Origin of the sequence: Actinocrispum wychmicini (assembly GCF_004345645.1) — a bacterium.
Taxonomy (GTDB): domain Bacteria; phylum Actinomycetota; class Actinomycetes; order Mycobacteriales; family Pseudonocardiaceae; genus Kibdelosporangium; species Kibdelosporangium wychmicini.
The window spans coordinates 172,857-288,199 of the sequence record NZ_SLWS01000004.1 but is presented as its reverse complement, the minus strand read 5'-3'; the positions used below and the strand labels follow the sequence as shown (position 1 = coordinate 288,199).

At 66.2% G+C, this 115,343-nt stretch carries 92 protein-coding genes and 4 pseudogenes; 37 read left to right on the top strand and 59 right to left on the bottom strand.

The features are described from left to right. Positions 1–67: 67 nt before the first annotated feature. From EV192_RS55885 to EV192_RS19365, 5 genes are all read right to left on the bottom strand, one after another. Positions 68–787 carry a hypothetical protein gene (locus EV192_RS55885; protein ID WP_243726941.1) on the bottom strand — a complete coding sequence of 240 codons (720 nt, stop codon included), beginning with the start codon at positions 785–787 and terminating at the stop codon, positions 68–70. A gap of 1,703 nt (positions 788–2,490) precedes the next feature. Next, on the bottom strand, positions 2,491–3,498 hold the full coding sequence (locus EV192_RS19375; RefSeq protein WP_132117274.1) for an SMP-30/gluconolactonase/LRE family protein: 1,008 nt from the start codon (positions 3,496–3,498) through the stop codon (positions 2,491–2,493). Positions 3,499–4,286: 788 nt separating this feature from the next. After that, the gene (locus EV192_RS19370; RefSeq protein WP_132117272.1) at positions 4,287–4,556 is read right to left on the bottom strand and encodes a hypothetical protein; all 270 of its coding nucleotides are present in this window, start codon (positions 4,554–4,556) and stop codon (positions 4,287–4,289) included. Next, positions 4,553–4,696 carry a hypothetical protein gene (locus EV192_RS53930; RefSeq protein ID WP_165960482.1) on the bottom strand — a complete coding sequence of 48 codons (144 nt, stop codon included), beginning with the start codon at positions 4,694–4,696 and terminating at the stop codon, positions 4,553–4,555. Before EV192_RS53930 ends, EV192_RS19370 begins: the two co-directional genes overlap by 4 nt. 99 nt (positions 4,697–4,795) lie before the next feature. Then, complete coding sequence (locus EV192_RS19365) at positions 4,796–5,293, bottom strand: hypothetical protein (RefSeq protein WP_132117270.1); 498 nt, start codon at positions 5,291–5,293, stop codon at positions 4,796–4,798. Between the two features lie 841 nt (positions 5,294–6,134). Between EV192_RS19365 and EV192_RS19360 the strand changes: the two genes are divergently transcribed. From EV192_RS19360 to EV192_RS19350, 3 genes are read left to right on the top strand one after another with little or no spacing between them, the layout of a single operon-like run. Beyond that, positions 6,135–12,818, top strand: coding sequence for a LamG domain-containing protein (locus EV192_RS19360; RefSeq protein WP_132117268.1), 6,684 nt, complete (start codon positions 6,135–6,137; stop codon positions 12,816–12,818). 22 nt (positions 12,819–12,840) lie between these two features. Beyond that, positions 12,841–19,110: a polymorphic toxin-type HINT domain-containing protein gene (locus tag EV192_RS19355; RefSeq protein ID WP_132117266.1), complete on the top strand. Its 6,270-nt coding sequence runs from the start codon at positions 12,841–12,843 to the stop codon at positions 19,108–19,110. Next, positions 19,107–19,478 carry a hypothetical protein gene (locus EV192_RS19350; RefSeq protein WP_132117264.1) on the top strand — a complete coding sequence of 124 codons (372 nt, stop codon included), beginning with the start codon at positions 19,107–19,109 and terminating at the stop codon, positions 19,476–19,478. The genes EV192_RS19355 and EV192_RS19350 overlap by 4 nt, the downstream gene beginning before the upstream one ends. A gap of 23 nt (positions 19,479–19,501) precedes the next feature. Here the strand turns inward: EV192_RS19350 and EV192_RS19345 are convergent. Then, positions 19,502–20,179 (bottom strand): annotated as a pseudogene (locus EV192_RS19345) (ADP-ribosylglycohydrolase family protein); the annotation flags it as partial. Further along, positions 20,116–20,262 (bottom strand): ADP-ribosylglycohydrolase family protein, encoded by a 147-nt coding sequence (locus tag EV192_RS57420; RefSeq protein ID WP_424923370.1) that lies wholly within the window; start codon positions 20,260–20,262, stop codon positions 20,116–20,118. The pseudogene EV192_RS19345 and the gene EV192_RS57420, both read right to left, overlap by 64 nt. Positions 20,263–20,457: 195 nt before the next feature. On the opposite strand from EV192_RS57420, the gene EV192_RS19340 reads away from it, so the two are divergent. From EV192_RS19340 to EV192_RS19330, 3 genes are all read left to right on the top strand, one after another. After that, entirely contained in the window at positions 20,458–21,054 is a 597-nt protein-coding gene (locus EV192_RS19340) for a hypothetical protein (protein ID WP_132117262.1), read from the top strand. A 71-nt stretch (positions 21,055–21,125) separates the two neighbouring features. After that, positions 21,126–21,797, top strand: coding sequence for a response regulator transcription factor (locus EV192_RS19335; protein WP_132117260.1), 672 nt, complete (start codon positions 21,126–21,128; stop codon positions 21,795–21,797). Continuing rightward, complete coding sequence (locus EV192_RS19330; RefSeq protein WP_132117258.1) at positions 21,794–23,137, top strand: HAMP domain-containing sensor histidine kinase; 1,344 nt, start codon at positions 21,794–21,796, stop codon at positions 23,135–23,137. Before EV192_RS19335 ends, EV192_RS19330 begins: the two co-directional genes overlap by 4 nt. Positions 23,138–23,189: 52 nt before the next feature. Here the strand turns inward: EV192_RS19330 and EV192_RS19325 are convergent, their stop codons facing one another. After that, positions 23,190–24,737, bottom strand: a complete 1,548-nt coding sequence (locus EV192_RS19325; RefSeq protein ID WP_132117256.1) for a DUF5336 domain-containing protein — start codon at positions 24,735–24,737, stop codon at positions 23,190–23,192. 1,097 nt (positions 24,738–25,834) lie between these two features. Between EV192_RS19325 and EV192_RS19320 the strand changes: the two genes are divergently transcribed. Further along, complete coding sequence (locus EV192_RS19320) at positions 25,835–26,848, top strand: pentapeptide repeat-containing protein (protein ID WP_132117254.1); 1,014 nt, start codon at positions 25,835–25,837, stop codon at positions 26,846–26,848. Positions 26,849–27,636: 788 nt separating this feature from the next. Here the strand turns inward: EV192_RS19320 and EV192_RS19315 are convergent. The 3 genes from EV192_RS19315 to EV192_RS19305 form a co-directional block, all read right to left on the bottom strand. Beyond that, positions 27,637–28,380 carry a YwqG family protein gene (locus tag EV192_RS19315; RefSeq protein WP_243726940.1) on the bottom strand — a complete coding sequence of 248 codons (744 nt, stop codon included), beginning with the start codon at positions 28,378–28,380 and terminating at the stop codon, positions 27,637–27,639. A gap of 444 nt (positions 28,381–28,824) precedes the next feature. Then, positions 28,825–29,682: an NAD(P)H-binding protein gene (locus EV192_RS19310; protein WP_132117252.1), complete on the bottom strand. Its 858-nt coding sequence runs from the start codon at positions 29,680–29,682 to the stop codon at positions 28,825–28,827. A 202-nt stretch (positions 29,683–29,884) separates the two neighbouring features. Next, positions 29,885–30,118 (bottom strand): hypothetical protein, encoded by a 234-nt coding sequence (locus tag EV192_RS19305; RefSeq protein ID WP_132117250.1) that lies wholly within the window; start codon positions 30,116–30,118, stop codon positions 29,885–29,887. A gap of 177 nt (positions 30,119–30,295) precedes the next feature. On the opposite strand from EV192_RS19305, the gene EV192_RS19300 reads away from it, so the two are divergent. Together EV192_RS19300 and EV192_RS56855 are read left to right on the top strand one after the other, a co-directional pair. Beyond that, positions 30,296–30,721: a hypothetical protein gene (locus EV192_RS19300; protein ID WP_207926139.1), complete on the top strand. Its 426-nt coding sequence runs from the start codon at positions 30,296–30,298 to the stop codon at positions 30,719–30,721. 86 nt (positions 30,722–30,807) lie between these two features. Continuing rightward, positions 30,808–30,930, top strand: a complete 123-nt coding sequence (locus EV192_RS56855; protein WP_279493667.1) for a hypothetical protein — start codon at positions 30,808–30,810, stop codon at positions 30,928–30,930. 43 nt (positions 30,931–30,973) lie between these two features. Here EV192_RS56855 and EV192_RS19295 read toward each other — a convergent pair whose 3' ends face one another. Both EV192_RS19295 and EV192_RS19290 read right to left on the bottom strand, forming a co-directional pair. Then, complete coding sequence (locus EV192_RS19295) at positions 30,974–32,356, bottom strand: serine hydrolase (RefSeq protein ID WP_132117248.1); 1,383 nt, start codon at positions 32,354–32,356, stop codon at positions 30,974–30,976. Continuing rightward, entirely contained in the window at positions 32,353–32,601 is a 249-nt protein-coding gene (locus EV192_RS19290; RefSeq protein WP_243726939.1) for a hypothetical protein, read from the bottom strand. Before EV192_RS19290 ends, EV192_RS19295 begins: the two co-directional genes overlap by 4 nt. Before the next feature lie 194 nt (positions 32,602–32,795). On the opposite strand from EV192_RS19290, the gene EV192_RS19285 reads away from it, so the two are divergent. Further along, positions 32,796–33,719, top strand: coding sequence for a GbsR/MarR family transcriptional regulator (locus tag EV192_RS19285; protein WP_132117244.1), 924 nt, complete (start codon positions 32,796–32,798; stop codon positions 33,717–33,719). Between the two features lie 502 nt (positions 33,720–34,221). Continuing rightward, positions 34,222–35,538 carry a CHAT domain-containing protein gene (locus EV192_RS19280; RefSeq protein ID WP_132117242.1) on the top strand — a complete coding sequence of 439 codons (1,317 nt, stop codon included), beginning with the start codon at positions 34,222–34,224 and terminating at the stop codon, positions 35,536–35,538. On the opposite strand, the gene EV192_RS19275 is transcribed toward EV192_RS19280, so the two are convergent. From EV192_RS19275 to wecB, 5 genes are all read right to left on the bottom strand, one after another. Further along, positions 35,526–36,446, bottom strand: coding sequence for an aspartate aminotransferase family protein (locus EV192_RS19275; protein ID WP_243726938.1), 921 nt, complete (start codon positions 36,444–36,446; stop codon positions 35,526–35,528). The genes EV192_RS19280 and EV192_RS19275 overlap by 13 nt on opposite strands. 166 nt (positions 36,447–36,612) lie before the next feature. Next, the gene (locus tag EV192_RS19270; RefSeq protein WP_132117238.1) at positions 36,613–37,749 is read right to left on the bottom strand and encodes an acyltransferase family protein; all 1,137 of its coding nucleotides are present in this window, start codon (positions 37,747–37,749) and stop codon (positions 36,613–36,615) included. A 2-nt stretch (positions 37,750–37,751) separates the two neighbouring features. Further along, positions 37,752–38,966, bottom strand: a complete 1,215-nt coding sequence (locus EV192_RS19265; protein WP_207926138.1) for an FG-GAP repeat domain-containing protein — start codon at positions 38,964–38,966, stop codon at positions 37,752–37,754. A gap of 23 nt (positions 38,967–38,989) precedes the next feature. Then, positions 38,990–39,688, bottom strand: a complete 699-nt coding sequence (locus EV192_RS19260) for a hypothetical protein (RefSeq protein ID WP_132117234.1) — start codon at positions 39,686–39,688, stop codon at positions 38,990–38,992. Continuing rightward, on the bottom strand, positions 39,688–40,863 hold the full coding sequence (gene wecB / locus EV192_RS19255; RefSeq protein ID WP_132117232.1) for a non-hydrolyzing UDP-N-acetylglucosamine 2-epimerase: 1,176 nt from the start codon (positions 40,861–40,863) through the stop codon (positions 39,688–39,690). Before wecB ends, EV192_RS19260 begins: the two co-directional genes overlap by 1 nt. A gap of 288 nt (positions 40,864–41,151) precedes the next feature. Here wecB and EV192_RS19250 point away from each other — a divergent pair, with 288 nt between their 5' ends. Both EV192_RS19250 and EV192_RS57140 read left to right on the top strand, forming a co-directional pair. Then, positions 41,152–41,754, top strand: a complete 603-nt coding sequence (locus EV192_RS19250) for a helix-turn-helix domain-containing protein (protein ID WP_341770871.1) — start codon at positions 41,152–41,154, stop codon at positions 41,752–41,754. Next, positions 41,718–42,032 (top strand): MmyB family transcriptional regulator, encoded by a 315-nt coding sequence (locus EV192_RS57140; protein WP_341770870.1) that lies wholly within the window; start codon positions 41,718–41,720, stop codon positions 42,030–42,032. Before EV192_RS19250 ends, EV192_RS57140 begins: the two co-directional genes overlap by 37 nt. Here EV192_RS57140 and EV192_RS19245 read toward each other — a convergent pair. The 4 genes from EV192_RS19245 to EV192_RS19230 all read right to left on the bottom strand — a co-directional run bounded on the left by EV192_RS19245 (position 42,020) and on the right by EV192_RS19230 (position 46,895). Then, positions 42,020–42,994 carry a ParB/RepB/Spo0J family partition protein gene (locus EV192_RS19245; RefSeq protein ID WP_132117230.1) on the bottom strand — a complete coding sequence of 325 codons (975 nt, stop codon included), beginning with the start codon at positions 42,992–42,994 and terminating at the stop codon, positions 42,020–42,022. The genes EV192_RS57140 and EV192_RS19245 overlap by 13 nt on opposite strands. Positions 42,995–43,025: 31 nt before the next feature. Beyond that, entirely contained in the window at positions 43,026–44,684 is a 1,659-nt protein-coding gene (locus tag EV192_RS19240; protein WP_132117228.1) for an FAD-binding oxidoreductase, read from the bottom strand. A 224-nt stretch (positions 44,685–44,908) separates the two neighbouring features. Next, positions 44,909–46,108 carry an MFS transporter gene (locus tag EV192_RS19235; protein ID WP_132117226.1) on the bottom strand — a complete coding sequence of 400 codons (1,200 nt, stop codon included), beginning with the start codon at positions 46,106–46,108 and terminating at the stop codon, positions 44,909–44,911. 25 nt (positions 46,109–46,133) lie between these two features. Further along, positions 46,134–46,895: an SDR family NAD(P)-dependent oxidoreductase gene (locus tag EV192_RS19230; protein ID WP_132117224.1), complete on the bottom strand. Its 762-nt coding sequence runs from the start codon at positions 46,893–46,895 to the stop codon at positions 46,134–46,136. Positions 46,896–47,081: 186 nt separating this feature from the next. Between EV192_RS19230 and EV192_RS19225 the strand changes: the two genes are divergently transcribed. The 4 genes from EV192_RS19225 to EV192_RS57415 all read left to right on the top strand — a co-directional run bounded on the left by EV192_RS19225 (position 47,082) and on the right by EV192_RS57415 (position 50,155). Beyond that, positions 47,082–48,524, top strand: coding sequence for an MFS transporter (locus tag EV192_RS19225; RefSeq protein WP_132117222.1), 1,443 nt, complete (start codon positions 47,082–47,084; stop codon positions 48,522–48,524). Between the two features lie 3 nt (positions 48,525–48,527). Beyond that, complete coding sequence (locus EV192_RS19220; protein ID WP_132117220.1) at positions 48,528–49,271, top strand: alpha/beta hydrolase; 744 nt, start codon at positions 48,528–48,530, stop codon at positions 49,269–49,271. Continuing rightward, entirely contained in the window at positions 49,268–49,765 is a 498-nt protein-coding gene (locus EV192_RS19215) for a hypothetical protein (protein ID WP_132117218.1), read from the top strand. The genes EV192_RS19220 and EV192_RS19215 overlap by 4 nt, the downstream gene beginning before the upstream one ends. Before the next feature lie 75 nt (positions 49,766–49,840). Continuing rightward, positions 49,841–50,155, top strand: coding sequence for an LLM class flavin-dependent oxidoreductase (locus EV192_RS57415; RefSeq protein WP_207926137.1), 315 nt, complete (start codon positions 49,841–49,843; stop codon positions 50,153–50,155). On the opposite strand, the gene EV192_RS19205 is transcribed toward EV192_RS57415, so the two are convergent. After that, entirely contained in the window at positions 50,054–50,641 is a 588-nt protein-coding gene (locus EV192_RS19205) for a hypothetical protein (RefSeq protein ID WP_243726936.1), read from the bottom strand. The two genes, EV192_RS57415 and EV192_RS19205, sit on opposite strands and share 102 nt — an antisense overlap. A gap of 434 nt (positions 50,642–51,075) precedes the next feature. On the opposite strand from EV192_RS19205, the gene EV192_RS19200 reads away from it, so the two are divergent. Both EV192_RS19200 and EV192_RS54835 read left to right on the top strand, forming a co-directional pair. Continuing rightward, entirely contained in the window at positions 51,076–52,107 is a 1,032-nt protein-coding gene (locus EV192_RS19200; RefSeq protein ID WP_132117216.1) for an esterase/lipase family protein, read from the top strand. 1,407 nt (positions 52,108–53,514) lie between these two features. Next, entirely contained in the window at positions 53,515–53,841 is a 327-nt protein-coding gene (locus tag EV192_RS54835) for a GNAT family N-acetyltransferase (RefSeq protein ID WP_207926136.1), read from the top strand. Positions 53,842–54,048: 207 nt separating this feature from the next. Here EV192_RS54835 and EV192_RS19190 read toward each other — a convergent pair whose 3' ends face one another. After that, positions 54,049–54,468, bottom strand: a complete 420-nt coding sequence (locus tag EV192_RS19190; RefSeq protein WP_132117213.1) for a hypothetical protein — start codon at positions 54,466–54,468, stop codon at positions 54,049–54,051. Between the two features lie 458 nt (positions 54,469–54,926). Between EV192_RS19190 and EV192_RS19185 the strand changes: the two genes are divergently transcribed. From EV192_RS19185 to EV192_RS57410, 3 genes and pseudogenes are all read left to right on the top strand, one after another. Further along, on the top strand, positions 54,927–55,439 hold the full coding sequence (locus tag EV192_RS19185; RefSeq protein ID WP_132117211.1) for a hypothetical protein: 513 nt from the start codon (positions 54,927–54,929) through the stop codon (positions 55,437–55,439). 223 nt (positions 55,440–55,662) lie between these two features. Next, positions 55,663–55,974 carry a hypothetical protein gene (locus tag EV192_RS19180; RefSeq protein ID WP_132117209.1) on the top strand — a complete coding sequence of 104 codons (312 nt, stop codon included), beginning with the start codon at positions 55,663–55,665 and terminating at the stop codon, positions 55,972–55,974. 1,842 nt (positions 55,975–57,816) lie between these two features. Beyond that, positions 57,817–58,433: pseudogene (locus tag EV192_RS57410) on the top strand (DUF3885 domain-containing protein). A 52-nt stretch (positions 58,434–58,485) separates the two neighbouring features. Here EV192_RS57410 and EV192_RS19165 read toward each other — a convergent pair. The 15 genes and pseudogenes from EV192_RS19165 to EV192_RS56850 form a co-directional block, all read right to left on the bottom strand. Then, on the bottom strand, positions 58,486–59,427 hold the full coding sequence (locus tag EV192_RS19165) for a hypothetical protein (protein WP_207926135.1): 942 nt from the start codon (positions 59,425–59,427) through the stop codon (positions 58,486–58,488). Positions 59,428–59,601: 174 nt separating this feature from the next. Further along, complete coding sequence (locus EV192_RS19160; protein WP_132117205.1) at positions 59,602–60,531, bottom strand: phosphotransferase; 930 nt, start codon at positions 60,529–60,531, stop codon at positions 59,602–59,604. A gap of 367 nt (positions 60,532–60,898) precedes the next feature. Further along, positions 60,899–61,111 (bottom strand): annotated as a pseudogene (locus EV192_RS19155) (flavin reductase); the annotation flags it as partial. After that, complete coding sequence (locus tag EV192_RS19150) at positions 61,096–62,127, bottom strand: MupA/Atu3671 family FMN-dependent luciferase-like monooxygenase (protein WP_132117203.1); 1,032 nt, start codon at positions 62,125–62,127, stop codon at positions 61,096–61,098. The pseudogene EV192_RS19155 and the gene EV192_RS19150, both read right to left, overlap by 16 nt. A 260-nt stretch (positions 62,128–62,387) precedes the next feature. Further along, the gene (locus tag EV192_RS19145; RefSeq protein ID WP_132117201.1) at positions 62,388–62,597 is read right to left on the bottom strand and encodes an MbtH family protein; all 210 of its coding nucleotides are present in this window, start codon (positions 62,595–62,597) and stop codon (positions 62,388–62,390) included. 58 nt (positions 62,598–62,655) lie between these two features. After that, entirely contained in the window at positions 62,656–65,976 is a 3,321-nt protein-coding gene (locus EV192_RS19140) for a non-ribosomal peptide synthetase (RefSeq protein ID WP_132117199.1), read from the bottom strand. 583 nt (positions 65,977–66,559) lie between these two features. After that, positions 66,560–67,141: pseudogene (locus EV192_RS55875) on the bottom strand (IS30 family transposase); the annotation flags it as partial. 194 nt (positions 67,142–67,335) lie between these two features. Beyond that, a complete protein-coding gene (locus tag EV192_RS19130; RefSeq protein ID WP_132117197.1) occupies positions 67,336–69,303 on the bottom strand; it encodes a condensation domain-containing protein in 1,968 nt (655 codons plus the stop codon). Between the two features lie 569 nt (positions 69,304–69,872). Further along, positions 69,873–70,202, bottom strand: coding sequence for a response regulator transcription factor (locus tag EV192_RS19125; RefSeq protein WP_165960479.1), 330 nt, complete (start codon positions 70,200–70,202; stop codon positions 69,873–69,875). Then, positions 70,180–72,324: an aminodeoxychorismate synthase component I gene (gene pabB, locus EV192_RS19120; protein ID WP_132117193.1), complete on the bottom strand. Its 2,145-nt coding sequence runs from the start codon at positions 72,322–72,324 to the stop codon at positions 70,180–70,182. The genes EV192_RS19125 and pabB overlap by 23 nt, the downstream gene beginning before the upstream one ends. Beyond that, entirely contained in the window at positions 72,305–73,705 is a 1,401-nt protein-coding gene (locus tag EV192_RS19115) for a class I adenylate-forming enzyme family protein (RefSeq protein ID WP_132117191.1), read from the bottom strand. The genes pabB and EV192_RS19115 overlap by 20 nt, the downstream gene beginning before the upstream one ends. Further along, positions 73,705–73,959 carry an acyl carrier protein gene (locus EV192_RS19110; protein ID WP_132117189.1) on the bottom strand — a complete coding sequence of 85 codons (255 nt, stop codon included), beginning with the start codon at positions 73,957–73,959 and terminating at the stop codon, positions 73,705–73,707. Before EV192_RS19110 ends, EV192_RS19115 begins: the two co-directional genes overlap by 1 nt. Positions 73,960–73,989: 30 nt before the next feature. Then, positions 73,990–74,766, bottom strand: a complete 777-nt coding sequence (locus tag EV192_RS19105; protein WP_132117187.1) for a ketosynthase — start codon at positions 74,764–74,766, stop codon at positions 73,990–73,992. Between the two features lie 44 nt (positions 74,767–74,810). Further along, positions 74,811–76,040, bottom strand: a complete 1,230-nt coding sequence (locus EV192_RS19100) for a beta-ketoacyl-[acyl-carrier-protein] synthase family protein (RefSeq protein WP_243726935.1) — start codon at positions 76,038–76,040, stop codon at positions 74,811–74,813. Between the two features lie 447 nt (positions 76,041–76,487). Continuing rightward, positions 76,488–76,616 (bottom strand): hypothetical protein, encoded by a 129-nt coding sequence (locus tag EV192_RS56850; RefSeq protein ID WP_279493641.1) that lies wholly within the window; start codon positions 76,614–76,616, stop codon positions 76,488–76,490. A 113-nt stretch (positions 76,617–76,729) separates the two neighbouring features. On the opposite strand from EV192_RS56850, the gene EV192_RS19095 reads away from it, so the two are divergent. The 3 genes from EV192_RS19095 (at position 76,730) to EV192_RS57405 (ending at position 79,402) form a co-directional block, all read left to right on the top strand. Continuing rightward, positions 76,730–77,434, top strand: a complete 705-nt coding sequence (locus EV192_RS19095) for a 3-oxoacyl-ACP reductase family protein (RefSeq protein ID WP_132117183.1) — start codon at positions 76,730–76,732, stop codon at positions 77,432–77,434. A 136-nt stretch (positions 77,435–77,570) separates the two neighbouring features. Next, positions 77,571–78,635, top strand: a complete 1,065-nt coding sequence (locus tag EV192_RS19090; RefSeq protein WP_132117181.1) for a MupA/Atu3671 family FMN-dependent luciferase-like monooxygenase — start codon at positions 77,571–77,573, stop codon at positions 78,633–78,635. Between the two features lie 311 nt (positions 78,636–78,946). Then, positions 78,947–79,402 (top strand): phosphotransferase, encoded by a 456-nt coding sequence (locus EV192_RS57405; protein WP_207926134.1) that lies wholly within the window; start codon positions 78,947–78,949, stop codon positions 79,400–79,402. Positions 79,403–79,611: 209 nt separating this feature from the next. On the opposite strand, the gene EV192_RS19080 is transcribed toward EV192_RS57405, so the two are convergent. The 7 genes from EV192_RS19080 to EV192_RS19050 all read right to left on the bottom strand — a co-directional run bounded on the left by EV192_RS19080 (position 79,612) and on the right by EV192_RS19050 (position 86,493). Continuing rightward, positions 79,612–80,505 carry an FAD binding domain-containing protein gene (locus EV192_RS19080; RefSeq protein WP_132117179.1) on the bottom strand — a complete coding sequence of 298 codons (894 nt, stop codon included), beginning with the start codon at positions 80,503–80,505 and terminating at the stop codon, positions 79,612–79,614. Positions 80,506–80,611: 106 nt separating this feature from the next. Then, positions 80,612–81,079 carry a (2Fe-2S)-binding protein gene (locus EV192_RS19075; RefSeq protein WP_132117177.1) on the bottom strand — a complete coding sequence of 156 codons (468 nt, stop codon included), beginning with the start codon at positions 81,077–81,079 and terminating at the stop codon, positions 80,612–80,614. After that, positions 81,076–81,882, bottom strand: coding sequence for an FkbM family methyltransferase (locus EV192_RS19070; RefSeq protein ID WP_132117175.1), 807 nt, complete (start codon positions 81,880–81,882; stop codon positions 81,076–81,078). The genes EV192_RS19075 and EV192_RS19070 overlap by 4 nt, the downstream gene beginning before the upstream one ends. Beyond that, positions 81,860–84,145 (bottom strand): xanthine dehydrogenase family protein molybdopterin-binding subunit, encoded by a 2,286-nt coding sequence (locus EV192_RS19065; RefSeq protein WP_132117173.1) that lies wholly within the window; start codon positions 84,143–84,145, stop codon positions 81,860–81,862. The genes EV192_RS19070 and EV192_RS19065 overlap by 23 nt, the downstream gene beginning before the upstream one ends. Beyond that, positions 84,142–84,924: a class I SAM-dependent methyltransferase gene (locus tag EV192_RS19060; RefSeq protein ID WP_165960478.1), complete on the bottom strand. Its 783-nt coding sequence runs from the start codon at positions 84,922–84,924 to the stop codon at positions 84,142–84,144. Before EV192_RS19060 ends, EV192_RS19065 begins: the two co-directional genes overlap by 4 nt. Positions 84,925–84,955: 31 nt before the next feature. After that, positions 84,956–85,219, bottom strand: a complete 264-nt coding sequence (locus EV192_RS19055) for a nucleoside triphosphate pyrophosphohydrolase family protein (RefSeq protein WP_132117169.1) — start codon at positions 85,217–85,219, stop codon at positions 84,956–84,958. Between the two features lie 65 nt (positions 85,220–85,284). Further along, positions 85,285–86,493, bottom strand: coding sequence for a serine hydrolase domain-containing protein (locus EV192_RS19050; RefSeq protein WP_132117167.1), 1,209 nt, complete (start codon positions 86,491–86,493; stop codon positions 85,285–85,287). A gap of 420 nt (positions 86,494–86,913) precedes the next feature. Here EV192_RS19050 and EV192_RS19045 point away from each other — a divergent pair, with 420 nt between their 5' ends. The 10 genes from EV192_RS19045 (at position 86,914) to EV192_RS19000 (ending at position 99,525) form a co-directional block, all read left to right on the top strand. After that, the gene (locus EV192_RS19045; RefSeq protein WP_165960477.1) at positions 86,914–88,152 is read left to right on the top strand and encodes a PLP-dependent aminotransferase family protein; all 1,239 of its coding nucleotides are present in this window, start codon (positions 86,914–86,916) and stop codon (positions 88,150–88,152) included. A 21-nt stretch (positions 88,153–88,173) separates the two neighbouring features. Further along, positions 88,174–89,328 carry a glycosyltransferase family protein gene (locus tag EV192_RS19040; protein WP_132117163.1) on the top strand — a complete coding sequence of 385 codons (1,155 nt, stop codon included), beginning with the start codon at positions 88,174–88,176 and terminating at the stop codon, positions 89,326–89,328. A 46-nt stretch (positions 89,329–89,374) separates the two neighbouring features. Further along, positions 89,375–90,520 carry a PLP-dependent aminotransferase family protein gene (locus EV192_RS19035; protein WP_132117161.1) on the top strand — a complete coding sequence of 382 codons (1,146 nt, stop codon included), beginning with the start codon at positions 89,375–89,377 and terminating at the stop codon, positions 90,518–90,520. Continuing rightward, positions 90,517–91,458, top strand: coding sequence for an NAD-dependent epimerase/dehydratase family protein (locus EV192_RS19030; protein ID WP_132117159.1), 942 nt, complete (start codon positions 90,517–90,519; stop codon positions 91,456–91,458). The genes EV192_RS19035 and EV192_RS19030 overlap by 4 nt, the downstream gene beginning before the upstream one ends. A 78-nt stretch (positions 91,459–91,536) precedes the next feature. Then, positions 91,537–92,889 carry an NDP-hexose 2,3-dehydratase family protein gene (locus tag EV192_RS19025; protein WP_165960476.1) on the top strand — a complete coding sequence of 451 codons (1,353 nt, stop codon included), beginning with the start codon at positions 91,537–91,539 and terminating at the stop codon, positions 92,887–92,889. A 31-nt stretch (positions 92,890–92,920) separates the two neighbouring features. Further along, entirely contained in the window at positions 92,921–93,892 is a 972-nt protein-coding gene (gene cs1 / locus EV192_RS19020) for a clavaminate synthase Cs1 (protein ID WP_132117155.1), read from the top strand. Between the two features lie 11 nt (positions 93,893–93,903). Then, the gene (locus tag EV192_RS19015; RefSeq protein ID WP_132117153.1) at positions 93,904–94,872 is read left to right on the top strand and encodes a Gfo/Idh/MocA family protein; all 969 of its coding nucleotides are present in this window, start codon (positions 93,904–93,906) and stop codon (positions 94,870–94,872) included. Between the two features lie 68 nt (positions 94,873–94,940). Further along, positions 94,941–95,768 carry a TauD/TfdA family dioxygenase gene (locus tag EV192_RS19010; RefSeq protein WP_132117151.1) on the top strand — a complete coding sequence of 276 codons (828 nt, stop codon included), beginning with the start codon at positions 94,941–94,943 and terminating at the stop codon, positions 95,766–95,768. A 137-nt stretch (positions 95,769–95,905) separates the two neighbouring features. Further along, a complete protein-coding gene (locus EV192_RS19005) occupies positions 95,906–97,738 on the top strand; it encodes an ABC transporter ATP-binding protein (protein ID WP_132117149.1) in 1,833 nt (610 codons plus the stop codon). Next, positions 97,735–99,525 (top strand): ABC transporter ATP-binding protein, encoded by a 1,791-nt coding sequence (locus EV192_RS19000; protein WP_207926133.1) that lies wholly within the window; start codon positions 97,735–97,737, stop codon positions 99,523–99,525. Before EV192_RS19005 ends, EV192_RS19000 begins: the two co-directional genes overlap by 4 nt. Before the next feature lie 165 nt (positions 99,526–99,690). On the opposite strand, the gene EV192_RS55870 is transcribed toward EV192_RS19000, so the two are convergent. From EV192_RS55870 to EV192_RS53920, 8 genes are all read right to left on the bottom strand, one after another. Beyond that, positions 99,691–99,966, bottom strand: coding sequence for a helix-turn-helix domain-containing protein (locus EV192_RS55870; RefSeq protein ID WP_279493839.1), 276 nt, complete (start codon positions 99,964–99,966; stop codon positions 99,691–99,693). Positions 99,967–100,053: 87 nt separating this feature from the next. Further along, positions 100,054–100,836 (bottom strand): aminotransferase class IV family protein, encoded by a 783-nt coding sequence (locus tag EV192_RS18990; protein WP_132117147.1) that lies wholly within the window; start codon positions 100,834–100,836, stop codon positions 100,054–100,056. Positions 100,837–101,010: 174 nt separating this feature from the next. After that, entirely contained in the window at positions 101,011–101,955 is a 945-nt protein-coding gene (locus tag EV192_RS18985) for a hypothetical protein (RefSeq protein WP_132117145.1), read from the bottom strand. Positions 101,956–102,124: 169 nt separating this feature from the next. Then, positions 102,125–102,508, bottom strand: coding sequence for a hypothetical protein (locus tag EV192_RS18980; protein WP_132117143.1), 384 nt, complete (start codon positions 102,506–102,508; stop codon positions 102,125–102,127). Next, positions 102,505–102,744 carry a phosphopantetheine-binding protein gene (locus EV192_RS18975; RefSeq protein ID WP_207926132.1) on the bottom strand — a complete coding sequence of 80 codons (240 nt, stop codon included), beginning with the start codon at positions 102,742–102,744 and terminating at the stop codon, positions 102,505–102,507. Before EV192_RS18975 ends, EV192_RS18980 begins: the two co-directional genes overlap by 4 nt. Then, positions 102,737–103,939 carry a type III PLP-dependent enzyme domain-containing protein gene (locus EV192_RS18970; RefSeq protein ID WP_132117139.1) on the bottom strand — a complete coding sequence of 401 codons (1,203 nt, stop codon included), beginning with the start codon at positions 103,937–103,939 and terminating at the stop codon, positions 102,737–102,739. Before EV192_RS18970 ends, EV192_RS18975 begins: the two co-directional genes overlap by 8 nt. Before the next feature lies 1 nt (position 103,940). Continuing rightward, positions 103,941–105,365 (bottom strand): class I adenylate-forming enzyme family protein, encoded by a 1,425-nt coding sequence (locus EV192_RS18965; RefSeq protein WP_165960475.1) that lies wholly within the window; start codon positions 105,363–105,365, stop codon positions 103,941–103,943. Beyond that, positions 105,362–105,784: a hypothetical protein gene (locus EV192_RS53920; RefSeq protein ID WP_207926131.1), complete on the bottom strand. Its 423-nt coding sequence runs from the start codon at positions 105,782–105,784 to the stop codon at positions 105,362–105,364. The genes EV192_RS18965 and EV192_RS53920 overlap by 4 nt, the downstream gene beginning before the upstream one ends. Positions 105,785–106,098: 314 nt before the next feature. Between EV192_RS53920 and EV192_RS18960 the strand changes: the two genes are divergently transcribed. Next, the gene (locus EV192_RS18960) at positions 106,099–107,100 is read left to right on the top strand and encodes a ParB/RepB/Spo0J family partition protein (protein ID WP_243726934.1); all 1,002 of its coding nucleotides are present in this window, start codon (positions 106,099–106,101) and stop codon (positions 107,098–107,100) included. 510 nt (positions 107,101–107,610) lie between these two features. Here EV192_RS18960 and EV192_RS18955 read toward each other — a convergent pair. Continuing rightward, complete coding sequence (locus EV192_RS18955; protein ID WP_132117134.1) at positions 107,611–108,657, bottom strand: ParB/RepB/Spo0J family partition protein; 1,047 nt, start codon at positions 108,655–108,657, stop codon at positions 107,611–107,613. 1,213 nt (positions 108,658–109,870) lie between these two features. Here EV192_RS18955 and EV192_RS18950 point away from each other — a divergent pair. Further along, on the top strand, positions 109,871–111,205 hold the full coding sequence (locus EV192_RS18950; protein WP_132117132.1) for a condensation domain-containing protein: 1,335 nt from the start codon (positions 109,871–109,873) through the stop codon (positions 111,203–111,205). A 1,089-nt stretch (positions 111,206–112,294) separates the two neighbouring features. Here the strand turns inward: EV192_RS18950 and EV192_RS18945 are convergent. The 4 genes from EV192_RS18945 to EV192_RS18930 form a co-directional block, all read right to left on the bottom strand. Beyond that, on the bottom strand, positions 112,295–112,957 hold the full coding sequence (locus tag EV192_RS18945; protein WP_132117130.1) for a group II intron maturase-specific domain-containing protein: 663 nt from the start codon (positions 112,955–112,957) through the stop codon (positions 112,295–112,297). Positions 112,958–113,974: 1,017 nt separating this feature from the next. Continuing rightward, a complete protein-coding gene (locus EV192_RS18940) occupies positions 113,975–114,262 on the bottom strand; it encodes an integrase core domain-containing protein (protein ID WP_132117128.1) in 288 nt (95 codons plus the stop codon). Next, positions 114,263–114,496, bottom strand: coding sequence for a hypothetical protein (locus tag EV192_RS18935; protein WP_132117126.1), 234 nt, complete (start codon positions 114,494–114,496; stop codon positions 114,263–114,265). A 110-nt stretch (positions 114,497–114,606) separates the two neighbouring features. Continuing rightward, on the bottom strand, positions 114,607–114,933 hold the full coding sequence (locus tag EV192_RS18930) for a hypothetical protein (protein WP_132117124.1): 327 nt from the start codon (positions 114,931–114,933) through the stop codon (positions 114,607–114,609). Positions 114,934–115,343 lie beyond the last annotated feature (410 nt).

The following is a 115,343-nucleotide window of genomic DNA, read 5'->3' as shown; positions in this document are numbered from 1 at the left end:
ACCAGACCCGCCAGGACCAGGCCGACAAGCACGCGGCCACCGGCGAACCATCAGTAGGACCTTCAGGTCACGCCACCAAACTCACAGCGGCGTTTTCCGCTTTAGGTGCGCCTTTCTCGCTTGCTGGATCGACAGTGTTGTTCGTCTGGAACTCCGCGCGAATGATCTTGACAAGTTGCCGGGCCGATGTGGCCCCGATTCCCAGACGAACGCGCATAGTATCGGCCGATATTGGCCGGTTGCGCACCGGATCGGATCGCACCGAACCACGCCCCACCACTTCCTCGGTTCGCCAGGCTTGCTGCTGGGCGCCCTCGCAGACGACGGGCAGCTTGACAGTGCCCATCGAACTGGTCGCACCAATCGCCCGCAAGAAGCCGGGGCCGACCTCTGCCCAGCCAATCAAGAGAAGTGGCCCAACGGCGTCGAACGCCGCCTTTCCGTACTCGCCCACAAAGAGTGGGTCTGCAACGTTCAGTGCCAATGTCACCGCACTGGCGAAGACCAGCATCCGGCGGGCCGGACGCAGCAGGTCGGCAGAGGCGCCAGTAAGCGCGAGGTGCCGGATACCCAACAGCAGTCCAAGGATCGAGAGATCAACCGCGGGCGCGACGAGCGGAGCGACCCAGCCAGGTACGCCAAGACGGAGAGCAAGGCTGAGGACGTTCCCGAAGCCGAACATGAACGTCAGGCCAACGACCGTCCCTACGATCACGGTGACGGACGTGACGACGACGGTCGACTCGATCGGCGACTGTCCGGCCCTGTTGAACTCGATCGTGGTCATGAGGAGACACCACCGCGAACAATGTAATGGTCTCCTCGTTCAAGATCGAATGGGGATTTTATGGGGATCGAAACCCGCCATAACCCGTTCGAATTCGTTTCAACGAGAAGGAACAAGGCTCTCTGACCAGGAGAGTTCGATAAATCCTCAGGCCACGGCCATTCGAATTAACTTTGACACGGTAGAGGTCACCGGTTCAATTCCAACCTCACCCCGCGAGCTCATTTCCGCCGGCCAGGAGACCTGCCGACGATCATCGTCGACGAACCACGGCGTCTGCGGAAGAGGAATGGGAGCACCCCTGACCACACATGGATCACAGTCGAGAAAGTACTCACCCCAGATCACACCCCCAACTGCCCTACCGCGCCGGCATCAGGTCGACCAACAGACAGCTGACACGCGAGTAGACGCTTGAGACGTCGCCTACGTGCGAGTGCGTGCAAGAGCCTATGGAGTTGATCGACGCAGCCCAGAAGGCGACGGTGAGCCGCGGCCAGCCGGCCCGATCCATGCCACACCTTGACATCCGTCATCCGACCGTTGGCTGTCGACCGACACCGCCACACACCGACCCCACGCCGCCCACGCGACGAGCACCCCAGCCCACCGGACCCGACCAACCGCACCGGACCACCACACGGACAGCGACCGACGCGAAGTGCCCACGTCACCGCTGACAACCGATAACCCTATTCCGCCGTGTTGATCATCCTGTTCCTACACCAGGCCTCGGCGGCAAAGACCGTAGACATCGCCACCTCGATCGATCCCGCGCAGCCCTCAGACACCGCACCACCACCGCGCGCCGCCGCATAGGCCAAGACAACGGCGCCGAACCGGGCACAACCACATTCAACAGACCACAACCGCGCCGTCGCTACGACCAACAGGCCCAGACCGCACCAACCAGCCATCACCGACGCAAACCCTGACAACCTCCACGACCGTTCTAGCACGTTACGGACATCACACGGTACAGCCACCGCTCCGCGACCCCACTTGGCCAGTCCAGTCAAAACCAACCATGATCCACTCCAGTTTTCGCTCCAGTCCTGCCCTGTCGATCTTCATTAAGACCACTATGGACAGTCCGGTCAAGATCCGCACCAGAACACAAAGGAGCCTTCTGGCCTGGTGTTTAAGCCGGGCCAGAAGGCTTCGGCGCAACCGTCGGGACGACAGGATTTGAACCTGCGATCCCTTGACCCCCAGGGATGTCCACAAAGGACCGTGGCCGGCGGAAACAGAGAATCCCTGCACAACATGTGTCCGTTCAGGACGGTTGACGCCAGCTGACCGCAGGTCAAGTGCGTACGTCGCTCCAGTTTCGCTCCAGCTCCAGCCTGGTCCTGCGGGCCGCACAGCCGGCCGACACATCGCTCTTGACCGGCCGCGCCACTCGACCGACGAGCCCACCAACCAAGCACACCCCTTGCCAAACCGAGCGCGTTGCCAACGTACTGACATGCCGATGTGCGGACATTGCCGTCTCGCACGCACGCGCGACCTCAGCCACGTCGTGCAGGTCGTACCGCATATCCCGGCGACCGGTTACCGGGCGACTACTCAGGCTGCGGGGCTGGCGGTGCGCCGAGTGGGCTGAGGTGCTCGGGGAAACTCCGGTTTGCTCGGCGGGCGTTGTGACCGGCGCGCCGCCGAGGCTCACCAGCTAGCGTTGTCCTTACTCACGTTCTCCTTACTCAGAAGCCGCGCACGGACGCGATGCTGAACGGAAGCTGCGGAGTGCCCGGACCCGTGGGTCCGCCCTTGTCGAACTGGGAACGGACCACGTACAGCTTACCGTTCTTGCGCAGCAGGGTCGTCGGGGTCTGCAACGCCGAGTCGGTGAGCCGCCCGGTCGACTGGGCCGTCCGGCCGTCCGAGCCGATACGCCACCGGCTGATCGCGTAGCGGTCGGTGATGGGGTGGGCAACCCACAACGTGTCGTTTTGCAGTTCCATGCCGTCGCCCGTCATGATGTCCCCTCCGCTCAGGGCTACCTTGTCGACCTTGCCGGACGGCAGTGCGATGCGGTACAGATCGGCGCCGGTCATGTCGACCGTCAGCAGGTAGCGGCCCGTACGCTCGGCGACGATCCCGTTGAGGGTGATCGCGTCGGGCGCGTGCGGCTCGACGATCCCGGACAGGTCGAACGCGGGCCGGAGCGGCGCCTCGCCGCCCTGCTCATGGGCCTTCGCGAGTTGCTCGGGCGTGATGCGGTAGACCACGGACCGATAGCTGTCGGTGATGTAGGCGGTGCCGTCCGACGTGATGGCCATGTCGTTGACCAGACGCGGCTTCTGGTCGGGAATGGTGAACCGGGCCAGCAACCGGCGGCTGGCGATGTCGTACACCGCGACCCCGGTGGGACGGTCTATCACCCACAGGCGCCTGGCCCGGTCGACCTCGATCCCGAGGGCCTGCGTACGCCCGTCCACGAACGGGGGCAGGAACTGTTCGGCGACCCGTTGCCCAGGCGTCAGCTTGTAGACCGTGCCGCCCTCGTACGACCCGACGTACATGTCGCCGGTGTACGGGTCGGCGCCGATTCCCTCGGGATAGACGCGGTCACCTGGAAGCACATACGCCGTGGAGATGTGGGCCCGCCCCTCGGCGGGCGAAGCCGCCGCCTGCGTTGCGGAGCCGAGGAGCAGCGGCGCGGCGAGGGTCGCGACAAGGACGCGGTGTCGCCGGGTTGCACGGAACATGATCACCTTTCCGTCGGGGGTTTCTTGGCGCTGGCGTCGTCCAGCAGGGCGATTCGGACGGCGGCGAGGCGGGGAAATCAAGCACGGCAACGTTCCGCGAACTGGCCCGGGTCGTCCACCGCTGTCACATGACGGTGCGCGGCGCCGACCCGGCGGAGCATCCAGACGGTGTCCAGAGTGGCCTCCCCACCGAAGGGCGTTTCATCTGGTGACAAGAACGTATTGATTGATGAAACGATGTGTCAAGAGTGGGTTCGCGCCACCGGATGATGTTGCCCATGTTCTGGGTGCCCCCCGGCAGGGCTACATACCGGCGGTCCCGCGTCTGACCAGTGGGTTTCCAGCGGGATGCTCGTGATTGAAGGCAGCTTCCAGGTCGACAACCCCCGCGGTGACGCCTGATGGCCACCGACGGACACAGCTCCGCGTCCCGGGCGCCGACCGACCCCGCCTGCCCGCGCCGGCTGCCCATCTGGTCCCGAGCCGTCAGCATGACCGGCTGCCGGCTCGCACGTCCCGTAGTACTCAGCAGAATCCTGGTCGCACTCGCTTCCAGCGGCCAACGAAAGCCTGACGCGCCCGTGTGAACAGTTCCAAGTTGGGACCTGTACGGCTGACATAGCCGCTGCCGTCGACGATGAGGCGCACGGCATGCACGATCTCGTCAGCTTCCGAACCTTGGACGGATATCCGCTGACGCCCGCGCCCAACACCGAGTTCTGCTCCGAATGCGCGGACAGCACGAGAACGCGGTGGTCCATCGCGACGAAGTCTCGTGCATCGCACGACTACTGGAGGAACTCGACTCGCAAGCCGTCTTGACGCAAGACGATCAGCTTGCCGTGCGTGTTGCTCCACACTCTCGGGATGAGGAAGTACGATCCCCAGTCTACAAAGGCCAGTCGCAGACCCTCGTAACGGTGATGGTAGCCATCTACGCCTGGCAGGGTCGTCTTGCTTGCGTCGGCTGTCGTCGGCGCCGAGTGCAGGTCCAGCACGATGTAATCCGGACCGAGCTCGGCGGACAGCGCTGTCCTGGCCGAGGTCGGCAGCTTCATCGTGTCGCCCACACCTGGGCTGGGGACTTGTCGACGAACCGGTCCGAATGCAACACCGACAGCACCCGGCCACGCTCGGCCGCGGTGAGCGCGTTCGACGGCGGACGCCGGACCGGGTTTCCTGTCTGGCAGCGGACCATCCTGGCGGTGTCGGTGGTAGGTGGCGCGGGGCGCACCGATCAGGGCACAAGCACGGCGGACACTGGTCAGCCCGGCCAACGCCAGCACTGTCTCATCGACTACCTGGATGACGTCGGGTCGGTGTCCGCGCTCTCGGAGAGCAGTTCCAAGAGCGCCTGTGCTTTTCCCACGATCTCCAACGCGGTCTTCGTGCGCGCCAACTCTGCGGCCAGCCGCTGATTCTCGGCCGCCAGCCGCTCGTTGTCCCGCGCGGTCGCCGACTTCCCCGCAGACACGGACGTGTCCGGCGATGGCTTGCCAGACTTGACCTTGCCAGACTTGGACTTCACGGGCTTGCTCGTGCCGGTCCTGTCCGGCGCGGGCCGGCCTTGGCGCGGGGTTTCACTCACACCGCCCAGCCTGCCCGCATCACGTGCCCGACGCCAGTCCACGATATGCGAGGAGTACAAGCCTTCCCGGCGTAGCAACGCATTCTTCGCGCCCGACTCGGTCAACCGGTAGTACTCCTCCAACAGCGTCAGCTTGTACTCATCGGTGAACACCCGCCGCCGCGGCCGATCCAACCCGGCATCAACATCGGCATTACTGAACGTCATGATCACGCATCATCCACACTCGCCCCACTCCCCGACTCCACAAGACCCGGATGGTCTCACGTCATCCTGACAAAGGGGGCTGGTGAGTGCCCGGCCGGTCGCGGGACGGTGGAGTCGGCCTCGGAGCCGCGGGCAACGGGAACGGCCATGGCGCGCAAGCGCCGCGATAGAGGGCAGTCGATCACCGCGCCGGGTGTCGTGCGAGTTCGCGCCGGTTGCGCCGTGTCCCGGTCCGCCGGGCAGGTTCGGCGGCCCGCGTTGACGCCGTACCGCGTAGCTACCCGGTGGCCTGCGCATCCACTTGGCCGGTGCGCTCCTCCAGATGGATGTGCCGAGGACCCGGTGGCAGGGCTGTCCAGACCAAAGCTCGCCGGCTTCCCGCCGACGTCCTGCCGACGTCCTGCCGACGTGGGCGATTGGCGGATGACGCGGGGCGCGCCACATGGTTGTCTGCGTTCCGTCCTGAGGTGGAAGGAGCTGCCGGTGGCCTGGTTCGCACCTGGTGTTGTGGCTTTGGCGCGCACGCCGGCCCTGCCTGTGGCGATGACGGAGGTCCCTCGGGTGGGGCCGGCCGGCGCGTCCCGGGTGGTCGGTGACCCGGCGGTGCGGGCGGCCGTCACATCGGCGGGGATCGCGCTTGCCGTTGCTCCGCAAGCGATTCAGCCGTCAGGTCGACCTACGCGTCAGCGCCGACGGACGACTGCCATTCGCTGTTGCCGAACATCGATGTTCTGCTTTGGACAGTCAAGTTTGGACTACCGGTAGTTCGGCAAGGGCGTTTCTTGGATTGGGTGTTCGGGAAGACTTGGCGGGTGTGTCCGCCTGAGCTGGGGGTGGCAACGTGCGTGTTCGTCGTGTGGTTCTTGCCGGGGTTGTCGCGGCGTTAGCGGGGGCGGCGGTGACTGTCGTGCCTGACGGCCACACGCCGCCGTCCCAGCAGGTGTCGGTGTCCGAGGCACCTGATGCCGCGACGGCGGCGTTGGCCGCGTGGCGGCAGGGCACTCGGGTGGAGGTGGCTGATCAGCGGACGTCGACCTCGGTCACGTTCGCCAACCCGGGTGGCTCGTTCACCTCGGAGTTGAGCCCGGTCCCGGTGCGGGTGAAGGTGGCCGGCTCGTGGGCGCGCATCGATACCGGGCTGGTGCGCCGCCCGGACGGCTCGGTCGGCCCGGTCGCGGCCGAAGGCGAGCTGTCCCTGTCCGGTGGTGGGTCGGGTCCTCCCCTCGCGAGCCTTCGGTCGATCGGCCGGACGTTGGCTCTGCAGTGGCCCGACCCACTGCCGGTGCCTGTCCTGTCGGGCAGCACCGCGACCTACCCCGAGGTGTTGCCGGGTGTCGATCTGGTGATGCACGCCGTGCGTAACGGTTTCCAGCAGGACATCGTGCTGAAGAACGCCGAGGCGGCACGGAATCCGAAGCTGGCGGCGATCCGGCTGGGGATGCGCGCGGAGGGCCTGCGGGTCACGACGGACGCCCGGGGCGCGATCCAGGCGACCGATGAGTCGGGTGCTGTGGTGTTCACAGCGCCGCCGTCGAAGATGTGGGACGCCAGTGGTCGGGAGGCCGCGGTTGGCGTGTCGGTTGTGGACGGGTCATTGGTGCTGACGCCGGATCGGGCGTTCCTGGCCGACCCCGGGTTGACGTTCCCGGTGACGGTGGATCCGGCGTTGTCGACGTTCTACAAACAGTCGTGGGCCACGGTCCTGTCCGGTAGCGCTGTCGCGAACACCAGCTACTGGAACACCAGTGGGGACGGTCCTGGCGCGGCCCAGGTGGGTCAGTGCTGGAACGGTCGGAACCAGTGCCACGGTATCGGTGAGGCGTGGGCGTATTTCCAGTTCGACACGGGGTTCCTGGCCGGGCGGACGATCAGCGCGGCGAGTTTTGACACGACCGTGATACACAGCCCCGCCGACTGTGGTGATGCGTCGGAGCATGTGTTGTACCGTTCGAACGGGACCATCGATGACACGTTGACGTGGAACAGCAGGATCGGTGGTTCGTGGATCTCGGCCTATGGGGCGCCCACCACGTGTCACGGTGGGCAGCCGGTGACGGTGGGTGTCCCGGCTGATCGGATCGCCTCCGACGGCCTGTCGACCTATGTCCTGACGGCGAGTGACGGTGCGGATCAGGCGGCGTGGCGCAAGTACGATCCGGGGTTGACGGTGTTGCGGGTCAACTGGAACCGGCCGCCGAACGCGCCGTACGACCTGACCACGGTCCCCCAGTTGCCGGAGACGCCCTGTAAGTGGTGTGGTGGCGTGCCGTATGTCGGCGACGACAACATCCGGCTGGTTGCCCGGGTGTCGGATCCGGACGGTGACATGGTGTTGCCGCAGTGGCGGATCCGCTTCCGTAACAGCGACGGCTTGGACGATCTGCAGGCGTTCAACGGTCCCGCGCAGACATCCGGCGCGGCTCATGACACTTTCGTCGACCTGACCGGGCGGGACAAGCAGCGGGTGAACTGGTGGGTGCACGCGTCGGACGGCGCGGTGTCCAGCGGCCTGACCGGTGGCCAGTCGTTTGTGGTGGACCGGGTCGCGCCGGACAGGCCGCCCACGGTGACGGGTGTGTTGTACCAGGAGGATGGCCGCTGGCATGGTGGGGTGGGTGTGCCCGGCACGTTCACGTTCGGTGCCAACGGAGTCACGGACATCGACCACTACTTGTACTGGTGGAAAGACCAAGCGGTCGCATCGGTGGACGCGCAGTCGCTCGGCGGTCAGGCGACGGTGACGCTGGCGCCGGATCGTGATGGCCCCCGGGACCTGTTCGTGCAAAGTGTCGATCGGGCCGGGCATCGCAGTGCGGCCCAGGTGCTCCACACCTACGTGCGTGCCGGGAACGGGCCGTTGGCGCAGTGGTCGTTCGAGGGCAACACCACGGACACCGCGTTTCTGGGTGACCGGCACGGCACGTTGAACGGCGGTGCGAGCTACACCCCGCAGGGTGCGCTCGGTTCCGCGATCCAGCTCGACGGTGTCGACGATCATGTCAGTGCTCCGAACGCGATCCGTAACGACGCCGGGTTCACGGTGTCGGCGTGGGTGAAACCGAGTAGCGGTCGCGGGCCGAGGGCGGCGGTCAGTCAGGACGGGGCGATGTTCCCCGGATTCGTGTTGTGGCACCGTGCCCTGGCGGACGGTACCGACTCCAAATGGGTGTTCGGTGTGCCGACCTCGACCACGACGGACAAGGGCGTGGTGATGGCGTCGTCGCCGGTGGGTATGCCGCAGTTGAACACGTGGACTCATCTGGCCGGTGTGCGTGATCCGGGGTCCGGGCAGATCCGGTTGTACGTCAACGGTGTTCTGGTGGGTACGGCGCCGTTCACGGCTATGCCGGAGTTCGCGTCGGGGTTGGTGCGGATCGGCCGGACGGTGTGGGGTTCGACGCAGGGGGCGGATCCGTGGGCGGGCGGCATCGACGAGGTCCGGTTGTACGACCGGGTGTTGTCGTCGGCGGAGATCGCCGCGGCGGTCAGCTCCACTGGTGTTCAGGCGGCGCACTGGAAGTTCGACGACGCCTCCGGGACCACGGCGCGTAACGCGGTCGACGGCGGGCTGGACGGCGTGCTGGAGAACGGGGCGGCGTTCGTCCCGGAGGGCGCCTCGGGTGGCGCGGTGCACCTGGACGGCGACAACGACGCGGTCACGGCCGGTGGGCCGGTGGTGCGGACGGATCAGAGTTTCTCGGCCGCGGCGTGGGTGCGGGCCGACCGGTTGACCACTGGTGGGGCGTCGATGACCGCGGTGAGCCAGGACGGCAACGTCCACGGTGGTTTCTATCTGCAGTACAACGGCGCGGCGGGCAAGTGGATGTTCGTGCGGTTGACCACGGATGATGACAAGCAGCAGTGGATGGGGGTGTCCGCGACCCAGCAGCCGAAGGCGGGTGAGTGGGTGCATCTGGCGGCGACGTTCGACGCGGCGACCCGGCAGATGCGGATCTATGTCAACGGTGAGCTGGGCGGTAGTGGTGTGCTGCCGGTCGCGCCGTGGCGGGCGGATGGTCCGTTGGTGGTCGGCCGGGCCAAGTTCGCCGGGAAGCCGGCCGACTACTGGCCGGGGTCGATCGACGAGGTGCGGCTGTTCAACCGGGTGATCTCCGAAGAGGAGGTGCGCGGGTTGGTCAGCCGGGCTGATGTCACCGCTGGTGCGTGGAAGCTGGACGGCAACGCCAACGACGTCAACGGGAAACTCACCGGGACGCTGAACGGTGGCGTGGAGTGGACGGCGGGGCAGACCGGCGCGGTGCCGGACCCGAGCGACCTGGCGGCGAAACTCAACGGCGGCAACGGGTATGTGAGCATGCCGAAAGCGGTGGACACCGACCGGAGCTTCTCGGTGGCCGCGTGGGTGCGGCCGGACAGCGTCGGCTCGCAGGCCGCGGCCGTGGTGTCGCAGGACGGTCAGCAGATCAGCGGGTTCACCCTGCGTGCGTTGGCGGATGGCCGGTGGGACTTCATGATGCCCAGGTCGGACGAGTCCAAGCCGGGTGATCAGGCGACCGGTCAAGCCGCCCAGCGCGGTGTGTGGACGCATCTGGTCGGCGTGTACCGCAAGGACACTCAGCGGATCGAGTTGTACGTCAACGGTGTGCTGGCCGCCTCGGCGGCGCATACCGGTGGGTTCAACGCGGGTGGTGGGTTGCAGATCGGGCGGGCGAAGTGGACCGGCGGTCCGGTGGACTTCCTCGCCGGCGCGGTCGACGATGTGACAGTCTACAGTAGACCGTTGTTTCTCGGGGAGATCCAGAAGATGGCCGACCGGGACCTGAGCCTCGGCCATGAGTGGCCGATGGACGAGGGGCGTGGCACGACGGTCGCGGACGCGGTCGGCAGCCGGGGCGGGACGCTGGAGAACGGCGCCACGTTCACCAAGGGCCGGGTCGGTAACGCCGTGCGGTTCGACGGTGTGGATGACGGTGTGTCCACAACGGGTGCGGACGTGCGTACTGACACCAGTTTCACGGTGTCGGCCTGGGTGTGGCTGGACGGTCACGAGTGCGTCGGTGACCGGTGTGTGGCCAGTGCGGTGTCGATGGACGGCGGCGGCACCCCGGTGCCGAAGTTCCGGCTCGGGCATCTGATCGACGACGATCAGAGCTCCCGGGGTAAGTGGGTGTTCGAGATGCCCGAGCTCGCCGACGGGTCGATCACGAGGGCCGCGGTGGACACCCGGCCGGGACAGCTGAACTCGTGGGTGCATCTGGTCGGGGTGTACGACGCGCCGGCCAAGACGATCTGGCTGCACGTCGACGGTTCCGAGAAGGCCAGTGGCACGTTGTTGGCGCCGTGGCAGGCCACCGGGCCGCTGCGGGCGGGCCGGGACCAGGCGGGTGGGTTCTGGCGGGGCAAGGTGGACGACGTGCGGATGTACAGCGGGGCGTTGACCGCCGACCGGATCTCCGCGCTGTACAAGTCCTACCCGGTGCTGGACGGTGCGGCCACGCTGCCGGTGGCCGACGCCGGGTGGTGGAAGATGGACGAGCCCACCGGGACCACAGTGGCGGACGCGAGTGGACGCGGACGCAACGCGACGATGAGTGGTGGCGCTGGGCGGCTCGGTGGCCGGTCCGGGTTGTCGGCCTGGTTGGACGGCAGCACAGGCTACGTGGAGACGGCGGGTCCGGTGGTGGACAGCAGCGGTAGTTTCTCGGTCGCGGCGTGGGCTTATCTGACCGACGGGTCCCGGTACGCGACGGTGGTGGGGCAGGACGGTGACCAGGTCAGCACGTTCTACATCCAGTACGACGCGGCGGCGAAGAAGTGGGCGGCGGTCGTGCCCCAGCAGGACAAGGCCAGCCCGGATCTCACGTTCGCCCTGTCCAGCGAGACCGCGTTGCCGTACGCCTGGACACACGTGGTGTTGGTCTACGACGCGCCACTGAGCCAGCTTCGGCTCTACGTGAACGGTGGGTTGTCCGCGGTTCAGGTGGGTGTGACGGTGCGGCCGTCCAGTGGGCCGTTGTCGATCGGCCGGTGCAAGTGGAACGGCGCCAAGGGGTGTTTCTTCCCGCGTGGTGTCGATGACGTGCGTGCCTACAGTCGGGCGCTGACCGACGGCGAGGTCCGCCGGGTGCATGACGACGCCCCAACGTTGATGCACGGCTACTGGCGGTTCGACGACGGCACGGCGCGGGACTATTCGTGGCGGCAGAACGTGACCACGCTGTCCGGTGGCGTCTCGTTCGAGCCGGGCCCGGTCGGCCAGGCGCTGAAACTGGACGGCGTAACCGGCACCGCCACGACGGCGGACGCGGGGGTCCCGATGTGGGACAGTTTCACGGTGTCCGGGTGGGCCAGGCTGGATCGGTCGGACAAGGCGGCCACGGTGCTCAGCCAGGACGGCAGCCGGCGTAGTGGATACCTGTTGCAGTACCGGCCGGAGGTCAACCGGTGGGTGTTCGGCGCGGCCGCGCGCGACGCGGACAACGAGCCGCTGGTGTACGCCAACTCGTTGCAGCCGCCCGTGTTGGGCCAATGGACTCATCTGACCGGTGTGTACGACTATCCGGCGCGTCAGCTTCGGTTGTATGTGAACGGTGAGCTGGTCGGCACCCGCGACAACGTGCTGATGTGGTTGGGGCACGGCAAGTTCGCCATCGGCCGCGCCAAGACCAACGGGACGGCGGCGGAGTACTTCACCGGCGCGGTGGACGAGGTCACCACCGACATGGGAGTGGTCGCGGACGCCGAGATCCTGGCGCGGGCGACCCGTCCGGCCCCGTCCGGCGGTCAGGTCGCCCGGATGGTCAACCAGGCCGGTGACCACTACACGGCCACCACCACGGCGGGGATGTACGACAAGTTCACGCCGGTCCCGCCCGGCTACCGGTTCGACGCTCCCCTTGGCACGATGCTGTCCGCGGCAGGGTCGAACACCCGCCGGTTGTACGCGTGCATGAGGACCAACGCCGACGAGTTCACCTCGGTCGATCCGAGCTGCGAGGGATCCGGCAAGGTGGCCGATCTGGGCTGGGTGTTCACGACCCGGCCGACGGACTGGCCGACGGTCCCGTTGAACCGGTGTCGCACGGCCGGCGGCGAGCTGTTCGACTCCACCTCGCCGGACTGTGAGGGCCAGACGGTGGACCGGCTGCTCGGCTACATGGTCGGGTATGCGCCGTTGACCAGGTACGTCCATCCGAGGGTGGTGGAGAACACGGTCACCACGGGCGCGGTCCCGCCGGGGTACCGGTTCGAGGGCACGCTCGGCCTGGTGGCCATGACCGACGAGCCCGGCACCGCACCGCTGATGTCCTGTATGGATGGTGTGGACCAGTTCCTGTCGGTGGGCACGGGCTGTGGCGGCAAGACGGTGGTGGGCCCGGTCGGTCGGATCTGGACGTCGGCGCCGCCCGGTCGGGCCAGCGGGGTGTTGTATCAGTGTGCGGTCACGTCCGGGGCGGCAGCCGGCCAGATCTTCGCGTCCCGGAGCGCCGACTGTGAAGGACAGACAGTGCGCGGTCCGCTCGGTTACGTGCTTGTCGCTCATCCCGGCCCCGTCGCGGCCTGAACCAGTCGAGTAAGGGGACTTCGTGCGTAGCAGAGAGATCTACCGTCGTTCGTCCGTCTGGCTGGCCACGATGCTGGTGGCGACGCTGGTCCCAGCGCTGGCCCCGCAGCCCGCCGCCGCGGCCGGGGGGTCGCCGTCCGTGCCGTTGCCGGGCACCGCGGCCGTGCCGCTCACCCCGCAGGACGCGCAGCCGCGTCCGAAGGACCAAGCCGCGTTGAACGAGCGGACGGGCAATCAGGAACCCTCGGGCGCCAAGGATGGTGGCGGTGTGGCCACGGCCACGCCGTTGTCGCCGTCAGCCAGTTGGGCGGTGTCCGCCCAGACCGGGGACTTCACGTGGTCGTATCCGCTGCCGGTGCCGCCCGTGGCGGGCGGGCTGCGGCCGAACCTGGCGCTGGCGTATCAGTCGTCCGCTGTGGACGGTCGGACCAGCGTGACCAACAACCAGTCGTCCTGGGTGGGGGACGGGTGGGACCTCGCGCCCGGGTTCGTCGAACGCACGTACGGCAGTTGTGTGGACGACGGCGTGGAGACCGGGGACCTGTGCTGGAAGAGCGACAACGCCACCGCGGCGTACGGCGGCAGCGGCGGGGAGCTGATCTGTTGCGACGGCGACAAGCGCTGGCGGGCCAAGAACGACGACGGGTCCAGGATCGAGCGGTTCACCGGCCGGGCCAACGGTGACAACGATGGCGAGTACTGGGTGATCACCACTGTGGACGGTACCCAGTACTGGTTCGGCTCCGAAGTGGACTCGCGGTCCACTTGGACCGTGCCGGTGTTCGGCAACAACGCCAACGAACCGTGCCATGTGCCGGGAAACTTCGCCGACTCGCACTGCATGCAGGCGTGGCGGTGGAACCTGGACAAGGTCGTCGACCGCAACGGCAACATGATCCGCTACTACTACACCCCGGAGACCAACTCCTACGGGATGAACCTGAAGGACACCGCGGCGTCCTACACCCGGGGCGGCACCCTGGACCACATCGACTACGGCCTGCACGAGACCAAGGCGTCGACCCCGTCCGCCCGAGTGGTGTTCGGCACGGCGGAGCGGTGCGTGCCAGGCAGCAACTGCACGCACGACATGCCGGACAACTACCCGGACACGCCACTGGACGACAAATGTGTCGCGGCGACCTGCCCGGACAAGCACTGGCCCACGTTCTGGTCGACCCAACGGCTGAGCACCGTCACCACCCAGGTTCGCGACGGCGCCGATTTCCGGCCGGTCGACCGGTGGGACCTGACCCAGACGTTCCCCGACGCCGGCTCCGGCGAGAAGCCGGCCCTGTGGCTCAAGGAGATCACGCACACCGGCCTGGTCGGTGGGTCGGCGTCGACGCCGGCGATCCGGTTCGAGGGCACGGCCATGCCCAACCGGGTGGAGATGCGCGACGGGGTGTCGCCGTTGTACCGCTACCGGGTGACCGGGGTGGTCTCGGAGACCGGCGGGTGGCTGTCGGTGAACTACGGCTCGGAATGCCGGGCCGGCGGGCCGATGCCGGCGAACCCGGAGACCAACACGCTGCGGTGCTTCCCGGTCCGGTGGGTTCCGCCGAAGCAGGCGGAACGCACCGACTACTTCCACAAGTACGTCGTCGACCAGACCGTCACCTCCGACTGGATGTCCTCCAGCGCCCAGCAGGTCACCGGCTACGAGTACCTGGACGGCGCCGCGTGGCACTGGAACACCTCGGAGTTCACCACCGAGGACCGCAGGACGTGGAACGACTTCCGCGGCTTCGGCCGGGTCCGGATCCGGTCCGGGGCCGACCGCGACCCGTCGGGGCCGGTCACCATGTCCGAGCAGCGGTACTACCGGGGCATGGACGGCGACAAGTTGCCGTCCGGCACCCGTTCGGTGACAGTGTCCGACTCCCAGGGCGGCGTCCGGGCCGACGCGGACTGGTTGCAGGGCTTCTCGTTCGAGTCCGCCACCTTCAACGGCGTCGGTGGCCCGGTGGTGACCAAGACGATCACCGATCCGTCCTGGCAGGGACCGACCGCCTCCCGGGACACGTACCAGGCGTACATCGTCCGGCCGGGCACCAAACGGTCCTACACCACACTGGAGTCCGGCGGCCCGCGGGTCACGAGGTCGGAGACCGGCTACAACGATCGCGGCCTGCCGGTCCGGATGAACGACCTGGGCGACGAGTCGACCGCCGACGACGACCGTTGTGCCACCGTCACCTACCGCCCGCTCACCGACAAGTGGCTACTTGGTCTGACGGCCAGGGTGGCGGCCGTGTCCGTCAATTGTGGACAGACACCGGTGTTCCCCGGCAACGCGCTGTCCGACGTCAAGAACACCTTCGACGGCAACGGGAACCTGGTCAAGGTCGAGGTCGCCAAGGACCACCCGGCCAGCGGCCCGGTCTACTTCACGACCAGCACCACGACGTACGACGACCACGGCCGCGCCAAGACGGCCACCGACGCGCTGAACCGCACCACGAAGATGGCCTACGTCCCGGAGGTCGGCGGGCCGCTCACCCAGACCATCCTCACCACACCGGCCACCGACGCGGACCCGACGGGCATGGTCACGACCACCACGGTGGAACCGGCCCGAGGCAAGCCCACGTTGATCACCGACCCGAACCAACGCAGGACCCAGATCGAGTACGACCCGCTTGGCCGCACCGTACGGGCCTGGCTGCCCAACCGGCCGAAGGCCAGCAATCCGAAACCCAGCACGGAGTACTCGTACCTGATCCGCAACGACGCGCTGACCGCGGTCACCAGCACCGAGATCGCGCCGAACGGCAACCAGGTCAGCAGCAACGTCCTGTACGACGGATGGCTGCGGCCCCGGCAGGCCCAGGGGCCCGCGATGGGCGGCGGGCGGCTGCTCACCGACACCGTCTACGACTCCCAGGGCCGGGCATGGAAGTCGACCCAGCCGTACTTCAACGACGCGCCGGTCGACACCAAGCTGTGGAACGCCGGCGACGCCGACATCCCCGGCCACAGCCGGACCAGGTTCGACGGCGCCGGGCGGACCGTCGCCTCGACCTACTACGCGGGTGCCATCGAGAAATGGTCCACCAAGACCACCTACGGCGGTGACCGCGTCCACGTGACCCCGCCTGCCGGAGGGGTCGCGACCACCACGATCAACGACGCCCGTGGACAGACCCTCGAACTGCGCCGGTACACCGCCGCGCAACCGTCCGGGTCCTTCGACACGACGCGCTACTCCTACACCCCGGCCGGGGAGCTGGCCTCGGTCACCGACCCGGCCGGCACCACCTGGCGGTACAAGTACGACCTGCTCGGCCGGCAGGTCAAGGCCGAGGACCCGGACTCCGGGACCTCGACGATGACCTACGACGACGCCGACCAGCTCGTCGACACCACCGACACGAGCCACAAGACGGTCGCCTACGACTTCGACTCGCTGGGCCGCAAGAGGCACCTGTACGCCGACCGGGTCGGCGGCCCCACGCTCGCGGAATGGACCTACGACACCGCGAACAAGGGCAAGGGCCAGCCGGCCACCGCCACCCGGTGGGTCGGCGGCCAGGCGTACACCACCGCGGTAGCCGACTACAGTGCGCTGTACCAGCCAGTCGAAGCCTCGGTCACCATCCCGGCCGCGCAGGGGCGACTGGCCGGCACGTACACCGTGTACAACTCCTATGCCGCCGACGGCAGCCTGGCCGGTGTGGACTATCCCGCGGGCGGAAAACTGCCCCGCGAGACCGTCACCTACAGTTACCATGACCTCGGGCCGCTCAAGTCCAGCTCGGGCGGTTACGAAGGCAGGACCTTCCGGTACGTCACCGACACCGAGTACACCCGTTACGGCGAACCGCAACGGGTCCACCTGGGCACCGAGCCGCAACGCGCCTGGCTGTCGTTCTACTACGACACCAACACCAGGCGGCTCAACCGGTCCATAGTGGACGCCGAGGTCCCGAACCCGGTGGTGGCCGACACCCACTACACCCAGGACCCGGCCGGCAACGTCACCGCCGTCGCGGACACCCCGCTGGGCCAGCCGTCCAATGTCGACGTTCAGTGCTTCCGGTACGACCACCTGCGACGGATGACCGAGGCGTGGACCCCCGGGGCCGACACGTGGGCGGAGAAGGAGGGCTGCAAGGCCGACCCGACAGTGGCCGGGCTGCGCGGCCCAGCCAAGTTCTGGAACTCGTACACCTTCGACGGTGCCGGCAACCGGCGTACCGAAACGCGGCACGCATCCGCCGGTGACACCACCAGCACGTACAACTACAACGTTCCCGGGCACGCGCACGCGCTGGGTGCGGTCAACACCGCCGGACCCACCGGAAACACCAGCGACACCTACGCGTACAACGCGGTTGGCCAAACCACGCAACGCACACCGGCCGGTCAGGCCGCCCAGAAACTCGACTGGGACAGCGAACATCATCTGGTCAAGGTCACCGAGGGCGGCAAGGAAACGTCGTTCATCTACGACGCCGACGGAAACCGGCTGATCCGCCGTGACCCCGACGGGATCACCCTCTACCTGGGCGGCCAGGAACTGCGGTGGAACCCCAACGGTGGCGAGCCCACCGCCACCCGTTACTACGCCCACGGCAGCCAGGTCGTCGCCATGCGCGAGGAACGCGGGCCGCTGACCTGGCTGGCCGGTGATCACCAGGCCACCGCGCAGATCGCGGTCAACTCGCAGAACCTCGCGGTCACCCGCCGCCGCCAGATGCCGTTCGGTGCTCCCCGTGGTGACTCGGTCGCCTGGCCCGGCCAACGCGGCTTCGTCGGTGGCACGCAGGATCCCAGCACCGGACTGACCCACCTCGGGGCCCGCGAGTACGACCCCGGCACCGGCCGCTTCGTCAGCCTCGACCCCGTCCTCAACCCGAGTGATCCGCAGCAGCTGTCCGGATACGGCTACGCCAACGAAAGCCCGGTCACCACCAGCGACCCCACCGGTCTGATACCACCCATGTGTGTGGACCGTTGCGGCGGCGGCGGGGGCGGGCGCTCGTCCGCACCGGACCCCATCCAGGTCACGAACATCTCGGCCGGCATCGTCATCTTCGAGGACCGCGGTACCGGCAAGAGGTACGTCAACAGCGTCGCGATCGGTGACGACGCGCCCCCGACGTACGAGCTCAAGCACCTGCTGATCCAACAACAGAAGGGCAAGACCCGGCTGGAGTGGGAAGGACTGTACGACGAGAGCGAAACCATGTTCGCCATCGAGCAGGCCTGCTACCAGTACGGCGGACAAGGCGGCAAGGCGTGTAGCTCCTCGTTCCTCTGGCGGCTGAACTTCGACCAGCTGAACTACATCCAGATGGGCCAGGACGGCGGCATGGCGGGCAAGATGTCGGGTGGCGGCCGGCGCGGTGCCAACGGCCCCTACGGCAAGGGCCCGTCGGTGAACAAGCTGCTGGGCATCCTTCGCGGCGAGAAGGGCGGCGGCCGGGGCAAGCCGATGACGGCCTGCAGCTTCACCGGTGACACACAGGTCCTCATGGCCGACGGCAGCACCAAACCCATCGCCGAGATCAAGGAGGGCGACCAGGTTCTCGCCACCGACCCGGAAACAGGTCGCGCGGGTGCCCGGACCGTGACCGCGACCATCGTGCACGACGACACGGTCCTGGACCTGGTCACCGAGGACGGCGCCAAGGTCACCACCACCGAGGACCACCCGTTCTGGAACGCCACCGACGGCACATGGGAACGCGCCGACCAGTTCGACTCCGGCGACGCCCTGCTGACCCGGACCGGCGAGACTGTCGGCGTCAGCGGGCTGCGGCCCGGCACGGCCCGGCAGGCCCGTGCCTACAACCTCACCGTTGACGATCTCCACACGTACTACGTCCAGGTCGGCCGTGCCGCTGTGCTGGTCCACAACGAGTGCGGGGTGGGCCCGGTCCGCCCGCCTGCCCGGCCATTGCTGGAGAACGAGGGCGTACTGATCACGCCGGCACAGGGTTTGCAGAGCAGCACCAGTGGCGTGTTCTCGAACCTCACGCACGGCAGTCACGGTGACGCCGCGACGAAGTACCTGTGGACCATCGACGAACGTGGCATCAACGTCGCGCTGGAACAGACTCCGTTCCCGACCCCGCGGGGAAACATCGTGCACACGAACCTGAGTTCGCAGGCGTCCATCGGCGGCGAGGCATGGTTCGGCCCAGGCAACACCGTGACCATCAACGCGGGGTCCGGCCGATTCGGCGACGGCGCGGGAATCACGCCAGGGCAATGGGACGCGGCGGCCACGATGTGGCGGCGGCTCGGCTACACTGTCAACCAGATTCCGTACGGTTCGAGGTGACTGTGAAGTTCTGGCAGCTCGTGTCGGTCTGCCGCGACGAACCCGAACTGATGGAGCGTCTGGCTGGCGGCTCCGAGTGGAACGAGTACCTGGAGTGGTTCCGGGATTTCGCGCGGCTCGTGCGAGATGGCGACCGGTCCAGGCTCGACGCGGAACTCCCGACAGCGGCGTGCGTGCACGTTCTCAGCGCCTCGCGCCTGGAACTCTTCGAATCGGGTCGGTATCTGCGTTCGCGCCGGGCCGGGCCGGCTGACCGGAAGGTGACCGCCGTCGAAGTACTGAGCCGGTACGGCGGCGCGTTCCTGGAGGACCTGCTGGAAGCCGGCCTGGCCCGGTTGCCGGACGACGCCAACGGCAGGCCCGGGTAGCCATCGGCACACCACCCGTCTGTCTACTTAGGACAGCGGGTGGTGTGCCGGGCCGCCGTCGGCGACGGGGGGTGTTGCGCGGTCTGTGTAGTGATCACCGGGTGGGTCAGGCGGTCGGTGAGATCCACCAGATCGATGAGGCGCAGTGTGCGGTTTCTGTGGCCGGGCAGTGGCAGGTGAACCCGGTCGGTCCACCGGGTCGGGATCGCGTTGAACCCGTACACGACGCCAGCCAGCCCGCCGGTGACGGCGGCGACCGTGTCGGTGTCCCCGCCAAGGTCGATCGCGGCGCGTAACGCGTCGGCGAAACCGCGTGTGGTGCGTAGCGCCCAGACCGCCGACCCCAGGCAAGGCCATACTGCCCCGTTGAACTCGGTGGCGTCGGCGGGATGCCAGTCCACGGCCAGGACCGTCTCGTAGCGCTCGCGCTGGATCGGATCCACAGCGGTGAGCGTGTCCGCGAGTGCGTCCAGCGGGTCGCTGTCCTGCAGGGCGACACGGATCAGCTCGTGGAAGATGGCCGTGCCCTCGCCGGCGGCGGGATCGCCATGGGTGAGTGCGGAGATACGGCGGGCCGCCGTCATCGTGGCTGATCGGCCCTGAAGGGCGAAGTACACCGCGGCGGGGGTGGCCCGCATCAGGGAGCCGTTCCCGGCGGCGTGCGGGTTGATGCGGGAACCTGGCCTGACGGTGCGACCGAGGTGGGGAACCGCGCCGAGAACGCTCCGGCGGGCCCGAACTCGAACGGAGCGCCGAGCGCATCGCCAACAGCCGAACCGACCACCGCGCCGCGGGCCCGATCACGACGATCCACCCGACCAGACTATCCGTGAACGCACTCTCATGCCGCGAATTGAGCGTGTGCACGTCGGTTGCTCTTAGGTAATTCCTAGATTGGGTGAAAGTTCCGCTGAGCCGCGGTTGGTCTGCTGGGGTCAGGCACCGGACCGGCCGGTGCCCGCACCGAGTGAGGATACGTATGGGGATTCGGACCAGGCTCGTCGCCGCGGCCATCGCGGCGGCGCTGACCGTGGTGACTGGCACGGCCACTGCTTCAGCGGCCCCTGCCACCCAGTCGTCGGCCCAAACCGACGGTAAGAAGGACGTCCTGCTGGCCAAGATCGCCGCGAGCCTGCACGTGACGGTCCAGCAGCTGGTCACCGCATTGGGCAACCTGAAAGGCGCACTGGGCAAGGGAACCGACAAACTCGCGGCCATCACCGCGTTCGCCAAGGAACTCCGGATCACGGTAGCCCAGGCGGAGAAGGTGCTGGAGGTCCTGTTCAACGGCGGCAAGAAACCCGCGCCCGGCACAGAGGCAGGCGTGCCGGCCGAGGTGGTCAAGCTGTTGGCGGCCGAGCTGAAGATCAGCCAGGACCGGGCCCGTCAGGTGGTCAAGGACCTGGCGAAGGTGGGCGGCAAGGGCGACGACATCCTCAAGGATCCGGCGTTCATCGCCATCGCCAAGGGGCTCGGCGTCAGCCCACAGCGGCTGCTCGACGCGCTGCGCAAGGTGAAGCAGGAGTACGGCAAGCCGAAGGACGACAAGACGCTGAGCGGCGCACCCGGGAAGTGATCCTGTCCGCTGGTCTGTCCGGGCCGGCCGACGGCCGGCCCGGACACGACGGGGTGCTCCATACTGGGCGCGTGCGGGTACTGGTGGTCGATGACGACGAGGCCGTCCGCCGCTCACTGGAGCACGCGTTGCGCCGGGACGGCTATCAGGTGTCCCTCGCGGCCGACGGCCTGCAGGCGCTGGACGAGCTGGGCCGGTCCCGGCCCGAGGTGATCGTGCTGGACGTGCTGGTGCCCGAACCGAACGGCCTGGAGATCTGCCGCCGGCTGCGTCGTCGGGGCGTGCAGACCCCGATCCTCATGCTCACCGCGCGCGACCTGGTCGAGGACCGCGTCGCCGGGCTGGACGCCGGTGCCGACGACTACCTGGTCAAGCCGTTCGCGCTGGACGAGCTGCGGGCGCGGCTGCGTGCCCTGCTGCGGCGCAGTGGGGCGGTCCAGGAGGTGCTGCGGTTCGCCGACGTCGAGATGGACACCACGACCTGCCGTGTGCACCGGGCCGGGCGGGTGATCGAGCTGACCCGCACCGAGTACTCGCTGCTGGAACTGTTCCTGCGCCACCCGCAGCGCGTGATGAGCCGGGAGATGATCTTCGAGTCGGTGTGGGGCTACGACTTCGGGCCCGCGTCCAACGCGTTGTGGGTCTACATCAGTTACCTGCGCGGGAAACTGGAGTCCGCGGATGAGCCCCGGCTGATCCAGACCGTGCGCGGCCTGGGCTACGTGTTACGGGAACAGCCATGACCTTGCGCACCAGGGTCGGCCTGGCGGGTGGCGCGGTCGTGCTGCTGGCGCTGGCCGTGGCGTCACTGGTGGTCTACCCGGCCGTGCGGTCGATCATGCGCCACCAGGTCGACGACTCGCTGACGCAGACCGTCGGCCAGGGCGACGCCATCGCCCGGCAGCTCAAGCAGAAGATCGCCGAGTCCGGCGCGAAGATCCCCATCGACACCCCGGTCACCCTGGGCAGCGACCTGGTCCAGTTCGTCAGCGACCCGGTGTATCCGGGGTCGAACCGGGACTTCATCGAGATCACCCAGCGCGACACCGATGTGGCCAACGGCTGGGCGCCCGCGTACTTCCAGGACACGACGTACAACGGTGTCGACTACCGCGTCTACACCGCCAGCATGGGCAAACCACCGGGCGCGCTGATGCGAGTCGCCCGGCGGTTGGATGACCAGTCCGCCATCCTGGCCTCACTGGCCGCCTTGCTGGTCGCGCTGACGCTCGGCGGCGGTCTGGTCGCCGCGGTGAGCGCGCGGCTCGCGGCCCGCCGGGTGCTGCGCCCGGTCCGCATGCTCACCGAGACCGTCGAGCACATCGCTACGACCCACGACCTGACCGCGCCCGTCGACCACCCCACCGGACGCGACGAGATCGGCCGTCTCGGCCAGTCCTTCGTCGCTATGACAACGGCTTTGGACGCGTCGATGCGGGCACAGCGGCAACTGGTCGCCGATGCCTCACACGAGTTGCGTACCCCGCTGACCAGCCTGACCACCAACCTTGAGCTGCTCGCCGACGGCGACGGCCTGCGTGCTCCCGAGGCACCGACGCTCGTGCGGGACGCGATCGGCCAGGCCCGAGAACTGCGGTCGCTGATCAACAACCTGGTCGACCTGGCCCGCTACGGCAAGGACACCGCACGCACCGAGGACACCCGGCTCGACCTGGTGGCCAAGACCGTGATCGCGAAGGCCGCGACGCGAGCGGCGGCGCCGCGGTTCGAGTCCGTCCTGACGCCATGTCTCGTGCACGTCGACCCGGACGCGATCGAACGAGCCGTCGGCAACCTCGTGGACAACGCCGTGAAGTGGAGCCCGCCGGGCGGCGAAGTCAGGATCACCGTGGCGGACGGGGAGTTCTCGATCACCGACGAGGGGCCGGGCATTCCAGCGACCGACCTGCCGTTCGTGTTCGACCGGTTCTACCGGTCCACGCAGGCCCGGTCGATGCCCGGCTCGGGGCTGGGCCTGGCGATCGTGCGCCAGGTGGTGGAGACCCACGGCGGGCAGGTCGCCGCCGAACCCCTCGACCACGGCCTGCGGATGCGGTTCCGCCTGCCCGTCGTACCGGACTGAGCGCAGCGGCGGGTGCCGCTCCCTGACGACGAATGCGCGCTCATCGAGCTTCTCACCCGACTCGCACGATGACCGACGGTTCGATGAGGTCCGCGGTCAACGGCTCCTTCGGCTTGAAGTCATCAGTCCACTTGCGACACACCTTGGCCAGCTTGACCGGGTAGATCGTCAGGTCGCCGTCGCCGTTGATGTGCATCCGCAGGAAACTCTTGTAGTCCTCGACGCTCTGGCCGGCGAACAACTCGTTGATGTTGATCATCCACCGGCTGGCCACCATCAGGTACAGCGCCACCACCTCGGCGTCCAGGAACCCGATGACCAGCGGTGTGGCGACGAACAGGACGGCGACCGCGAGCCAACCGTCCACTGTCAACAACACCAGGGCCCAGGCTACGCTCAACACGAGATGCGCCAAGGTGTGTAGGGCACCCGCGAGCACGAGCCGTGATCTGGGCTGGTCGCCTTTGGCGAACGCGATCCCACCCGCCAGCAACCCGGCGATGACCAACGCCGCGGGTGTCCAGGCCGCCACCTGACCAAAGGCGCCCGGCATATGCACGGTCAGGCCGATGCGCAGGAACAACGCGATCACGGTCTGCAGGACCGCGGTCAACGCCCAGAAGCTGGGTGTGGCCAGCGGCAGCCGGAAGATGCCTTTGGCGAGGGCGGTCGACTCGGCACGTGACGGGTAGCTGGCGGCGAACCGGTGGACGGTCGTGTGCGGCGGGTTGAGGATGCGTGTGCCCTTGGGCGGTAGGACGAGTTCGTTCGGCAGCTGGTGGGTCGACGTCAGGTACGCGCCGCCGCCCCCGCAGGTGATCCGTTGGCTGGGGCCGTTCTCGTATCGCGCGTAGTGATGGGCGTCGCCGGACAGCATGACGTGGATCGTGGCGCCCGTGGGTTGGACGATCTCGCGTTCGAAGAACTGGATGTTGTCGTAACCACGAGGACTGCGGCCTTCCGCCGCGTACACCCACGCGGGTGTGGGTGTACACAGGATGATCCGGTCGCCGGGTTCGATTTTCTCCGCGACAGTACGGAAGTAGTCCAGCTGCGGGGCGTCGATGTACTGTTCGAACGCGGTGTCCACGGCCAGCAGCCACCACCGTTGCGGCAGTTGGACGGCGAAGTAGCTGCGGGTCTGCTCGGTCTTCCAGCCGCCAATGTAACGCTGTTGCGCGAAGACCCGCAGGAACGAGGTGAGCCCGTCGTACCAGTCGTGGTTGCCGGGCAGGGCGAACAGCAACGGGCTGTCTTCCGTATAAGGCAAGGCGGCCCGGTACGGGCCCTTCGTGCGGTCCTCGTACGCCTCCGCCGAGGCGGCCGGGTACACCTCGTCGCCGCCCATCATCAGCAGCTGCCCACGCGGCAACGTCTGCCCGTCGACCTCGACGTCCCCGGCCAGCAGCGAGGCGACCGAGAACGTGGCGTCGAACCCGTCACCGAGGTCGGCGACGAAGTCGAACCACAGCTCCTCCTCACCGCACTTGTGCACCTTCGCGGGCAGGACGCGTTGTAACTCGCGCTTGTCCGCGTACGAACCGAAAATGCTCGACAGCATCGCCTTGATGCCGGTGCTGATCAGGACAGGCGGAGCCAACCACCGAACGGCCCGCTGCGGCTGGAACGGAGACCCTGGAGAGGACACCTGGACATATTTGATGGCCGGCGGCCCCATGTCCAGCGTTCGCGACCAACACGTGCAGGTGGCGGCCGACGTTCCCCACAGACATGAGCGTCCGCCCGCACCCCGGGAGGTACGGGCGGACGAGCAACGCTGTCATCGGGATGGCGAGGCCATGGCCCTCAGCGTTCCAGCCGTCGTCGCCCAGGATACGGGAATTCCGCAGAGGCCGCCGGCTACCTACAGCAGGTTCTCGATCTCCAGCGTTCAACCACCGACACCTATCGTGAGGCTGGCGCTGTTGACCGCATTGCCCAGCTTCACAAGGCCCGTGGCAACCTCGTTCTCGCCCAGGAGACATGGCTCCAAGCACTTGACCTCTACCGAGCTCAGAATCGTTGGGAGGATGCCAAACGGGTCCAGTATGCACTAAGCCAACTCTTGACATCTCCTACCGCGCATACCACCTGATCTGCCGAGCGCTTCCCAACGCACTCTCATGCCGCGAATGTGGCAATGGAGCTGGCGCCTGGGATCACGCTCGTGGTCATGGACGTGACTGGCTTTGATGATGTTGTGGTGAGGTTGGCGGCATCTGCCTACCTCGGTCGCTACACCGGCACCTCGCGGACGCACTGCGAGTCCGACCTGCGGCTGTTCTTCACCTGGTGCGTCGGGCGCGAGCTGGCGCCGTTGACACTCGGCCGAGCACATCGAGCTGTACGTGCGCTGGATGCAGGAAATACGCCGGTTCAGGCCGTCAACCGTGTCGCGCCGGATGGCCGTGGTGACCGGCTTCTACCGCACCTGTGTGCTCGATACTGCGCTGGCGCACTCGCGCCAGCTGAGTGCGTCCGCCGCCCGCACGTGCCGAACGAATCACCGGTGCTGAGACTATCGCACCTACAGTTCGAGACTCTGCTGGCTGCGGCCGGGTGTTCGCGTACGCGGGCATCGAACTGGAGAACCAGGGCCTGTTCGCCGGGCCCTATCGGCATGTCATGTGCTGGTAACAGCACACATCTGGGCGGCGATCTGAAGCCGCGAGTTGTCCACGGAACGGAACGGAGCTCATGGCCGCGAACAGTAAGGCTTCCGCTCAGCTGCGGATCTTGCTCGGCGTCGGACTGATCATAGCGATCTTGATTCTGACGGCAGTCATCGTGTCCCTGCCTGCGATGGTCTATCCGGTGACGGGCGAACTTTCAGTGAACCCAGCAAGGCTGACCGATAAGGAGAAAATCGATGTTCTGAACGGCACCCTTCAACTGCAGAGTTCATTTCGAGCCGTACTCATACAGATCGTTGCTGGGCTCGCGGTTGTCTCGGCTGCCGCCTTAGCCTGGCGACAGTACCTCCATACCAGACGCGAGGCTGTTCGGCAGAGGCAGGAGAAAAGGCAGGACTTCCACCTCAACCTGTTCGGCGAGGCTCTCGAGAGCCTTGGCGCCGACGCGCCAGGACTTCGGATTGGAGGTATTTACGCACTCAGCAGGCTTGCGGAGATATCCAGTTCCTACAGATCGGCGTGCGCTGACGTCCTGTCGACGTTCATCCGAACCAAAAGCCCTTGGCCACCGTCGTCGCCCCGGCCGGGCGAATCGGAGATCATGCTCGCCGAGACCGGTAGGTCGCTCAGGGACTACGACCCCGACGTCCAGACTGCCCTTACAGTGCTGGGGAAGCACACTTACATCTGGCATCAGGTCGACTACATCCGGCTGCGCCACCTTGATCTTCGCAGAGCAAATCTCTCTGACGGTCACTACGAAGGTGTCTCATTCGCGGAGACGCATCTTGACGGCGGATGGCTAAAACGGGCCGATTTCAATGGCGCCGCCTTTAGAGGTGCTTCATTGGTGAACGCAAATCTTGCGGACGCGAAGCTTGACAACTGCAACTTGCGAGACGTCGACCTGACAGGTGCAACGCTCGACGGCGTGAGCATGCGGGGTGCGGTTTTCGATGCCGGAACTCGATGGCCACACGGGTTTTCTGCACGAACCGCGATATCGAACGGAGCCGTCGAAGTACCGTTGTCCGCCTCTGCCGGGTCGGCAGGCCCAATCGGAGTCACGGACGAGTAAGCACCACACTTCGCCAGCACAGGCAATGGCGAAACTCTCACTCGCGGCTTGAAGACCCAGCCAACATCCTCGCATGCCGAGAAGCGGGCGCGACTGAGTGGCACAGTATCTGCGTCTGATTCCGGCAGTGCCGGGCGGCGAGCAGATACGTCGCCCGGCACTTTCGCGCTCACACCGCGGGGTCCTCCTCTTGCTGCGCGAGATGCCCCTCGCTTGGCACCTGGGGCCGTCTGTGCCGCCCAGTCACGGGAGGGAGGCGGGCCGCGCGCTGGCGACCATCGCGGCGGTCCTAACGACCGCTACGGCCTGTCACCAAATTCGCTGGTCCTGGTTTTGCGGTCGGCCGTCGCTGCCGTCGGACGTCACTCCGCCGCACGCGGGCAGGCGAACTGTAGTGCGTCGACACGACCGAGTTGATCATCGATGAGCAGTGGCGACGTGACCAAATGGGACAGTGAAGTGCCCGGCACACATGCGCTAGGCGGCTCTCCTGCGTCGCCGCCACGTGGTGAGCCGGCTCGGTCAATCCCAACGCACCAACATCCGCTCGTGTCGCGTGTCACGATGAACGCGCGCACATGCCGAGATGAGCGTGCGCCCGTACCATTACTTCGTTGACCGCGCCGCGATACGGCTTCACGCGGGGCGAAGTGCCCGGTCGGCCCGGGGACGTCGAGTGCCGACGCTGACGGCTTGGACGAGATCCGGCTCGAAATCAGTCCGGTGAGTTCGGGCTGGAAGCCGGGAGCGTGCGCTTGGAAGCCGCGGGACGTGACCGGTCGCCCGGCTCAGTTCTGCGTCACCGGCCAGGCCGCCGCCGGGTGGCAGTGTGCCGGGCAGGCGAGGATGTAGACCTCGTTGCCGAGGAACAGCCCGTAGTGGTCGGAGCTGGACGTATCGGGCTGTTCGGGCTGGTGCGCGTGCTTTTCGAAGCCCATGTCGATCGGGATCTGGCACAGGTACACCATTTCGGCGTCGCAGGCGCAGCGATAGGACTCCGGGTCCTGCGCCCAGCTGGGGACGCCACCGATCTTGAACTCGGACCGGCCGACCTGGCGTTTGACGGGGTCGTGGTCCGATTGCCAGACGGTGACCTCCTCGGTGCTGGGACGAAGGGAGAGCCGATACGGCCGGAGGTGCGGCTCGACGTCGTCGGCCGGCTCGGTCCCGTCCTGGTGCAGCAGGATGCGCCAGAACGCGCCAGGGTCGTTCCAGACTGGCGGAACGTCCCAGTAGCGCTCCGGAAGCTGTTCGCGGATGCCCTCGACGCCGACCGCGTCGTTGTCCGAGGGACACTGGAACACCAGGAGATGGTCGCCGCCGAATTCCGGGATGTTCGGCGGGATGTCGACCTGGAAGAACAGGACCATCCGCTCGCCGCACTGGCATGTCGGCCAGCTTTCGGAAGCCGGGAGGATCGGATGGCCCCCGATCGTGTCCCGGGCGCCGACGCCCGCCTCCTCACGGCGGTTCTCGATCAGGTACATCGGGAGGCCAGCCACTCGGATCGAGGGAGGCCGAGGCACGCTCACGCGGTTACCCTAGCCAGTTCGGGACCACGCTCGAAACGGCAACTCCCGCAGCTGGCGGCGCGAGGAGACACCCAGCTGGGTACTGCGGCGGCTGCGGTCACGGCGACTGCATTCGACCGTCCGGAAATGCCGAGTTGAGGACGTTCGACTTCAGGCGAACATCCGGGTCGGTCGGTGGCCGATGTGGGTAGTCGTGACTGGTGGCGTCCGACAGGGGTGCCACCGCTGTCCGGGCTGAGCCTGGCTCTCGGCCGTGCGGGAACTTGGCCCGATGGACCTTGTGGCCAGTCCTCGGGTTGAGCATTCTCCTTGCGGTGGAACGGAGTTCGGTTCAGAGAAGGTCGTGGGATCAGCGTCGTGCGTGGGTTGGTGTGGCGGGGCTGGTGGGCCCCGCCACCTGGGAAGGATCCCTGGCCGTGGACGTGGGTGCCGGGCGGGCGCGCGTCAGTGGGTGAGGTCCGCTTGGTGGTCGGCGGCCCATGTGGCGAGGGTCCGCCCGGCGCGGCCGGTGACTCGTGCGTAGTCGGGTGAGACCTCGGGGGGTTCCTCGGCGTATTCGGCCTGGTAACCCAGCAGGTATTCGGCGAGGTCCATCGGGATGCCGGCCTGGATGTAGGCGCTGCGGGCCTGCCCGTAGGTCACCGCCTCGAACCGGATCTGCCGGCCGAGGCCGGTCCCGATCGCCGTGGCCTGCTCGCGGTGGCTGAGTGCCTGCGGCCCGGTCAGTGTGTAGGCCTGCCCGGCGTGGCCGTCACGCAGCAACGCGGTGGTGGCCACGTCGGCGACGTCCGTCTCGTGGACCGGTACCCCGAGCGCGTCTGGGAAGGCGTTGCGCACCAGGTTCTCGGCGCGGATGGAGTGCCCCCAGGCGTCCAGCTTGTTGATGGCGAATTCCCCTGGCCGCAGGTGGGTCCACTCCAGCCCGGACGCCTCGATGACTCGTTCGATGTCCAGCAGCATCTCGTAGCTGCCGGGACGGCGGACGGTGACGGCGAGGCCGGACAGGTGCACGATCCTGCGCACCCCGGCCTTGCGGGCCAGGTCGACGACGTCACCGGCGAGGTCGGCGGCGCGCTCGGGGTGCGCCCTGTCAGCGAGGTAGAAGACGCGGTCCACACCGTCGAAAACGCCGTGCAACGTGCTCGGTTCGGCAAGGTCGCCGGCGACCACTTCCACCCCGTCGGGTAGCTCGGCCGCGGTCGGCTTACGGGGCAACGCCCGCACCGGCTGGCCGGCCTCCAGGAGTTGGTCGACCACGACTCGGCCGACGGTGCCGGTCGCACCGATCACGAGGATGGTCACGGGGTCCTCTTTCCCTAGGTATTCAAACTTGAATAGACTCAACGTTAGCTCGCTATGGGAACCGTTTGCCCGCGGTTTCTTGGGGTGACCTTGACCGCAACGCGACCTCGCTACGGAGTCGCGATCACTGGCACGCCAGCAAGGGACACGGCCAGGGTGTGCGGCGACACCAGAATGTCAGTGGCGAAACGACATTTGAGTGTCAGTAGTCGCGGGTCTGCCGTCCGGATGTCGTGGTCACTCGATCCGGTGACAGTGAGGCCGGTTGGGTGCCGTTGCGGTGTTGGATCTCCTTTGCGGAGATCGGGCCGTTCACGGTGCTTGGGCGGGGAGGTTCGCGCTGGTGGGTGCCGATGCGGCCGGTCGCGTGTTGCGCGAGGCTGGGGTGCGTCGGATGGCGCTGCTGGATTCCCGCGGTGAGCTGTCCAGTGAGCATGTCCGCTTGACGGCGACGGCGGTCGGGGTGCCGGCGCGGACGCGCCGGCGTTGACGTTCGAGGCGTTCACCGCCGAGGTACTGGCGTGGGTGGCGTGGTGGAACAGCGAGCACCCGATGGACGAGCTGGGCGCCACCCCGGCCGCGTCGTGGCTGGCAGGCCCGTCGCCGATCGAGGATGTCGACCTCGCCTTGTTGTGGATGTTCACCTTGGAAGACGACCGCAAGACCCGCAAGATCACCGGCAGGGCCTCGGTCGCGGCCGGGATCGCCACTACGTGGCGGACTGGATGGTGGGCCGGGCCGGTACGTCGAAGACCTCGACCTGCGCCTGGACGACGAACACATCCGCCTGCGCGGCAAAGGCGGCACCGTCCGCACCGTACTGCTCGACGACCGCGGCTACGTCACCCTGCTCAAGCTCTACCTCGCCCGCACCAGCTACCCGTCCGGCGCGCTGTTCCGGCCCAGCATCAACGGCAGTAGTCAGCGGTGGCGGGCACCTGTTCCTACGACGCCGCCCACCACCGCTGGACCGCCTACTGCGAGCAGGCCGGTGTCGACCCACATCCACCAGCTCCGCCACGCCCACGCCGGGCGCTGACTGCAAGACTTCCCAGCATGGACACTCCCAGCCCTGAACCCTTCACCCGATCCCAGCAGTGAGCAGCAGCGGTACAGTCGGTAGGGTTGAGCCAAGATCCGCAGGTCAACGGGCTGAGTTCCGAAGGTGCGGCGTGGGACGACATCAGGTTCGCGGACAAGCGCATCGCCGCCATCGAAGTCGAGTACGCGGCCACGGTCCTGCCCTGACACATGGCCAGAGCCCCTCCCCGCAGCGGGGTTTTGGCCGCTGCTACGCCGGTCCCGTTCGTGGGTGCACGCGGGAGTTGGTGTGGAGGTACTGGGCGGGGCCGTTGGTGAAGTCGTAGATCGCGACTGTCTGGGTGTCTTCCAACGAATCCGCCGGCGGCATCAGGAAATGTGTCTCGCTCACCGGGAGCAGCTCATATGTGATGCGGTCCGGCTTCTGGAGGAACTCCGCCTGCATCGGGTCGAGAACCAGGGTCAGGCACAGCTTTCCGCCTTCGACCGCTACCTCGTGTCGGGCGCCGGGGCGCTCGTAGACGCCAACGTACCTGGACAGGTCGAGGTTCAGCGTCGTGTCCGGTGCGGGCAGATCCGGGATGGTGACCGCGCCGAGGTCGGTCAGGATCTCGTTGAACACCTTGTGGTAGAAGCTTTCCCGCGGTCCGCCGTTGGTCAGCATCGCGATGGCGGTGTTCGAGTCCGGCAGGAGCCGGAGCCGGGCGTTCTGGCCGACCGTGCTGCCGTCGGTCGCGTAAACGGTTTCGCCGTGCCAGTCACACACGATGAGACCGAGCGCCCATTGCGGCCCGAACATGTACGGATCCGGTACCGGCACCCGCGAGCGCATCATCTCCCGGAGGCTCCCCGCCGAGATGATGCGCTTTCCGTTTGGCGCCGTGCCTTCGTTGAGCAGGACGTGCGCCATCGCGAGCACCTCGCGGGTCGTCGAGGTGATGTTGCCGCCGGGGCCGAAGGCACGCGGCAGGTAGTCCATCGGTGTGACGATGGGGCCCTCTTGTAGGGAGCGGATCAGGTGCCCGGTCGCGGCCCGGGTTTCGTCCACTTGCTCGCGCCGGCTGTTCGTGCTGGTCAGGCCCATGGGATCGAAAAGGCGTTCCCTCATGACGTCGTCCCACGGTTTGCCGTCGTGCACCTCCAGGATCCGGGCGAGAATGGCGTAACCGAGCGCCGCGCTGTACCCGTGGGTGTGGCCCAGCGGGAACACCTGGGGCGCGTCGGCGATGTTCTCGACCATGCGCTCGTAGACGTCGTCGTCTTCGGCGGGATCGCCGAAGGCTTCCTCGATACCGTTGGTGTGATACAGCAGGTGGCGCGGGGTGACCTTGGCGCTTGCCTCGGGATCGGCCACCACGAAACCTGGCAGATGGTTGCGTACCGGCTCGTCCAGATCGACTTTCCCCTCGTCGACGAGCTGCATGAAGGCCAGCGCGGTCCACGTCTTGGTCATGGAGCCGATCTGGTAGACGGTGTCCGTCGTCGCGGGTTCCCGCGTTTCCACGTTCTTGATGCCGGCCGTGAACTCGGTGCGTGCCCCGTCGTGGAGAATCCCGATCGCGGCACTCGGAATTCCGTACTCCGCAAGGAGTTCGGTGACCCGGGCCTGGATCCGCGGTACGTCGATCGTCATCGGGGAAGACCGACCGCGTTCGCGGCGTCCGCTTCGAAGTACTCCGTCGTCGCGTAGGCGCCTGCGTGTGTCTCGACGAAGTCCCGAACATCGTCGACGGAGTCGTGGGTGATGATGTTTATCGCCTTGGTCCCGTCCTTGCTCGCGACCGCCAGTTTCCACTTGGCGCCCTGGGGGAGCTTGGCGTGTGCCTTCTTCAGGCCACTCCAGAACTTGCCGTCGTCCGAGACGGTCGACACGGCCATCACGTGCATCGTTGAGTCCTCTCTTTCCTGATGAGAAAACGCTACGTTGCGTTTCATACAGTGTCAACACAGTGGACACGCAAAGTGGCAGCTAGATGCCAATCGTTGCAACAATATTGTGAATGAACGCAACTACCTCAATGCCATCGTTGCAATGTACTGTTGGTGAACGCAAAAGGGGAGGTGGTGAGCCGGTGCCAGGAGGCAGGCTGACTCGCGAGGACCGTCAGCGGATCTCGGCATGGCTGGCGGACGGACTCGGGTACGCCGAAATCGGCCGCCGGCTCGGTAGGCCGACGTCCACGATCAGCCGCGAGGTGGCACGCAACGGCGCACCCGGCGACTACCTGGCCGACCACGCCCAGCAGGCCGCCGGCCATCGTGCCCGCCAACGCAAGCCAGCCCGGCCCGCCAGGCCCGCGACCGACCAGGAGCCGACCGAGGTGGTGAGCGGCTTCGTGGACCGCTTCGCCACCCTGCTGGCGACGACCGGCCTGCCCCGGATGACCGCCCGGGTGTTCGTCTGCCTGCTCACCGCGGACGCCGACGGCCTGACAGCAGCCGACCTGGTGCGCCGACTACAGGTCAGCCCGGCATCGGTGTCCAAGTCCGTTGGCTACCTCGAAGCGATGGAACTGGTTGTGCGCCAACCGAATTCCAACGGGCGCCGCGAGCGTTACCGCATCGACGACGATGTCTGGCTCCGGGCGTGGCGGGCCGACACCAGCGCACACGACGAGATCGCGACCGCCGCACAGCAAGGCATCGAGATTCTCGGCGCCGACACGACGGCGGGCGCCCGACTCGGCCGGATGGGCCAGTTCTTCGCCCGGCTCAGCGAACAGATGAGCAGCAGCACCCTCGCCGAGACCGTGGTGTACGACGCGCTGACCGTACTCGCCGCCCTCGTGCACGCCAGCCGACCACTCACTCTGGGCACGCTCGCCACCGCGCTCGACTGGCCCCGGGACCGTGCCGCCGCCGCCCTGGACGCGATCGCACGTCAACCGGCCATCGCCGATCCCCTCGCCCTGCGGGCCACCGGACCCGAGACATACACCCTCACCACAAGACCGGACCGCCTCAGCCCGGCGCAGCGCGAAGCAATCGACATGTGAGGCACCGATTCGACTGACAACCGCCCGAGACCGCCGCGCCGCGAGCCGACGGTTCGCGCTTTGCTACTTGGTCGGCCTGAACGGCGCGACACCGCTCGCTGATGTCAGCAGTGAGGCGTAATTACTGACACTCCAGGGCCCGGTGAAGCACGAGGGGCGAGCGCACCGATCTACTGACATCGAGTGTCGCCCACCTACTGACACCCGATGACGCTTCCCAGGTCAGCGAAATGACGCCGCACACAGGGGAAACGGGTCGGCCGCACTCATCTGACGTTCCACCCGATGGTTCAACTGTGATCGAACATCCGCACATGCCGATGACCGGACGTGTCCTTCCTGGCCCGTGGCCGGCTTCAAGGTATGCATGGTGAATCACTTCCGTGGTGGGACTGACGACCACCGCAGGGCGACACAGGAAGACGAGTGGTGTCTACCGTAACGCTGAGCATCACATGGCCGACCTTCCGTCAGCGACCTGTACGTCGGATGCGAGGTGTGAATGGCTGTCCAGTGGGGGGATGTGGCCGGGTGGCTTCAGGGCCTCGGTTCGTTGTTCGCACTCGGATTCGCCGCCGCGGCGGTCGTGGTCACCAGGCGGACTTACCGGATCGAGTCAGAACGCGATCGGGTGAACGCGGAAGCACGCGAGGTGCAGGCCGCGTTCACCCGGCGCGCGCAGGCGGCACTCGTGTCGGCTTGGTGGGGACCGGACCACACGGGGACACGCGGCGCGTTCGTGCGGAATGCGTCGGAAACCCCGGTCTACCAGGTCTATCTGACGGTCGTCGGTGCCGACGACCGGACCGACGGGCACAAGACTCACTACCTTGTCGTGCCACCTGGCGAAGTACTCTTCGCCCCGATCGACAGCGAAGCCGGAGCCCCTGCGGCCCGTAGGGTGAAGCTCAGCTTCACGGACGCGGCGGGTGTGCGCTGGTTGCGCAATCAGTACGGCCGACTAACCGAGCTACAGCCGACGCTCTGCATCACCGCTGATCCACCGCGCGCCAAAGTGTTCAGCCGGTTCCAAGGAGACTTCCTGGCCACCTACGGTGTCAACGTGGAGTTCCACACGAATGCGCCCGGCTATTCGCAGCGGCGGTTCGTGGCGGATCTTGAGCGCACCGCTGGGATTGACGCCCTCATCTGCCCGCACGACTGGCTCGGCGACCTGATCTCTCGCAAGCTGATCGAGCCCACGGTGCTCTCGGCCGAGCACCACAACGCTTTTCCCTCGTGGGCCCTGTCGGCGCTCACTGTCGACAGTCATCTCTATGGTCTGCTGACCGACCTGGGACCGGCCGCCGGTGTCATGCTTCACCTCGCCTGCCACGGCTCCTTCGCCACCGGACTGGACGACGCGAAGTCCTACCTGCTGCTGGCGCCAGCAGACCAGCGCGCCTCGGGTGCCGGTGAGCTGACCGCCGAGGAGATCCTGGACCTGCTGGCCACCACCGAACAGTGTCAGGTCAGCCTGGTCGTGCTGGCCGCGTGCAACACCGGGAGATCCGTCCACGGCTACGACGAGGCGTACAGCCTCGGCACCGCCTTCCTCGCCGGCGGCACCCGTTCGGTGCTGTCTACCCAGTGGAGCATCCCCGACCTCCAGACTCCGGCGCTGATGTACCTGTTCCACCACTACTGCCGCACTGAAGGCCGCCCGCCCTGGCAGGCCCTGCGGCAGGCGCAGATGTGGATGCTCGATCCCCTGCGGCAGGCACCTGAGCGGATGCCCACCGAGCTGCTGCGGTCCGTGCCGGCCGGCGAGCCCGCGCCTGTCGTCGCCTGGGCGGGATTCATCCACTATGGACTGTAGGCCGTCGCCAGAAAGGGAGTATTCGGTTTGTCGGACGGGGTCATTGCGAAGTTTCGGGCCGAGGTGGCGAGACTGTCCGGCCCGGCCCGGTTGGCCCCCTCACCCGCCTCGGGCGGGCGTTGGCGGAGCGGTACACACGCGGCGGCCCTAGCGCGGCCTCGGGGCTGCCGGCCCTGAACGACGCGATCGCGGCGATGCACGAAGCCTATGGATACCTGCAAGACGGCAACGACCTCCGCTGCCGTGTCGCCAGGCAGCTCGGCTGGCTCCTGTGCATGCGGCGCTCGTTCCACCCCGGAAAGGACGAGCAGGACCGGGAGACCAGCATCCGCCTGCTGGAGGAAGCAGTCGCCGCCCCCAACCTGCCCGAGAACATTCGGAACATGAGCCAGCTCCAGCTCGGCCGGTTCTATGTCCACCAAGCGCTCCAGAGCCTCCGGGCGCCGAACGCGCCGGTTAGGCTGATGACCGGGCAGGCCCCGCCGGACGTCGCGGCGTAGGCCGGCCGGGCCGTCGAGTGCTTCCGCGCGGTGGTCGACGACGGGCCAGGCAACACGGAGATGGCCGAACTGGCGACATCCCCTGCCGAAGCCGACCCGGTCGGTGAACACCCGCTGGTCCGGCAACGGCATCACCTGGTAGCGCGAGACCGGAACGCCTTCCGCGCGTAGCAACCGGTGCAACGCTCGACGGAATGCCTCGGGCGTGATGCCGGGCAGTCCGGCGGCGTCCGGGTCGAAGCGGAACCGGAGGATGTGCCAGGCATGCGTGCTGCCATCGGCCACCGTCGGCACTGTCAGGCCCGGCAACTCCGACGGCCGGTCCAGGAATGTGGTCACGTTGCGCTCGCGGGCGGCCTGATAGCCCTCGAACCGGTCGAGTTGGGAGGTGGTGAACGCGGCCTGCACGGAACTCAGACCCGCCGCCGGGTGAAGCGCAACATCGTCAGGCTGGGCTGCCAGCCGAACGCCGGGGCACGCGCACTGGCCAGCAGCCGGACCAACGAACGGCCGCAGCGCCTTGATCTCGTAGCACCAGTGGGGATCAAGGCTCTGCGTTTGGTGCCGAGCGGGGTCAGTCGGCGTGGAGCTGGAGTTGGATGAGTGCGGTGCTGCGGGCCCAGCGGCGCATCACCGGTCGTTCGACCAGTGCGTAGAGCCCCCAGCCTGCCAGCAGGGTGGGGATGAACAGCAGGACAGCCACACCGATGGCCACCGGTGTGCTGAACGGGTCGACCGGGAACAGGGTCCGGCCGTAGAACACGACCACGCCCTGGCAGATGTAGAACCCGAATGAGATCTCACCCAGCCAGTGCCAGCGTGGGCCTTGCAGCCCGGTCCGGCGGCCCTGGCTGTCGGCGGTCGCGTAGGCGCCGATCACCAGACAGATCGGGATGATCGTGGCCACGACGAAGCCGTACATGAACGGCACGTTCAACGCGACCGCGTAACCGACCGGCACGGTCACCAGCGTCAGCACCGGGTTGATCGCCGGGAACCGGCCCGACAGCACCAGACGGGCCAGCAGCATGCCGGAGACGAACTCCAACAGCCGGGGCGCCGGGAAGATGTAACCGAACCAGAACTGCGCCCCGGAGATCGGCGTGATCGGCGAGCGCGGCGAGTCCGGGATCAGATAGGTGTTGATCACCTGCACGGCCACCATGCCGAGGATCGCCACACCGGCCCAGAACCACAGCCGGTTTTCCCTGATCCGGGCGATCGGCTTGAGCAGCAGCGGGAACAGCATGTAGAACAGCAACTCGCTGCACAGCGTCCAGGACGGCGGGTTCACGTTCACGTACACCGTCGGGTCCGGCGAGAACGAGTGCAGCAGAAACATGTTCAGCAGCCAGCCGGACGCCGGTGTCATCGCCGCCGCGAACAGGATCATCGCCGCGGCGAACAACACCAGGTGGTTCGGGAAGATCTTGAGCAGCCTGCGCCGCCAGAAAGCGCGCATCCGCTCGCCCGGCTTGACCGACCAGGTCAACACGAACCCGCTGAGCACGAAGAAGAACGACACCCCTAGGTAGCCGGCCTTGCTGAACAGCCACTCCAGCCAGTCCGCGAGTCCCTCGTCGGCGAACGGGTTGATCGGTGTGTTCGGCGGGATGGGCGAGTTCGACAGGGTGATGTGGAACAGGAACACCAGCAGGGCTGCGACGAACCGCAGCCCCGTCAGTGAACGCAGGGAGGTGGGGCGGGTCATGCTTACCTCGAGATTTCGTTGCGGTAGACCATTAACTTCGCGTCCTTGGCGACGTAGTAGTTCTGCACCGAGTACGCGATGGTGGCGAAGTCCAGGCGGCCGTCGCCGGTGAAGTCGGCGGTGGCGATGCGGGCGACGGACTCCTCGGCCACCCGCCACTTCGCCCAGATGCCTTGCTTGGCGTCGATCGCCTTGTAGTACATGACGCCCTGCCACGGCCACGGGCCGCGCAGCGCCACGAGGAACTCGTCGTCGCCATCACCGTCGAAGTCGGCGCACACGATCTGGTGGCCCGGTCCTTCGCCGTTCTCGTTCGGATCACCGTACACATCCAGCAGAGTGCGCTGCCAGGCGTCGGCATCATCCTTTGTGTACACAGCGACAGTGTTGCCGTGGAACGGTTCAATGGCGGCGAGGTACGCGAACGCCGCATCGCCCAGCCGCCCGGCGTCCACGTCACCGCTGCCGCGGAACCCGGTCTGCTCGAACTGGGTCAGTTCCCCGGTGCCGATCAGCTCCTTGCGCCACTGCCCGGTCTTCTCGTCGAAGTACAGCCAGGTCACGCCCTCGTCCGAGGCGAGCAGGACCGACTCCAGGTCCGACCCGGGGATCAGGCCCGTCTTCTTCTCCGCGCCGTGGATCATCCGGAACGACGAGTCGTCGATGACGGTCATCGGCCACTCCTCGGCCGTGTGCACGTCGTCGGGCTGGGTGAACAGCACCACCGGCAGCACCGCGTGCACGTCCGCCTCGGCGACGATCGGCAGGCCGATGACCTCCAGCTTCTCGGTCTGCGTGAAGTGCCCGACCCGCAACCGGTGCATGCCGGTCGCGCGGCCGATGTAGTGGCGCTGCCAGCGTTCCCCGGTCTTATCCGCGCCGCCCGGGTTCTCGATCCAGTCGATCTTGCCGCCGGCCGGATCCGGGTCGTGGATGGTGCCGATCGGGCCGTAGAGCTCGTAGCACACCACGATGTCCGGGTGGTCGTTGCCGCTGATGTCGGCGAAGTCGGCGCCGACCGGCATCCGGAACCCGTCGGTCACCAGCCTCTTCGGCCAGCCTTCGGTGTTCTGGTACCAGTAGATCTCGCCGAGGCGCAGGCCGTAGCCGAACAGGTCCGGCGTGCCGTCGCCGTCGATGTCCGGCGCCTCCAGCCAGTACCCGTCGCGCAACTGCTCGGCGACGATCTCAGGGGTGAACTTCGGTGACGTCACCACGGCTGTCTCCTTTCCCGGCAACCTCAGACGGCGTGGTACTCGACAGCGAGCCAGACACAGTCGGTGTCGGCGCGGTACTGGTGCCATGGGTAAGTGAACCCGCCGTCCGGTCTGGTGCGGCAGAACGGCACGGGCGGGGTGTGACCGGGACTCATCAACTGGTCCTCGTACAGGGTGCTGTGGTCCCGCTGCTTGAACTTCTGCATCCGGCCGTAGCCGTGAAGCTGCGAGTGGATCTCGATGAAGTCGTGCTCGTTGTGGATCGCGCAGTCGGTCCCGGCCGGGGCGAACCACAGGTTCACCGACGTTTCGAAAGTTCGCTGGCCCAACGACTTGTCCTCTCCCAGGGCGATGCCCGGGTCGAATTCGACGGTGCCGATCCGTTCGACAGGCCCGCGGTGCAGCAGCGTCGACCGCGGGAACCCGGGCAGCAGGTCGGCGAACAGGTGCCAGCCGGGCAGATCGACGATGCTCGCGATGGTGTCCTCGTTGAGCACGCGCAAGAGCAGCACGCTGTCACCCTGCTCGATGGTGGTGTCCACCAGGACGGTCGACGAGAACGCTGGGATGTGCCGGACCGGTGGCTCGCCCACGGTCACCGGGGTCAGGTTGGGATTGACCACAATGGTGTGTCCGTCGACCCGAAAGTCCTTGGGCTCCACCACGAACCGAGCATCGATGTACGCGTTCGACCAGCTGATCCGCGTACTCGTGCCCGCCATCACGCCGCCAGCCCGGCCGGGACCGGCTCGATCCGGCTGCCCGGCACGAACGGAACGACCGCGGGGCCGTCGCCGAAGTAGTGCGCCAGCGCACCGACCACCCGGTCGGTCGCCTTGCCGTCGCCGTACGGGTTGGCGGTGGTGGACATCTGGGTGTACCGGACGTCGTCGTGCAGCAGGCCGGTGACCTCGGCGACGATCCGCTCGCTGGTACGACCGACGAGCCGTGCCGTGCCCGCCGTGACGGCTTCCGGCCGCTCGGTGACGTCCCGCAGCACCAACGTCGGCTTGCCGAGCGCCGGGCCCTCCTCCTCGGCCCCGCTGCTGTCCGACACGATGATGTCGCTGCGCAGCATCGACCGGCAGAACTGAAGGTACGGCAACGGATCCACGATGGTGATGTTCGAAATACCGCTGATCTGCGGCAGCATCGCCTCCCGCACAATGGGATTGCGGTGCAGCGGCACGACGATCCGGACGTCCTCGGTGTCCGCGACCTGGCGCAGCGCTTGGCCGATCTGGTTGAGCCTGCTCCACGACTCGCGTCGGTGCGCCGACGCGAGGATCACCCGTCGCGGGTCGTCGTCCAGGTCCTCCAGCGCCGGGTCGCCGTAGCCGACCGCCTGCGCAGTGGCCCACCGCAACGCGTCGATGACCGTGTTGCCGGTGACGACGATCTTGTTCTCGCTGATGCCCTCGCGGATCAGGTTGGCGCTGTTGCCCGGCGTCGGCGCCAGGTGCAGCTCGGCGATCTGGGCGACCAGCCTGCGGTTGGCCTCCTCCGGGAACGGCGAGTACTGCTCGCCGCTGCGCAGGCCCGCCTCGATGTGCACCACCGGGATCTGGTTGTGGAACCCGGCCAGGCCTCCAGCCAGCGTGGTGGCGGTGTCCCCGTGCACCATGACCGCGTCGACCGGCGCGACCGACAGGTGCTCCGCCAGCCCGCTCAACGCCCGGTGGGTCACCTGGGACAGGGTCTGCCGTTCGGCCATCACGCCGAGGTCGACATCCGGGGTGATGCCGAACGCGTCGAGCGTCTCGTCGAGCATCTGCCGGTGCTGCCCGGTGGACAGAACGACCGGGCTGAACCGCGGGTCGTCCTGCAGCGCCCGGATCACCGGGGCGCATTTGACCGCCTCCGGCCGGGTGCCGAGGATAACAGCAACCTTTCGCATGACGTCCTTCCTGTGGCCGCGAAAGGGCATGTCCCCCTGACGGCCTTAATGGACTGGTGTGACGCTTCGGATGGGCGTCGGCCATGACGCCGAGGTGGCGAATATTCACCGATGCTAGACGCACGAGCGCCGGTGAGGAATCGATGTGCAACACTACATCTTCGACGGTTGCACACCCTGAAATGTGAGTGGCGGCATGGTACCCAGGGGGAATTGCTTTCCGCCTGGTGACAAGGGTGACCCTGACAGGGACAGGACGCGTCTGCGGTTGTGCGGGACACTGGTGAAGTGGACACGGAGCTTGGTGATTTCCTGCGGCCCCGGCGGGCGCGGCTGCGGCCGGAGGAGGTCGGCATCTCCTCCTATGGTGCCCGGCGGGTGCCCGGCCTGCGCCGCGAGGAGCTGGCCCAGCTGGCCGGCGTAAGTGTGACCTACTACACCCGTCTTGAGCAGGGACAAAGCCAGAACGCGTCAGACGACGTGCTGGACGCGATCGCCCGCGCGCTGCGGCTGAACGACGACGAGACGGCCCATCTGCGCAACCTCGCGCGGCCCGCCAAGCGCAAGCGCCGCCAGGCGACCCGCCCGGAGGCCACACGGCCGACCACCCGCCAGCTGATCGCCGCGATGGACGGCGTCGCGGTGGTCGCGGTGGTCGCGATGGACCGCCGCAGTGACGTACTGGCCTGGAACAGGCTCGGTCATCAATTGCTCGCCGGCGATTATCACGCAGAAAGTCCGTATTCGGCGGCCACCCGCCCTAATCTCACCAGAATGCTTTTCCTCGACGAACACACGCGCGAGTTGTACTCACGCTGGGAGGTTGAGGCAAACGTTCGGTCGCCTCGCTGCGATTGGTCGCCGGGCGTCATCCGGACGACCGTCATCTGACCGAACTGATCGGTGAGCTGTGCATGAAAAGCACCGAGTTCGCCGCCCTGTGGTCCCGGCATCCGGTGCTCAACTGCACATTCGGGGTGAAGTACTTCCACCACCCGGTCGTCGGCCAGTTGGAGCTGTCGTTCGAGGTCGTGCAGCTGCCCGACGACTCGGCGCACCGGATCCTGATTTACAGCGCCGAGCCGGGCACCCCGTCGGAGGCCGCGCTGCGGCTGATGCGTGCCGGTGCGCAGCAGCCCGCGGCGGAGCGGGCGATTCAGGACTTCTGAGCGGCGGCCGTGGTGCGGCGGCGCCGGAGGTGTTCGGCGAACTCCCGCCAGGCACCCGCGTACTCGTGGGCCAGGTCGGACATCATCTCGGCGTGGTGGATCGGCACCGCGTCGGCCAGCCGCTGCCACTCGGCCGGACCGATGGCGTGCACGTCCAGCAGTCGTAACAGCATCCGGCCGAGGATGGCGTAGCGCACCGACGGATCGTTGCGCAGTGCGTCCAGCGCCGCCCGCCGGTCCGCCACCGGCCGCAGCGACGGCACCGGCAGCACAACGGGCTCGGCAGCACCCATCAGTTCGGCCCGTTGCTTGGGCAGCAACGGGTCCTCGCCGCGGCGGAGCCGTTCGCGGACGTCACGCGCGGTGCCGACGGAGATCCCAGCGGCCTTGGCGATCGCGCGCAGTGACGCGCCCGGGTTGCCGACCATGAACTCGTACGCGGAGCGCCTGCCCTCCGCCCCGCTGACCGGTCGGGCCTTGCCGTCCAGGCCGATCCGGATTGGCGCGGTGGTCTTGCCCGTCCTAGCCCGGATCGCCGCGACGGTCCCGGACGCGAGACCGGCGACCGACGCGATGGCCCGGTCGGACCACTCCGGCCGCCAGCGAATGATCCGTTCGGCGGCGGTGGAGCGGTCCTTCAGTGACAGCGGCAGGCCATGCTCGACGTTGGCCCGCACGGCGAACACGAAGACCTCGAACGGGCTGCCCTCGAACAGCCGCACCTCGATCGTGTCCTCGCCGCGCGCGGTCGCCGCCCGCAGCCGGTGCATACCGTCGATCACCCGCATGGTCGCCGCGTCGACGATGATCGGCGGCAGGTCGGACTCCGCCTCGGCGAGCAGCCGCACGTACTGCGCGACCTGCCCGCCGGACCTCGGCGAGGCGCCCGGTTTCAGCTCGGCGATCCGGACCGTGCGGACCGGGCCGAGCGCCGGTGACTCCACGGTGGGCTGACTGGTCATGCCTTCCTCCCCTCCCAGCGGAAGACAGCTGTCATGCCGGTTGGATGGACAACTTGTGCCGGAAGTAGTTCGTCGGGTCGTAGCGCCGCTTGACCCGCTGCAACCGGGGGTAGTTGTCCTTGTAGTACAAGGTCGACCAGGGCACGCCGGACTTGTTGTAGGACGGGTTGGCGACGTCGTTGTCCGGGTAGTTGATGTAGCAGCCGTCGGCCGAGGTGCCAGGCACCGGGACGCCGCCGGTCGCGGCGAAGAACTCGCCGTAGAGCTCACGCAGCCAGTCGAGGTAGAACGGATCGTCCTCGGGTTTCTCCCAGAACGTCTGGAAGCACATCTTGAAGACGCTGCCCCGCTGCGCGTTGGCAGTCTCGTGTGGACTGACGGCGTTCACCTTGCCACCGAAGGAGAACAGCACGAGCATGGTGTCTGGGTTCTGGAAGTCCGGGTGGGTCATGTGCTTGTACACCGCGGCGATCTGCGCGTCGGAGAAGTTCTTGAGCATGTAGGCCGACTTGTGGCCGCCGCGCGAGCTCGGGTTGGTGATGGTGGGGTTGTTCGTGCCGACCATCCGGGTGGCCTGCAGCCACGGCAGCTCACGGGGAGCGGTAAAGCCCGGCAGGGCACCGATCTCACCCATCGGGCGGATCGCGGAGCGCGGCGTGATCCCGACGCCCTCGGTGATCGCGGCCAGGTAGTCGTCCAGCAGCTTGCGGGCACCCGGCGCGCCCGCGTCGACCTGGGTGAACATCCCGAGGCTGCCGTGCGCTTTCGAGCTGACGTTGAACAGGCTGCTCAGGCTCCTCGCGGGCGAGTCCGGGGCCGCGTTGCGCTCATGCCACGCGCCGAAGTTCTTCAGCAGCTGGTGGAACTTGCCCTCGTCAAGCTGGTCCCACGGGAACTCGATTGCGCTGACCAGCACCTTGGACGGCGGCGAGATCAACTGGTCGGACGGGTTCATGCCGGTCGCGCCCGGGGAGCGGAACCAGTAGCGCGTCACCATGCCGAAGTTGCCGCCCCCGCCCCCGGTGTGCGCCCACCACAGGTCCCGGTTCGGATCGCCCTCCTCGCGCGTGGCCACCACGGTGCGGACCCGGCCGCCGTCCTCGACCACGACGACCTCGACGGCGTACAGGTGGTCGACGGTCAGACCGTGCGCCCGCGACAGCAGGCCGTACCCGCCGCCCGCGATGTGCCCGGCGATGCCGACGCTGTAGCAGATTCCGCCGGGAATGGTGACGTTCCAGCCCTTGAACAGCGCCTCGTACACGTTGATCAGTCGTGCACCCGCCTCGACGGCGAACGCGCGGCGGGCCGGGTCGTAGGACACCCGCGTCATCTCCGAGACGTCCAGGATGACCTCGACCTCGGGATTGCACACGAAGTCGGAGAAGCAGTGCCCGCCGCCTCGGATCGAGACCCGCTTGCCGGCCCGCACGACGTCGCGGACCGCGCGTTCGGCGTCCTCTGCGGAGGTGATCATGCGGACGTAGTCCGGCCGTGCCACGAACCGCTGGTTGTTGCCGGTGGTCAGTTCGGGATAACGCGGGTCGCCGGCGCGGATGGTCGCGCCCGCGAGTACCGGGACAGCCGCACGCTCAGCCTGGGCGCTCGTCGTGCCGACCGTCAGGGCACCGGTGGCCGCTGCCGCCCCGAATAAAACTGATCGGCGGTTGACACCACTTGTTTTGCGCATATCAGTAACGCCCCCCTTTATTTGTGGACATGCCCATGACATAGGACGCCATAGTCCGGAACACAAAAAGGACAAACCGTAAAACAAAGGAATTACGCGGACGGTGCGTCGGATCCCCAGAGCTTCCCCTCGGTCAACGTACCGGCATCGCGGAGCGGGTGTCAAGCGCGCTGCGGAGCTCGTCCCACATTCCGCCGCCGTGAACAATTGCGCAGGTAAACCGCTCACCGGCCGCCGCCGACAGGGAATTGCGCCGCAGGTTGCTGCACGGAAGTGGAATGCCTACCCCGCCGATCGAGTGAACCGGACAGGACAGCTATCGACAATCCGGACAGCGCGAGGGCGGCACCGACCCAATTGGGTGACGTGTAGCCCAGTCCGGCGTCAATGGTCAGCCCGCCCAGCCACGCCCCGATGGCGTTGCCCAGGTTGAACGCGGCGATGTTGGCCGCAGAGGCCAGCGCGGGCGCCCCCTCGGCCTTGTCCATCACCCGCATTTGCAGGGCTGGAACCGTGGCGAAACCGGCCGCACCGAACAACACGATCGTCACCGCCGCGGCGAGCTGTGCCTGTGCGGTGAACACGAAGATCAGCAGCACGGCCGCAAGAAGCGCAAGGATGACGTACAGGCTGGGCATCAGGCTGCGGTCGGCGGCCCGCCCGCCGACCACGTTGCCCACGCACAACCCGGCGCCGAACAGGATCAGCAGCCAGCTCACCGCGCCCGCGGAGAACCCGGCGACCTGCGTCATCATCGGCGCGATGTAGGTGAACGACGCGAACACCCCGGCGAAGCCGAGCGTGGTCGTCACCAGCGCCAGCCATACCTGCGGACGGCGGAACACGGCCAACTCGCCGCAGATACCGCCGTCGGGCCTGGGCTGCCGCGGCACGAGCGTGATGACGCCGATGATCCCGGCCACGCCGAGCGCGGTGACCGCCCAGAACGTGGAGCGCCAGCCGAACTGCTGGCCGAGCGCGGTGCCCAGTGGCACGCCGAGCACGTTCGCCACGGTCAGCCCAGTGAACATCATCGCGATCGCGCTGGCGCGTTTGTTCGGGGCGACCAGGTTGGCCGCCACCACGGAGCCGATCCCGAAGAAGGCGCCGTGACACAGCGCCGCCACCGCACGGCCCACCATCAGCAGCGCGTAGTTTCCGGCCACCGCGCACACCGCGTTCCCGGCCAGGAAGACGGCCATCAGCAGGACCAGCATGGTTTTTCGAGGCAGGCGTGAGCCCGCGGCGGTCATCAGCGGCGCGCCGATCACCACGCTCAGCGCGTACCCCGAGACCAGCAGGCCGGCGCCGGGAATCGACACCCCGAGGTCGGCGGCGACCTGCGGCAGCAGCCCGACGATGACGAACTCGGTGGTGCCAATGCCGAATGCGCCGATGGCCAGGGCCAACAAAGCGACTGTCATCGCCGTACTCCCCGAAAGCGAACGGTCAGATCTGCCGGAGCGCGCCGCCGTCGATCGCCCACTCGGCCCCGGTGACCTGGCTGGTCAGCGGCGACAACAAGTAGGCGATCACCCCGGCGACTTCCTGCGGGGTGCCCAGCCGCCCGGACGGCAGCCTGCGGACATCGCGGACGAAGTGCTCGATCGCCTCGTCCACCGGAAGCTTGAACTGGTCGGCCAACTGGTCGGCGAAACCGCCGGGCCGATCCCACAGCCACGTGCGGGTCGGGCCCGGTGAGACCACGTTGGACCGCACCCCACGCGGGCCGAACTCCCCGGCCAGTGTCTTGGACATCGACAACAGTGCGGTCTTCGCTGCGGCGTAGTCGACCAGCGAGGTGTCCGGGAACCGGGCCGCCTCGCTGGCCACGTGCACCAGGCTGCCGCCGTGCTCGGTCAACGCGGGCAGGGCGGCGCGGCTGAACCGCACGACCGAGTGGAAGTTCAGGTCGAACGTGGCCAGCCAGTCGTCGTCGCTGACGTCCAGGAAACTGGTCCGGGAGTCGAGCCCGCCCACGTTGTTGACCAGCCCGTCGAGCCGACCGTGCCGCTCCAGCACCGTGTCCACCACCAGCTGGGCCGCGGCCCGGTCGGCGACATCAGCGGCGACATCCTCGTCGCGGCGGGGTTTTCGGGCCACGCCGACCACAACGGCTCCCTCGGCCGTTAGCAGCCGCACCGTGGCCTCGCCGATCCCGGCGGACGCTCCGGTGACGATGAATACTCTTCCGGAAAGCCGCAAGTCCATTTCCCGGGCCCCTCCCCACAGCAGCGCAACGGCACCATTCTGACCCGGCCACACCGCTGCGTGGGTGTCCCTGCGAGTGCTAGGCAGCCGAGTGCTAGGCAGCGCAGGGTACTGGCTGGCTTGCTGACCAGGGCCGATTGTTAAGTGACGAAGTCACCGTTGTCCAGAGAAAGGAAATAATTGGCCATGTCCCGTGTGGAGCAGGTCACAAGCGCGGCCGGGAGTGTGCCCGCGTCGCCATCGATAACCTCTCGGCAACGCCTCACTCTGCTACTGCTGCTCAGCGCGAGTTTCACCCTCGCGGTGGACTTCTCGATCCTGAATGTAGCGCTGCCCCGGATCGGCTCGGCCGTGGGTTTCTCATTGGAGAACCTGCAGTGGATCGCCACCGCGTTCGCGCTCTGCGCGGCCGGCTTCACGCTGCTGTTCGGCCGGGTCGCCGACCTGTTCGGCCGCCGCAGGCTGTTCTTGGTCGGTATGGCGTTGCTCGGTATCGGCTCGCTCGCGGGTGGCCTGGCCACCGACCCCGCGCTGTTGCTGTCCGCGCGAGTGGCACAGGGCCTGGCCACCGCCGCAGTCACCCCGGCCGCGTTGTCGCTGTTGACGACGTCTTTTCCGGAGGGCGCACTGCGGGACAAGGTGCTCGGCCTCAACGGCGCGCTGATGGCCGCGGGCTTCACCACCGGCGCCATCCTGGGCGGTGTGCTCACCGACGTGCTGAGCTGGCGGTGGGCGTTCTTCATCAACGTGCCGGTCGCCGCGATCGTCTTGGTGCTCGCGCCCACCGTCCTCGCCGAGAGCCGCCCAGAGCAGCGGCCAAAGCTAGACCTCCCCGGCGCCATCACCGTCACGCTGAGCCTGCTCGCCATCGTCTTCGGCCTGACCACCGCCGGTGAACAGGGCTGGGCCGACCCGCTCGCGTGGGGCCCGCTCGCCGCCGGTGTCGTGCTGCTCGTGGTGTTCTGGGCGATCGAGAAGCGCGTCTCGGCGCCGCTGGTACCGACGTCGATCCTCAAGCGCCGCAGCATCGGCTGGGGCAACTTCGCCGGGCTGCTCGCGTTCATCACCGAGACCTCGCTGGTCTTTCTGCTCACGCTGTACCTGCAGAAGGTGCTCGGCTACACGCCGCTGGGCGCGGGCCTGTCGTTCGCGGTGCTCGGGGCGGGCACGGTCATTGGCGGCATCGTGGCGCCGAAGATCATCGGCAAGCTTGGCAACAAGAAGACGGTCATCACCGGGTTCCTTGTCCAGGCTGCGGCTACGCTTCCGTTGGTGCTGCTGGGTTCCAGCCGGGCGTCGATCGCGCTGCTGCTAGTGGCGACATTCGTCGGCGGGGTGGCGAACCTGATCGCGATCGTCGGGTTCATGGTGACCGCGACCTCCGGCCTGCCGGACGCCGAGCAGGGCATGGCGACCGGTCTGGCCACGATGAGCCAGCAGGTCGGCATCACCATGGGCATCCCGATCATGAGCGCGATCGCCACCGCCCGCGTGCACGCACTCGGCGGCGAGACGCCCGCCACCGTGCTGTCCGGCGTGACCACCGCGATCTACGTCAACACCGCGCTGTGCCTGGTCGCGGCCGTGCTGATCGCGCTGTTCCTGCGGCCGGCCAAGCAGGTCGCGTAGCCCGTGGGCGTCACCTGGGAGACGGTGGCCGTGCGCGGAGTGCCGGCCCGGGTTTTCCGTCCGGCCGACGGGCGGGACGAGTGGCTGGTGTGGGCGCACGGCGGCAGCTGGATCCGCGGCTCGGTCGACGGCTGGCACGAACCGTGCGCCGACCTGGCCGAGCGGGCCGGTTGCACGGTCGTCAGCGTCGAGTACCGGCTGGCGCCCCGCCACCCGCACCCGGCGGCATTGACCGACGTGCTGACCATCCTGGACTGGGCGTCCAGCAAAACCGGCCGGGTGGCGGTCGGCGGCGACAGCGCGGGCGGCACGATCGCCGCCTGCGCGGCGCTGACCTGGCGTGACCTCGGCCGGTCGCTAACCGCGCAGGTACTGGCGTACCCACCGTTCGATCCGGAATGCCGGGCCGGTTCCTACTCGCTGGACACCTTTCCGTCCACATCGGACTTGCGGGCCGCGTGGCGGCTGTACCGGGCGCACGGGCCGGGCGACTGCTACAGCACGCCGTTCGACGCGCATGATCTCAGCGGGCTCGCGCCCGCGGTACTCGGCGTGGGCGAGTACGACCCGGTCGCCGACGACGTGCGCGAGTACGCCGAACGCCTTCAGGCCGCCGGGAACACCGTGGAGTTACGGGTGTTCCCTCGCCTGCCGCATGGCGTGTTCCTGCAGCCGGACGGGAATCCGTTGCGGGACTGGCTGGGTTCGGCATTCCAGGACCTGATCTCGACCAAGGAGACCACATGACTTCCACTCATGCCGGGGCTTTGTTGCGGCACTTCGCCGACCTGCGGAACGGCACCCACGGCGAGATCGCGATACTCCGTGAGGACAAGGAAAAACTGTTCGCCGCCACCGTCGAGCTGCTAGATCCCGGTGCCCACCAAGCACTCACCGAGCTGAACGAGGACCTGTTGCTGGGCACCGGCACGATCGCGGCGTCCGGGCTGACCAGGTCGCCGGACGGTGGCATGGCCGCGGTCTGGGCGCTGACGTGGAAGGAGCAGAACATCGCGGGCATCAGCCCGGTGCTGATCCGTGCGCACTACGGCCGCGGCTTCCACCACCCGCACCTGTCCGGCGCGACCGTGGGCGAATGGCCGTTGAACGTCTTCACCGCCGAGCAGGCCATGGAGGAACTGCCGACGATGCGCGCGATCATCGCGGCGGACCTGCACAACCTGGTGTTCCAGGCGGACTACCGGATCGTGCCGGCGACCATGAACGCGGTGCCGGGGTGACCATGCGGCTCTCGATCCTGGACCAGTCCCCCCATTCCCGAAGGCGGCACGGCGGCCGACGCGTTGCAGTCCTCCGTGGAGCTCGCGCGTGCCGCCGATGGCCTCGGTATCACGCGTTACTGGGTGGCTGAGCACCACAACTCTCCGGGTTTCGCTGGTGCCGCACCGGAAATCCTGGGCGGTGCGATCCTGGCGAACACCAGCACCATGCGGGTCGGGTCGGGCGGTGTGCTGTTGCCGCGGTACATCTCGATCAAGGTCATCGAGGTGTTCCGGGTGCAGTCGACGTTATACCCGGGCCGGGTGGATCTCGGTGTCGGTCGCGCGGGTGGGCCGGCGGACGGTTCGCGATTGTTGCCAGCCATGGGCTGCTCCAGTCAAGTGGGCTAGCCGGTCCGCCCCTCGAGTGCCCGGTCTCGTCAGGCCTGACAATCGTCCAGCACCGCCACCCTGCCTTGCGCCGGAGCCGCGACACCCGGCGGCGGCCAGGACGAGTCCGGCGACGACGGGGACCTCGATCCCGGGCGAGAGCCCGGCCAGGGTGAGCAGCAGTTGCAGCAGGACCGGCGCGAGCAGCCCGGCGATCGCCAGGGTGGCCTTCTCCGCCAGATGGGTCGCGACCGGGCGTCCGATCACGGCCAGATCGCGGGCCAGCCGCTCACCGGGCAAGCCGAGCGTGCGCAGCGGGGCGATGAACGGGCGGCCGAGCCTGGCCGCCCACCCGGCGTCCCCGCCTGCCAGGATCGGTGTCGGCGCGGGCGCCGCGGTACCGCGGGCCAGGACCGCGCCCAGCGCGGGACGGGGCGGGAACGCCCACACCGCCAGCGCCCACAGGCCCAAGCCAAGCCCGGCACCCAGAATCAGTGCGGTGACCACCAACAGCCAGCGTCAGGAAGTGGCTCGTCAGCACGGCGAGCCCTACCGCAGCGAATGTCCGGTTGGGGCACACCCCAACAGCACTGTCAATGTCCGAAGTCATGTGCACGGCCGAGCGGGGCGTTTGCCCCAGTGCGCGCACCCCGGTGGACATGGTGATCGTGGTGGACGAGCGCCACCGCCTGGCCAAGGGACTGTCCAATTTGTACACTTCCTGCGCGCTGTGGCCGTGACGAACGTCCGCTTGGCAAAGCGTGGGTGGATCGGTGTCGAACTCGCCGAGATCACCAGCGGTAGGCCACGGCTGCCCACAGGTAGGCCAGATGGAGTAATGGTCACGGATTGGAGATGATCCAGTCACGATGGGTGCCTACTCCTTGGTCGGTCGCATAGTGGAAGGCCCTGGGGGCTGGCACGGCAAGGAGATGGGACCCATGGTGGTCACGCGTGGTCTTCTGTTGTCATCCGCCCTGGTGCTGTCGGCGTTGGTGGTGCCGGCGGCGGGAGTCAGCGCCCAGGAGGAGTTCGCGCCGGTCGACCGGCCGGGTCCGGCACTCAGCGTGCCCACCGGGGATCTGGCGGCCAGCCTGGTCTGCTCCAGCAACCTGGACAACGCGTCCCGGTCTCCGGTGCTGCTGCTGGATGGCACCTGGTCCAACACCAACGCGAACTTCCGCTGGAACTATGTACGCGCGCTGACCATGCGCGGGATTCCCTGGTGTACCTCGAACATCCAGACCAGTCCCCAGGCTCTCAACAACTCCGAGGACATCCAGACCCGCGGCGAGTACGTCACCTTCGCCATCCGCGACATGCACGCCAGGGCACACCGCAAGGTCAGCATCCTCGGCTGGTCCCAGGGTGGCATGGTGGCCCGCTGGTCACTGCGGTTCTGGCCCGACACGCGTCCCCTGGTCGAGGACATCATCGGCCTGGCACCAAGCAACCACGGCACCCTGGATGCCGACGTGGCCTGCCAACTGCCCTGCGCGGCCGCAGCGTGGCAGCAACGCACCCACTCCAACTTCTACCGGGCGTTGAACTCCTTCCAGGAAACCTTCATCGGCATCGACTACACCAGCATCATCACCGACCAGGACGAGGTGGTCCTGCCACCGACCAGCGGCTTCCTGCCCACCGGTAACGGTTCGATCGCGAACTACCGCGTGCAGGACCTGTGCGGCCCACTGTATGTCGCCGACCACGTCAAGCTCGGCAGTTTCGACTCGGCCGGAGAGGCGTTCGTAATGGACGCGGTGAACAACCCCGGCCCGGCCAACATCACCCGACTCCAGCCCAACGCCCTCAGCACATGCACGCGACCGTTCATGTCCGGGGTGAACCCACTGACCTTCACGACCGACCTCACCGGTCTCACCGCAAGCGTGGCCGACGCGTTCGCGACATCGAACCTGATCACCGCCGAGCCACCACTACGCTGCTACACCCTCGCCACCGGCTGCTGAGTGCCTGATTTTCGAATCCCCAACCTTGGCGAGTTCGCATCGTCGGCTTAACCGAGCAGCTAAGGCAGTGTATGTGACGTCTGTTGATCAACGCCGCCAGCTCGCCGCGCTGGTCAGCCCATCGGTCCGCTCCCCGGCATCGAGTTCGGCCTGCTTGCCCCAGGCCCGCACGGCGGTATCGGTCGAACCTTCCGGACAAGGAGATCTAGTAAGGTCTTCGCTGGAAAGGACGGGATGGAGTGTCAGTAAAGCGCAAGCAGTGTTCTCCGGAAAGGGTGAAGACATATCGAGATAAGCATTCTGAGGGACGAGCCTCCACTGGAACTGTCCGAACGGGCGCGGCTACGCGAGTTGGAGCGGGAAACCGCGAAATCAAGATGAAGTGTGAGTTCCTGGCGAAGCCACGGCGTACTTCGCGGCGGAGCGTCGGTAAGCCCGAGGTACGAGTTCATCGATGCGGAGTACGCCGCCGGTACGGCTGCGGACACAGCCTACGCTCCCACCATTAACCAGATGTGTATGTGGCTGGAGGTCTCTCGATCCGCGTTCTATGACTGGAAATCTCGTGCGGAATCCGCGACCTCAGCCAGGCGAAACGAACTTGAAATCGTGATCAGCAAGGCATTCGAAGACTCCGATGGCACGTACGGTCACTGATGGGTGGCCGCCCAGCTCGTCCGCGGCGGGAGTCCACGCACCTCGCTGAGCGTCCACAGTGTCCATTCGCCGACGGGTGCCTTCCTTGCTGGGCTTGAGATAGCGCTGGAAGGTGCGGCGGTCATCGTGCCCGGACAGGTTCATCAGGTCGGCCTCGCTCAGCCCGTCCTCGCCAGCGTGAGTCAGCCGGGAATGGCGCAGGTCGGTGGCGGCTGCGAGGGTGTCGGTCGGCGGTGCGGTAGGTCATCCGCAGCCGACGGCTGTCCGGGGTGAACTCGCCGCCGGAGGCGGCCCCAGTCCCGGCTTCGGTGGTGACGACGGCAGCCTCGATGGCACGTTCACGGCAAGACCGGGCAAGCGACGCACTGGCCACCCCCGGCGGCCCGGAGTCCCGCGGGATCAAGCGGGCACCCCATGCCGGGGCCCGCACTTCAGGTGCCGGGCCTTGACAGGCGGGCCAAGATCGAGGGCATGAGCGCGCTGCGGCCCGGGTGGATGTGGACACCATGTCGGCGACCCTGGCCGGGGCGTTCCACGACGACCTGGTGATGTCCTGGTTCATCCCGGACGAAAGCCGGCGACGACGCAGGCGGCTGCCGCTGTTCTTCGCCGGGTTGGTCCGGTACTACCACCCGCCAGGAGACGGGCGCAGCTGGTCGCCGACGGCTCCGGGATCCTTGCCGCCGCGCTCTGGGACCCGCCGCGCCGACGGCATACCCCTGGTGGCGACAGGCGTTGAGCGGCCCGGCGATGCGGCGCGCGCTGGGCTGGCGGTTACGGGTGGCCGCGGCGGCACTGACGGCGACAGAGCGGGCGCGCCCGGCGGAGCCGCACTGGTATCTCGCGGACACCGGCGTCGACCCGTCCGCCCAGGGCAAGGGTCTGGGCGGCCAACTGCTGCGCTACCGGTTGGACCGGTGCGACACCGAGGGCAGCGCCGCCTACCTGGAGTCCAGCAAGGAAAGCAACTTCGCTTTCTACAATAGTTTCGGCTTCGAGGTGATCGGGGAGATCACCTTGCCCGGCGGCGGACCGCCGGTCTGGCCGACGTGGCGGGATCCTCAAATCCGCCGGTAGCAGGCGCGCAGGAGCAGGGCTGCGTCCAGCCGCAGGGCAAACGTCACACGATGCGACGCCAGCCAACGGAACCCCTCACCGAGACTGATGATGCTCCCGAGAGTGGAGCTCCTCGGGCGACGGCACGCCGAGGCGGTCCATCTCGGCCACGCACACCCGGACCGCCTCGGCGGCCTCATACGTGATGTCGGTTCCACACGCCGATCCTCAACGACCGTGAACCGTCCGTCGCCGGCCGACCGCACCCACGGGCCGGGCACCCGGTACTCGTCCGCAGTCGGCCGCCGCCTTGATGAACGCGCCCAGGTCGGACTTCTTGTACGCGCGGTACACCTGCCACTGAAACTCGATCCGGTCGCCGCTCTCATACGCATCGGCGATGTCGACGAAGTCGGCGAACGGCCACGCAACGGCCAACTCCCGCACGGTGGCGCCGCCGAGCCAGGCCGCAGCAGATCCGGCGACCTCCGCCAACTCAGTCGTGGCCAGCCAGCTCAGATACGTCCCCCGCAGCTTGTGCCGCACGCGGAACAGGCGCTTGCCCCGAGCGGGTATCACGTACACGGCGCGGTCGCCCCTGCTTACCGTGGCCACGAAGCCGCCGAAAGCGCCCGGAGCGTCCCCCACATCGATATCGCAGCCAGGACACGCGGCCTGGAGCACAGCCTTGAGGCCACCTGCGTCGACCAGGTCCTGCTACGGCGATTCCCCCATGCCACCCCAAGTTACCCGTGGCGCTGGTCACTGACAGACGATCGCAGGCCGCGCCGTCGCGGGTGCGCCACAGCTTGGTCTTGCCTCCGGCGGCGAAGACGCCGATCACGGGGACTGACTGGTAGTCGGCCATGCGGGCCTGCCAGCCGGTCTTGCTGCCGCGTAGGTCGATGTCCCGCTTGACGGTGCCGATGGGTTCGCCGGCGTACAGGACACGCCACACGGCTCCGATCACAGCCGCACGCCTTCACTGCTTGTATGCGGGATTCCCTGATGCTGCTGCGTGCAGCGTGCTCCTACAGTGTCGGTTGCTCCAACACTGAACCTGCCGAGGGTCGCTCGGCATTGGTGCATTTATACTGGGAGGATATATGACCGGAACCAGGAGCGCTGGCCGCGGACGTATCGCTTACCTCATTACCGCAGTTGTGTTGGTGGCCAGAGTCACCATGGGCGTGGTGGGAATGTCGGTAGTCACTGTCGGCATCTCATCGGTAGCCAACCCGGTGCTCGCGCATGCCGACCAGGAACTTGTCGACTGCTCTGAAGACGGATGCGCTGGAGGTAGCGACGGTGGCGGCGGGGACGAAGGTGGCGGTGGCGGTGACACGGGAGGAGATAGTGGAGGGGATGGCGATGGAGGCGACCAGTGGGACCCTTCAAACCCTGTCGATGGATTGAACCCGCCTCCTCCGCCGGAACGCGGAGTGGATGTGATGTACACCGACATCGACGGCCAGTCAAAGTGGATCAACTGTGGCGGCTTGTTTAACATGTTGACGCAAATCCGAGATCGGCCCTACGAGGTCCAGTACCCCAAAAAAACCGCGTGGGAACGCAATCTTGAGCTGGTCTATTTTGACCAGTGTCTTCAACCTTTTTAAATGACGTGAATTCCTGGTAGACAAAGTTCCGATCGCGATCTACCAGGAATTCCGTACCATCGTGCGCGGCTTGGTGGCGTCGTCGCCACCAGACCGGTATTCGCAGTCATGCGAACGCTGCGAACCTTGAGACTGTCAGAGCCGGCGCGGTGCTCCTCGGGCTGGGCCAGAACCGCCGGACACGTACGTGGTCAGGTCACGCCGGATCAGGCACCATTCGCAGATGGCAGAAGTCGCGTGTCAGGTTGTCCGCTGGGTGGCCGACGAGCCTCAGCCGGGACTGGTCGAAGCGCAGCTCATCGACTCAGATGGCCGGTTGTGGAGCTTCATCGACAAGGAACCGGTCTTCTGCGTGGAAGGCGACTGGCCAAGGCAGTTCCCGGTTGCGGCAGCCATCCGGTGCCAGATCATCGGGCGCGAGATCATCGCTGACGGCCAGGAGGTCATCACCATCGACACCGGAAGCCCTGACGGCGTCGACTCCCGTGGTGTGACGGTCTTCCGCGTTCCTGCTTCGGCCGTTACGGATCGATGAGACGCCGGATTACTCAGATCAGCGTGACTGCTCAAGCTGAACGAGACGAAGACACCAGCCCCAACTCTGCGACCTGGGAGATGATCGTCACCGACATCTGCGCGGTGTTGCATTGAATGCAATTCCGCCCGTTTGTAACCCTCGCCGACCCACTCGTACTCGTCGCCGGTGTCGAGGTCGATCAGGGTCGGGTGCGTGCCGGTGTCGGATGTGTGGTCAGGACTGGTCATGGAGGGGCTTCTCCTTGAAGTACGCGGAATCCGTCGAGCGTTCGCCCTTGAGCCACGCCGTGGTTTCCGCCATCGAGTCGGCGAGATCGGCCGGGTTGGTCACGGCGTAGACGAGGTCGCTGAACTCCTTGCGGGCCTGGTGATCGGCGGCGGAAAGGCCGCGCTTTCCTTGCGTGCCCAGTATTCCTGTTCAGCCTCCAGCCGCGGGAGGAGCTCGTCGCGGGTGTGGGTGGTCAGGTCGTCTCAGGTAAACCGCTGGAACCGTGCCATCAGGTGCGCCGCCCTTTCTCCGTCGTCAATGTTGCTCGCGGCGAACTGGTGTCGTGCGCGGGGTGGCTTTCCATTCCGGGGCACCGGTTGCCGCGCGCTCCGGGGTCTGCCCCGCCTGCCGGATGTCCGGGCATCGGTGCTGGTCGACGGGGCGAAGGTGGCGGCCGCGACGAGGTGGGCGGGGTCGCTGGCCAGGGACGTCGGTGTGGTCGTAGAGCGCGGTGGTGTCCGCGCTGGCGTGCGCCAGCGCGGTCTGGCGTTGCTCCAGACTGGCGCCGCGGGCTTTCGCGATGGTGTTGAACGCGTGCCGGGTGCTGTGCGGGGTGATCTGGTGCGGGTCCGGGGACGCCAGCGGCCCGCGGCGAGCGTGGTGACGAGGTAGTCGACCTGGTAGCGGGTGATCCGGCGGCCGTCGCGGTCGACGAGCGGCGCGGCCTGACCCGGGTCGGCGATCCGCTGGGCGAGCCAGGCGTCCAGTAGTGGGGCGAGCTGGATCGCTGGACGACGCCCGCGCCGGCCTTGCCGCGCTACCAGTGCCCAGTTTTCCACAGGCCGAGTGGTGTCCGATGTGGATGCTCGCGCGTGATGTGGCGTGAGTCGGTCAACCTCACCGAGCCCCCGCACCCAGCAACCACTTACGGTACGTCACCAGGATTGGTCCGTTAGCGGGTAGGGATCGTGACCTTTCCGAGCTGCGCTCACGTTGTGTCACGGATCACGCCGAGGATGGATGGCCGCACCCTCCACATCGGAGTCAACGAGTCCGTCTGCGTGTCGGTTCCGGTGTTCACGAACGAAACAACCACCAGGGTCACCAACCTGAGCATCCACCCGTGCCGGTCTACCCGAGCCCAGACTGCACCGGAACACCATTCGACACAGTCAACTCCGCCAACGAGAACACCAAGGTCAAAGGCTATTTCTACGACGACTGACACGCACGCGCGTCCACCCAACCCGGGCAAGGGATCCACCACGACCCCTTGCCCGCAAGGGATCGTCCACAAAGGACAATGAGCGGCAGGAACAAGGAATCCTCTGCACAACATGTGTCCGTTCAGGACGGTTGACATCAGCTGACAGCAGGTCAAGTGCGTTCGTCGCTCCAGTTTCGCTCCAGCTCCACCCTGTTCATACGGACCGCAGTCAGCTCATACGTCATTCTGACGGGTCATACCACTCGGCGGACGAGCGACGAACATGGCCTGCGTGCGGATGAGTTCCGTGGGTATCGTCGACGGGCTCAGCCGGTCGAGAGCGGTAGGCGTCGGGTGGCCCAGCGGGGCTCGGTCGCGACCTGTCGGGAAGGTGATCACATGTCGAACGATGAGCTGTCCGCGCTGTGGAGCCAACAGTGGCCCGGGTGCCCCCGTTGGCAGACAGGTTGAAGCACGCCTTCCCTGACCGGTGGGGACGGTTCCACAGCCTGCCTGAATCCAGACGCTACCCCGAAGACGACGCCGACTGCCGCATCGCACTTCACCGGTACAACTCCATTCTGGATGACTTGTTCCGGGGCAGGAGGTTCGGATCGTCACAACCAGCTGGTCGACAAAACGTGAGCCGTCAACACATAACACGCACTGGTACCCGGCGCGCACTATTAGCTGCCCGTACGCACCAACGAAGACGTGGCGAACCCGGACTTCATCACCTACACCCCACCTGTTCCTCGACCATATGGAATGGCAGCCCGGCGTGATCGACGATGTGCTCCGTGCCGTCGCCGAGGACGCCACCAGCGGAGTGATGATCACCAGCCCGTCCTTCGACGGCATCCACCATCCCGACGACGGCGGCGCCGACGTACTGGTGCACGGCCGTCGAACGCGACGCACTGAACAACCGCGACCCCGACTGGTTCTCCACCCATCCCCTGGGCCACTGACCGCCCAACGCCAGCTCATGTCGACGGGCCGCAGCGGCGACGCCCTGCATCGAACGACGAGGGGGTGTTGATCGGTGGTGGGTCATCGGTCGACGTGTGGTGGATCGGTGAACGCACGCAGGCTTAGCCGTGTCGCGACGTGGGTGGCGAACCAGACAGCGTGGCGGTCGTCCTGGTCGAGGTTCGCGCGCACGGCGTCGCTCCAGTCCTGGCGGTCCAGCACCGTGCGGTACTGCCGCACGATGCGGTCGCGTTGTTCGGTGGTGCATCCGCACTCAGGCGGGGGCTTGTTCGTGAGGTGGAAACGATGATCCCAGCCTGGACGTACCTGCTCACGGTCGGTGCCCTGCCGGCCGAGGTGAGTCGCGTGCGCGGCGAGGACGATGGGTGCCGGGGACAGTGTTCGAGGGTCGTTCCCATGCCGAAGCTGTCCGCCATGAACGCCAGTAGCCGCCCGGTGTGGTCGACCAGGTCATCGTCGATCTCGGTGCTGAGGACTGCGTCGTGGAGGTGGCATGCGGTGGCGACCTGGCCAGCGTAGTAGCCATCGATGTCACCGTCGCAGGCATGGCGCAGCAGCCACCGGCGGGGCGCGGGCCGATATCGGCACACCTCCTCGATGACCGAGACCCAGCCCCAGCCAGCGACACGCTGGGCCAGCCACAGCAGGGCTTGCTCGCCGCCATACCGCCGCTCCAGCGCCGTTGCTGCCAACGGCCCGAATGTGTTGGACAGCAGTCCGATGGTCTGGATCAGCGGGATGTCCTGCTCGGCTCGATCCGTAGCGAGCAGGGTCAGCTCGACGGTGGCCGAGCAGCGATCGGGGCCGTGGCGAACCAGCCACCGGCCGGTGTGCTGTACCCGCTGCCGGTGCGTGCGCGTCGCTGAAGTGTCTGCCGAGGATGGCGGCGCGGTACCGCGACGCCGGCGGTGCAGCTCCTCGTCCGGGTACGGCTCCCCGTCACGGGGCAGCGGCGAGTCAGGATCTTGACGATGAAGCAGCAGAGCGTGTTGGAATAGCGGGATTCGGGAGCCGAGCGCGCCACGCCCGGTCGCCAGGCTCACTCGCGGACGGAGGACTCGATTCTTTCGAACATCGCATTCTCGACCAGTGCAGGCCGCCTGGCGGTCGGGACGCAAGTAGTCCCGTCAACCCCAGTTACACAGCCTCCTGGCCCTTCCCAGCCTCCGCGACCCCCTCAAGAAGCTTAGGTGAAACAGTCGAAGTATGCCGTCGATCTATTCGTGGAATCGGGCCAGACGCTCGCTCAGGACCCGGTCGAGGGCCGCCCGTCCCGCCGGACCCCACGCCGGCTTGCCGCCGGGCAGGCCGCGGTCCCCGTTCTGGCCCATCAGCATCAGGAAGAGGCTCTTCAGTGCGGCCAGCCCGCGGGCGCGCCGGACCGCCGCCTCGTCAGCCTCCGCGTACGCGGCGAAGAAGCGTGCGGCCGCGCCCGCCGGCAGCAGCACCCAGGCGGCCGCCAGGTCCAACGCCGGGTCGCCGACGAACATGTCACCAAAGTCGACAACGCCCGCCAGCGTCCCGTCCGCGACAACGACGTTCGCGGGATGCAGGTCGCCGTGCACCCACACCGGCGGACCCTCCCATGCGGGGGCCGCGACCGCGTCGTCCCAGACGGCCCGGACGTCGGCGGCGTCGGAGCCGATCGCGTCAGCGTCGACGGAGTCGAAGAAATGGTCGAAGCCGTCCGTGCAGTCCCTGGGGTGCGCGCCGCGGCCCGTATCAACCGGTGCGTCGGCGGGCGCTGCCACATGCAGCGCCCGAAGGAACGCCGCCAGGGTGTCGGCCGCGTGGTCGCCGCGGGTGATCGACCCGTGGTCCAGCGGCAGGCCCGGCACCCACGTCATGACCGTCCAAATCTTGGGGAAACGCTCGGAGGGCGCACCACTCCGCACCGGGACGGGGATTGGCAGCGGCAGGCGTGGGGCGAGCAGCGGCAGCCAGCGGCGCTCCTTGAGCTGGTGATCGTGGTCGGTGTCCATGCGCTGGATCCGCACGGCCAGCTCGTCCCCGAGGCGCCACATCTGGTTGCCCCAGCCGCCCTCCACCTCGCGGAGGGGCAGCTCGGCCAAGTCCGGATGCTGGTCCCGCAGCAGGTCGCGAATCAGACCCGCGGTGATCTCGATCTCGGTCTCGATCTCGGTCATGCGGAGCAACCGTACTGGGTTCGACTACGACAACGCTGTCCGACCGTTCCGACATGTGATCGATGCGCAAGCTCCAGCGCATCACACCATCGCTGCTGCCCCTGTGGCCGCCGCGGCCGAGGTGTGTCTGACAAATGCACCAGTTCCCGGGTGTAACACCCGGCCACGGCCGGGGTTCATGGATGATCTTGGTGCACCACGAGGCGCACTGCTGTATCGCCCACACAACGGACGTGGACTGGAGGAGGTGTCTGCGGGCCTGATGGCGTACCTGGATCCGTAAGGTGAATGGGGACAACGTCATGCCAGAAAACCAGCAGCCGTGCCCAGGCGTATGGGGCGGTGTGCCGGAAGGTCGGCGGATCTTCGGCCAGGTTCGCGAGGTCCTGGCCGCACAGAACAGCACCAGCGGCGGATCCAGCGACAGAAGTACGAACGTATGGCAGCGGACCCGATGGGCCCCGCCACTGCTTGTTGTCGTGCCTTCGGCTACTCCGGTGACGAAGTTGCCGAATACTCGCCGCAACGCGGTATCGTCCGCCGTCAAAGCTACCCGGCGGCCGGTCACGAGGTCTGCCATACGTCCTTAAGCGTAGCCAGATAGCCGAGGCTAGCAAGCACGGCGCTAGCCTCCACGTCTAAGTCGATCATGCACGCCACCTCGTCGACGTCAATCTCGGCGAGTCTGTCCAGCAGCCGCGCGGCAACTTCCACTTGGCCGAATAGACCGCCGGTTTCGAAGTAGCGATCGAAAGCCTGTTCGACGACGAACTCCAGATCGTCCGGGTCGAGGTCATCTGGATCTACTCCTGGGAGGACGTCGGCTGGTGCCCGCAGGAGCAGCCCCGCCTGGGTGCGCAGGAACGGGACACCGACGGTCTCCCGGACCACCCCGCGATCCTGTCCGAGGAAGGTGGGAAGCATGACCGCTACCCGTGGCGCTTCTGTCCCGGTATAGGCCTCACGATAGACAGTGATCTTCTTGGCGAGTTCCTCCAGATTCTGGCAGAGCAGGTGGGTGAGAAGCCCAGCGCCGAGCTGACCGGCTGCCCGGAAGGTATCGGGGCTGCCCGCACTCGTGAGCCAGACTGGCACTTCGGGCTGCACCGGAGCTGGGTAAATGCGTATGGTCGCCGGTTCGGCGGTGGCGTCTGCCAGTTCGAACGCCTCCTGGCACCACAACCGCCGCACGGTATCGATCGTTCGCATGAGAACTTCCCGGCGCTGAGAATAGTCCTCTGGCGCCAGGACGAAATCGGTGCTGGGCCAGCCGGGTGCGAAGGACAACGCTACCCGGCCGTCAGAGAGGTTATCGACCACCGCCCATTCCTCCGCGATCCTGATCGGGTCAGGAAGCGGGCCAACGACACTCCCCGACCTGATCTCGACCCGGTCCGTGATGGCCGCGAGCGCCGCGCCTGTCAGGGCGGGGTTGGGATAGATCCCACCGAACGGATGGAAGTGCCGTTCCGGGGTCCACACCGCCGTGAACCCATGCCGATCCGCGAAACGTGCTCCTTCGAGTAGGAGATTGTAAGGCATCCGCCGGGTTCCGCCGGCTCCGTGGTAAGCGAAGTAGAAAAGACTGAAATCCACGATTCATCCTCCAGTAAACAACCTGTTATAGCGGTCTGCCGCAGCGGATTCCGGCGCGTCCGACGCAGCAGGAACAAATACCGGGGTTGTTCATTACCCGATTCCCCTGAGTACACGCTGTACGCCAGGGTCACACCGATAGCGATCGCCAAAACAATTGCTGGAAATAGCTTAGGTGACCGGAACGCGGCACCGGCGATTCATCATAACGTCCTCTCCGTGGCTGCTCCGCCTCGATGCGATATCCCGGGCCGAACCTCCTAAGAACGCATCGCGACCACGAGGCTTTTCGGCCGCATGTCGGACCAGTTCTCGCTGATGTAGTCCAGGCACTTCCGCCTGCGATCCGGGCCGAAGAGCACGGACCATCCGCCGGGTACGTCTGCGAACTCCGGCCAGAGCGAGTACTGCTCCTCCTGGTTGATCAGCACGAAGTAACTGCCTTCCGGGTCCTCGAAGGGATTTGTCATGGCGAAGTGGCCTCCTTTCATGTAATTGCCCATCTACGGTCGTCAAGATGGAAACGGATTACCGGTCCCATCTGCGCGAGCGCATAAGCGGGCCGGATTCGGCCCGCTGTACGGGTTCCTGTTCCCCGGAGCGACCGCTGACGGCACGGGCGAGGCGCCCGACGCTCTGGTGCGCGAAAACGTCTCGCACTTTCAGCGGCAGCCCGGCCTTTCGAGCGGCGCTGACCAGCCGGATCGCAGCGAGGCTGTGCCCGCCGAGGTCGAAGAACCCGACGTCGGCGCCGACGTCGGTAAGGCCAAGCACCTGCGCGAACAGCCGGCACAGGAGTTCCTCGGTCCCGGAAGTGGGAGACCGATGGGAAGTCGCATCCGGTAACTCCGGGGCAGGCAACGCCCCGCGGTCCAGTTTGCCGTTAGGGGTCAGCGGAAGCGTATCCAGTACAACGATCGATCCGGGCACCATGTAGCCGGGGAGCATCTCTCCCGCGAAGGCGCGCAGGCCCACTGGGTCGAGAGGTGCCGCGGCCGCCCCGTCCGGGACGGCGGGAACCACGTAGCCGACCAGCCGCTTGTCTCCTGGACGGTCCTCGCGGACCACCACGGCGGCCTGCGCAACCCTCTCATGAGTGGCCAGAATGTTCTCTACCTCGCCGAGCTCGATACGGAAACCCCGGACCTTCACCTGATGGTCGACCCGGCCGATGTAGCCGAGGGTGCCGTCGGCTTGCCAGCGCGCTATGTCGCCTGTCCTGTACATCCGCGAGCCCGGCGGGCCGAATGGATCAGCCACGAAGCGTTCAGCGGTCAGTGCGGCACGGTTCAGGTAACCGCGGGCAAGGCCGACGCCAGCGATGTAGAGCTCCCCCGCGACGCCACTCGGCAGCGGCTGCAAACCAGCGTCAAGGACGTACACTCGAGTGTTCCAGATTGGGCGCCCGATCGAAATGTGGCCGACTGTGGGAGGGACGGCGGCTGTCGTCGACCAGATTGTGGTCTCGGTGGGTCCGTACAGGTTGGCTACCTCAGCTGCCCGCCCTGCCATGGCCCTAGCCAGCGCCGACGGGAGCGCCTCCCCACCGACGAGCATCCGGAGGCCCATCACGCCGTCGGGGTCGACACCGAATTGGGACTGCCACAGCGCTGGCGTGGCCTGCATGATGGTAACCCCGGCGGACTTGACGACGGCGCTGAGGGCAACCGGATCGTAGACGATGTCCCGGTCTGCGAGGACGACTCCGGCACCTGATATTAGCGGCAGCCACAGCTCAAGGTTGGAGATGTCGAAGGCAATCGTGGTCACCGCGAGCCACCGGTCAGTGTATTTAAGTGGGAAACGCTCACCCATAGCCCCAAGGAAGTTGATCAGCGCGCCGTGGGAAATGACGACCCCCTTGGGCCGTCCGGTCGAGCCCGAGGTGTAGATCACGTAGGCGGGTGCCGCTGGCAGGACCTGGGTAACCGTGCCGCTGTCGGTCTCTTTCCCATCGCTGGTCTGCTTGTCGCCAGCCAGGTCCGCGTCCAGGAGCAGGCACGGCACCTTGCCCTTTGCAAGCCCGGTGGCCGTCGCTGACGTGGCAAGCGCGAGCAAGGGGGCGGCATCGTCCAGGATGAACGCGATGCGATCTGGCGGGTAGTCCGGGTCGATCGGCAGATACGCACCGCCGGCCTTGAGCACCGCGAGCAACGCGACGACCAGCCATTCAGATCGGGGCACGCACACCGCCACCAGCTTTTCCGGGCCGACGCCCCGCGCGGCGATCCGCCGGGCCAGGTCGTCCGCTCGGGCGTTGAGTTCGGCGTAGCTGAGTTCCCGGTCGCGGCAGGCCACCGCGAGGCCACCAGGCGTCCGTCGCGCCTGGGCATCGAACTGACGCTGTACGGGAACCAGCTCCACATCAACATCGGTGCCGTGCCACGCCGCTGCCATGCGCTCGAGTTCGGCTGGTTCCAGCAGTGCTGGCCGTCCGATGGCCAGGCTGGGATCCGCGGCGAAAGCGCGCAGCAGGCGCACCAGCCGCGCCGCGAAGCACTCGACGCTGACCTGGTCATATAGGTCGCTGGCGTATTCGACGACCCCGCCAAGGCCGCCGCCGGGCTCCTCACGAAAGTCGATCATCATGTCAAAGCGGGCGCCGGCAGTGTGGACGTATTGCTGGGTGACTTCGATTCCGGGCAGGGTGAACTGCTGTACCGAGGTGTTCTGCAGTACCAGCATAATCTGGAAAAGCGGGTGCCTGGCCAGAGAACGCGTCGGATTGACAGCGCCTACCACGCGGTCAAATGGTAGATCAGCGTTGGCATAGGCCGCCAGATCGCTCTTCCGGATCCGGTCGAGTAGTTCGGTGAAGGCCGGGTCGCCTGATGTGTCGGTCCGCAGCACCAACGTATTAAGAAAGCAGCCGACCATGTCCGCTAGGGCCACATCGCCGCGGCCGGCCACCTGGCAGCCCAGCGGGATGTCGGTCCCGGCGCCGAGGCGGGTGAGCATGGCGGCGAGTCCGGCCTGCAGCACCATGAACAAGCTTGTCTTGGTGGATCGCGCCAGTTGCGTCAGCCGAGTATGTAGCGCAGCGTCAAGCCGGATCGGAACGGTCGAGCCGCGCCGACTCGCCTCGGCCGGGCGGGGCCGATCGGTCGGGAGTTCCAGCTGATCCGGCAGTCCGGCCAGCGCCCGCCGCCAGAAGGCGAGCTGCGAACCCGCCAGGCTGCCTGCATCGCGTTCGTCGCCCATCACGCGCTGGTGCCACAGGACATAGTCGGCGAACTGGGCGGCCAGCGGCTCAAAGCTGGGCTCTCGCCCTTGGGACCGGGCGGTGTAGGCGAGTGCGAGATCCGCGGCCAGCGGCCCGCATGACCAGCCATCCATCGCGATGTGATGGATCGTCATCAGCAACACGTGCTCGTCCGGCGAGACAGTGAACAGATGGCAGCGGATCGGCGGCTCAGCCGTCAGATCAAACCTGCGCACCGCCTCGGTCGCCAGCGCTTCGTCCAGTCCCTCGGGCGAGATGTCCGTAACAGGCAGCGCAGGCCTGAAGGTGCTGAGGATGACCTGGTAGGCGAGGTAGGTGATTCCGGACTCCGTTGCGGGGAAGACGGTGCGCAGTACCTCGTGCCGCGTCACCACGTCACCGAGTGCGCTCCGCAAGGCAGCGGAGTTGAGCCGACCGGACAGGCGCAGCGCCAACGGGATGTTGTAGGCCGCTGGTGCGCGTTCCGCGCCTCCCGCGACAGTGTCAAGAATCCACAGTTGCCGTTGGGTGGGTGACAGCGGGATCAGCACGGGACGTGACTGCCGGACCAGTGTGGGACGTGCCGTACCGTTTCCGCTGAGCACCGCTGTCAGCCTGTCCGGGGTCGGGTTCCCGGCCATGCTCATCACCGTTCACCTTCTCGACGACCACACCCCTCAGGACGTGCCGCGTTCTTGTCTACCTTCACCTTGACCTTGTGCTGCGGATCGAGGCCGGTCATCTCAGCGATGGCACCTCGGTGGTGTTGTAGCCCTTCGATACCTTGTTACCTCAGGCAAGTCGCTGCGCGAAACAGATATCCGTGTGTTTCTCTCGGCCACGTTGTGAACGCGGCACCCCAGTAGCACGATAGCCACCGTCGGAATCCTGTCAACCAGGATCATGGTGATCGACTGTACGTTCAACTGGAGCTTTCCGTCTGGTATCGCGAAGGTGACGGCAAGCCACCATGCTGTTATTGTCGGGGTGAGCAGCTGACCCGAGGGCGCAACCGTGGAATTTCCTTATCGGCTAGGCACTTGGGGGTGGATCTGGCGGTGACCAGGAGAATTCTCCAGACGCTTGTGGCGGCATCAGCGGTCGGTGCCGCCGTTCTGGCCTGCCTGCCATGCCCGGCGCGGAAACAACTGCTCCTCGCCCGGTTGTCCTGGTAGAGGAAGGGTGTGACGCGGGGACCCCGCCCGACGGTTTCTCGGCGGAATCAAGTGATCATAGCGACATGGAATCTGCCATCAGGTCGCTGAAAACTTCGATTGGCTTCCGCGAGTTCAACGTCTGTCGTGATCTGCCATTTAACTGTGCCGCTGCCTTATCAAGGTCGTCCTGAGTGTGCAACGAGAGGTCTGTTCCCTTGGGGAAGTACTGGCGGAGTAGTCCGTTGGTGTTCTCGTTGCTGCCGCGTTGCCAGGGCGAGTGGGGGGCGCAGAAGTAGACGGGCTGCCGGTTCGGATCGCGAAGTCCGCGCGCCTGACCATTATGACGAATCTGGTGGTGCGCTCGACCAGGGTGGCGATCTGGGGTTTGTTGCCCTCGATGATGAGGTCGCCCTCCCAGAAGCCAGGGACGGCGCGATCGTCGGCTTCTTTCGGCCGCTCGCCGATGTTGACCACGTCCTCGATCCTGCCCCTGGTCGCGGTCACTAGTGACCGGTCGACCCGGCGGGTGCGTCCCTGTCGCGGGGCCAGCGTGAGCTGGGGTGCGCAGCTCGCCCCGGGCCTGAAGGTACAGGCAGTCATAGATCGTCTCGTGGGACACGTGCGTCTCCGGATCGTCGGGGTGATCCTCGCGGAGTCTCACTGATCTGTTTCGAGCGATCGTCGAGTGATGTCGATCGAGAATCTTCCCTAGGGGATCGAGGTGAACAATCCGATTTCCGACTCAACTCTCGGGAGATGATCTCCCGTTCCCTCGAATCGCAACGGTTCGCGTCGACTCATATACCGTGCCTATCGCTCGAAAAATACTGACAAAATATCAGGCTGTCGCTACGACCATTTGACTCCGCCCGTCAGTGCGGCCGAGATGCTCGCCAGGGATCTAATTCCTGCCGCGTCCTTGAACGTGAAACCTGTATAGCCGTACTCGGCAAGAGCGGCCGCGAAACCATAGAACTTTTCCAGGTCTCCCCCCGCGCGAAGGTAGCTGTCGGCCATCGATATTTCCAGCGGCCCATGCGTATCCACAAGTGCGCGTGCCACGGCCTGCTCAGCTGACGTAGTCGGATTGACCATCGACGAGCGATGGCCAGTGCCCTCGTCCAGCACTCGCTCTGCCAACCAAGCTGACAGTTTCGCCTGATCCGCTGGCGGGCGTTCTACTAGTGTGAAGTAGTGTGGTGTCATCCCCGCTGGGTGCAGACTTAACTCGTCAACGATACGTTGGCGAACAATGCTAGGGGTCAAACCAGGGTCAGCAGACGCAACAAAGGCGTGCAGATACCTGGAGATCCCCAGTTGTCTCCGGTCGTTTCGTATGAACACCGCAATGTCAGCAGACCTCGAACACTTCTCCACCAGCGCTGTCACCTGCGGGACGCTTATCCAGCAGTTATCCAGACTCTGCCATAAGTCGTTCCGTCGAGATGATTGAAGTTTCTCGGCGAGTATATCCACTCCACTATCGAGTCCATCGGATGCGCGACGAAGAATAGCTTCAATCCCGTAGAGTATTCCTTCTACCTCGCGGGAGTCGACAGCGACGGTGTCGACGAGCAGATTGAGGAGGACAGTGCGTGAGCCATGCTGCACGTCCAGGCTTAGTCTCGTGGAGCTCTCTTCGTAAGGCCTATCTGTGCCTGGTGCTTTCTGCCACGAGCACTTCGCCGGCTGCTCCGACAAATCTGCAGTGTCCCTTTGGCGGTCGTCCAGCGATACCTGGTAGAAGTTGAACGTGACGTCAGTATTCAGATCAATGCCGCGCTGCCACGACATTCTGGACCTGATCTCGAGCAAATCCAACGGCTCGTACCAACTATACCTGTACGCCAGTATGGAGCGGCTCTGAACGTGCTTGGCCGTCTCCAGATAGCTCGAGCACATCGGGCTGGTGATGAGGAGCGGGACACGTTGCGCCGTGGCGCCGACGACTTGACTCAATGGCATAAGGTGACGGTTCGCCGCTTCTATGCCTACCACACACTGCTCGAACCCTGTGTGATGGCATATCATCATCGTAAAGGCCGCCAGGACTGCGGCCGCAGGTCGAATACTGTACAACTCTGTTATCCGGTGGAGAACTTCGACACCGCCCGGAAGAGCAAGTCTGGCCTCGTAATACCGCGGCCCGAGGCCTTGGCTCTGCGACAACGGGTTCGGGTACATCCAGGCAGGAGTGTTCTGAAAGTGCTTCTCGAGGTACCGGTAAGCGCGGCTCCGCTCAGTTCGGCCGACCGATGCGTTTTCCGCTTCCGCGAGATCTGTTGGCTGGAGCCAGTCAGCGGATTCAGATGGAACGCCATAGTCAGCGGACTTGCACAGTTTGTTGACCTGCCTGGCGATTACCTTGACGCTGACGCTGTCCATCGTCACATGATCGGCCAGCATTACAAGCCAACCCGGTCGAGCAGCCCGCTGGTAGAGGTGAAACTGGACCGTAGTGGCCCCGACCTGAGCGCACGATGACTCATAGAACTGAAGGACGAGGTCATCCAGCGGAGGGCTGGAAGCATTCACCAAGTGGCCGACCGAGATCTCCACGCGGGGTTCGGTCACGACCTGCCTGAGATATCCATCGACCACTTGGAACTTTGTGCGGAGTGTCTCGAACTTGACTGCGAGAAGTTTCAATGCCTCCTCGATTACATCCACGTCTAGGTTGGCTGGAGTCTGCCAGGAATACACGATCACCCAGTTCTCCATGTACCACTGGAACTGTTGCGCACGAGTCATCGGCATGATTGTCTGGACATTGTCGGGCGCTTTCTCGCCTCTTGCCTGAGAGGATGTGTGGTCCACGCACCTAATCCTTAACGTCAGATGAGTTCAAGCGATCATCCTGAGAACGAGCAGCCGCCAACCGCCTCGCCTGGGCAGCCAGAGCGAACGCCCAGGGGTACCGTGCCCGAAGAAGGCCCAACCGTGCGATGCCAGGGTGGAAGGCCATGTCGCCCCGTGCGACGGCGACAGTACCCGTAGCCAGTCGACGACAAGCCTGTGAACTGCCAGGGCTGGGGTTGCCGCAGGAGAGTCTGGGTGATGGATATTCCGGTAGCATTACGACTCGCGGTGGATTGTCGGGCGTGTTCTGAAGGTTGACGCGCCGCGACAGCGGGCCGCCCTGGGCCGGCGTCGCGCCGGTCTCCTGGCTCATGACCCGGCCAGAGAATCTACCCGCTCACCGCCGCAACCGGACGACGGCCGTCAACGACCTACTTGCCCTGCGCGGCTTCGTTCACGGCCGGTGGATGGACCTTCCCACCGTCGTGGCCGGGATGACGTCGCCCCTACGGCAACGGACCGATGGAAGGTGCGAACACCAAGGTCAGGCAGCGAAACCAAAAGATCTGGGCTGTCTCGCACCTGGTCTACTGCCATCCCGCTCCCCGGTGACTCGGTTGATCGGAATCGCTGGACTGGCTCCTGCGCACCAGCCTGAACAAGTCCCATTTAGTGGCGATGACGGCTATTTCGACCCGGGAGCCCACTCTGAGCTTGAGCATGATGCGCGCAATATGCTCTCTCGCCGTTCTTGCGGAGATTCCCAGCTTCATGCCAATGTTGTAATTAGTCATACCAGTGGTGACCAGGCGGAGAACCTCGAACTCCCGCGCACTCAAGGCCGACATCCTGGAGTGAATCTCATTGATATTGTCGATTGGCCCGATACCGTTTTCAACTATCATGTTCTCTGTCATGGAGATATCCCTGTCGCAGATGCCGTGAACTCTCTCTATCGACTCCGGGATCATCGGTCGTTCCTCCGCCTTCGCTCGTAGGAAATTCGATGCCGAAGAGGTCGAGCAAGGGTGTCGCCTTCACCGCGGTCTCCTCGAACTCGGCGTCAGCGTCGGAAAGCGTGGTGATGGCTCCTCCGGTTCCGAAGTAGACCTCGTTCTCGGTCATGATGATCGTCCTGATCACGACGCTGAGGTCGGCGGCTCCGGTCAGCGAGAAGTAGCCCAGGGCACCGGAGTAGATCCCCCGGGGTCCCTCTTCGAGCCCGTCTATGATCTGCATGGTGCGGATCTTCGGCGCCCCTGTCATGGAGCCGGGCGGGAAGGCCGCGCGGACGCATTGCACAGCGCTGCGGTCCGGCCTCAGTTGCGCGTGCACGGTACTGACCAACTGGTGCACCGTCGCATAGCTTTCGACCTCGAAGAGTGGATCGACCCGCACGGAGTTGGCCTCGGCGCACTGACTCAGGTCGTGACGTACCAGATCCACGATCATCAGGTTCTCAGCGCGGTCCTTGGGGTCGTTGGCGAGTTCCATGCGCAGCCGCTCGTCTTCGGGGGCGAACTGCGACCGTGGCCGCGTACCCTTGATCGGCTTGGATTCCACCGCTCCGTCGGCGCCGACGCGCAGGAACCGCTCGGGCGAGGAACTGAGCACCGACAGTGGACCGAACCGGAGCAGGGCGCCGAAGGGTACGGGATTGCGGCGGCGCAGAAGCCGGTAGGCAGCCCAGGGGCGGAATGTGCCGGTGCCGTGCAGCATGTTGGTCAGACAGATCTCGTAGGACTCGCCCGCGTCGATCTCCTTGTGGCACGCGCTGATCAACTCCAGGTAGTGCTCCTTGTCGTGCCGCAGCTTCCCTTCGTCAAGCGTGCCCGGCGATCCTGATGGCGTGTCCCTGTCCTCAACGTCGTCAGGCGCCGGCGCGGCCAGTTCCTCCATGCTGCGCCGCGTCCGATCGAACCACTCCGTCGCCGAAGCCGTATCGCCGTTGTCCACCAGGGCCAGGAGGTATATCTCGCGCAGTTCGTGGTCAAACACGACGGCACGATCGGCAAAGATCATTCCCGCGTCAGGGTGGCGTGAGTGGTGCGCCAGTTCCCCGCCGCATTCCACCTTCAGCTCGTACCCCAGGTATCCCACCCACCCCAGGGCAAAGTCGAACGGGAGATCGGGTACCTCGGCCCGGTGGGCGTGGAGGTCGTGATCGAGCCAGTCGAGGAACGGACCTTCGACGACCTCTCGCCCCGCATTGGAGGTGACGACAACGCTCCGGCAGTCCACCTGGGCCTCGGCCACCCGAGCCAGCGGACCGCTGGCGTCTCCCATGAAGGAGAACCGCCCTCGCTGCTCGCCTGTACGGCTGCTGTCGAGCCAGAAGGCGTGCCGGGCATCGGCGTACAGCGCGGCAAACGCCCGCTCGGCCGGCACCTCGAACGGAAGCCTCCGCATTGCCACCCGCCGATCAGGGCGGTGCCAATGGACTCTGGTCCCATGCAGCGGGCTTGTCTCATGGGTGAGACGCATGAAGTTGCGCAGAATGCGTGGCCCATGAACGGTGCCGATCGACTCGGGATGGAACTGCACTCCCCACAGCGGACGGCTTCGGTGCCGGACTCCCATCAGCACCTCGCCCTCCGTCCACGCAATGGCCTCCAGTTCGTCGGGCAAGTCCGCCACCGCCAGGGAGTGGTAACGGGCCGCGGAGAACGGGGACGGTACGCCTCTGAAGAGGACGTCCCCGGCGTGCGTCACCAGCGAAGCACGGCCGTGGAAGATCCCCGGTGCCGGGACGACCTGGGCGCCGTAGACGTGGCATATCCCTTGGTGGCCAAGGCACACGCCCAGGACGGGAATCTGTGCCTGGCGAATGACATCCGCACAGATGCCGAAGTCCTTGGCCTCCGACGGACTTCCCGGGCCCGGAGAGATGACAACGTTGTCAAAGTCTTCAAGCACCGACAGGTTCCAGCCCGCCTCGTTGTTCTTAATGATGGTCGGAGCGACTCCGCTCATCCCGCCTACGTAATGGGCGAGATTGAAAGTAAAGGAGTCGTAGTTGTCAATGACGAGTGTGCGCACCCGTCTCTCCTTGCCGTCGAAGGACCTCCCGATTACGGATCACCTTTCCGTTCGCGTTGCGCGGCACTCCTCCGGAAATCCGGAAGAACTTGGGAACCTTGAAGTTGGAGAGACGGGACCGACACCAGTTCGTGAGGTCGGCTGCTGTGAGCGTGGCATCGCCACCAACATACGCTTCAATGACGTCACCGAACACGACCACCGCTTCCCGTACGTGGGGGTGCAGAAGTAGCGTCTGCTCGACTTCCGTCAAATCGACTTTCAGTCCGCCGATCGCAACTACGGAGTCGGCCCTACCACGATATGTCAGAAGTCCGTTTTCCGAGTCCTGGTCGCATAGGTCGAACGTCCGAAGCCATCCGTCGTGGAACCGGTCGGCACGGTCTGACCAGAGATAAGGCGTGCATTCCATCCGGACCCGGAGCTCTCCCGCTACGACACCCACCTCCATCCCGGCGGTCGGCCTGCCCAGAATGGGAGGCTCCGAGCCTCCGATCAGATCCGCGGCGATTATCCCCGTCTCGGTTGTGCCATACACCGGGCTGATCGGCAGCCCGTAACGTTGGCGAAACTGGGTCCAGACCCTGAGGGGCAGCATTTCGCCGGCGGAAACCGCCAGGCGCAGCGACGGGACCGCACCCAGTGCGGAGTGCGCGAGCAGATCAAAGTGAACCGGCACGCCGAAGATCGCGCTCGATTCGGTCGCCCGTGCGGTCTCCGCTATCGTCTCGGCCCGTATGCGGGACGGAAACACCATCTGTGCCCCGGAGTTCAGACCATGCAGTACTCCTCCGACCAGGCCCATGGTGTGGGTGACGGAGTTCAGCAGCAGGACGCGCTCGCCGGCCCGTGGCATACCCTCCAGTGCGGCATATCGTTCAAGTTCCGCCAGCAAGGAGGCGGAACCACGACCGATCACCTTCGGTTCTCCGGTGGAACCCGAACTCGACTGAATGAGGCAGACATCTGGCGCGGCCGGACGCCCTGTCGCGCGACGCACCACAGTGAACGGCGCGTCCTTGACGAGATATCTGGTCAGGAGGGGCAAGGGCTGCGCGGAGAGTAGGAACTGGGGTTCGCAGAGCCGAAGCAACCGGTCGACTTCAAAGGACGTTGACCGAACGTCGATGAGCATGACCTGGGCCCCGCGGGTCCACGCGGCGAGCATGGCGTATAGGAGAGTGCGGCTGGGCGGCACGTACAAGGCGACCGAGGAACCGCTGCCGATCCCCTCGGCGGCCAGTCTCGCAGCGAGGAGTCTGACCTGTTCCCGTAACTCCCCGTAGGTGACGGCGGGGTCGGCCAGAACCCACAAGTCGTCGTCGTGTCGTCGTCCCAGAAGCCTTTCCCCCCACCAGGATCGTGAGCCGGTGACGGCCATCAGCCCTCCAGAGACACTCGATCGGGGAAATTCTCCGCCAGATATCCGTGAAGGTCCCGGACCGACATGAGCGAGGGGAAATCCGATTGTTCGGGCGCGATCTCGATGTTATGGCGTTCTTCCAGCAGGTGCAGGATCCAAACCAGCGTGAAGGAGTCGATCTCGATAGGGCTGTCAAGATCGATCGTTACGGGCCCGTCCCTCGTGCTCAGACATTCAGTCATTATGCCCTTGACGTTCTCAAGAGTGATCATCTGAGTTTTCCTTGTCGGGTGGGTCTCGGGTCACAGGGAGAGCTTGTAGGTGTAAGTCTCATGTCGCCTGGTGCCCGCATCAGCGCACAGCGCCATGAAGTTGCTGAGCCAGCCGAGCGACCGCACTGGCTCGCCGCTACCGCCGGAGGCCGACCCGGGGGATGTCTCCGAGAGCGTGAGCCGTGCTACTCCCGTGTCGGTCTCGATCCGACGCAGCAGGAGGGCGGCCGCGGCGTCTCCGGCGGGCAAGCGCGACCCCCAGCCATCCGCCGCAGCCAACTCGCTTACCCGGCACACCCGTTCGTTCGGCTTGGTCTCCACCCCGATGACGAGCACCTGGTGCAGTTCCAGGTCGTCCAGTAGCGCGTCGGCGACCCTTAGCGCGTCTCCGGCCGGGTCATGAATGGCCGAAATGCAGGTGAGCGGTCCATGAATGCCGTAGCGCCGGGTCAAATGACTGAGGATGGACGTACTGACTGACTGGAAGAACAGCAGTGGATTGGAGAGATTGCCCGCGACCGCCCATTGGGTCGCCGTATCCACCGTAACTGCGTCACCGTACATGGTCGCGAGCACGATCGCGGTTCCAGCGCCGTACCGCCCGACGTGGTTGTCGGGAGCGCCCGTGGGCCCCAGACAGGCTGTCGCCACCGCGTGCACCAGCGGACCGAACCGTGAAATCGCGAATCCCACGATTGGAGGAAGCTCCTGTGAAGCCGCCCCCGGCAGACCGGACGCCTCGTCGCCCCAGGGGGTCAGGCAGGCGGCATCGACGATGGCGCGGTGAGACAAGAGCCCTGACGGCATATAACTCCTTTGCGGCGGTCGCCCTTCACGGTGTGGTGGTGCCCTCATGAGGACTGCGGAGCACCCAGTACAAGGGCCGCGTTGGCGCCGCCGAATGCGGCGTTGAGGGACAGCGCTCGGGAGACCTGCGAGGGTCTCGCGGTATGTGGGATGCAGTCGACGAGGCACTCCGGGTCCGCTTCGAGAAAGCCCGCGGTAGGTGGCAGCAGCCCTTCCGCGAGTGCCAGGAGCGTGATGACGGCCTCGACGGCTCCGGTCGCTTCCAGCATGTGGCCGGTGGTGCTCTTGGTGGAGCTCACTGGAACCGTACTGGCCCGGTCGCCGAACACATGGCGCAGCGCCAGCGACTCGGCGAGGTCGTTGCGTGGTGTGCCCGTGCCGTGGGAGTTGACGTAACCGATTGCCTCGGCAGCGACGCCAGCACGCCGGAGGGCGATTTGGGCGGCGGTGGCAAGGCCGCGGCCCTGTGGATGCGGCTGTACAGGATGGTGGGCGTCCGCGGCGAGGCCCCACCCGAGAACACTGCCGTACGAGACGGCGTTCCGTCGCCGTGCGTGCTCCGCTGACTCCATCACGAGTACCGCGGCGCCGTCGCCGTGTAGCAGCCCCTTTCTTCCCATGGAAAAGGGCCGCATCACGGCCTCGGTGGTGAGGGCCAGACCTGAGTCGAATTTGGCGAAGACGTCTTCGTTGACCAGGTAGGCGCCTCCGCACACCACGGAATGGGCCTTTCCAATGCTGATGAGATGTGCTCCGTACGCTATCGCGTTGGTTGCCGCCACGCATGCGTTCACGAACGCCAATCGGGGCCGCCCGAGGCGGAATTCCTCCCCGATGACCTCTGGTAGCAGCCCCGGCAAGCTGTGCACGACACCGGCTCCTTCAGGCTGCTTCCCCGCAGCATGAACTGTCCAGAAGTCAATGTTCGCCGCATGATCCCCATCGGTGCCCAGCAAAACGGGCGCGCCCGCGCCGTCCTGGCCCGCACTGGAAAGTGCCTCCCTAACACACTCGCGCAATACGGTCAACTGAGACAACGCCTTATCCTGATATTCGGCGGCATACTGCGCGCGATATCGGGACGGGTCGAACCGACGGACCTTCGCGAAGGCTGGCTCTCCGGAAAAAACCCTTGCCCTGAGCGCTTGGGCGCCAAACCCGAACGCCGTGAACACGCCGTACCCCGTTACGACGACCTCGTGCAAGGTGAGAACCTCCAGGGTAGTAGGTCCACGGATCAGGCCTGCGTCGACCGCGGTGCCGATCAGGTCCACCGCGTGTACGCCCCGCACCTGTGAGCCGCGTTCACAGAGCTCAATTCCCATTCCCGCTGTATCGCCGGGCCGGTGGATACATGGTCCAGAAGCGCGTTTATGTCTCCCGCGGACATGCCTCATCTCCTCAGCCAAGCAACGGGCGCGAACAACGTCGGTTACCCGATACACCGCATGAAGGCGAATCGACTGCTCGGCAGCCTAGTTGTCAACCGGACACACTGACAACCAAACCCCGAAGCACACTCCACCGGTTCAACTGCTGATTGTCGTCACTTGCACGGACCCGCGCCGGACACCGCCGCGACCGGCGTCCATTGGCAGCCCGCCGCGCTGGCCCGCCTGTCCCCGCAGGGACGCGGCGTACAGGTTGGCCCCGAGCGCGGCGACGAACCCAGGACGGGTCCGACTCCGCCTGGACCGCCCGCGATCTCGCCGAACACCAGGTCACCCACGGTGTGGGATGCGGGTGATCAGTAACTCCTCGGTGGCGCGCCTGAGGTGCGCCGCGATCGCGGCGATTCTCGACGCGGCCACCTCAGCGGCACGCTGGTAAGCGTTTTCACTGTAGGTCACCAACTCAACCCGGCGTCAGAGCCCTAGATTTCGAGGCCGGTTGCCATCTGGCGGGGTGACTGCAAGCATGCGGTATATCCACTACCGTCTGCGATGACATCGGAGGGTATCTGGTGCAGCGCTCGATACTGGTAACCGGCGGCAGCCGAGGCATCGGCGCTGCTATTGCCAGAGCGTTTCTCGAACAGGGAGACCAGGTTGCCGTCGCCCAACGCGGCTCCGAAGTTCCGGCAGGTGCGCACGCGATTAGGTGCGACGTTTCTGATCCCCAACAGGTAGCCGCCGCGTTCAAGGAGGCGCGTGAACTTCACGGCCCCATTGAGGTCCTGGTTAACAATGCTGGTATTGCTGACAACATGCTCCTCATGGGAATGCGCAACGAGCAGTTCTTCCGCGTCCTAGCGACAAATCTAGGTGGTTCTTTCTACGCCACCCGGTGCGTATATCCGGACATGGTGAGAATGAGCCGGGGGCGGATCATCTTTGTCTCCTCCGTGGCGGCTCTCCGCGGTTCGGAGGGCATGGCCAACTACGCGGCGAGCAAGTCCGCTCTGATCGGTCTTGCAAGGTCGCTTGCCAGGGAGATCGGCCCTCGCAATGTCACCGTGAACGTCGTGGCCCCCGGACTGGTCTCCACCGATCTGGCGAAAGACCTCTCCGAACAGCGACGGGAGCAAATCATCGGCGAGACGGCCCTGCGCAGGTGCGGCACTCCCGAGGAAGTGGCGTCGGCCGTCACCTGGCTCGCTTCGAAGGACGCGGGCTTCGTCACGGGAGCGGTCATACCCGTGGACGGCGGTTTCGGGATGGGGCACTGATGTGTCCATTCAGGGACGTTCTGGTCGCGCGTGACGCCCTGACTGCCGAGTTGCAGGCGATGGGTGCACGCGCTCGACTTGCAGATGACGGAGTTGCAGCGCTGTCTGGGCTCAGCTCGGGACAGGAGACTTACGGATGAACGAGCAGCAGGATGAACCCAAGTCCCAGGGTGGTGATTCGGGCAAGGCGGCCCGTGCGGTAGGCCTGTACTTCTTCTCAGCCCTGGAGGAAGAGTCCGACGACGCAGCCGCCTACGGTTTGCTGCTCGACGCGGCCAGAACGGCAGACCGCAACGGTCTCGACTTCGTCTGGATACCGGAACGGCATTTCACCCGGTTCGGCGGCGGCCACCCCAATCCGGCCGTGCTCGCTGCGGCCATCGCCGTGGTCACGCGCAACCTGCGCATCCGCGCGGGCAGCGTGGTCCTGCCGCTGCACGATCCGCTGCGGGTGGCGGAAGAGTGGGCCGTGGTCGACAATCTCTCCAATGGCCGGGCCGAGATATCGGCCGCGACCGGCTGGAATCCCCGAGACTTCGTGCTCGCGCCCGAAGACTACGAGCGGCGTGCGGTGCGGGCCGCCGAGAACCTCAGGGCTGTGCGGCAGCTATGGAGCGGCGGGGAGATCAGCCGTGAGGGGCCGGACGGGGCCGAATACCGTGTCCGCACCTACCCTCGTCCCGTCCAGCCCGTGCTGCCCCACTGGATCACCGCCTCCGGGAATCCCGCGACCTTCGAGTACGCCGGCGAAACCGGCGCCGGCCTGCTGACCAGCTACGGACTGTTCGGCCCCCACGAACTCGCCGAGCGAATCGGCCTCTACCGGCGTACGTTTGCGGCGCACCACGGCGGGCGAGGGCGGGTCTGCCTGATGGTGCACGCAGCCATCGGAGACTCGGGTCCGGAGATCCGCCGTCGCGCCCAGGAGCCGCTGCGCCACTATCTCGCCGCCTACCTCGATCAGCAAGGCTCCGTGACCGATCCGGCCGTGGCGGCGAAGCGCTTGGACTTCGCCGTGCACCGGTATCTGCGCGGCCGTTCGCTGATCGGAGACCGTGCCGAGGCGGACCAGGTTCTTACCGGACTCTTCGAGGCGGGCGCCGATGAGGTGGCTTGCCTGGTCGACTTCGGGTTGCCGCGCGGCCCTGTGCTCGACACGGTCGCTGAGCTCGCGAATCTGCGCGTGAAGATCTCTGGATGAGCCCCGACCAGCGCGATAGGGGACTTGGGCGACAAGCTTGTGCATGGCTCCACCGGAGTACGCCTCATCGAACTGGGGATCGACGTTCGCCGCTGGATCAGCGAATGGAACAACGCTCCCAAGCCATTCGTGTGGGCCAAGATTGTGTCACTGGGCAAGTTTGCGATTCGCGCCAGCGGTCACCGCGATGACCTCCGGCTTCGACTGCTGTGCCGACCATAACAGGCCCGCAACCGAGGAACGCGGGCCAAAGCCAAGAAAGCGGTGTAACTCGAGAGTCCCAGACTGAAGTGAGATCACCGCGGATCTGATTGCGGTATTGCTCCGCGAACAGCACCTCGACTTGGCACCTGCCGCTGACGTTTGGTGCTCGTGGCTGGGACAATCAGTTGTGGCGGCTCGGTGACGACCTTGCGGTCCGGCTGTCCTGGGCCACTCAGGACGCAGGCGAGCTACTCCTCAAGGAGCACACCTTGCTGCCTGCTGTAGCGCCGCGCCTCCCATTGCGGATACCTGTTCCGCAGCGTCTTGGCCAGCCTTCCGAGCGGTTCCCGCACCCTTGGATTGTTACGACCTGGGTCGCTGGTGAACCTGCTAACCGAGCCCCTGCGACTCGCGGCGCCGTGGCGGCCGACACCTTGGCGGCTTTTCTGGCAGCCCTACATCAGCCCGCGCCTCAGGAGCGGAACCGCCGAGGTGATCCACTGGCCGACATCAACGAAGGCTTCGCAAGCCTCCTAAGGAGGCAACTACTCGCCGGCTGCTGACGCAGCAAACCTGCGCGGCGCTCGCGGCCGGGCGCTATGGAGGATGTCCTGGTGCCACGTCCATCGAAAGATCCTGCCGTGGCGGGACATCCGCGACGAGTTCCCCTGGATCCGCCGCATGGCCAAAGTATCCCGAGCAGTTCCGTAAGGACGCGGTCGCTCCGGTCCGTTCGTCGGGCCGGTCGGTCGGGTTTCGGCGCGCATTTCCTTCACCACCCTCGATGAACCCGATTTCCCGCTGCCACGGGGAGTCCGGCTGCGGCGAGGACGGCACGGCGCGTCAACACCCTGACCAGGTGAGCCCGGTACTCGGGGGCCGCACCCAGGTCGGACGTTGGCGAGGTGCCCTCAGCCGCCGCTTCGGCGGCCCGCACCACGGCCTCCGCAGTGGCATCCGCACCGGCCAGCGCCACCTCGGCCGCGGACGCCCGAAGCGGCGTGGCGCCCATGTTTGTCAGTCCGATGCTCGCCTCGGCGATACTGCCGTTCTCACGGCGTACCGCCACGGCCACTCCGACCACCGTGGAAGCCTGCGCGGAGAGATGGAACTTCTCGTATTGAAAGCCCCAGCCCTCCCCCAGTTTGGGCAGCCGGATCTCGACGAGCAGTTCGCCGGGCTCCAGCGCGGTCTTGTGGTGGTCGACGAAGAACTCGGCGGCCGGGATGGTGCGCCGCCCGCGCGGGCCCTCCGCCACCAACTCGCCGTCCAGCGCCAGCACCACCGAGGGCAGGTCGCCAGCCGGGTCGGCATGGGCGACGGAGCCGCCGAGAGTGCCGCGGTGGCGTACAGCGGGGTCGCCGACCGTCTCCGTTGCGGCGGCCAGCAACGGGGCATGCCGTCGGACCAGCGCATCGTGGAGGACGTCGTGGTGGGTGGTCATGGCGCCGACGACGAGCGAGCCGGCCTCCTCCCTGACGCCGCGCAACTGCGGCACTCGGCCCACGTCGACCAGCAACTTCGGGAAGGCCAGTCGCAATCGCAGCGTCGGCAGCAGGCTCTGACCGCCCGCCAGCACCTTCGCCTCCTCGCCGCCCTCGGCTAGCACACGGACGGCCTCCGCAACGCTCGCCGGGCAGGCGTAGTCGAACGCCGCGGGGCTCATGCCGCAACCCCTGGTTCGGAGAGCCCTGCTTCTGGTCCTGAGCGGCGAAGCAGCGTTTCGGCACACCCGCCCCTCTTACTGGGCGTATTGGGCTCTGTGACGGTCACTAGGCCTCTCCACCGGCAGCCGCGGCGAGCACGGCCTTGACGATGTTCTGGTAGCCGGTGCAGCGGCAGAGGTTGCCCTTCAGCGCGTGCCGGATCTCCCGCGGGCTGGGATCGGGGTTGTGCCGCAGCAGATCGCGGGCCCCCATGATCATGCCGGGGGTGCAGTAGCCACACTGCAGGGCGTGCTGCTCGTGGAACGACCGCTGCAGCGGATGCCACTCGCCGTCCTGCGCGAGCCCCTCGACGGTGGTCACCTCACTCCCGTCCGCCTGGACCGCCAGAACCAAGCAGCTCTTGACGCTCGCCCCGGCCAGATCGACGGTGCACGACCCGCAGTTGCCGGTTTCACAGCCGATTGTGGTGCCGGTCAGGCCCAGCTGGTCCCGCAGATAGTGGACGAGTAGAAGCCGGGGTTCCACCTCGTCCTCATATTTCGTGCCGTCCACGGTCACCGAGATGCGGTTCATGTGTCTTCCTTTGAAGATGGACGAACGCCGCCGAAGCCAACGTCACCGCGGAGTCCAGCGCTCGACGACCGGAAGATGCCGTCGATCATCAGCATCTGACCGGTCGCGTCGTCGCCGCTATGGTTCTGCTCCAGGGCAACCACCGAGAAGCCCCGTGCCGTCAGGAAGTTCAGCACGTCCTCGAACGCCGGCGCGTCGTGGTGCATGTTGACCAAGGGCAATTCGAGTTCGAGCAGCGCGATGCGGTCGAGAAACGGACCCGCGCCCTCGAGGACGGACAGCTCGGCGCCCTCCACGTCCAGCTTCAGGTACACCCGGCAGCCGTCGCAGCCCAGTTCATGCCACAGTGAGCGCAGCGAGCGCATTGGTACCAGCTCCGTACCGGCTTCGACGTCGTCCGGCCACACGCGGGAGTGGAGATCGGTGCGCCGGAAGACCGACGAGCCGAGTGACGTGCGCGTCAGGTGCAACAGGACTTGGCCGTCCTCCGGCCCGAGCGCCATGTTGTGGCAGTGCCAGTCGTCGTCCGACCGGGCGACTTCGGACAGCACGTCGAAGGTCTCGGACGCCGGCTCGAACGAGATTATCTTCCCGCGAAAGCCGCACTGGCGCATCCACTTCGCGTACTGGCCGCCATTCGCGCCGCCGTCTATGACCACATCGATGTCCCGGAGAAGAATACGTCGCCGTTCCTGTGCCGTCATCAGGTTCTTGGTGTACGGCGGGAGATCCCGTACACCGCGTGGTGCTGGACGTACCATGACATCCTCTGTTCGCCGTTCAACGCTGAGACTGGCGTGCATCGCCCGCTTCCTTGATCGCCGCCCAGACACGGCTCGGGGTCATCGGCATGTCGATGTGCCGGACCCCGAGGTGAGCGACCGCGTCGATGACCGCGTTCTGCACCGCGGGAGTGGAACCGATGGTCCCCGCTTCGCCGATTCCCTTGACACCGAGGGGATTCACGTCCGTGGGCGTCTCGCTGGCCGCCAGTTCGAAGTCGGGCAGGTCGGCGCAGGCGACGGCCCCGTAGTCCGCGAGCGTCGCGTTGAGAGGGTTGCCGTCTTCGTCGTAGCGCACCTCCTCGAACAACGCCTGGGCGATCCCTTGCGCGATGCCGCCGTGGCGCTGGCCTTCGGCGAGGGCTGGGTTGAGGACCGGCCCCGCGTCGTCCACGGTCACGTGGCGGAGCACCGTAGTCATCCCCGTCTCGGTGTCGACGTCGACGACCGAGAGGTGCGCGCCGAACGGAAATGTCGGCTGGTCCGAGTCGAACTCGACGTCGGCACTGAGGCTCTCCACCTCGGCGTGCCTGACGACCTGGGTCCAGGTCACGGATCGGCCGGGGTCGCCTGCCGCGTGCCACGTCCCGGAACTGGTGTCGAGGACGATATCGGTCACGCGGGCTCCGAGGAGGTCGGCGGCGTGCCGTCGGGCCTGATCCCTGACCTCGGAAGCGGCCTTGTGGACCGCGGAACCGCCGAGCTGCAGGGACCGGCTCGAATAGGTGCCAACGGCCTTCGGGATGAGGTCGGTGTCCCCGTGCACGACGGTGATCTGGTCCATGGGGATGCCGAGTTCGGCCTCGACCAGCATCGACCAGGCGGTGTGGTGGCCCTGGCCCTGCGTCGAACTGCCGGTCTGGACCGTTGCCCGTCCAGTCACGTCCACGGTCACCTTGGCGGTCTCGCCACCGCCGCCGGTCATCTCCACGTAGACGGAGATGCCGATGCCAAGCACGTGCACGCACCCGTTGTCCCTGCGGGCGGTCTGCTCGGTTCTGAGCCGGGGGTAGTCGGCGGCGCCGAGGACCTTGTCGAGGACCTCCTCGTACGCACCGGAGTCGTAGCGGGCCCCCGTTCTGGTGCGGAACGGGAACGCGTCCGCCGCGATGAAGTTGCGGCGGCGGACCTCGACTGGATCCATTTCGATCTCGGCGGCGAACAGGTCCACCGCTCGCTCGATGGCGGCCGATGCCTCCGGCCGACCCGCGCCCCGGTACTTGTTGACAGGGGTCGCGTTCGTGACGACGACGCGGTAACCGGTCTGCACGTGCGGAATGTCGTACACGCCGGGGGCCATCATGCAGGTCACGGGTGCGAGGGTGGCAGTACGCGGGTAGGCACCCGCGTCCTGGACGACGTCGAGGCGGTATGCAGTGATCGTGCCGTCGCGTTTGCCGCCGATCTTGACGCGGTTGAGCTGGGCACGGCCCTGGGTCATGGCGACAAGGTTCTCGACGCGGCTCTCCGCCCATCGCACCGAGGTTCTCGACTTCCACGCCGCCAAGGCGACGACGATCGCGTCCCGGTCGATGCCGATCTTCGCGCCGAACCCACCGCCAACATCGGGAACAATCACGCGGATCGCGTCGGGCGAGATGCCCAGGGACTCGGCGAGGGTGCTCCGGCAGCGCTGAGCGTTCTGGCTGCTGTGCCAGACGGTGAGCCTCGTGCCGTCGAAGGCCGCCGCGGTGGCACGGCACTCCAACGGGACGCAGGCCACGCGGTGGTTCACGACCTCTCGCTCGACGACCACGTCCGCGTCGGCGAAGACGCCGTCGTCGTAGGTGCCGCGGTCCCGCTGGTCGGCGAGGTTGGTTCCGGCTTCCTCGAACAGGAGTGTGTCGTCGAGGAGGGCCTGCGCGATGCCCACGACGGCCGGGAGTTGCTCGTAGTCCACGTCGACGAGCTCCGCAACGTCCTGGCCGTCGTACCGCGCGTCGGTGAGCACGACCGCGACCGGCTCGCCTACGAATCGGACCTTCCCCCCGGCGAGCAGGGGCTCGGCGAAGAACCCGCCGCCGTGCTCCGGCCGCCGGAAAGGCTGAGGTGCGGGCAGGTCGGTCAGGTCCGCGGCCGTGTAGACGGCCACCACGCCAGGGTGGGCTTCCGCCCGTGACGTGTCGATGCCGGTGATGACGGCATGCGCGACCGGGGAGCGCACAAAGGTCACGTACGCCGCCCCGATGAGCTCGGGTACCCGCAGGTCGTCGACGTATGTGCCGCCCAAGGTGAGCAGCCGCAGGTCCTCGACCCGGTTCACCCGGGTGCCGAAGGCGCTCACGGTGCGGCGTCCGGGTTCCTGGTGGTGCGCAGACAGCGGCAGGCCATCGGCAAATCGATCGTCCTGTCACCCGACAGGCCTAGTTCGGCGCGCAGGTACCCGGCTACTCGCTCGTCCACGGCATGCCGGGCCTCGGTTGACAGCGCAATCGCGCTGGCGTCGGTGCCCATCAGCCCGACGATCTCCTCGGCGGTGACGGGCATCGACCAGGTCAGGCGCAGTTCGACGAGAGGGCTGAACAGCGACCCGGTCGGCGGGTCCATGACGTCACGGCTCGGCGCCTGAGCGGCGACACCCCGGCCGCTCTCGCGGACCCGCTGTGCGCGAGTGAAGCGGTCGAGATCGGCGACCCATGAGACGGACAGATCCCGGTGGTTCCACAGGACGCCGAACGTGCCGCCGCCTCGGAGCACGCGTGCGATCTCCGGCATGGCACGCCGCGGATCCATCCAGTGCCAGGCCATGGAGATCAGCAGCGCGTCGGCGCTGCCGTCGGGCAGGAACATCCGCTCGGCGGTTCCCGGCAGCAGCCGCGCCTCCGGGCAGTTGCGGGCAAGTGTCTCGCGCATCCGCGGGTCGGGCTCGACGGCGACGACGTACTGGACCAGGTCCACCAGGCGCCGGGTCAGTGCACCGGTGCCGGCAGCGAGGTCGACCACCGTCTCGCAGCCGTCCGGGAGAAGCCAGTCCAGGGCCGCTGCCGGCACGCCAGGCCGAAAGCGGTCGTAACGATCGGCGATCTCACCGAAGGACAGTCCGCGCGTTCCGCTCTCGGTCATACCCATCACCCTTTTTCGTCGCCCATGTTCCTCAGTCGGAACGTGCCGAGTTCCTGTCGACCTTCGCCTTGACCTCGTACTGCAGATCGAGACCGGTCATCTCGGCGATGCTCGCCACGTAGAGCACGACGTCAGCCAGTTCTTCCCCCAGAAGCTCCTTCCCCTTCCGCCACGCGGTGAAGGCCGCTGCCGTCTTTTCCTGGAGCATGCAGAACTCCAGTGGTATGTCGGTGGTGTTGTAGCCCTTCAGTACCTTGTTGTCCCAGGCGAGTCGCTGCAGGGAACCTATGTCCATGTTTCCTCCCATAGCCGGGCGCGCTCGTGCTCGTTGGAACACGAATCGATGCTCCTGTTGACCTGTCAGTCGTCGATCGCCTGGTAGGCAGCCGTCCAGAAGTCGTGGAAGATTGGCATCTGCCACCACTCGGTCTGGGCAAAGAGGATCGTCGTCATGTCCTCGGCAGGGTCGTTGAACCAGGTGGTGCCGTATTTGCCGTACCATCCGTAGCTCCCGACCGAGGGTCCGAGGTACGTGCGTCGGGTGTTGATCCCCATCCCGAAACCCCAGCCGAAGTCCTCGAAGAACCCCGGCGGCCAGACGAACTTGGAGACCATCTTCTGCCTCTGCGTAAGGTGATCGCTCGTCATCAGCGTCACCGACGGCCGCGAGAGGACCCGTCTGCCGCGGTGGGTACCGCCGGCGAGCAGGGCCGAGGCGAAGGCGAGGAAATCGTCGGCGGTCGAGACAAGCCCGCTGGCAGCCGCCTTGAACGTCGGCGGCTGTCTCCCGAGCCCGTCTCGGCTGGCTGCGACGACGAACTCGCCGGTGGCCTCGTCGAGCACATATGCGGTCGCCAGCCGGCTGACACTCTCGCCGCCCACGCTGAGGGCGGTGTCCTTCATCCCGAGCGGCTCGCAGATCCGCTCGCGCAGGACATCCTCAAGGGGCATACCAGTGGCGCGGGCGATGAGCACGCCCAGCGCGATGGCGGGGATGTAGTACATCCAGCGCTCACCCGACTGGTAGACAAGCGGCAGCCTGCCGAGGCGACGGATCCACTCGTCCGGCGACGGCCCGGCATCGTCCGGGCCGTCCCCGCGCTCAAGCGCGTTCAGCGCGTCGGAGATCGGGACCGTTCCCGGCTCGGCAAGGACCGTGCCGGTGCCGAGGCGGCAGGTGAGCAGATCCCGCAGTGTTATCGGACGTTTCGCCGGGACAGTGTCGTCCAGTGGCCCGTTCGGATCGGCGAGCACGGTCATGTTCGCCAGTTCCGGAAGGAGCGCATCGACAGGGTCGTTGAGGCGGAGCGTGCAGTCCTCGACGAGCGTCATAGCGCAGGCGGCGACGATCGGCTTCGTCCACGATGTGATGCGGCAGATCGTGTCGGCCGCCATCGGCGTCCTCGAGCCTTCGCCCTCGAAGGCGAGATTGCCCGTCGCCTCGATGTGGACCTCGCCATGGCGGGCGACGACGGCGACCGCACCTGGGCCGTGTCCGGCATCAACGTGACGCTCGAGCACGTCTCGCACGCGGGCCAGCCGTTTCGACGAGAAGCCACCTGCGGCCACCTCTCCTCCTCATTCGTCCGTGTCTGTACGTCAACCAACGCGCGATGACCGCCCGCGTACTAGACCTTGCAATTCACGCGAGTTGGTGAGGAATGAGCGCCTCGACACAACAAGGTGCCCCTGACGTGATCAAGTGTCAAGGAATATCCGGAACCGCCCGTCTGAGGCTGGCCGGGTGATGTCCGTGCAGGAAGGGCCATTTAGCCTGATCGGGATCAGGAGGGTATAGCTCCGCCACCGGCTGGTCAAGTCGGCCGATCCGCCGATGACGAAGAGTCGGTGGCTAACGGGTTGCACACCAGGAAGAATCGGTAGTTGGACACGACAAGCACATAGATTTGCCGTGCCCTACAGGATGTCAGGCATTCATGAGTCGTTCGATAAATACTCGACGAATAGACGTACTTGCGGAATTCGGGGGTGAGTGACGTCAAGGAAATCCGCAAGATCATAGATCGATTCCGTTCTCAGCAGAGACAGGCAGACGTCGCCGTCAATCTCGTGCCGAGCGAGAACAAACTGTCACCGCTTGCCCAACTGCCACTCGGCACGGACTACTACAACCGGTACTTCTTCAACGACGCGTTGGATCCGGGATTCTGGCAGTTCCGGGGCGGCCAGGACGTGGCCCAGATCGAGACAGATCTGGCCGTCGGCCATCTGAGCCAGCTCGCCCGCGCTCCGCACGTCAACGAACGACCCATATCGGGGCTGTCGGCCATGATGATCGCGATGGCCGGTCTGGGCGGGAAACCGGGCGGAACGGTCGTCTCGATCGACGCCGCTTCCGGCGGGCACTACGCCACCGCGGACATGGCTCGCCGGCTCGGCTTCGAGTCGGCGACCGTTCCTGTCGTTCGCGGTCAGATCGACGAGCAACGGCTCGGGCAGGTCCTCCGCGAGCACGAGCCCGAACTGGTCTACCTGGACCTCCAGAACAGCCGCCACGAGCTGGAGGTGTCCCGTGTCGCGGACCTCATCAGGGCACACTCCCCGCGAACGCTCCTGCACGTCGATTGCAGTCACACGATGGGACTGGTCCTCGGGGCCGCCCTTGGCAACCCGCTCGACGCCGGCGCCGACACGATGGGCGGCTCAACGCACAAGAGCTTTCCCGGGCCACACAAGGGTGTCCTGTTCACCCGAACCCCGGAGCTGCACCAGCGGTTGAAGGACGCGCAGTTCACGATGCTCAGCAGTCACCACTTCGCCGAGACGCTCGCACTGGGGCTCGCCGCCGCGGAGTTCCGCCACTTCGGCCATGCCTACGCGGAACAGGTCATTGGCAACGCGCGGCTGTTCAGCAAGCTGTTGGCGGCGGACGGGTTCGACGTCGCCGCTGACGAGGACGGCCACACCACGAGCACCCACCAGGTCTGGGTGAAGATCGGGGACGCGGAGCAGACCGACCGCTTCTCAGAGTCAATGTATGACCACGGGATCCGGGTCAACGTCCAGGTGGACCTCCCCGACCTGCCGGGCCCGGTGCTCCGCCTGGGGGTCAACGAGCTCACCTTCATCGGGGGACGCGAGCCCGCCGTCCACGCGCTGGCCAAAGAGTTCGCCAACGCGCGGGCCGGCGTCCGCCGGGACGGCGGCGGCAGCCGGCGAGTTCGCGAACTGTGCGGCCCGCCCTTCTACTTCGTCGAGTTCTCCTGACTGAATGGTGCGCTCATCGCAATGACCGACCAACCAACCGTCGTCGTCGACGCGGGTTCGTACTCCTTGTCCGAGACCTCAATCGCCGGCGCGGGCCAGCGCCTCGCGGAGATCGCTCAGGTCCTCAGCCAGCGGTACACCGTGCGAGTGATCACATCATCTGCCTTGGACACCGTCGACCTCGGTGCGGCGGAGGAGGTCGCGCTGGGCGAGGAGGCGGCACGAGCCATCGCGACGGCCGACGCCGTCATGTTTTTCGACACCCCGGACCGGGGCCGGATCGAGTTCGCCGTCGCCCACCGCAAACTGATCATCGGCGAATGCCGGGCGCCCATTGAGCACATGAGCTATCCCTCGGTGCTTGCCTGTGCCGACCCGACCGGTGAGCATCAGCGATTCCTCGGCACCTACCGACGCCTGCTGCAGGTGACGCACCATTTCCTCTGCCGCTCCCAGGTCGAGCGGGCGGCGCTGCTGTCGACGCTGTGCGCTTTCGGCCGGACAACGCCCGCCGACATCGCGCGGTCCTGGACGCTGGACCACCTGGTCACCACCGTGCCGGTCGGGTTCAGCCGGCGCAGTCTCGAGGCGGCGGACGCCGCCAAGCCGGTCCATCTGGCCGACTTCCTGTGGACCGGCGGTATCTGGGCCTTCTTCGAGCCGCTCATGTTGGTGGAGGCCATGAAGGTCCTCCGTGACCGCGGCGTGGACGCCAGTGCCGCCTTCCTGCACGCGGCGCCGACTGAGGACACCCGGTCCACCATCATCGAGGTCGGCAAGGCGATCGACGATCTTGAGCTCGGCGATCGCGTCCACCTGCACACGAAGCGCCTCGCACTGTCCGAACGTGACCAGTACGTGAAGGCCGCCAAGGCGTACGTCTGCATCGCGAGGCCGGGTGCGGAGAACGAGACCGGCACACGGCTACGCCTCCGCGACACCTGGTTGTACGGCATACCCACGATCATCGACCCCCACGGGATCTCCGGCGAACTGGTCGCTCGCGAGAACCTGGGAGTCGTCCTGCGCAAGCCCAGTGCCGACAGCCTGGCCGACGCGCTGCAACAGGTGAAGTCCGGCGCGGTCGGCAGGCCCGGCCAGCGCATGGAGCGGCTCTACGAGAACAGCATGGCCGCCTTCATGGACTGGTTGGACGAGGAACTGCGCGGTGGATGAGTTGGACGTCCGCCCGAATGTCGACAGGCGAACAGGGAGCCACGTCATGGAGTACAAGGACCTCGGTGTCGTACCCGTCGTCAGCGCACAGGCCAACTCAACCCCGCTGGGCGGCTGCACACTCAGTGATGGCGTCATCTTGGCAATGGGTAACGCCGCGCGGTTCCACGTCGACCTGGACCAGCTCTGGCGGGCCGCCGGCAGCTTCCTCGCCGAGGTCACCGGCAGTGAGGACGCGTGCCCAGTCACCGGCGCAGCCGCCGGCATGGCGATCGCGGTGGCCGCCTGTGTCGCCGGGACGGACGCCCTCCGCGTCCAGCGCCTGCCCGACCCCGCTGACCGACCCAATGAAATCGTGCTGCAGAAGGGGCACTCCATCAGCTACGGGGGTGCACCCATCACACAGATGATCGCGCTGGGCGGTGGCCGGACCGTCGAGGCGGGCGCCGTGAACGAGACACTGCGGAGCCACGTCGCCAGCGCCGTTAGCCGGAGGACCGCGGCACTGGTGTACGTCACCTCTTACACCCACGCGGTCCACAAGAAGGAAGTCTCACTCGACGAGTTGGTCGCCATCGGCCGCGAGCACGGCGTCCCCGTGATCGTGGACGCTGCGGGCGAAAGCGACCTGCGGCGCTGGGTGGCGAGCGGGGCCGACCTGGTGATCTACAGCGGGCCCAAGATGCTGGGCGCGCCCACGTCCGGGTTCATCTGCGGGGGCAGCGAGCTGGTCGCGGCGTGCCGGGCGCAGTACGCGGGCATCGCCCGGCCCATGAAGGTCGGCAAGGAGAACCTGTTGGGGCTGCTGCAGGCCGTCCGGGAATACGCCGCCGTTCCGGAAGAGGAGCGTGCCGCGGCGCAACGCGTGCGGATGACCAAGCTCGCGGCCCGGCTGGACAGGCTCCCTGGTCTCTCCGCCCGCGTCACCCAGGACGACTCCGGGCGCATGATCTACCGCGTCCTGCTGACCGTCGACCCCGCCTCGGCTGGGCGGAGCGCCGCCAGCCTCGCCGAGGAGATGGCAACGGGCATTCCGTCCATCCATCTTCGCGACTTCAAGGTGCACCTGGGCCAACTCGAGGTCGACCCGCGGGCGCTCACTCCCGACGGAGAGGAAGCGGTCGTCCGGCGGCTGAAGGAAATGCTGTTGGACCAGAGTGGCGCACGAGCCGACGTAGGGGCGGCGCGATGACACGGATCACGCTGATCGGGGCGGGGTTCCTGGGAAACGCACTCACCCTGGGAGCGGCACGCCGTGGCTGGAGCACCACCGTGGTCAGTCGTTCTGATCCGTTCGCCACCCAGGACGCGGATCCCAGGCTGGGTGAGATCCGATTGCTCTCCGGCGACGGCGTCGAACGTCTGCCACAGACTCTCGACCAGAACGTGGACGCGATCATCATCGCCGCGGGCGGCCGCTTTCCGTTGCCCTCGACGGCGGCACCCGCCGCCGACGCGATCGGGACGCTCTCGCTGGTGATCGGTGTCTGTGAGACGGTTCGCTCACTCAGTCCCAGTACGAAGATCATTTTTCTGTCGTCCGCCGGTGCCGTGTACTCGCCTGGCGGCGAGCTGAAGTGCGAGTCAGATCCAGGGGAACCCACGTCTCCCTACGGAATGTCGCGACGCATGGGCGAAGAATACATGGAGTACTACAGAAGAGTGCACGGCTTGTCCACCCATTCGCTACGCTGCGTGAATGTATACGGTCGCCTCCTGCCGCGGTCGCGAGGGCAGGGTGTCGTGTCGGCGGCATTCTGGAGCGCCTTGACCGGGAAGCCCTTCACGCTGCACGGCGACGGGCGGCAGGCAAGGGACTTCATCCACGTCGATGATTTCGTGACAGCAACGCTCGGCCTGCTCGAATCCGGCCGAGACCTCCCTGGAACGATCAATGTGGGCACCGGCGTGGGCAATTCCATCACCGACGTACTCGACGCGGTTGGAGCAGCCACGGGTTCCACCATCGCGACCACTCCGGGGCCTAACGCGCACACCGACACCGGCAACCTGGCAGTCGATTTGCGGCTGCTCCGAAACATCATCGATTTCGACCCGCTCGACCTCGAGTCCGGCATCAAGCTCATGGCCCGCGAAATCGCGGCCGGCGGTTGTTCCGAAAGCCTGTGACATGTCGTCGCCCTACGTCGACGTAGCCTCTGAGAGAGCTGCTTCATGTCTACCAAGGTAAATCGTTCCGATGGATTCTTGGCGTCGTCCATCACCCTGAGCACCGCGGAGACACCGGACCCTGACTCCTTCCTCGAGAAGCGATCGGCGTCCGCCAGCTACGGCGTCGCAGAGATTCCGTTGGACGCACTGCCCGACTGGCGGATCGACGACCGCCTCTCGCACGCGTCCGGCCGGTTCTTCGCGGTGGAGGGACTGTCGATACACACGGACTTCGGGCCAACGCCCCAGTGGTGTCAGCCGATCATCGTGCAGCCGGAGATCGGCATCCTCGGCATCATCGTCAAGCGCATCAACGGCGTCCACCACTTCCTGATGCAGGCGAAGATGGAGCCGGGAAACAGCGAGCTGGTCCAGTACGCCGCGACCGTTCAGGCAACCCCCAGCAACTACCAACGCGTGCACGGCGGCCGATCCACCCCGTACCTCGAGTACTTCCGGGAGCACGCCGGACGACGCATCGTATTCGACCAACTCCTTTCGGAGCACGCGTCCTGGTACCTGCACAAGCGGAATCGCAACATGATCGTCGAGATTCCCGAGAACGAAGACATCGCGGTAGCTGACGACTTCGCGTGGTTGACGCTCGGGCAGCTGCGGCATCAGCTCGAGCGGGGGAACCGCGTGAACATGAACGCGCGCACGGTGCTGTCAGGCATCTCGTACGACGCGGAGGACGATGCGGACTCCTACGGCGACATCCGGGACGCGTTTCGCCTCCAGGTGGTCGAGTCACACAGAGCAGGCCGATCGAACGCCGACGTCTCCGCCGCGATGACCTGGCTCATCGACCAGAAGGCGAAGTTCAGCCTGGACATCAGGCGGATCAGCCTGCGCGACATGGACAAGTGGGTGCGCGGTACGGACAGCATCCGCCACTGCGAGGACCGCTACTTTCGGATCGTCGGGCTGTCGGTCGCGGCGCCGAGCCGGGAGGTCGACACGTGGTCTCAACCGATGCTCGAGCCGACGAGCAGCAACGTCGTGGCCCTGATCTGCCAGCGCCGGTCGGGAGTGCTCCAGTTCCTCGTTCAAGCCATGATCCAGCCCGGCCTCACGGACAGGCTGGAGCTCGCCGCGACGGTGCAGCTGACCCCTGGTAGCTACCGCGGACCGGAGGACCTCCCACCACTCGCGGAGTGTCTCGACGCACCCGAGTCCTGGATCCGCCTGGAAGCTGTGCAGTCGGAGGACGGTGGGCGGTTCCTACGCGCTGACACGACACACGTCGTCGTCAACGTCCCAGACGGGCACACGGTCAACGCGCCGGACAACTACCGGTGGATGACCCTGGGCTTGCTGAACCGTCTGATCCGCTCCGGCTACTACGTCAACGTCGAGGCTCGCAGCCTCATCGCTTGCCTGCTCTGACTCACACCACACCGAAGGGAGATCCGCACCCGTGCCTTCATCCACTATCGACTGTGCTCCGTACCGGGCAGAGCTACTCGCTCTCGCGTCGACACTGCCGACAGTGCCGCGGGCCGACCTGGACGCGTTCTTCGCCGACGCGATGCGGCTGGCGGACCGCCTGCCCCAGGAGCTGCGCCACGGTCTGGACGATTTCAACGCCAACGGGAACCTGGACGGTTACCTGCTCCTGCGGGGTCTTCCCGTCGAACCGGACGACGAGCTGCCGCCCACTCCTACGTCCAGCCCGCCGCCGGAGGACCGGCGACTGCTGAACATGGAGGCCATGCTCTGCGTCGTTGGCGGGGCGCTGGGGCTCCTCACCGCCTACGACCAGGGCTACGGGAACCGTCGCTCCATCACGGTCTTGCACGAGCTGTACCCGACGCCCGAGGCGCATCCACTGTCTGGGGGGACCTCCAAGACCCAGCTCGAGTTCCACACGGACCTCTCGCACCACGCCCACCAGCCGAACTACATCCTCCTCTCCTGCTCGCGTGGCGACCACGAGGGCAGGGCTGCGACCCTCGTCGGCTCGATCCGCAAGGCGTTGCCGCTGCTCAGCGACGACGTGCGGGACCATCTGTTCGAGCGGGTGTTCACGCGGCGGTTCGACGCCGCGGACCCTGGAGCCACGGCGCACGTCAAGCCCTTGTACGGCAACAAGGACGACCCGTACGTCAGCTTCAACCGGTCGTTCCTCACCGCCGAGACCCCGGAGGACATCGCAGCCCTCGACGCGCTGTCGACGGCTCTGACAGACGTTACCGAGCGGGTTCTGCTGAGTCGCGGCGACCTGCTGATCATCGACAACTTCCGGATCGCCCACGGACGTGCTCCATTCACCGCGCGCTGGGACGGCAAGGACCGCTGGCTGCACCGGGCGTACGTCCGCACCGACCGGAACGGCCAACTGTCGGGCGGCGAGCGCGCGGGCGACGTCATCCCCTTCGTCCCCCGCTGAACCCTGAAGCCATGGAACTACTGCTGATCGGCATGTCACGGTTCGCCCAGCGGCGCGTGCTGCCAGCCGCCGCGTCCATTCCCGAGGTCGAGACGATCAACGTCGTCAGCTCGCACGTCGGCGCCGAGGCCCTCAGGCGCGTGCCGAAGCTCGGCACGGTGTACACCAACTGGAGCGAGGCGTTGACCGTCGCCCGCCCTGGCCTGGTCTACGTCTCGCTGGTCAACAGCGACCACGCGCGAGTGGTTCGCTGTGCGCTCGACCACGGGCACCACGTGGTGGTCGACAAGCCGGGCCTGCCGGACCCGGACACCGCCGAGGAAATGGTGTCACTGGCCCGGTCGTCGTCGCTCGTCATCGCTGAGGCCACCTGCTACTCGTTCCACCCGGTGTTCGCGGCGGTCGAGTCGGTCCTCGCGGACCTCGACGCGGAGGTCACCAAGGCACTGGCGGTCTTCACTCCCCCCGTTCCAGCCGATGACTGGCGGTACGACCGAGCCAAGGGTGGCGGGGCACTGCTGGACACCGGTCCCTACGCGGTGTCCCTAGGTCGGGTGCTGTGGGGCGCGGAGCCCGAGCGAATCCACGTCATCGTGGGCGATCGCACTGCCGCCGCGCTCGAGACGTCATACAGCATGCTCGCGGGCTACCCGGGCGGCCGGACCGTCGTCGGTCAGTTCGGCTTCACGACCGCCTACCAGAACATGGTCCGGCTAATGGGAAACGGATTCACGATCGAGGTCGAGCGGCTCTTCTCCGCACTGCCGGGGATGCCGGTCGACCTGCGGGTCCAGGCCGGAGACCAGGTGTATGCGCACACTGTGGAGCCCGCCGACAGCATGCGAGTATTCCTTGCCGAGGTCCTCGCGGCAGCCGACAAGGGATCACAGAACTTCGAAGTCCCCCTGCTCAGCGATGCCCGGTCGCTCGCTCGTCTCACGCGAGCGGCATCGGTTTCTCCAGAAGCCGAAATCCCTTGACCGTTCCGACTAACCGCGCAGTGCACGCAAGAGACACGCACCGAAACGAGCCTGCGGGAGGTGCCAGCATGCAGCAGTTGCACGCCGACTTCAGGGATCCACGGTGCGCACGGCCCGTGGACTTCACGGAGCACGACGCCCCGAACCAAGTCGTGCACAACCTCGAAGAACGCGGCTTCGCCGTGGTCACGATGGCGGAGCCAGGGCCGCCCGACGCCAAACTCGCATCACTGTCCGCGGCATTGCGACTTGGCAATCCCTACATCCCAGCCCTCTACCGTTATGCGGAGACGAAGGACTACTCCGCGTCCTACAGCGACATCCGCAGCGACACGAACGACCGACACCCCGGCTTCAACACCACAGCCGGCCAAGCCTGGCACGTAGATGGTCTCCTCGACGAGATCGGCGACATCAGGACCACCATCCTCTACTGCGTCCGCGCCGCTCACCGAGGTGGGAACACCCTGCTCTTCAACTCTCTGGCCGCCTTCGCGGAACTCCGCGAAAGGGACCCGGCCGCGGCGGAGGCACTCCTCTCCCCTGAAGCCCTCAATCGCCGCTCCACCATCCCCGCCATCGACGTGAACGCCACCGGCCCAGTGTTCTCGGTCGACGAAGAGGGCGACCTCATCACCCGCTACACGGACAATGAAACCTGCACGTGGAACTTCTCAGCCGGCCCACCCGGCGGCCTGCACAGAGGATTGGCCTTCCTCCGCGCGGCATCCGACAACCCGCGATACCGACTGGCGATGCGCCTGACTCCCGGCCAAGCCCTGGTCTTCCGCAACGACCGCCTCTCCCACGGCCGACAACCCTATGAGGACAAGCCAAACTCCCGCCGCCACTTGGTCAGAGCGCTCTACGCCAACGTCCCCACCACACCCAACTGATGGGGCTGACTGTGGTCGGCGGAGCTGGCTAGCCCGGCGAGCCGCTGTGACAAGTTCTCCCTGGGGAAATCCCGGGGACGCGCGTTGAGTTCGGCGGCCAGGCTGTTCAGGGGAATTCTTTGGCGAGAGGACACCGCATGGGAGACACGCTTCGTCTGCTGCGGGTGATGTGGTCAGCGGGAAAGGGAATCGCGGTTGTTATCACCGTCATCCGGTTGGTAGAGAGGCTGATTCCGGCGGCAACCGCCATGGTGGTGGGACTGCTCGTGGGTCGGGTGACGGCGCTGAACGGCACCGGGGGTTTCAGTACCGTGCTGTTGCCGCTGGCGGCGTTCGGTGCGGTGTTGTTCGTGAGTCATGCGGCGGAGACCGTGGTGGAGCCGTTGGCTTATCTGACGCAGCAGCGGATCGACGGGGCACACCGCGCGGCGGTGACCCGCTTGGTGGCGAGCAGCCCGACCATCGACCTCCTGGAACAGCCCGAGGCGCAGCACCTGATTCAGCGGGCCAAGGCGGACCCTGACGAGTACACGCAACGCACGCCGGGGCAGGCCGCCCTGGCGGGGCTCGATCAGGCGGCGGATGCCATAGGGGTCGTCGCCACCTGCCTCGTCGTCGCTCAGTTCGCCTGGTGGCTGGTTCCGTTGCTGCTGATTCCCTCGCTGATCTGTGTCCGGCTGCGCTATCGCCAGCGATTGAAATTCGTCCGGCTCTGGCGGGCTCAGCTCGATGAGCTCCTGAGGGCCGACCGCTGGCAAGAAACGCTCGTCTCGGCGGGAGTGGGAAAGGACATGCGGGTGTTCGGCTTTGGCGACTGGGCTGTGCGTAGGCTGCGGCGGCAACACGTGGTCCGCTGTCAGCCCATATTTGCCTTGTGGCAGCGTAATATCTGTGGTCAGTTGTGGCTATTTCTGTTGGCGGCACCCCCCTTGCTGATCGCGATCACGGCCGTGGCGGCGGGCACAGTTAACGGGCAGGGTTCGTTCGCGACAGAGACTGCGGTGTTGACGGCTGGAGCGGCGCTGTTCACGATGATCGGGCCGGGCGAAAGCGCGCTGACCCGGCTGGCGGGGCTCGAAGCCCTGAAGGCGTATGACGAGTTGGCCGAGGTCTTCGGGAAGGACGCCCAGCGTCCGCCGCCCGCGGCCCCGGCCCACACCGGCTCCTCCAGTCATGTCCGTTTCGAGCGGGTCGGGTTCACCTACCCGGGAACGACACATGCCGTACTCGATGGACTCGACCTGGAGATCCGCCCCGGCGAGCTGCTCGCAATCGTCGGACTCAACGGGGCAGGCAAGTCAACTCTCATCAAACTGCTCTCCGGCCTTTACAAGCCGACCAGCGGACGCATCCTCGTCGGCGACGGCCAGGACCTGGCCGAACTGGAGGCCAGAGCCTGGCGGGAGCGGATATCCGTGGTCTTCCAGGATTTCGTCAAGTACGAACTGTCAGCCGCCGACAATGTCACTCTCGGCCGCCCCGGCGTCGTACCGGACCCGACCGTTTTGGAGGCAGCAGCGCGGGACGCAGGACTACGACCGGTCCTTGACCGCCTTCCTGACGGCTGGGAAACGCCGCTGGCACGCACGCGCACGGGCGGCGTGGATCTTTCCGGTGGCCAATGGCAGCAGGTCGTGCTGACCCGGGCGCTGTACGCGCTGTATACGGGCGCGGAACTTCTCGTGCTCGACGAGCCGACCGCCCACCTGGACGTCCGCACCGAATTCGAAGTCTTCCAGCGGCTGGCCGAACATCGCGACGATGCCGGTGTCGTACTGATCTCGCACCGCCTGTCGACGGTGCGCCAGGCTGATCGAATCGTGCTGCTCGGCGGCGGCCGGATCACCGAATCCGGCAGCCACGACGAGCTGATCGCATCTGGCGGCGACTACGCCAAGATGTTCGCGATCCAGGCGGAGCGCTTCCAGCAGGGCTATCGGCACACGATCGAGGAGGGCGAACTGCTGTGAGGCGCTACCTGGCTCTGTGGGCCGAGATGCTGAGGATCTCCAGGCGGCGGGCTCCGGCCGCGACGGCCGCGATGTTCGGCGTCTGCGCGCTGACCATCGCGGCCGCGGCCGGGATCGCCCTGTCGTTGCGTGCAGTGATCGACGCCAGCGCCCACGGCACGCTGGGCACGGCTGTGGCGGCGGCCTGCGGCGCGGCCGTCTGCTACGGCGTGACCGTGACGTTCCAGCAGACGATCTGGGACCTGTTGCCACTGTTGTCGGACAAGACGAACTTGGAGTTGCGTCCGCAGATCCAAGGGTGGATCGCCGGGATCGAGGGCCTGGATCACCTGGAGCGCACCGACTTCCTGGACAGACTGGAAGGAGCACGCGACAACAGCTGGCAGATCTCCATCAGCCTGTGGCACCTGGTCATGGCCGCCCGGTCAGGACTGCAACTGGGCGTCACGCTCCTGATCCTGGGCACCGTGAGCCCTTGGCTGCTGTTCCTCCTGCCGTTCGCGGCCCTCCCACTGTGGTTCGACCATCGCGGAAAGCAAGCGGTGGTGGACACCGAGACGGCGACCGCCGAGGTGTTCCGGCTTCAGCGTCACCTCTTTCAACTCGGCACCCGAGCCGACAGCGGCAAGGACATCCGCGTGGCGGGCGCCAGCGAGGAGATCGCCCGCAGGCAGGCCGCGGCTTGGGACGAGGCGGCGCACCTGCGCTACCGGGCACGGATGCGTGCCGCGAGGTGGAAGTTCGGCGGCTGGGCGGTGTTCGCCTGCGGGTTCGTCGGAGCACTCGCCCTGGTCGCCTACCAGGCAGCGCAGGGCCAAGGCACCGCGGGCGATGTGGTGATGGCCGTCACCGTTGCGTCCGGCCTGCGGCATACCGTGCAGCAGTCGGTCGGCCGCACGGCGAGCACGCTCGCGACGAGGACAGCCATCGAGTCATATTTCTGGCTGAGGGAGTACGCCGCCGCCGAGATGGCCCGCACGGTCGGCACCGCCCCCTCCCCCGCCCGGCTGGACAAGGGCATCGCCTTCGAGCACGTCTCCTACCGCTACCCCGGTATGGACCGCCTCGCCCTCGACGACGTCAGCGTCCGCATCCCGGCGGGAACCGTGGTCGCGATCGTCGGCGAGTACGGATCGGGCAAAACCACCCTGGTGAAGCTCCTCGCCAAGTTCTACCGACCGGACGACGGCCGGATCACCATTGACGGCACGGACCTCGCCGACCTCGACACCGCCGACTGGCGCTCGCACATCAGCGCCGCGTTCCAGGACTTCGGACGCTTGAAGACCATCTTCGCCGAGGGCGTCGGCCTCGGCGACCTGCCGCACCTGACCGACCGCGAGCGCATCACACGTGCGGTGCGAGACGCCGACGCCACGTCCCTTGTAGAGCGGCTCCCCCAGGGCATGGACACCCAACTCGGACGCGAACTCGGCGGCGTCGAACTCTCTGAGGGCCAGTGGCAGCGGGTCGCACTCGCGCGGGCTGTCATGCGGGACGGTCCTCTGCTGTTCGTCCTTGACGAGCCCACCGCCTCCCTCGACGCCCCCAGCGAGCACGCCATCTTCGAGCGCCAGATGGAACGCGCACGTCAACTCGCCGAGCACACCGGGGCAATCACCGTGGTCGTCTCGCACCGTTTCTCCACGGTGACCGGCGCCGACCTGATCCTCGTCCTCGACCGGGGCCGACTGGTCGAGTCCGGCACCCACGGCGAACTGAGCGCCCTCGACGGAGGCCGCTACGCCGACCTGTACCAAATCCAAGCGGCGGCCTACACGACCTGAGGACGACGTGGCACAAAGGTCGCCTGTCCGACGAGGGGAAATTCGGACACGGCGCCCCGTCGTGCCGGATCGAGATGGCCAACTCGCCCAGGGCGATTCTCAATTCCGCTTCTGGGCGTCCCGGCGGGGTTCGTGCAGGTACGTTTGCCCTGGTGGATAATACTGCTATGACAGTAGGGGAGGTTTGAACAGAAGCGGACTGAGACGGGAGTTCCTGACCTGCCCACGCAGCGTATGCCGCTGCATGGGTTCATGTGGCCAAAGCAACCGGGTGGTCGGCGTCCGCGAGTCCGACCGCGACAGGCACGTGCCCAATGCAGCCTGACTCACCGGTCGCGGCGTGATGTTCTGCCGTCCCGCCTCCCACTTCGAGATCATGCGCTCGCTGACGCCAAGGTGCACGGCAAACTCGCGGATGCTTATCCACTTCGCGTCGCACACCGCACGGACCTCGACACCAGACCAGCGTTGTACTGTCACTACGTCGCTGCTCTCCCTCGGACGAGCGCAGCTCGATCTTGACCGCCACTACAGGTGTTCGGCGGGGATGTCCGCGTACAGCTCACGCAACTCGCGCAGCGTCTTGTGATCGCTGGCCCACTGGGTACTCTCGACGGCGATAACCGACCTGACCCCTGTCACGGCGTTGGTCGCGAACGCCGCGTCCATGCCGACCAAGTCGGCGGGAGTCAGTGGCTCCGTTACCACCTGCTCATCCAATGCCTGGTGGAGCAAGGTCATCGTGATGCCGGCAAGGTACTCAGACCGTGGCCACACGATCTGTCCATCCCGGACGAAACCGATGTTCGAGGTAGCGATCTCGCCGATTGTCCCGTCCGCGTTCAGGAGCAGCACGTCATCGAAGCCGTCTCGCTGGGCGGCTCGACGAAGTCGGAGCGCGCCGAACAAGCCGATGTGCTTCACTGCCGGAATTTCCCGGTGGTAGCAGGCTGCCTGTAGGCGCCACGGTTTGGGCTCTCCCTGCGGCAGAGCCGTTCGCGTGGTTACGAGCACCTGAGGGGAGGCGTCGGTGCCGATCGTGCCCAGGTCAAGCGTCGGATCGTAAACGGTCACACGCACAATGATCGCTTGGTTGTCGTCCCCAAGAGCGTGCCGAACGCAGTGCCGCACACGGTCCACGTCCAACTCCGCGTCGAAGATCTGCCGGCAGTCTCGGGCCAACCGTTGCATGTGGAGGGACAAACCCCGGACACGTTGTCCCTGCACAAGCATTGACGTGAAGTGCCCGTAGTTTGTCAGTGCCAGAACCTTGACCTGATCAGCGGTCGCGCGTTCGCCGTTCAGTTCCATGCCTTCAGCTTCCCATCCATCAATGGCCGAGGCCGTACAGAATTGCTTGTTCCGAGCGACGCGGTTCGTCAGCGGAAGGCGGTCGTGACCACGCCGCGGGCAAGATCCGACGCCACAACTGTGGCAGCACCGGCCTCAACCAGCTCGTCGATGGACTCCCGCCGTCGGTACACATCATCGTGCTTGTTCGCCGGCTAGTTCATCGCCGGTTGAGGCCGGTACCCATCGCGCTAGGATCCGCACCGGTGCGAGTTGTCCATCATGGATGATGAAGCGCCTGTCGACTGTTGGCAGTGCAGCAAGACGGACCAGAACATTGCGGGGAGAGTGGTGCAGCGGCCAGTCCTCAGCCCTGATGAGGCCCCAGCACGTGAGTGTGTGCAGAAAGAAGGGGTCGGCAGCCACCCATCGGTCACTGACCAACACCTCGAACCAGACGTGCCGAGCTGGAAACGGAACGCCAACGAACAGCCCAGCGGCGGGCCGGACCGTCAAGCCAACATCTTCTGCTATTTTCCTCAGATACATGTTGGCCAGTTGGCAATCGGCCAGCCCAGTGTCGGCGACGTAACCAAGGTCCTGGGTGAAAGCCTCAGGAATCCGGTGAAACATCAGCCGGCGCGCGGCCGCTACCACCTCGTTCAAGGCTGACCCGAAGTCGTGGGCCTGATGCAGCGGCTCGGCCCGCCTGACCAGGGAGCTTCCGGTAAGCGGTTCAGACAAGTCACCCGGCATCATGGCCGCCGCCGATGGCCCGACGGTGAACTGGCAGGCCCCGACGTGCCCCGGCGCTGGGCATCGCCAGTCGAGCCGGATCTCGTACGCCCCGCGTTCGTGTTGCAGGCCGCCGCCGAGCGACCGGCTCCACCGCCTCAGGAGAACCCGCTCCGGACAGTCGAGGTCCAGGCTCGACGACACATTCTCGAGGTCGAACTGGTCGAACAGCAGCCCACCACCAGTACGGCGATGAGGCAGTCCCAGATCGAGCAGCGTCTCCACCAAGTCGTCATCGATGCCGTACTTGTGCTGAATACCGGCACGCACGACGGAGAAATTGCGATGCTGATCGCCGACGGTACGGATGCGGGCGACGACCATCTGCGGCGATTCTTGACTCACTCTTCCTCCTGCTCACCGCGACGTTCCGAGAGTCATCACGTGGCCGAGGTCGACCGGCCGTTGATATGCCGTTGCGGGTGGGGCAACAGGCACACAGCACGGAACGGGGTGGCGCGCTTACTGCGTTCAAGCCGACGAAGCTTGTCGAGGAGCGCGAACTCGAGGGAACTCACAGTCTCTCGCGAACTGCTCCGGCCAGCCAGCAGTACCGGGCCCACCATCGGCCGGTTCGCGACCAGTTGACAGCGACGTGCGCCTGAATCTTGCCACGCTGGACGATGTTGGACCGCACGGTGAGGTGTTCCGCCACCCGCAGGTCCTCAGTGGACCATAGTTCACCCTGGTGCCTTAGCAGTAACCTGGCCACGGACTCCAGTTCCCGCACAGCTCGCGCGAGCGCAGCCCCAACAGCCATCCGACGCCGAACAGTCTCCGGGCCGGCCCCCGGTCGCGTCCTCGACAACGGAGGCCGCGACTCGGCATCCGCGTCAGCCTCCACGGCCCGTTCGCCGATGCGTTTGATCGCCTCGGCGATGGGACCAGACAGGCTCATGTCGCAAACCTCCACACCACGTCCAGGGTGGACTCGACGGTGGCGAATGTGTCTCCGACCAGGTACTCGTCGGGGAAAGTGATGTCCAACTCGCTCTCCAACAGCATCACCAGTTCCACGATACGCAACGAGTCCATGCCCATCTCCCACAACGGAGCATCCGGCGGCAGCACGGTGTCGGCGTCGAGGCCACAGACCTTGCGGATCGCCGCAATCACGGCGTCGTTGTCAACCACAGCCACCCCTTACCATCGTCACTCTGGTCGCACCAATGACTTTCGCTCCGTCCACAACAACCTCAGCGGGAAGTCGACGGGACAGGAATCCGACCGCGCTGGCGGACAGGCCGTATGCCCCGACATTCGGCACCCGGACCAGGTCTCCGGGCATGACATCCAGTAGAATTTCCCTGTTGAGCACGTCGAACGGGGTACACAGCGGCCCGGTCACAGTCATCGGCCGTTGCCTACCTGCCTGTGAACAACGGTGCACGACCTCGATACCCACCGGCACGGGCAGTGTGCGCCCGCTCGCCTGCAACCCCGCGACGCAGTTCACGCCCGCGTCGAGGACGACGTACTCCCTACCCTTGGAGGACTTCACATCCAGCACTCTTGCGTACAAACTGCCGGCCGTCGCACTGAGGAACCGCCCGGATTCGAACACCAGTTGCGCGTCTGTCGGTGCGGCGGCGAGTTCGGTCAGCAAGGCCGCACGTAGACCAGCTAGACCAAGCACGCCAGGTCGGCCGAACGGTGCGGGGAATCCACCGCCCAGGTCCACTATGGCCGGCCGGAAACCGAACCTGCGGGTCATCTCCCGTACGAACTGTAACGCCTCTCCGGCCGTGGCGGCGAGAATCCGCACGTCCGTCTGGTTGGACATCGCATAGACCTGGAACCCCACCACGTCGCCCGCGCCGAGGTCGTGGGTTGACCACGCGCTCATCAGGTCGGCGTCATCGATGCCGAACTGGCTGGGCCGGCCCGACATGGTCAGCGAGGCACCCGTGTGCGCGGACGTGATGTTGACCCGCAAAAGGATTCCGGCGAACCCACCGACCGCGCGGACCTCTGCCAGCTCACGAAAGCTCTCCACGGTCACGTAGCCATCCCACCGCTTGGCAAAGTCGGTGAGCTGGCCGCGGGTCTTGCCGGGGCCGGAGTAGATGACCGATGTCGCGGGCGTGCCATCCGGGATCGAGGACCACTCCCCCTCGCTGCTCACCTCGACCCCCAAACCCTCGGCCAGACAGGCCGCAACGATTCCGGGATGGGGATTGGCTTTCAGCGAGTAGAAGACCCGGGCGTCGGCCGGCAGCTCGGTCCGCAGCAGCGCCGCCGCGGACCGAACCCGCGCCAGGTCGTACGTGTACAACGGGGTACCCAGCCGCGCGGCAAGCACGAGCAGTTGGTCATTGGAAAGGGACATGTCAACTCTCCCGCGCCGCGGCGAGCTCACGCAGCGCGGCCAGGTCGATCTTGCCGCGATCGTTGACCGGGAAGCGGGCCAGCACACGGATGTCGTTGGGCACCTTCCACGCACCGACCTCTCCGCCCAGGTGGCGTCGGATCAACGGGTCCGACGCCACACCCTCGACGTACAGCACAGGCTCACCACCTTGGGGCCCGGGAACCAGTGCGGCCGCGCTGACGGTTTCAAGGCCGACGACGGCACGTTCGATCTCGGCGGCGGCGACTCTGGTACCACGGATCTTGACCTGACCGTCACGCCTGCCATGCACGTAAAGTCTGCCCTCGGCATCCAGGTGACCGTCATCTCCGGTCAACAGGACACGGCCGCCCGCACGCTCAACGAACACAGCATGGGTGCGGACCGGATCGCCCCAATAGCCGCGCATCACGTTCGGACCCTGCACCACGATCTGACCGACTTCGCCGGGGGCGGCCCACACACCATCGGATCGCTCGATCCACACGGTCGTACCGGGCAGAGGGCGACCGACGGTACCCGGCGCGCGCAAGTCCTCGTCCACAGTGGAGATCGACGCCCGCTTGCACTCAGTGAGTCCGTACATCGACACCAGACCGGCGTGCGGGAACAGATCCCGCAGTTCGGCGCGAGTGACGTCATCCCAATGCGCGCCGGTACTGGTGATCAGCCGCACGCCGTCTCGAACGGGCTTGGGCCAACGAGCCGCGATCGGCATGCAGGACCGGGCGAGCGCGGGCAGTACCGGAAGAACGGTAGGCCGTCGACGGCCCGCTCTGGCGAAAGTGGCGACCGCGTCCCCCGCCGCGACCACCTCCAGGCTGGCTCCGGCAGCCACGGTCAGAAACAGTTGGTACAGGCCATAGTCGAAGGAGAACGGCGGGATCGCGAGGACGCGGTCGCCAGGTAAGTAGCCCAACATGTGTTGGATGGCGGTGACACTGAACGACACCGCCTCCCGTGAGCAGATCACACCGCCAGGTCGCCCCGACGAACCAGAGGTGTAGATGACCAGCGCCGGGTTCCCGGCCTGCTCGCCCGCGCCGCCCGGACCAGGTTCGGAGGTCTGCTCGGTCAGGATGAGATGCGGCGTGAAGTCCTGCTCGATCATCGCGCGCTGGGTGTCGCTGTAGCGGTTACCGATCACCGACACCGTCGCGCCGAGCTCCGCCGCAGCATAGAGGGAAACCGTCGTCCGCACCGCGCTGCGCGCGCTGACCAGGATCCTGCTGCCCAAGCCGATTCCCTCTCCGGCGAGGGATCGCGCGAAATCCGTGACGTGCGTCGACAATCGGGCGTACGTCACCTCGGTGCCGTCCTCGACGATCGCCACCGCGTCCGGGCGTCGTTCGGCGGACCGGTGCAGCAGATCAGAAAGGCGCGGCGACGGCACTTGACGCGTCATGAGCGTGGACCTGCCAGTCTGCCCTCTTGCAGTCGGGAATCCCAGCCACGCACCAGATCCGTAGAGTGGCAGTGCCTGTCGCGGTCGAACTGGTTTTTCACACCCGATCCGGAGGTCAGTACACGCAGAGCGGTCAACGTGTACGACGCGGCCGCGTCGCGGAGCAGCGACAAACTGTCGGTCAGTACCCGGTGTCCCGGAACAACCCGATCGGCGGTCACCACTACGACGGAAGCCGCCTTGCGGCACAGTCCGGCCGCGACAGCGGCATCGGTCATTCCCCATTTCCGCGGAACTTTCAAGTCGTCGACGACATCCGCGTCAATCAGCCGGTCGAGTGTCAGCAGCTCACCGAAGGCCACCCGGAAATCGGTCAGGCAAACGCGGCCGTCCGCACCGGTGGGATACTGCTTCGCCATGCATTCCTTCCCCCATGTGCGGACACAAAGCGTGCTACACGCAGGTCACGATATGTGGCGCGACAGACGCTAAGCCAAATTCGCCCAGGATGTCAAGCAACCGTGCACACCCTCAGTATCGGCTGGTCAACTGACCAACGCCGACAGTTGAACACGAACGATTGACCGTGTCACGCGCTGACGCGTACCATGACTACGGCACGTTAGGCAGAAACGTCAGTTAGTCAGACTGTGTGAATATCGCCGCCGACGGACACCGACGCATAAATCTCTTTGGGGGGATTTATTTGATGCCGAAGGATGACACTGGCGAATTGATTGAAGTCGGTAGTTCCGTAGCCGGAGAGGCTGCTGAACAGAACCAGTACACGAAGTGCCACGCCAACGTTCCCATCAGCACACTCGATTTCTCCGGGTCGCCACGCCTTGATGGGGAGAACCCGGCGCACACGAGGCTGCTCGCCGAGATCGACGCCGCGCTGCCGCCCATCCTGGTGCACCGGCAGACGATGCGGGTCATCGACGGCAGGCATCGGCTGCGGGCGGCGAACCTACGCGGCGAGCAGACCATCGCCGTCGAGTACTTCGACGGCGACGAGGACCGTGCTTTCCTGTTGTCCGTCAGCGCCAACCTGTCGCACGGCCTGCCGTTGTCACTGGCCGACCGGAAGGCCGCCGCCGAGCAGATCATCCGCCAGCATCCCGAATGGTCCGACCGGGCCATCGCGGCGGCAGCAGGACTGTCCGCGGGTGCCGTGTCCGCAATCCGGCGCGAAACGGCCACCGGCGGCGGTGAGTTGACCGCACGGATCGGGCGGGACGGTCGCGTCCGGCCGATCGACCCGACGCAGGGCCGGTTGCGGGCCAGCCGTATCCTCGCCGAACGGCCACGTGCGTCCCTGCGCGAAATCGCGAAGGAGGCGGGTATCGCGGTCGGCACGGCGCGGGACGTGCGAGATCGTGTTCGGCGTGGACTCGATCCGGCACCGGTCAACCATCGCGAGGAACAAGGCGCGCCGCCGGAGCAGGGGCACGAGGCGCCGAAGACCGAGTTCGAACAGGCACAGGCGCGGTTCGACACCTTGACCGCCACCCTGCAGTCGTTGAAAAAGGATCCTTCGCTCCGGTTCACCGAATCCGGGCGGCGGTTGCTGCGCTGGCTGGAAGGGCACGCACTCAAACCCGAGGACTCATGGGTGGTCCCGTCCAGCCCACCACACTGTGCGGTGCTGATCGCGGACATCGCCCGGCACAATGCGCTGATGTTGCACAGCCTCGCGGACGTCCTTGAACAGCAGGGCCAACAGGCGATGTAAACGAGCCTGGCCCACCGTGCTTGTCGTCCCTCGGCGCTCCACAGCACCGGCAGGAACGCGCTGAACCGGCGTGCCGTCCGGGCAGGACCGTGATCGAGGATCGCAGTATCGGATGGCGCAACACGAAGCGGCGCGCCAGGTCCACGGGATCGGTTGGGGGGCTTGCGCCGGACTGCCGTGTCCCAGTCGGCGCAGTCCCTGCCAGTGGTATGGATCGCGTCCCACATGAACCGCTGTCGACGACGGCCATGAGCGACTGGGCAGACGCGAACGTCTTCTCGATAAGCGCCGGGTCGGGAAACTCCACGTAGGACTCGCGCTCGACCTCCAGCACGATCCGCATCAGCCACGACGAAGTCATCCCGAGGTCAGGTAGCCGGTCGTAGACCGAGATCTCGTTCCCTTCCGGCCTGTGCGTCAAGACCTCTCGCAGTATCGCGAGGACCTGCTCCGTACCATCGCGCCCGGCGGGTGAGCCTGTCGGTCGTACACCCTCTCTTCCATCGCGGGCTACATCGCCTGGCGGCTTCGCTGTTCCAGCACCTCCGCGAACCCGTGCCACATCTGCGCGTACTGACGGGCTATGTGCGCGACCTGCACGACACAGTGCGATGGAACGGATGACGCCAGTATGGTGTCGGCCTGCGGCCGCGAAGCATGGTCGTGCAGCCACCGCAGCAGCCGCCGGCCGGATTCGGTGAACCTGAGCGACGGGTCGTTCTTCAACGATCGCAGGGCCGACTCGGGATCGGTCTCCGCCAACCCCCGCACCGGAGTTCTTCGTTCCAAGGCGGGCTCGTGCCCGGACGGCGGTTCCCTCTCGACGGCCGTCGTCCTGCGAGCTTTGCTGGGAACTGGGTCCATGCCTCGTCCGACACGGTCACGAACGTCACGAGCCGTGCCGACCGCGATCCCCGCTTCTCTCGCGATTTCCCGCAGTGACGCGTGCGGCTTGTCCGCCAGCACCTGACTGGCCCGCAACCTGCCCGCCGTCGAGTCGATCGGTCGGACCCGCCCGTCTCGCCCCATCCTCGCGGTGGACCCATCGTTGTCCGTGGCGGAGCCACGCCGGAGCCGGGCCACGGCATCTGCGGACAGCCCCACAGCGGCGGCGATGCCCCGGTCCGACCACTCGGCATGACGCTCGATGACGCGTTCCGCGGCGGCCTTCCGGTCGGCCAGCGAGAGCGGCAGGCCGTGCGCGAGGTTCGCTTGGACGGACAGGATAAAGGCGGCGTCCTCATTGCCGTCGAAGAACTCGACGGCAATGGTGTCCGCGCCACGCAACACAGCGGCCCGAACCCTGTGTTCGCCGTCGATCACCTGCATGGTCTGCCGATGCACCAGGATGGGTGGCAGCGGGGCACCTATCTCCGTTAGCAACCTGATGTGCTCGGCGTCCGTGCCGTGGACGCGCGGCGAGTTGGCCAACTTGAGCGCATCAATTGGAACTAGTACGCTGGCTTCGCTGCCGCCGGTGTCATCCAGCTCGTTGCCAACGTCTTCGTGCGCCAGGACCTGTTGCCACGGCGCGCCATAGAATTGGACATGCGACATAGACGAATCTCCCAAGAATCTATGCAGCCAACCCCCGTGTGTGCCGCTTTCACGGCACGAATAGCAGCGTCATCGGATGCGGAGTGTCACAGATCGGTCAACGCCTCACCACGAGGGTATGCCGTCGGCACACCCGCTGGCAAGATCGAGACGGGATCACCGCGCGGCATTGCCGTGCAGTTCGAACGATGGCCGGCCGACCGGCAGGACGAATCGACTTAACGCGGTACGCCCGCGAAAAATAGGGTAAGATTCATCCGGAAAACTTGCCTGTTGCGCCCACTACCTATGCAGACTATCCTACCCGCGCCTATCACGTCCGACGTTCAAGCGCACGGCTTACGCAGTTGCGCATCACCCGAAAGGACGCAGAACCTGCTCCGCCCAGAGCCTAGGAATGCAGCCACCGTCCCTTGACCTGCCGACCGGCCACGAGCCACCGTGTGCGGTTACGACTACCCCTTCCACATGTTCACCATCGAACCTGCGTTGCGGTACACGGTAGCCGGCCGCGCCAGGCGCAGCCGGGTCGGCCTCTATACACTGTTCTTCAGCGTGTGTCAGGCACCAACCGCGACGAACATTCTCGACCGTGCGGCGCCCAGACGTTGACGTAGCGTATCGGCTGAAATAGGGCGTCCGCCCTGCTCCGAGCGAAGTCCGCCCATCCGCTCAGCAGTAGCGGCCCAATCGTATCAAACGTGGCGTGGTCGACTGGCCGGAAATGAGCGGCTCGGTAATGTTCAACGCCAAGGTCACCGTGCTGGCGAACAACAATAGGCGCCGCGCCGGCCACAGCCGCTCACGGGACATGCTGTTGACACAATGTGCCGGATCGCCAGCAGCAACCCTCGCACGGAAAGCTCGGGCGACCAGTGTGCAATCCATCGAGGACACCGAGCCGAGGTAGCTATGCACGGCGTGCGCCTCCCGGCCGCGCAGGCGCCTTCATCGCATCGGCCTCCTGACTCGACTGGCTCGTATGCCCATCAAACTGCGAAACTCGAATTGGGAAAGCGCCGCTGCGGCCTTGCTCAGGGCGACGCAGCACGCTATGTTCAAGTGGGGAAGAAATCTCGCCACCCAGGCCATGTTAAATTGCGGCTCTGGTCGCCCGAAGGGGTTCTTGGGCCACGTGTTGGACAATCGACAACTTGCCAGATAGTCCCTCGCGTGTCTGATGTCGCCTCAAGCAACATGAAGTGGACACATCGTGCAGGTTCCATTGCTGACGGATCAGGCCGCGTATCTCAACTTGCTCGCGCCTGCAATGCTCAACCCAAATCGATTCCCACTTATTGTCAGACAGATTCTGCCCGCCGAAATGAGATATGACGCGGTGGTCAGGACCGTTGATTATGTGTGGAAGAAACATGATGCGTTGCGAGCGACGTTTCGACAGGGCGAAACCGGCTGGGAACAGTACATACCCTGTGCATCAGAGAATTTTCGCCTGGACCGTGCCAGTCTTCGAGATCTTCCTCCGTCGGAGCGAGAAGCCGCCGTACGTCGCATTGCGATTGACGCCGCTTCGACGCTCGACATTCACTCATCAATGGTGCGGTTCGTAGTTGTAGAAAACATCGGTGAGCAGGAAGGCGAAAAAGAGTTATTAATTTGTGTTCATCATTTGGTGTGCGATCTTCAGTCGATATCCGTATTGTGCTCCGACATCGCGACTGTGGCACGTCAGATAATGAGAGACATGCAGGTAGCGACCCCAAAGGCATACCCATATCGCGACGCAGCGGAAATCATAAATTCATACGCTTCATCTCCCGGGTTGCGGGTTGAACTTGACCAATGGACAAAGCTGCCTTGGCAAGACCTTACCCCTCTTCCTCAAGCCGATTTCGGAAAGACGCCGACAATCGTTCCGCGAAAACTGACAGCGACCAAATCGTTCAACAAGACATCTAAATCTCGCGCCTTGCCCGAGGCATTTTCGGGCTCCATGGCGGTTTTAGGTATGGCCCTAACGAGTTATTTCGGCGGCCCAGTGGCGACGGAACTGGTCCACAATGGCCGATCACTTCAACAACGAAATCCGCATGCCAGACATTCCCGCCAAGATATTCTACAACTGCGAGATTGGATACTTCCACGTACGGTGATCAATACAGTCGGATGGTTTGCCCTGTCGGGTACAGTTATTCTCCCATCAGCCAACCGAGCGTATCGAGCACTTCTCGAGTCCAGCCTCCATGCCATGCCGAATCTCGGCGCTGGCTACGGTATTTTGCGACACATTGGCGCTCCCGAAGTATTTGACGAGATGCTCATCGCGAAAGGCCGCACACCCGGAGTTTGGACCAATTACACCACGATGTCCGCATATCACTCAGAGTTTCGCACTCCATTCGAATGGAAATTCGTGGATGGGGGTATTGACTGTTTCTTCAGGGGGACGCCGCTGACCTTGAGAGTGCAAGAGCATAGCGACCGGCGAAGGGTAGCTGTCACATGGGATGTGAAGCTTCATGGAGAAGATGCTGGTTATCAAATCCTTGATCTAATCCGTCGCAGCACGGAAAGCCAATCGTGCTAACAAACTTGGCGTCGCGGTCGCGAATCAGGTATCTGAATCGGTGCCCGGCCTCCTCCGGATCACCGGCGAGACCGCGGGCCACCTGAACCACCCAGTGCCCGGTCGGATGCTGGGTGGCGCCGGGCAGGTGGACCCGACGTGTGTTGATCTCAATGACGAACGCGACATACAAGCGTTTCAGCGTCACGGTGTCGATGTGGAAGAAGTTGATCGCCAGCAGACTGTCGGCCTGGGGCGCGCAGAAAGGTGCGCCAGGTATCGTCGTGGTGCGTCGGCGGCGAGATCCTGTTGGCACGGAGGATCTTGCGGATGGGTCGAGGCGGCAACCCGATAGCCGAGGAGGCCGAACTCGCGCTGGATACGCACCGCACCCCAGGTCCGGTTTTCCCTCGCCAGGCGCACGATCAGGCGATCAGGTCGTCGCTGATCGGCGGACGGCCCGGTGGTTTCGGCTGCCGCCACCGTGCGGCGACTAACCGGCGGTGCCAGCGCAGCAACGTTCCCGGCGTGACAATTCGACGGCACGTAGGACCTTGGGAGGGATTCGGGCAGCGCTGCCAAGACCGCGCGATCCGGCCACGACAAGCGAGGCTTCGGATTTCTCGGCAGGCGACACCGCGACCGCGCTTCATGAACTCTTGAGCTCACTGCTCAGCTGGACCGCAAGCGGCATTTCGCACGCCTCGAGTGCCAGGAACGCGATACGCCTGGCCGACCACAAGCATGGAGTCGACGCGGGCTACGCCGTCGAGCAACGGGCGGATGGCTTCCCCGCAACGCTCCAGCACGCCCTCACCGAACACCGCGCCGGCGCGCATGAAACGGACGCTATCGACCGGGGTCGTAGCCGCGGAGGTTGATGTACAACTGCCCATCTGGGAATCGCTCGGCGGTGCGGTGGGCCCACCGCACCGCCAGGGACGTCTTACCGATTCCGACTGTCCCGGATATAGCGAAGATCTGCCCGAATGTTGATCGCTGAGTGGGCCCGGGGCGCGGTGCTGGGATTGCTCCCGGTCCGTTTCCCCGGACCTCTCGCCGAACCGCCGTGCGCCTCTCAGCGCAACGGGCTCTCCACGATGTCTACTGTCAGGCGTGGTTTGCAGGCGTCCAAGGGTTGGGGATGTTGCTGGCGCGGTAGCGGCATCGGGTAACCGGCACCGTTGCGATGTTGAACAGCTCGATCCCGTCCATTGCCGGTCGTCGCCATCGCCCGGTGGGCGTGGCAAACCGGCGACGGGAATCCTTCCACCTCCAGCGGTGCCGTATCCTCAGCATCCTGATCACTCGCCACCAGACGAAGTGTTCCAGGATATCGAAGGTGTGCTTGGCCACGGCGTGCTTAAGGTAGTTGGCCCATCCGCGCATGATCTGGTTGAGCCTGATCAGCACGGAACCCATGCTCTGCTGCGACAACCTGTTTGTGAGGGCACGTATCCTTGCTTTCACCCACCGAATAGGACGGTTAGCGATGAAGGCGCATACGTGCCACCGGTTCGTGCCTCGCTTGCGGCGCCACTGGACGTGGAACCCCAGGAAGTCGAATCCCTCAGCCATGTGCACGACCTGGGTCTTCGCCTCGGATAGGCGGAGCCCCATCGGCGCGAGCACCGTGGCGATCTCCTCGCGCAACGCCGCAGTGTCTTCCTGGCTGCCAAAGACCAGGGCGACGAAGTCGTCGGCGTAGCGGACCAACCGCCACGTCGACAACCCTTTGCGGCGACGGACCGCGCGCCGGGATTCGGTGGACATGAACCCGCCTGGTTTCCATGGTCCGTGCAGGTGCTCGTCGAGCGCCGACCGGGGCGATGTTTGCCAGCAGCGGGGACAGGAGTCGGGTTGCGGCGGCACGTTACCGCGCCGCCGCCCCCTCAGAACCGTACGTGCCATGCGCCATGGTGATGGCGTGTTGCTTGCGGATCGCCACCAGCGTGACGCGCACCCACTGCTCCCATTCCTGGGGGCTTTGCGGGTATTGGTCGGCATGCAGCAGAAGCCCGCCGCAGATCGCACATCGTCCTTGTTGGACACCAAGGAGGTGCCGGACGGGCGCGCTCAGCGGCGGGGGGCGGCTGCCTGCGGCGGCGCTGAGTCCAGTAGTCGGTCAGCGCCGGGTCGTCGGGAGAGGCGTTCCCAACGACCATCGAATGTCGGACGATCTTCGTCCAAGCGAACTTGGGCAGGTAGGCGCCGGTGCCCCGATCGCCGAAAATCCACCGGTTGCGCTTGGACGGGTTGAAGTGGTTCCCGTGTTCACTGTGATTCGTTCGTCGGAGTAGGAGCCCGGCTATGTCCCAGCGGCTTCGCCAACGAGTACGCCGCAGACTTTCCTCGTGGCCTCCCATTCCCGCTCTCGACCACCAGAATGGGAGTTCCCGCGTCCATATCGGACGAGGAGACGCACCGCGCACGGCCCAGATCCGCCAGGTTTGAGCCGGTGTCGGTATTGAAGGACGTCGTCACGCCGGTTCCTCGCGTACTCCTCTCCATCTCGCTTGCCGGACCTGCGCCATCTGGCGGTACTGAACACGTCCCGGCGTTGTCAGGGCTGCTCCCACCCTCGCCGGCACCACCCGGCTCAGGCTGCCCTCAGCTATGCTGACCCGCTGCGACAGGCCAACGGTGGCGGTCTCTCACCTCCACTCGAACCACAGCGCCTCACGGCGCAATCGAAGATCACCGACAGCGTCAGGCTCTCAGATGCGGCCATCGAGTGTTCTCCTTCGATCTCGAAATAGGCAACTCGAAGGATCACGCGGTAGCCGTCCTCTATGGCGACGGCATGCCGTTAACCAGCGGGAACGTCCGCTGGTTCAGCGCCCGGTGCGGTCGATGACAGTTGAAGTGCTCGACATACTCGGCCAACACCTGTTCAAGATGACGTCGGTTGACGATGAGCAACCGGCCCAAACACTCCCTGCGCACGCTGCCCACCCAGCGTTCCGCGATCGCGTTCGCCCGGGGCGCACGCACCGGGCTGCGCAAGACCGATAGCCCGTGGCGCAGGACCAGGATCTCGACATCCTTGGTGGCCGAGCGTCGGGCGAGTAGATCCAATCAACGGAACAACTGCACCGTGATCAAGTACGTCAGTCGCAACAACGCGGTTTGTGAGGATCGCACGACCCGCGCGCGGACAAGACGGCAGGTCAGCGAACCAAGCTGGCGCTGCACCGACTGCGGGCCCTTGTGCCCGGTCTTGGCCATGATCACGTTCGCGGAGATGTTGTCGTCGCCAAAGGTGTACGGCCGAGGCCGCGAACGGCGACGAACGCTGTCCTTGGCTGACACGGGAGAACGTGGTGCACGGCCTGCCCCATGACATCTGGAGGCGGCGGGGAGACCTGGGGCCAGAACGCGGCCCAACCGCGCGACCCGACCACCGAGACAGGGCTCCTGGCTCAGGAGAAGACGACCGAACGCAGCTTCAGTCGATCGCCGAGTCTCTTTCCGGGGTTCATCACGCGGAAGACATCGCCCTCGCAGCCGGCGTCCAGGAACACCGTGGCGGTCGATGTGGTCAAGTTCTCCGGCGCATATCCCGGATGGTCTCCGATGTCGGGCAGGTCGATGCATACCCCGCTTTCCGGGTCGGCGAGCCCCGTTAGGACCCCGGGAAGGGGCCCGGCTTTGTACAGAAAGTCGCCGGTTGTGGCGTTCGCCGACGCGGGTATGCCCACAGCAAGGGCCACGGCGGCGACGACAGCGGTGAGGTGACGAGCACGCATGGGGAAGTCCTCCCAATCGGCAAGCGCTCAGCGGACATACGGATCGCGTCCAGACTGGACCGTGGACCGCCCGGTCAGCACCGGCCTTCCCCCATCCGAGCTCAAGTTGCACCCGATCGAGCGCCCGTCACCTGTGGAGTACACCGGCCGCCTACGGGGAGAACAAAGGTTCTGACACGTGCTAAGTGGAAATCGCCGGGTTGGCCTCACGGCGGCTGAGCTTCCACATCCAGCAGGCTGCCTATCCCAACCTTTCGTGGCGGCTCCCGGGCTCATCCCCGAAAAGCACAGGGCACCCTTGACGACCGTGCTGAGCCGAGGTGATTAGCTGTCGACGTCCGTATGCTGGTAGCCAACGTCGAGGACGGCACCCGGTGGCAAGCCGGCGCGCAGCAGTTGGAAGTCGTCCC

Excerpts from the sequence above, each read along its gene's own strand:
- EV192_RS55885 (WP_243726941.1), bottom strand. The coding sequence starts at position 787 with ATGACCACGATCGAGTTCAACAGGGCCGGACAGTCGCCGATCGAGTCG.
- EV192_RS19375 (WP_132117274.1), bottom strand. The coding sequence starts at position 3,498 with ATGTTCCGTGCAACCCGGCGACACCGCGTCCTTGTCGCGACCCTCGCC.
- EV192_RS19370 (WP_132117272.1), bottom strand. The coding sequence starts at position 4,556 with ATGAAGCTGCCGACCTCGGCCAGGACAGCGCTGTCCGCCGAGCTCGGT.
- EV192_RS53930 (WP_165960482.1), bottom strand. The coding sequence starts at position 4,696 with ATGGTCCGCTGCCAGACAGGAAACCCGGTCCGGCGTCCGCCGTCGAAC.
- EV192_RS19365 (WP_132117270.1), bottom strand. The coding sequence starts at position 5,293 with ATGACGTTCAGTAATGCCGATGTTGATGCCGGGTTGGATCGGCCGCGG.
- EV192_RS19340 (WP_132117262.1), top strand. The coding sequence starts at position 20,458 with ATGGGGATTCGGACCAGGCTCGTCGCCGCGGCCATCGCGGCGGCGCTG.
- EV192_RS19330 (WP_132117258.1), top strand. The coding sequence starts at position 21,794 with ATGACCTTGCGCACCAGGGTCGGCCTGGCGGGTGGCGCGGTCGTGCTG.
- EV192_RS19320 (WP_132117254.1), top strand. The coding sequence starts at position 25,835 with ATGGCCGCGAACAGTAAGGCTTCCGCTCAGCTGCGGATCTTGCTCGGC.
- EV192_RS19305 (WP_132117250.1), bottom strand. The coding sequence starts at position 30,118 with ATGCTCACTGGACAGCTCACCGCGGGAATCCAGCAGCGCCATCCGACG.
- EV192_RS19300 (WP_207926139.1), top strand. The coding sequence starts at position 30,296 with ATGTCGACCTCGCCTTGTTGTGGATGTTCACCTTGGAAGACGACCGCA.
- EV192_RS19295 (WP_132117248.1), bottom strand. The coding sequence starts at position 32,356 with ATGACGATCGACGTACCGCGGATCCAGGCCCGGGTCACCGAACTCCTT.
- EV192_RS19290 (WP_243726939.1), bottom strand. The coding sequence starts at position 32,601 with ATGGCCGTGTCGACCGTCTCGGACGACGGCAAGTTCTGGAGTGGCCTG.
- EV192_RS19280 (WP_132117242.1), top strand. The coding sequence starts at position 34,222 with ATGGCTGTCCAGTGGGGGGATGTGGCCGGGTGGCTTCAGGGCCTCGGT.
- EV192_RS19270 (WP_132117238.1), bottom strand. The coding sequence starts at position 37,749 with ATGACCCGCCCCACCTCCCTGCGTTCACTGACGGGGCTGCGGTTCGTC.
- EV192_RS19260 (WP_132117234.1), bottom strand. The coding sequence starts at position 39,688 with ATGGCGGGCACGAGTACGCGGATCAGCTGGTCGAACGCGTACATCGAT.
- wecB (WP_132117232.1), bottom strand. The coding sequence starts at position 40,863 with ATGCGAAAGGTTGCTGTTATCCTCGGCACCCGGCCGGAGGCGGTCAAA.
- EV192_RS19245 (WP_132117230.1), bottom strand. The coding sequence starts at position 42,994 with ATGACCAGTCAGCCCACCGTGGAGTCACCGGCGCTCGGCCCGGTCCGC.
- EV192_RS19240 (WP_132117228.1), bottom strand. The coding sequence starts at position 44,684 with ATGCGCAAAACAAGTGGTGTCAACCGCCGATCAGTTTTATTCGGGGCG.
- EV192_RS19235 (WP_132117226.1), bottom strand. The coding sequence starts at position 46,108 with ATGACAGTCGCTTTGTTGGCCCTGGCCATCGGCGCATTCGGCATTGGC.
- EV192_RS19230 (WP_132117224.1), bottom strand. The coding sequence starts at position 46,895 with ATGGACTTGCGGCTTTCCGGAAGAGTATTCATCGTCACCGGAGCGTCC.
- EV192_RS19225 (WP_132117222.1), top strand. The coding sequence starts at position 47,082 with ATGTCCCGTGTGGAGCAGGTCACAAGCGCGGCCGGGAGTGTGCCCGCG.
- EV192_RS19215 (WP_132117218.1), top strand. The coding sequence starts at position 49,268 with ATGACTTCCACTCATGCCGGGGCTTTGTTGCGGCACTTCGCCGACCTG.
- EV192_RS19200 (WP_132117216.1), top strand. The coding sequence starts at position 51,076 with ATGGTGGTCACGCGTGGTCTTCTGTTGTCATCCGCCCTGGTGCTGTCG.
- EV192_RS54835 (WP_207926136.1), top strand. The coding sequence starts at position 53,515 with ATGCGGCGCGCGCTGGGCTGGCGGTTACGGGTGGCCGCGGCGGCACTG.
- EV192_RS19185 (WP_132117211.1), top strand. The coding sequence starts at position 54,927 with ATGACCGGAACCAGGAGCGCTGGCCGCGGACGTATCGCTTACCTCATT.
- EV192_RS19180 (WP_132117209.1), top strand. The coding sequence starts at position 55,663 with ATGGCAGAAGTCGCGTGTCAGGTTGTCCGCTGGGTGGCCGACGAGCCT.
- EV192_RS19160 (WP_132117205.1), bottom strand. The coding sequence starts at position 60,531 with ATGACCGAGATCGAGACCGAGATCGAGATCACCGCGGGTCTGATTCGC.
- EV192_RS19145 (WP_132117201.1), bottom strand. The coding sequence starts at position 62,597 with ATGACAAATCCCTTCGAGGACCCGGAAGGCAGTTACTTCGTGCTGATC.
- EV192_RS19140 (WP_132117199.1), bottom strand. The coding sequence starts at position 65,976 with ATGAGCATGGCCGGGAACCCGACCCCGGACAGGCTGACAGCGGTGCTC.
- EV192_RS19125 (WP_165960479.1), bottom strand. The coding sequence starts at position 70,202 with ATGACAGAGAACATGATAGTTGAAAACGGTATCGGGCCAATCGACAAT.
- EV192_RS19115 (WP_132117191.1), bottom strand. The coding sequence starts at position 73,705 with ATGGCCGTCACCGGCTCACGATCCTGGTGGGGGGAAAGGCTTCTGGGA.
- EV192_RS19110 (WP_132117189.1), bottom strand. The coding sequence starts at position 73,959 with ATGATCACTCTTGAGAACGTCAAGGGCATAATGACTGAATGTCTGAGC.
- EV192_RS19105 (WP_132117187.1), bottom strand. The coding sequence starts at position 74,766 with ATGCCGTCAGGGCTCTTGTCTCACCGCGCCATCGTCGATGCCGCCTGC.
- EV192_RS19090 (WP_132117181.1), top strand. The coding sequence starts at position 77,571 with ATGAACGAGCAGCAGGATGAACCCAAGTCCCAGGGTGGTGATTCGGGC.
- EV192_RS19080 (WP_132117179.1), bottom strand. The coding sequence starts at position 80,505 with ATGAGCCCCGCGGCGTTCGACTACGCCTGCCCGGCGAGCGTTGCGGAG.
- EV192_RS19075 (WP_132117177.1), bottom strand. The coding sequence starts at position 81,079 with ATGAACCGCATCTCGGTGACCGTGGACGGCACGAAATATGAGGACGAG.
- EV192_RS19070 (WP_132117175.1), bottom strand. The coding sequence starts at position 81,882 with ATGCACGCCAGTCTCAGCGTTGAACGGCGAACAGAGGATGTCATGGTA.
- EV192_RS19060 (WP_165960478.1), bottom strand. The coding sequence starts at position 84,924 with ATGACCGAGAGCGGAACGCGCGGACTGTCCTTCGGTGAGATCGCCGAT.
- EV192_RS19055 (WP_132117169.1), bottom strand. The coding sequence starts at position 85,219 with ATGGACATAGGTTCCCTGCAGCGACTCGCCTGGGACAACAAGGTACTG.
- EV192_RS19040 (WP_132117163.1), top strand. The coding sequence starts at position 88,174 with ATGACCGACCAACCAACCGTCGTCGTCGACGCGGGTTCGTACTCCTTG.
- EV192_RS19035 (WP_132117161.1), top strand. The coding sequence starts at position 89,375 with ATGGAGTACAAGGACCTCGGTGTCGTACCCGTCGTCAGCGCACAGGCC.
- EV192_RS19030 (WP_132117159.1), top strand. The coding sequence starts at position 90,517 with ATGACACGGATCACGCTGATCGGGGCGGGGTTCCTGGGAAACGCACTC.
- EV192_RS19015 (WP_132117153.1), top strand. The coding sequence starts at position 93,904 with ATGGAACTACTGCTGATCGGCATGTCACGGTTCGCCCAGCGGCGCGTG.
- EV192_RS19010 (WP_132117151.1), top strand. The coding sequence starts at position 94,941 with ATGCAGCAGTTGCACGCCGACTTCAGGGATCCACGGTGCGCACGGCCC.
- EV192_RS19005 (WP_132117149.1), top strand. The coding sequence starts at position 95,906 with ATGGGAGACACGCTTCGTCTGCTGCGGGTGATGTGGTCAGCGGGAAAG.
- EV192_RS18990 (WP_132117147.1), bottom strand. The coding sequence starts at position 100,836 with ATGGAACTGAACGGCGAACGCGCGACCGCTGATCAGGTCAAGGTTCTG.
- EV192_RS18980 (WP_132117143.1), bottom strand. The coding sequence starts at position 102,508 with ATGAGCCTGTCTGGTCCCATCGCCGAGGCGATCAAACGCATCGGCGAA.
- EV192_RS18970 (WP_132117139.1), bottom strand. The coding sequence starts at position 103,939 with ATGTCCCTTTCCAATGACCAACTGCTCGTGCTTGCCGCGCGGCTGGGT.
- EV192_RS18965 (WP_165960475.1), bottom strand. The coding sequence starts at position 105,365 with ATGACGCGTCAAGTGCCGTCGCCGCGCCTTTCTGATCTGCTGCACCGG.
- EV192_RS53920 (WP_207926131.1), bottom strand. The coding sequence starts at position 105,784 with ATGGCGAAGCAGTATCCCACCGGTGCGGACGGCCGCGTTTGCCTGACC.
- EV192_RS18955 (WP_132117134.1), bottom strand. The coding sequence starts at position 108,657 with ATGTCGCATGTCCAATTCTATGGCGCGCCGTGGCAACAGGTCCTGGCG.
- EV192_RS18945 (WP_132117130.1), bottom strand. The coding sequence starts at position 112,957 with ATGTCCACCGAATCCCGGCGCGCGGTCCGTCGCCGCAAAGGGTTGTCG.
- EV192_RS18930 (WP_132117124.1), bottom strand. The coding sequence starts at position 114,933 with ATGCGTGCTCGTCACCTCACCGCTGTCGTCGCCGCCGTGGCCCTTGCT.